This is a genomic window from Lacibacter sp. H375 (assembly GCF_037892425.1).
Classification (GTDB): Bacteria; Bacteroidota; Bacteroidia; order Chitinophagales; family Chitinophagaceae; genus Lacibacter.
Map to the genome: position 1 here is coordinate 2,710,564 of NZ_JBBKTT010000001.1, position 115,343 is coordinate 2,825,906.

Consider the following 115,343-nt stretch of genomic DNA (forward strand, 5'->3'; position numbering starts at 1 on the left):
GATTTTTAAAGTTGTTTTTGGAGTTTTTTAGAATTGAGTTGAAAAATTAAATCAAATTATGCAGTCAATAAAAAATAAATCTCTTTTTTTTAAATGATTACTGTAAGCGAACATTGAATGATGATGAAAATAATACTGAAACAATCGTTTTTGATTGGCATTTCGGAAGGCAAAATACTTGCTGAAAACCTTTGCCGGTAAGGAAATGAGCCTTACCTTTGCAATCCCAAAAAGTTCTTTAGAAGAATTTATTTGTTTGGGAGTTGTTCACAAAAGTGAATGACGCTATCACCAAAAAAACTTTTACAATGGCAAAAGAAATCACAGGATTTGTGAAGCTGCAGGTAAAAGGCGGACAGGCAAACCCTGCGCCTCCTGTAGGTCCGGCCCTCGGTTCAAAGGGTCTTAACATCATGGAGTTCTGCAAGCAGTTCAATGCAAGAACTCAAGACAAAATGGGTAAAGTAGTACCTGTTTTGATTACTGTTTACTCCGACAAGTCGTTCGACTTCGTTATTAAAACTGCACCAGCATCTGTTCAATTATTAGAAGCAGCAAAACTTCAAAAAGGTTCTAAAGAACCAAACCGTGCTAAAGTTGGTAAAGTAACATGGGCACAGGTTGAAGAAATTGCTAAAGACAAAATGCCCGACCTCAACTGCTTTACACTTGATAGTGCAATGAGCATGGTTGCAGGAACAGCTCGCAGTCTTGGGCTTACTGTTGATGGTAAAGCTCCTTGGGAAAATTAATTATTCACCTCAAATTTTTGAAACATGTCTTTGACTAAGAAAAGAAAAGTAGCAGAAGCCAAGGTGGATAACAACAAAATTTATTCCCTGAAAGAAGCTTCTACACTTGTAAAAGAAATTAACTGTACAAAATTCGATAGCTCTGTTGACGTTCACGTTCGCTTAGGTGTAGATCCTAAGAAAGCTGATCAGGCTATTCGTGGTACTGTAACCTTACCACACGGTACGGGTAAAACAAAAAGAGTTCTCGTTCTCTGTACTCCTGATAAAGAAGCCGATGCAAAAGCTGCGGGTGCTGATTTTGTTGGTTTAGATGAATTTATTGCTAAGATCGAAGGTGGCTGGACTGATGTTGACGTTATCGTTGCAACTCCTGCTGTAATGCCTAAGATCGGTAAGTTAGGTAAAGTGTTAGGTCCTCGTAACCTGATGCCAAACCCTAAAACAGGAACAGTAACAAATGATGTTGCTGCTGCTGTAAATGAAGTAAAAGGTGGTAAGATTGCATTCAAGGTTGATAAAGCAGGTATCGTTCACGCTTCTGTTGGACGTATAAGTTTTGCTCCTGAGAAAATTGCAGAAAATATCACTGAGTTCTTAAATGCAATTGTAAAAGCAAAGCCTTCTACTGCAAAAGGAACTTACCTGAAGAGCATTTACATGGCAAGCACCATGAGTCCCGGTGTTGCTGTTGACACTAAATCATTCATGAACTAATCCTTTCAGGGTTATAAAAACTAAAATCATGACAAAAGAACAAAAGAATGAAGTGATTGAAGTGCTGAAAGGCAAGTTCAGTCAATACAATAACTTCTACATTACAAATACAGAATCGTTAAGTGTAGAGCAGGTTGGTAAATTGCGCCGTGCATGTTTCGACAAGAATGTTGAAATGAAGGTTGCAAAAAACACCCTTATTAAAAAAGCATTGGAATCAATTGATGCAGAACGTTACACTGGTGTATTTGATGCACTGAATAATGTAACAGCTTTGTTGTTTTCTGAGAATCCGAAAGAACCAGCTTTGATCATCAGCTCATTCCGTAAAGCAAGCAATGGTGAAAAACCAGAATTGAAAGCGGCTTTCATTAATGGTGATGTTTACAGCGGCGACAATCAATTGAAAGCATTAACACAAATCAAGACAAAGAACGAGCTTATCGGCGAAGTTATTGGCTTGTTGCAGTCTCCTGCAAAACGTGTTATTGCTGCCTTGCTGCATAACGCTGAAACAAAAGGAGAAGCTACTGTTGAAGCAGCTCCTGCAGAGTAATTTGGTGTAAGTAAAAGATCAGTGATCTTTTATCAAACATAAAAGCCCAGGCCTGAGGGTATTAATTAAAGGCGAATTTTTTTAAACCGCCGTCGGAGCAAAGCAAAAGCAGTGAAGACGGTAAAAATTAAAACAAAATGGCAGACATTAAAGTATTAGCTGAATCATTAGTAAGCTTAACAGTTAAAGAAGTACAAGAATTAGCAGACGTTCTGAAAGCAGAATACGGCATTGAACCAGCTGCTGCTGCAGTTGTAGTTGCTGCAGGTGGTGGCGAGGGTGCTGCTGCTGTAGAAGAAAAAACTGCATTCAATGTAATCTTGAAGAGCGGTGGTGCTTCTAAACTGAACGTAGTTAAGATCGTTAAAGACTTAACTGGTCTCGGTTTGAAAGAAGCGAAAGACTTAGTTGACGGTGCTCCTAAGCCTGTTAAAGAAGGTGTATCTAAAGCAGAAGCTGATGAAATTGCAGCTAAACTGAAAGATGCAGGTGCTGATGTTGAGATTGCTTAATGCATTCTTTATAGAATTTTCGAACCCCGGTAATACACCGGGGTTTTTTCATAGGCAACGTTTTACAGGCGGTGATTGTCTAGAGGTTATTAGATTTAAATTGCATCAGTAAGTAAAAATCTGTTAGTTGAAAAATCGCTTATTTTTTATCGTTAGTAAATATCTCGCTGTTGTTATTCTATTGATAACAGGTGTAGCCAATACGCAGGCTCAGTGTACTACGCTTGGTCAAACTCCTGCAACGGCATTTCCTGTTTGTGGTACCAGTGTTTTTTCGCAAGCGAATGTGCCCAGTTGTGTCAACAAACAAATTATTGTACCTGGGTGCGGCACAGAAAACACCTATTACGATGTAAATCCATTTTGGTACAGGTTCACTTGTTTTACTTCCGGAACATTAGGTTTTTTGATTGACCCGATAAGTGCCAACGATGATTATGATTGGCAGATATGGGATATTACCGGAATTGATCCATCAACTGTTTATAACAACACATCAGCAGCAATTGCAGCTAACTGGTCGGGGTTAAAAGGACAAACAGGAACTAACGCAGGCGCAGCAAAGTTGTTTGAATGTGGATCATTCGGCAATAATAATCCTCCTAAATTCAGCAAACTGCCAAATCTAATTGCAGGTCATACATACATTCTCATGATCAGCAATTTTTCTAATTCACAACAGGGATATAAATTATCATTTGGCGGAGGTACAGCCGTCATTACCGATCCAAAAGCACCATTGATGCAGGAAGTAAGAACGAATTGTGGAGGTGATGAATTACGATTGAAGTTGAATAAGAAAATGAAGTGTGCAAGTATTGCTGCTAATGGCAGCGACGTTCTTGCATTTCCCGGAAATATTACGGCAACCAATATGCGGCCGATTGGTTGTAACAGCAGTTTCGAAACAGATTCTATTGTGATCACGTTATCACAGCCATTGCCTCCCGGCAATTATTCATTGCAATTGAAAAATGGAACTGATGGAAATACAATTCTTGATTTATGCGACCGGGCTATTCCAACTACAGATGCAGCAAATTTCACAGTGCTTCCGCTACAGCCAACTCCATTCGATAGCATTGTACCATTAACCTGTTCACCAAACAGTGTTCGTTTTGTATTTAAGAAATTGATACGTTGTAATTCAATTGAACCTTCAGGATCTGATTTCGCAATCAACGGAACATATCCAGTAGCAATTACGAATGCAAGAGGTAACTGTAATGCAAATGGTTTAACATCCGATATCATTGTTACATTTTCTCAACCTTTACAACAGGCAGGTACATTCACTATCAATTTAAAACAAGGTCTTGACGGTAATACAATTATTGATGAATGTAATCAGCAAACGCCTCCATCTCAATTAATATTTACAGTAAAAGATACTGTGAATGCAGACTTCACATACAATATGAGCTATGGTTGTACAGCAGATACAGTTAATTATATTCATCCTGGAGGTAATGGAATCAATAGTTGGTTATGGAACTTTGGAACGAACGGAACAGGTACAGATCAATCTGAAGAAGTTATCTACAATTCATTTGGAAATAAAACCACAACACTCATTGTGTCGAATGGCTTTTGTTCAGATACAACAACTAACACACTGCGTTTAAATAATTTTCTGAAAGCTGATTTTATTGTCAATCCATTTCTTTGCCCTGATAGTTTATTATATGTTGAACCAACGCCAACAACAGAACGACCTTTGACTTTCTTATGGGAATTTGGCGATGGCGCTACAAGCACCGATTCAATTCCAGCACCACATTTATATTCATCGGCCACTAACGAAACAAAATACACGGTTGCATATACAGTTACAAATGATCTCGGCTGTACTGATAAGATCGAGAAAACAGTTACACAATTAAGCACCTGTCGTATTGATGTGCCAACTGCATTTACACCCAATGGTGATGGTTTAAATGATTTCTTCGGTCCACTGAATGCTTTAGTTGCAGAAAACTTTCTTTTCAGAGTTTACAACCGTTGGGGTGGGCTGGTATATGAATCAAAAGACTGGACCAAACCCTGGGATGGAACAGTTAAGGGTGCACAACAACCGGCAGCTAACTATGTTTGGACTTTGAGCTATCGTGATCTTGTGACCGGCAGAGATATAAACAGAAAAGGAAGTTTTATCTTGATTCGTTAAGAGAACGATTATGCCAGGTATCCTTTTTTCTGCCAACTTTTCCCAATCCTGACAAAACGGGGACAAAAGCCGGCAATCAAATTTTGTTCCAACACACAATATCACTAACTTTGCCTCCCTAAATTTAGGCTGAATAGCAAGTTGGCGCCCAATTACAGTCATAAATAACTGAAAATCAATTTACTTGTCTTTGCATAAAGACGGTGAGCTATTCGTGTGCACAAACTTAAAAACCGGTAAGAACATATGTCTTCATCAAGAGTTGCAGCAAACAAGAGAATTAATTTCGGAAAAGTAAAACACCTTGCAGAGATTCCAGACCTGTTGGGTATCCAGATTCAATCTTTTAAAGAGTACTTCCAGCTAGAAACTACTCCTGACAAACGTAACATTGAAGGGTTATTCCGTGTATTCAAGGAAAACTTTCCTATCACTGATACACGTAACATTTTCGTTCTGGAGTTCCTCGATTATTTTATTGATCCACCCCGTTACTCCATCGATGAGTGTATGGAGCGTGGATTAACATATGCGGTTCCCCTCAAAGCCAAACTCCGTTTGAGCTGTAATGATGAGGAACACGTAGATTTCCAAACCATCGTTCAGGATGTATTCTTAGGAAACATTCCTTACATGACTCCCCGTGGTACATTCGTGATCAACGGTGCTGAGCGTGTGGTGGTATCTCAATTACACCGTTCACCTGGTGTATTCTTCGGTCAATCAATTCACCCTAACGGAACTAAGATTTACTCTGCAAGGGTAATTCCTTTCAAAGGTGCGTGGATGGAATTTGCAACAGACATCAACAATGTGATGTATGCTTACATCGATCGTAAGAAAAAATTCCCTGTAACAACTCTCTTACGTTCTATCGGCTTTGAAACAGATAAGGATATCCTTGAACTGTTTGGTATGGCTGACGAAGTAAAAGCAGATAAGAAAGCGTTGGAGAAATACGAAGGCAAGCGTTTAGCTGCACGTGTACTCCGTAGCTGGGTTGAAGATTTCGTAGATGAAGATACCGGTGAAGTTGTGAGCATTGAGCGTAACGAAGTGGTATTAGAGCGTGATTCAATTCTTGATGCTGAAGCAATCGAAATGATCAGCGAAATGGAAGTGAAGAGCGTATTCGTTCAGAAAGAAGAAGTGAGTGGTGACTTCGCTATCATCTACAATACATTAAATAAAGATACTTCTAACAGTGAGTTGGAGGCGGTACAGCACATCTATCGCCAATTGCGTGGTGCTGATGCTCCTGATAATGAAACTGCACGTGGTATTATTGATAAATTATTCTTCAGCGATAAGCGTTATGATCTCGGTGAAGTTGGTCGTTACAAGATTAACCGCAAACTTGGATTAAACTTCCCGATTGAGAAAAAGGTATTAACGAAAGATGACATCATTGCCATCATCAAATACCTGGTGAAGTTAACAAACGCAAAAGCTGAGATCGATGATATTGATCACCTCAGTAACCGTCGTGTGCGTACAGTGGGCGAGCAGTTATATGCTCAGTTCGGTGTAGGTCTTGCACGTATGGCCCGTACAATTCGTGAAAGAATGAACGTACGTGACAACGAGGTGTTTACTCCGGTTGATCTGATCAATGCAAGAACACTTTCTTCTGTGATCAACTCATTCTTTGGTACATCACAGTTGTCTCAGTTCCTCGATCAAACAAACCCTCTGAGTGAGATCACGCACAAGCGTCGTATCTCCGCACTCGGACCCGGTGGTTTGAGTCGTGAAAGAGCTGGTTTCGAGGTACGTGACGTACACTACTCCCACTACGGCCGTCTTTGTACAATTGAAACGCCAGAAGGTCCAAACATTGGTTTGATCTCTACACTTTGCGTACATGCTACTGTTAACGATATGGGCTTTATTGAAACGCCTTATCGTAAAGTAGAGAATGGTAAGGCTGATGTAAAAAACCTTACTTACCTCAGTGCCGAAGAAGAAGATACAGCGAAAATTGCGCAGGTAAATATCGCTATTGACGATAAAGGAAACATTACTGAAGATAAAGTTCGCTCACGTGAAAGTGGCGACTTCCCGATTCTTGAAAGAGCAGAGGTGGAATACATGGACGTTGCGCCAAACCAGATCGTTGGTTTGAGTGCGTCTTTGATTCCATTCCTTGAGCATGATGATGCCAACCGTGCATTGATGGGATCGAACATGCAACGTCAGGCGGTTCCGCTTGTACGTCCGCAGGCTCCGATCGTGGGTACTGGTCTGGAAGCAATGGCAGCTCGTGACAGTCGTATTCAGTTGAATGCTGAAGGAAAGGGTGTTGTTGAGTATGTTGATGCAAATGAAATTCATGTTCGTTACGATAGAAATGAAGAACAACGTTTGGTAAGCTTTGAAGAAGATCTGAAGATCTACAAACTCACCAAGTTCATCAAAACAAACCAAAGCACTTGTATTAACCTGAAGCCTGCTGTTAAGAAAGGTCAGGCAGTAAAAGAGGGCGACTTCCTTACTGAAGGTTATGCAGTGAAAGATGGTGAATTAGCATTAGGTCGTAACCTGAAAGTGGCATTCATGCCTTGGAAAGGTTACAACTTTGAGGATGCGATCGTAATCAATGAGAAAGTTGTGAAAGAAGATCTTTTCACTTCTGTACACGTTGAAGAATACGAACTTGAAGTACGTGATACTAAACTCGGTGAAGAAGAATTAACGCCAGATATTCCAAACGTAAGTGAGGAAGCAACAAAAGACCTGGATCAAAACGGTATTATCCGTATTGGTGCAGCAATTAAAGAAGGCGATATCCTCATTGGTAAAATCACTCCTAAAGGTGAAAGCGATCCAACTCCTGAAGAGAAGTTGTTACGTGCCATCTTTGGTGATAAAGCCGGTGATGCAAAAGATGCTTCATTGAAAGCTCCAAGTGGAACTGAAGGTGTTGTTATCGACAAGAAACTTTTCCAACGTGCTAAGAAAGATAAGAATGGTAAGATCCGTGAAAAAGCATTGTTAGAAAAAGTTGAGAAGATTCACGAAAAGAATACAGCTGATTTGTTAGATGTATTGCTCAGCAAATTATTATCACTGCTGCAAACAAAAACTTCAGCTGGTGTTAATAACAACTTCGGTGAATCATTGATTGGTAAAGGTGCTAAGTTCAACCAGAAGAACCTTGCAACAATTGACTATGCAAACGTTAACCCGTTAGGCTGGACAGGCGATGCAACAACTGATGAATGGATCAACCAATTGTTACACAACTATAACATTAAGTATAACGAAGAACTCGGCCGTTACAAGCGTGAGAAATTCAACATCTCTATTGGTGATGAATTACCGGCTGGTGTATTGAAACTCGCGAAGGTTTACTTAGCTGTGAAGCGTAAACTGAAAGTGGGTGATAAAATGGCGGGTCGTCACGGTAACAAGGGTATCGTTGCGAAAATCGTTCGCCAGGAAGATATGCCGTTCCTCGAAGATGGAACTCCTGTTGACATCGTATTGAACCCATTGGGTGTACCTAGTCGTATGAACCTTGGACAGATCTATGAAACTGTTCTTGGCTGGGCTGGTGAAAAACTCGGTGTTAAGTTCGCAACACCAATTTTCGATGGTGCTACAGTAGAAGAAATTGCAGGACATATTGCTGATGCAGGTTTACCATTGTTTGGTCATACATTCCTTTATGATGGTGAAACAGGTGAGCGCTTCCACCAGAAGGCTACAGTTGGTATCATTTACATGATCAAACTGCACCACATGGTTGATGATAAGATGCACGCCCGTTCGATCGGACCATACAGCTTAATTACGCAACAGCCGTTGGGTGGTAAAGCACAGTTCGGTGGTCAGCGTTTCGGTGAAATGGAGGTGTGGGCATTGGAAGCATACGGTGCTTCTAACATCCTGCAGGAATTACTTACACTCAAATCAGATGACATCATGGGTCGTGCAAAAACCTATGAAGCCATTGTAAAAGGTGATAACATTCCTCGCCCTGGTATTCCTGAATCATTCAATGTATTGGTTCATGAATTAAGAGGCTTGGGCTTAGACCTGAAGTTTGAAGAATAATTCTGTTACCGGTTGCCAGTAAAATGGTTACCGGTTTCCTGTTTAACCGGTGAACAATTGAAGTACAATAGCCGGGATGTAGCAAATCGTACTTCGTAAATCTAAAATCGAAAATTAAAATATGGCATTCAGAAAAGACAACCGTCAGAGGCCTACGTTTTCAAAGATCACCATTGGTCTGGCTTCTCCCGATACAATCCTGGAGCGTAGCTTTGGTGAAGTATTAAAGCCGGAAACAATTAACTATCGTACTTACAAACCTGAACGTGATGGTTTGTTTTGCGAAAGAATTTTCGGACCAGTAAAAGATTTCGAATGTGCCTGCGGTAAGTACAAGCGTATCCGTTACAAGGGTATTGTGTGCGACCGTTGTGGTGTTGAAGTAACAGAAAAGAAAGTGCGTCGTGAGCGTATGGGTCACATCAAATTGGTGGTGCCTGTTGTACACATCTGGTATTTCAAATCATTACCTAATAAAATTGGTTACCTGTTAGGTGTAAGCTCTAAGAAATTAGAGACAATTGTTTACTACGAGCGCTATGTGGTTATTCAACCCGGCGTAAAAGAAAATATGGCGATGGGTGATCTTCTTACTGAAGAAGAGTACCTCGATCTGTTAGATACATTGCCAAAAGATAACCAGTACCTGCCTGATGAAGATCCTCAGAAATTCATTGCAAAGATGGGTGCTGAAGCAGTGCATGATATGTTGCAGCGTATTGATCTCGATCAATTAAGCTACGACTTACGTAATGCTGCTGCAACTGAAACTTCACAACAACGTAAAGCAGATGCGTTAAAGCGTTTGAGCGTTGTAGAAGCTTTCCGTGATGCAAACCTCCGCATTACAAACCGTCCTGAATGGATGGTTATGCAATACATTCCTGTTATTCCTCCGGAACTGCGTCCGTTAGTTCCTTTGGATGGGGGTCGTTTTGCATCATCTGATCTGAATGATCTTTATCGTCGTGTAATTATCCGTAATAATCGTTTGAAAAGATTATTGGAGATCAAAGCTCCTGAAGTAATCCTTCGTAACGAAAAACGTATGCTACAGGAAGCGATCGATTCGTTATTCGATAACTCAAGAAAATCAAATGCAGTGAAAGCCGAAGGCGGTCGTGCATTGAAATCATTGAGTGATGTATTGAAAGGTAAACAAGGTCGTTTCCGTCAGAACTTGCTTGGTAAACGTGTTGACTATTCTGGTCGTTCGGTTATCGTGGTAGGTCCTGAAATGAAATTACATGAATGTGGTCTTCCAAAAGATATGGCTGCTGAATTGTTTAAACCATTCATCATCCGGAAACTGATTGAAAGAGGTATCGTTAAAACAGTGAAGTCTGCACGTAAACTCGTGGATAAGAAAGAAGCCATTGTTTGGGATATCCTTGAAAATATATTGAAAGGTCACCCAATCATGTTGAACCGTGCCCCCACGCTTCACCGTTTGTCGATCCAGGCCTTCCAACCTAAATTGATTGAAGGTAAAGCCATTCAACTTCACCCGCTCGTGTGTTCTGCGTTCAACGCCGATTTCGATGGTGATCAGATGGCGGTACACGTTCCGTTAAGCAATGCTGCTGTATTGGAAGCACAATTATTGATGCTTGCATCACACAACATTCTTAACCCGCAGAACGGTCAACCAATTACCCTTCCTTCTCAGGACATGGTACTCGGTCTGTACTACATTTCTAAAGGAAAGAAAACAACTGATACTGAAACTGTAAAAGGTCAGGGTAAAGCATTCTATTCTGCAGAAGAGGTGATCATTGCTTACAATGAGAAGCAAGTTGATCTTCATGCATGGATCAGAGTAAGAGCTAATGTACGTGATGCAGAAACAGGACAGTTAACTTACAAGTTGATTGAAACAACTGTAGGTCGTGTGATCTTTAACCAGTTTGTACCGAAAGAAGTTGGTTTCGTAAACGCTTTATTAACGAAGAAGAACCTTCGTGAAATCATTGGCGATATTATTGAAATCACCAACGTTCCAAAAACGGCTAAGTTCCTTGATGATATCAAGACACTTGGTTTCCGTACAGCCTTCCAGGGTGGTTTGTCGTTCAACATCAACGATCTGATCATTCCTGAAGTGAAAGAACAATTGGTTGAAAATGCACAAGGTGAAGTAAACGAAGTTTGGGATAGCTATAATATGGGTCTTATCACCAACAACGAACGTTACAACCAGATCATTGATATCTGGAGTCGTGTGGATACACGTGTAACTGAAACGTTGATCCGTGAAATGGCTTCTGATAAGCAAGGTTTCAACTCTGTGTACATGATGCTTGATTCAGGTGCCCGTGGTAGTAAGCAGCAGGTAAAACAGCTCGCCGGTATCAGGGGTCTGATGGCCAAGCCTCGTAAGAGTGGTTCTACAGGAAGCGAGATCATCGAGAATCCTGTATTGAGCAACTTTAAAGATGGCTTGAGTGTATTGGATTACTTTATCTCGACGCACGGTGCCCGTAAAGGTCTTGCCGATACTGCCTTGAAAACTGCGGATGCAGGTTACTTAACCCGTCGTTTGGTTGACGTTGCGCAGGATGTTGTTATTAAAGATGAAGATTGCGGAACATTACGTGGTATTGCAACAAGTGCATTAAAAGATAACGAAGATATTATTGAACCATTGAGCGATCGTATTGAAGGACGTACATCATTACATGATGTGTATGATCCGATTTCAGACGAACTCATTGTTGCAGCTGGCCAGGAAATTTCTCCTGCTATTGCAAAGAAGATCGAAGACAGAGGTATTGAAACTGTTGATATCCGTTCAGTACTTACCTGCGAAAGCAAACGTGGTGTGTGTGTGAAGTGTTATGGTAAAAACCTTGCTACAGGTGTGGTTGCACAAAAAGGTGATGCAGTAGGTATCATCGCTGCGCAATCAATTGGTGAGCCTGGTACACAGCTTACACTGCGTACCTTCCACGTGGGTGGTGTTGCGGGTTCTGCATCAGTAGAATCAACATTACCGGCTAAGTTTGACGGAACAATCCAGTTCGATGGTTTACGTACTGTAACAACTACTAATAACGAAGGTGAGAAAGTACAGTTGGTAATCGGTCGTACAGGTGAGGTGCGTATCATGGATGTGAAGAATGATCGCTTATTGATCACCAACAACGTTCCTTACGGTTCAACATTGGCGGTTAAAGATGGTCAGCAGGTGAAGAAAGGTGATGTGCTTTGTACATGGGATCCGTTCAACAACGTAGTAGTTGCTGAAATTGCCGGTACAATTAAGTTTGAAAACATTCTTGATGGTATCACATTCCGTGAAGAGGCTGATGAACAAACAGGTCACCGTGAGAAAGTGGTTATCGAAACAAAAGATAAAACCAAGATCCCTGCATTGCTGGTTGAAGGCAAAGAGATCAAATCTTACAACTTGCCTGTTGGTTCACACATCGTGATCGAAGAAGGTGAAGAAGTAATTGCCGGTCAGGTGTTGGTGAAAATCCCACGTGTACTTGGTAAGCTTCGTGATATCACCGGTGGTCTTCCACGTGTAACTGAATTGTTTGAAGCACGTAACCCCGGTAACCCTGCTATCGTTTCTGAAATTGATGGTGTGGTAACCTTCGGAAACATCAAGCGTGGTAACCGTGAGATCATTGTAACAAGTAAGGATGATGTTGTGAAGAAGTACCTCGTACCTCTTACACGTCAGATCCTTGCACAGGAAGGTGATTTCATTAAAGCGGGTGTGCCGTTGAGTGACGGACAAATTGCTCCTGCAGATATCCTCACCATCAAAGGTCCGTTTGCAGTACAAGAGTATGTTGTGAATGAGATCCAGGAAGTATACCGTTTACAAGGTGTAAGAATTAACGATAAGCATATCGAAACCATCGTTCGTCAAATGATGAAGAAAGTGGAGATCATTGATGCAGGTGATACGAAGTTCCTTGAAGAGGACCTGGTTGATCGCTTTGAATTCAATGAAGAAAACGATCGCATCTTCGATAAGAAAGTGGTTACAGAACCAGGCGACAGTCATAAGTTCCGCCCGGGTCAGATTGTTACACTCCGTGAGTTCCGTGAAGAGAACAGCGTACTCCGCCGTGCTGATAAGAAGCTGGTGGAAGTAAGAGATGCACATCCTGCAACAGCACAACCGGTATTGCTTGGTATTACCAAAGCATCATTGGGTGTACAAAGCTGGATATCTGCTGCATCGTTCCAGGAAACAACGAAAGTGTTGAGTACTGCTGCAATTGAAGGTAAAACTGATGATTTATTAGGCTTGAAAGAGAACGTAATCACAGGTCACCCGATCCCTGCAGGTACAGGCTTACGTGAATTCGAAAACATGATCGTAGGTAGCAAGGAAGAATATGAATTGCTCCTTACAACCAAAGAAGCTATGAGCTTCGACGAAGAAGAATAGGCATTAGCTGAATGATAAAATCAAAGTCTTTCCGCCTTGGCGGAGAGACTTTTTTATTGATGCATGCTTATCTTGAAGATGTTCATGTTAACGCTTTCTTAAAAAGCATTTCGTTTTTTTACACTCACCCGAAATCCTTTACTTTGCCCACCTAGATTATGAAAAGTATACAAAGCATATTATTGTGGATAGTGGCAGCTGCAGTAGCTGTACTTTATGTGTTGCATTTCAGCGGTAAAAAGCCAAAGGAAACAACGAGTGGTGTAGTTAAGAAAGATAGTGCTGATGCAAAGGAGCAACATATCAGGGTTGCCTATATCGATCTTGATACCATTCAGAAATATTATGAATTCTTCAAATTGAAGAATGATGATATTGAGCGTGAAAAAACACGTTACGATAACCAGATACAAAGTGAGTTGAACAAACTTGAACGTGACCGTATCGAGTTCCTCAAGAAGGGACAAGCCATAACGCAAGTAGAAGCAGAAAAGTTTCAACAGGAGTACCAGACTCGCTATCAGCAGATCGGCCAACGTCAGCAAACGTTGCAGGGACAGCATCTCGAGAACCAGGCAAAAGCTATCGACGATATTCAAAAACGCATCAACGAATACCTGAAAATTTATAACAAGGAAGGCAAGTATAACTTCATCTTTTCTACACAGGAGGGTAACCCAACTCTCTATTTTAAGGATACAGCTTTCAACATTACCAACGAAGTGCTGAAAGGTCTTAACGACACTTACAAGCAATCCAAGAAGCAATAGCGGTTTCAAATTAATCCTTATCTTCCGTTTCATTATTTTTTTGAAACGAAACCAATGCTATGACTTCAACTCAGCAGGAATTTAAACCGTCTTTAAGTTTACTGGATGCAACGATGGTAGTTGCAGGCTCAATGATCGGTTCAGGTATCTTTATTGTTAGTGCCGATATTACACGAAACGTTGGCAGTGCAGGTTGGTTACTGGTAGTGTGGCTTGTTACAGGTTTTATGACTTTAACGGCAGCACTTAGTTATGGCGAATTGAGTGCCATGTTTCCAAAGGCAGGTGGCCAGTATGTTTACCTGAAAGAAGCATTTAATAAACTTGCAGGCTTTCTTTACGGTTGGAGTTTCTTCACGGTTATTCAAACAGCAACCATTGCAGCAGTAGGCGTTGCGTTCTCAAAATTCACCGGTTATTTTATTCCTGCATTGGATATTAATGATGAGAACATCCTGTTCCAGATCGGAGTATTTAAATTATATCCTGCACAGATCGTTTCAATACTTGTTATCGCTTTACTTACTTATATCAACACAAGAGGTATCAATGGTGGCAAAGCAATACAAACTGTATTTACGATCACAAAACTCCTTTCACTTTTTGGTTTGATCGTTTTCGGATTAATGATGGCTGCAAAGGCAGACGTATGGAATGCCAACTGGAGTAACGCATGGGAGATGAATAAACTTTCTGAAGGAGGAATGATTGCGGGTGTGGCAGGCAGTGCAGTATTGGGCGCTATTGCGGCATCCATGGTTGGTTCAATTTTCAGTAGTGATGCATGGAACAATGTTACATTCATTGCAGGTGAAATAAAAAATCCAAAACGAAATATTGGTTTAAGTCTTTTCCTGGGCACATTGATCGTTACACTTATTTATGTGGCAGCGAATGTGATGTACATCAGTGTACTGCCGATGAATGAAATAGCTTTTGCAAAGCAAGACAGAGTAGCAGTTGCTGCTGCGAATGAAATTTTTGGTAATGTGGGCACTTATGTAATTGCAGCTATGATCATGGTCTCGACATTTGGTTGTATCAATGGGTTGGTATTAGCAGGAGCAAGGGTTTATTACACTATGGCGCAGGATGGTTTGTTTTTTAAACAAGCCGGCACACTAAATAAAAACGCTGTACCACAATGGGCTTTATGGGCACAATGTGTGTGGGCATCTTTACTTTGTTTAAGTGGACAGTATGGCGATCTGTTAGATATGATCTCATTTGTGGTAGTGCTCTTTTATGTGCTTACCATCATCGGTATATTTGTACTGCGTGCAAAGCGTCCCGATATTGAACGTCCTTACAAAGCGTTTGCTTATCCGGTATTGCCAATCATTTATATTATTCTCGGATTGACATTTTGTTTCTTCCTGATCACCATGAAGCCGTTATATGCAGGTATTGGATTTGGAATTGTTTTATTAGGTATACCTGTTTATTATATTGCAGTCGCAAATCAAAAGAAGTAGGTCGTTATGAGCGTTTCTAAATTTGATCAGTTGTTTCAGCAGTTCTCACAACTAAAAGCCGGCGTGATTGGTGATGTGATGCTTGACACCTATATGTGGGGACATGTTGAACGTATTTCACCTGAAGCTCCTGTACCCATTGTTGCATTAGATAAAACAGAATACCGTGTTGGTGGTGCATCAAACGTTGCATTGAATATTGCTTCGTTAGGTGCTTCAGTTTCTATCCTGAGTGTAATTGGTAATGATGATGATGGTAAACAGTTGCGTCAGTTGCTGGAACATCAACAGATCAAAACAGATTTTTTACTTGGAAGTGACAAGCGTGCAACAACAAGTAAAACAAGGATCATCAGTCGCAATCAACAAATGATGCGTCTTGATAAAGAAATTGCAACTGATCTTGGTTATGAAGATGAGAACAGGTTGATCCTTGCATTGCAAACATTCATTGCACAGGAAAAACCTGATGTGATCATTTTTGAAGATTACAATAAAGGTGTGTTGACTGAACTGGTAATACAAAAAGCAATTGCTCTTTGCAAGCATCATGGAATTCTCACAACGGTTGATCCAAAGCGAAAGAATTTCTTTTCTTATAAAACAGTAGATGTATTTAAACCGAATCTGAAAGAGGTAAAAGATGCATTGAATCTTTTAGTTGAGCAGGTGAATGAAGAAGCGCTCCGGCATATTCATGCAGAATTAAAAGCTCAGTTGCAACATCATATTTCATTCATCACTCTCTCTGAGAAAGGTGTGTTTTATCAGAATGATGAACAGGCGGGCGTCATTCCATCACACTTGCGCAGCATTGCGGATGTGAGTGGTGCAGGTGATACAGTAATTGCTGTTGCTTCATTGGTATATGCTGCTACAAAAGATGTTGAGCTGATGGCTGAAGTGGCAAACATTGCAGGTGGACTGGTGTGTGAAGAAGTAGGAACTGCAGCCATTAACCGTGAGCGTTTGATACAGGAGTGTAAATTATTACTGAATTAAGCATGGGTGATTTTTCAATTGCAATACATGGCGGTGCAGGTACGATCCTTAAAATAGATCTGACTCCCGAACTGGAAGAAGCCTACACAAAAGGTCTTGCTGATGCAGTGGCAACCGGCTACGAAGTATTGGCTAAAGGTGGAAGTGCTATAGATGCAGTAACAGCTGCAGTTATTTCTCTTGAAGATTGTATTCTTTTCAACGCAGGCAGAGGTTCTGTATTTACAAGAAAAGGCGGGCATGAAATGGATGCAGCCATCATGAATGGTATTTCATTGGAAGCAGGTGCAGTTGCCGGTGTGAGTAGTGTAAAGAATCCTGTGCTGCTTGCAAAAACGATCATGGAAAAAAGTGAACATGTGATGTTGAGTGGCGACGGTGCGTTGCAGTTTGCTAAACAACAAGAACTACAACTGGAGCAAGAAGATTATTTCTTTTCACAATTCCGCTACGATCAGTGGCAGTTGGTGAAGAATGAGAACAGTTCAGCCCTTGATCATAATATTCAACTCGAGAAAAAGTTCGGAACAGTTGGTGCAGTGGCTTGTGATGCAAATGGAAATGTAGCGGCTGCAACAAGTACCGGCGGCATGACGAATAAGAATTTCAATCGCATTGGCGATACTCCTGTGATAGGTGCAGGCACATACGCCAACAATCAAACATGTGCTATATCATGCACCGGTCATGGCGAATTATTTCTGCGTGCTGTTGCAGCTTATGATGTGAGTTGCCTGATGGAATACAAGGGGATGAACCTTCAGCAAGCAATGGAAATTGTTACACTTGATAAGTTAGTTAAGATCAATGGTGAAGGCGGTATGATTGGCGTGGATGCACGTGCAAACACTGCCATGGTCTTTAACAGCGAAGGCATGTACCGTGCCACGCAAAACAGCAGAGGCGAAAAGCAGATCGCTATTTACAAGTGATGTTACATTGATCTGTTACGTAATGCAACGGATTGCATTTAATTTTCAGATTGAAACAGGCCTCAATCTAAAACTTTCAGCTGCATAATCTGTAAGCAGTATAAAACTCTCTCTTATCTTTGAAGCTATGCAAACATATGTTGTAATTGTGGCCGGTGGTGCCGGTAAACGAATGGGTTCTGTACTCCCCAAACAATTTTTACTATTAAAGAATAAGCCTGTCTTGTATTATACCATCGATGCTTTTTTAAAAGCCTTGCCTGATTGTAAAGTGATCGTGGTCTTGCCGGAAGAGCATCTTGAATTAGGGAAGGAGATAATTGACGGTTTCTTTGATGCACAGCGTATACAGCTGACCGTTGGTGGCGAAACACGTTTTCATTCTGTACAAAACGGGTTAAAGCTGATCGAAGAAGAGTCCATCATTTTTGTGCATGATGGTGTGCGATGTTTGGTGAGTGAAGAATTGATTCAGCGTTGTTATTCAGCTGCATTGGAAACCGGCAGCGCTATTCCTGCAATTGAATGCCGTGACAGTGTGCGTATGATCACGGAGGAAGGAAATGATCCTATTGACAGAAGCAAACTACGGTTGGTACAAACACCCCAAACTTTTCATAGTAAGATATTACTTCCTGCTTTTGCTATTGATTATAAAGCATGGTTTACCGATGAAGCAAATGTTGTGGAAGCATTTGGTTTAAAGGTAACACTTGTGCAAGGCGAAGAAACAAATATTAAGATTACAAACCCGATGGATTTGGTAATTGCCGAGAAGATACTTGAGGGATAATAACTTATCATTGATTACGTATCATTCATCGCTCATTCCTTCAGCCACTTCAATAATTTCGGTAAGCGATTCATGCGTAATGCAGGGTATCGTTCCTCTGTAGCACCATAACTACTATAGAAAAAAGCAAGATTGCGAATATCACTTCCTTCAAAATCAAGTATTGCATCTGTACCGGCATGTGCAGCAATAAAGCGATCAATTAAGTAGTGCGAAGCGCCTAACGTTTTGCCATTTGGATGATTTCCGACCAGGATATAATACCAACGTTTATGCGAAAAAAGAAATACGGCTGATGCCAGAAGTTGGTTATTGTTGTTATAAATGCCAAGCGTTTCTGCAAGCTGCTTTTCTTTTGCAATAGAAAACAGGTTCTTAAAACGATCCATTTGTTCATCACTGATTGCTGAAACACGTTGAATGGTTTCTTTGGCTAATGTAATAATGTCTGCTACAGGAATATTTTGTTTTGCAACCAAACCGGTTTGCTCAGCTTTCCTGATGTTTCGTTTCAGGTTTGTGCGGTATAGTTCTGCTATTTCGTTGTACGGGTTATGTAAAGCAAGTATATAGTTTACCCGTTCTGTTAATGCGAATCCATCAACAGGGAACAGGTTGTTGTGGTTAAGATAAATATCGATATATCTAAAACGTTTTGGTATTTTTTTCAGGAATGCCTCTGTTACTGCTGCATTGATTTTGCTTCGGGAAAAAATACCAAGACTGGCGCAGAAGTAAGGTTGAAAAAGATAATGAATGCCATATTTTTTATTCCATGTAAGTGGCATGATGGCTTCGTAGTCATTCAGCACTAAGGCATCCCAATGATCGGCCATTGCATCAAGATACCAGGAGTAGGCGTAGATCAAGCCATTGTCTGCATGTTGAACACAATCATCCCATTTTTGCTTATCAATTTCAGCATGTGATATGTATTTGATCTGTTGCATCAGAAAGGCATGCGGCGGTCGATCTTTTTCAAACTGAAGTTCTGTATATCGATCGTAAATGAAATGTTTTTCAGGAAACGTTTTTCAGTGATCGTTGATAAGAAATAATCTTTGTAAGGTTTGCTGTAAAGCAACGGCGCATAAATGTTGATTGTGTTCTTGAATAGTGATAATTGCAAACCTGCATTGTATAATACTTTGCTTCCTTCTGCATTTGCTTTCCATGCATCGGCATAAGTGCCGATATCCATGTATACTTTCAATGGAACACGAAAGGGTAGTATGTTCAGGATATTGATCTGATCAGGAATATCAGTTGAGAAATTTAATGCCATCAGCCAATCATCTGTCTTGCCGATTTTATTCGCCAACATATCGGTACGAACTTTAAAACCGCCATCACGCATCATCATTTGCTGACTGGCAAAACCTTCGAACTCATTACGTCCAATAAAATAATTGCTGTAGGTATAATCTTCATACCCCTTAGGTGCCGATAAATTCAGATGATAAGGATCGGTTCCAAATCGTTTGCTGACCGTACGTTCGCCGAGATAAATAAATTTACCTGCAAACACCCTGATATCGGCACCAAGTTTTTCATTGTAGTTGAAGTAATAATTACCGGTAAATGCAAGTCGTACAAAATCCTTTGTCTGCTCAGCCATTAACTCGCCACGATAGGGGTAAAGAACTCGTGTATTCTGTATCACGAAACGAAGTTGATTCAAATACCTGCGGGCACTCGTTGTTGATATTTCCGTATAGCGATTGCCATTGGGGAAAGTATCGCTTCTGAAACGAAGATCATCTTCATCCAGTAAAAATGTTTTCCATTGTATAAAACGTTCTCTTGTGCTTCGTGGATTTTTTTCTGCAAACACAAGCTTGAGCGACGGTGCAATTTTCCTGAAGCCGGTAATGTATTTTTGATTCGCAGTATCAACAAAATCATTGGTGCTGAACTTCAACGCATTTACTGCAAGTGTGATCCGCTGAAAGGTTTTTGATGGGTACATGGTGTAGCTTGCACGTGCAATGCCATTCAGCTGTTTGCTTTTAGTGCCATACATGGGTGCAACAATAAACTGGAACTTTGTTGGTGGAAATGTATAATTGGTGAGTGCAGCTCCAATCATAAATCCATCATACATATTGATCCCTGCCATCGGTGCAACGATCAATGCATTTGTTGAGTTGGTATTGTTTGCCGCAAAGGGAGCAATGCGTAATTTCTTTTTTGCAGGCGGCTGCAAAGAACTTTGCTGGTGTAACAATGCAAAAGCTGAATCAAGATTTTTTCCGCTGCTTTTTTCCAATGAAGCTTTTAGATCAGAAGGATAGGGATGTTTATATTTCCATTGCTCAAAATACTGTTGCATTGCTTTTATAAATACATCACGACCTAATTCATTTTCCAGCAACTGCATGAATTGTGCACCTTTCTCATAGGCGATCAATGAATAATTTGCTTCGGTTAAACTGTCTGCAGTTGTGCTTAAGGGTTGGGCAAGATGCATGCGTTCAAACGTCTCTAAGAACATTGCATCGTCAGCATTCAACTGAACTATTTTTTTCTTTTTAGCAATTGGTTTGTATCGGCTCAGTTCTTTTTCAAACAACTTATCGTAGTAACTGTTAATGCCCTCATCAAACCAAGGGTATACCTGTTCATTGTTGGCAATCATTCCCTGAAACCAGTTATGCCCAACTTCATGCTCAATTACACTTTCCAGGTTTTTTTCTGTTGACATGGGAGTAATGGCAGTAATACAAGGATATTCCATGCCTCCTTCAAAGCCCATCTTTGCTTCTACTGCTGCAACTGTGTTGTAAGGATATTCGCCAATTGTATTACTTCTGAAACGAACAGCATCTTTTACCATGCGTGCGCTGTTCTTCCAAACCGATTTGCTTTCTGCTGAAAAAGCAGTAAACACATCAACAACCCTGTTATTGTTTAACTGAATGGTATCATAGCGAACAAGGTATTTTTTATCGGCAAACCAAGCAAAGTCGTGGATATTGTTTTGTGTATAAAAAAGTGTTTTTGTTTCCTCGTTGTTGATAGTAACTGGTAAAGGCTTTGTTGTTTTTTTTGTTACTGGTGCTGGTTTTTTCGTCTTACTATTTTGTTGCGGCTCATCAAACTTTGCTTTGTCCTTTAGCCATTGCAGTTCTTCCCTGTTTTGTAAGTTACCTGTACTGAGTACTACATAACTTTTCGGCAATGTGATCTTCACTTCATAATTACCAAACTCACTGTAAAATTCTCCTTGGTCTAAGTAAGGCACGGGATGCCAGCCATAACGGTCATACACAGCCGGTTTTGGATACCATTGAGTTACCTGGTAGCTTTTCCCAACGTGCCCGCCTCGGGAAAAATTCTTCGGCAGCTTTACGTGAAAAGGAGTTGTGAGCTCAATGGATGCACCGGGTGCTAACGGTTGTGGTAACAGCACTTTAATGATATCGATATGTTGCGGATGATCTTCTGTTTTTGCAAGCACTGAGTTTACACGAAAATCAAGACGGTTGATATAACCACGATCTTCACTATTGGAAAAGTAAAAATCTGTTCGACCGTTTTCAAGTAACTGATCACTGAAAGCAGTTCTGTCGGTACGATAAGCATTGGGCCATAAATGAAACCAAATGTACCGTAAGGTATCAGGAGAGTTGTTGATGTAATCAATTTTTGCAAAGCCATCTAAGCTATGCTCTGCATCGTTGATCGTAACATCAAGTTTAAAATTAACCTGCTGCTGCCAGTATGGTTGCTGGGCATGCAGAAAATTGGTGACGATTAGCAGCAGGAGGGAAAGGATATACTTCACTCAATGGGTTTTCTCAAAAATAACATCTTCTTTCCGTTACACCTATAGTTTGCTCCGCTGTTTTAAAAGTTCAAAGTAGGCATCAAGGTTTTTACCGCTCACTTCTTCCAGCACCTGTTTGAAATCTTCAGGATAAGGATGACGGAATTTCCATTTGTCGTAATAGGTTTGAATAGCTTTTGCAAACACCTCGCTGCCAAGACCCTGTTCAAGCAAATAAGCCCAGATAGCAGTTTTCAGATAAACGACCATGCCGTATTCATCTTTGGTCTTAAACTTTTCAGAAGCGGTTTCAATTGCTTCATTCATTGGCAATTCATTCAACGCATTGTAAACGACACCCAAAAATTCTGAAGGGCCACGCTGTTTCAATTCTGCAGGCAAAGAGTTGCCAAATACTGAATTGCTCCTGTATTTTTCTGCTTCGTAACGGAACTGGAAGTAGGTGTTCAACCCTTCATCCATCCATGCATGTGCCCGTTCATTGCTTCCAAGGATTCCATAAAACCAGTTGTGTCCCACTTCATGTGTTATCACTGCATCAAGTGTTTCTTTATCTGCAGTTGGACTTGTAATAAGTGTTACCATCGGGTACTCCATGCCTCCACTTGATACATTGCCCGGACCTTCAACCGCATTAACTGTCGGGTAGGGATATTCGCCTATCCATTTTGAATAGTTACGTACGGCATCTTCTACATGATCGACACTGTTACTCCATTGTGTATTTGCATTGTTGGTAAAGAAAGTAAACGCATCAACTATTTTACCTGAAGGAAGTGCAAGTGTATCGTATTGTACAATAAAATCGTTATCGGTAAACCATGCAAAGTCATGTACATTTTCGGCTTTATAATGAAGCGTTTTTGTTGGAGTGGAAGTATTAACAACATACCGTTCAAAAGCCTTCGTACGTGTTTTGTTGATCTTGCCTGCTGTTTTCAGTTTCTTTAATTCATCATCTGTTTGTAATGTGCCTGTTGCTGCCACAATATAGTTTGAGGGCACAGTGATGTTCACATTGAAAGAACCGAACTCACTATAATATTCACCCATATTTAAATAAGACATGGGATGCCATCCTTTCCGATCATACACTGCAGGTTTTGGATACCATTGGCAAACTGCAAACGCATCATCAATAAAACCACTTCTGGAAAAGTAAGTCGGGAATTTTACATAGAATGGAGTTGTGATGTTGATCTTACCACCGGGAAGTAATGGTTGTGGAAGAATCAGTTTGACGATGTCAATATTTTCTTGATCTGCTTCTACTTTGATCGATTGATCATTGATCTTGAAGTTGAGGCTGTCAATAAATCCTTTGTCAGCTTTTTTAAATTTACTTAACCCTGCTTTATCACCTTCTTTATATTGTGCATACAAAGCGGTGCTGTTATTCTTATAAGCATTTGGCCAAAGATGAAACCAGATGTACGTAAGTGTGTCAGGTGAATGGTTGATGTATTCCAACTGCTGAAACCCTGTAATTGATTTATCAGCAATATTCAATTTTACATCAATCTTGTAATGTACTTCCTGCTGCCAGTAATTCTGTTGCGCAGATGCTGTAAGTGTTATAAGTGTAAGAATTAAAATGGCAAGTCTTTTCATATGTTATATTTTAGAGCTTACTGGTTGTGTTTTTTACCTGCCTTTACCTAAAAAGATCAATCGTATTGTATGGATGATGATCTTTATATCAAGGGCAAGCGAAATATTTTCAATATAGATGAGGTCGTATTTACTTCGTTCGATCATTTGCTCCACATTCTCAGCATAACCAAACTTTACCATACCCCATGAAGTAATACCGGGTTTTACTTTCAAGAGGTAACGATAGTAAGGCGCACTTGCAACAATCTGATCAATATAAAATCTGCGTTCAGGTCGTGGACCAACCAAACTCATTTCTCCTTTGAGAATATTCCAGAACTGAGGTAATTCGTCGAGCCGCCACTTGCGCATTACTTTCCCCCATCCGGTAATTCGTTGATCTGTTTCTGAAGATAGTGCAGGGCCGTTTGCCTCAGCACCAACAACCATGGAACGGAATTTATGAATGTAAAAAGGCCGGCCTTTTAAACCGATCCTCTCCTGAGAATAAAATACAGGACCTTTTGAAGATAATTTTACTTTGATAGCAACAAATAATAATAGTGGGGATAATAGTATCAGTGAAAAAAGTGAAGCAAAAATATCCATTAACCGTTTAATGTTCTGTTGCCACTCACTCATCATGCCGGTGTGCAGATCAATGAGCATTGCACCAAATACATTACTGGTTCTAACAGATCCAGAAAGGATATCTACGGTGTTTGGTAAAAGTTTAATGCTTACATCGTGCTCACTTAAAATGCTAAGTGATTGCTCAAGCGACGGACGCTCTTTTTCTTCCGTAGCAATGATCACTTGCTCAATTTTATGTTTCCTGATTACATTAGACAGATCCGATAGTTTTCCTAATGCAGGTAAATATTTACTAAGTCCATTATAGCTGTTGTCATCAGGATAAAGAAATCCTGAAAAATTAAAACCCTGTGTTTCGCTGCTTTCTTTTATGTCTTTGTAAAGTTTAATGGCGCTTTGCTTTGCACCAATGATGAGTGTATTGATCTTTACATTGCCTGCAAGAAACTGACGTTTAATATTGGTGAGAATCATCCAACGTAACAACCAGGTAAAACTGAATTGTAGAGTAAAAAGCAAGAGTGATTCTTTGTAGTAAAAAGTATATGAACCAATATGGTCATCAAGCAGCAGCGCAAAGAAGAGGATAATACAACCAAGCAGGCAACAGAAAAAAGTGGTGGTGAGCTCCTGCAATCTTGATTTGCTGTATAGATTTTTATATGAACCAAAGAGGTGGTAGAGTATCAACCAGAATATAGGTATGAGAAAAATGCCGGCAAAAAAACTACTGTCAAAAGCCTGGTTAAATAAAGTAGATGCTTCTCCAAGTAAAATTCTACGCAACAAGTAAAACAATCCCCATGCAAAAGTTGAAGAAAGCCAGTCTGCAGCAACATACCAACCAATATGTATCCGTGGTGTTTGGTTCATGAATTATACAGCAGTGGTACGCTGAATTTTTTGAAGTATCTGGTGTGCAACATCCATTGCTCTTAATCCATCTACTTCACTTACGGGTATAGGGTTATCATGTAAGATGGCATCTCTGAAATGCTCCAGTTCCATTTTTATGGCATTCACTTCTTTAACAACCGGATTTGAAATGGCGATTGTTTTCTTTCCATTGTTTGTTTCTATATCGAACGTGAATGCTTCTTTGTCATCCGGATTTTTCATGCGGATAATCTCTGATTTTTTTTCAAGAAAATCAATACCGATATAAGCATCACGTTGAAATAGTCTGATCTTCCGCATCTTCTTCATGCTGATGCGACTGCTGGTGAGATTAGCTACACAGCCATTATCAAATTCAATACGAACGTTGGCAATATCGGGCGTGTCGGTCATTACGGCAACACCATTCGCATATACATTCTTTACATCACTTTTTACAAGGCTCATAATAATATCAATGTCGTGTATCATCAGGTCGAGTATCACACTCACTTCTGTTCCTCTTGGGTTAAATTGTGAAAGTCGATGCACTTCAATAAACATCGGGTTTAACTTCAGATCTTTAACGGCGAGGAAAGCCGGGTTAAAGCGCTCCACATGACCCACCTGTAATTTAATATTTGCCTCACGCACCAGTTTCACCAGTTCATTTGCTTCATCCATGGTATTACACATGGGTTTTTCTACAAAAACGTGCTTGCCTTTACGCACGGCCAGCTGGCAAAGTTCAAAATGGTAATTGGTGGGGGCCACAATATCAGCTGCATCACAAAGCGACATCAGTTCTTCAGGATCGGTATAACGTTGAAGCTGGTATTTCTCTGCCACGGCTTTTGCAGCCTTATCGTTTGGATCATAAAAACCAACAAGTTCAATGCCTTCTATTTCTTTCCAGTTGTTCAGATGAAATTTCCCGAGGTGACCGGTGCCAAATACAGCTATTTTGAGCATTTAATTCAATTAAGTAGAGGCAAATATAAACTATGGTTGTTATGGGGTTATCTAGTATTGATCTTTTCCTGAAAAAAGATGAAAAACTTTTTTCCCGAAATATTCAAAACCCCTATCTTTGCCGTCCCGAAAAATGAATGATAATTGATTCTTGATCAGGCATTCATGTATTGGGTAGTTGGATCGGTAGTTCAGTTGGTTAGAATGCCGCCCTGTCACGGCGGAGGTCGCGGGTTCGAGTCCCGTCCGGTCCGCTTTCAACTTCACAAAAAGTAAGAAAACCGCTTAGAATGTATGTTCTAAGCGGTTTTTATTTTATACCTGTTGAAAGGCTGCGATCTATTTACAACATGGTAATAATATTTTTGAAAGATAGATGAATGAATAAGAAATTAACCCGTAACCTCAGACCTTTTTTTTACTCCAACTTTCTCACTCATTTGACAAAACTTTCGTTTGTACCCTTACTTGCTCCATAACTCAAAAGCCTGTAGCCGTTGAGCAGGTATTAAAAGAAAAACGTATTGAGGAGCGATTGAACAGTGTAGTATTTACATTGTCAATGCTGTCGATTGGTTGTTTGTTACTTTTAACAGTCACGCCCAGTAACAAAACGGAACATACTTTAATAATGTGGATTCAAACTGCCTCATCCTCGACGGCTATGATGCAGTCGCTTTTTTTACAGAGGATATTCCGGAACAAGGAAATGCGGGTTGTAAATTCAATTTCATGGACACAGATTATTATTATGTTTCTCACGAGCATCTTGAACTTCTGGAAGCCTGACTCTTAAAAGCGCTTTAAACTTTGGAGAAAGCGGAGCTGTGTGTATATTGATTTGAGGCGAATGTTGTAGTTAGCTTGAACTGGTGAATAAAGCATCTTATACAACAACGTAACGTGTTAGTATTCTTTTCTCATTCAATACCAATAAAAAAAGGCCAACCCTATAAAGAGTCGGCCGCTCGAATTTCTTTATTTAAAAAAAAATCCGACAATGATGAATTCAAAGGTCCGCTAAAAAGAAAGAGAATCCTATAAGGGTTTACCATTATTTGTTGAAGTGCTTTTCTTGTCGATGAATGTCCCCGCCAACCGTACATAAAGAAATCAACAGGACGGCAACATTAAGTTGAACTATCTGTTAATTTCGGGCAATCAACCAAAACTTAAAGAACAGATGAAACGAGTGATCCTTATCATTCTCCTGAGCCCTGCTTTTATTGTCAATGCGCAAACAAGAACAAATAGTCAAAAACCGCTTCGCTTTTTACTGGGAGCTGCTTTGGAATTTGGAGGCGACAATATTGCCGAAGTTTATTTTACCGATGGTAGTACACAAACGATGAACAGCGGACAGGGAGGAACTTTGTTTGCCGGCGGACAGTTACGTTTGAACAAATCAGAAAAATTATTCCTGCGAGGCAGTGTTGGTATTAAATATCTTACCACCAAAGCTGATAACGCACATATACGTCTTACCCGTATTCCTTTACTACTATCGCTTAATTATCTGCCAGTGAAAAAACTTCGATTTGCGACGGGTATTGTTTCGCACCAGGCAATTAATCTGAAGTTTGATGGGCTTGGACAAAATGCGAAATTCACTTCATCGCCAGGTCTGCAAATTGAAGCAGGTTATGGCTTGTTTGCATTGTCTTATACGTTAATGACGTATAAAGATGCCAACAACGCTTCCTACAAAGCAAATGCAATAGGTGTAACTATTTCAGGCGTTTTTTAGGAGAAAATTGCTATTGAAACCAGCCGCAATCCCGGGCTTTTTCTTTAATCCTGCAAGGATTTATCTGTTGTATATTTGCCCCTCAATTATTTTTATGGACGAACAACAAGCAAATCCTAATCAGCTCAACATCGAGATCACAGAAGAAGTAGCGGAAGGTTCATATGCCAACCTCGCCATCATTACACACAGTCATGCAGAATTTGTGATCGACTTTGTGAACGTAATGCCCGGCACACCCAAAAGCAAAGTAAAATCAAGGATCATTTTTACTCCGCAACATGCCAAGCGTTTTATGAAAGCGCTTACTGAAAATATCCAACGCTTTGAAGCTGCCAATGGTGCAATCCGTGACCTGGAAGAAATGCAGATACCATTGAATTTTGGCGGGCCAACTGCGCAAGCATAAAATGAATGATGGGTTATCAGTGATGAGTGTTCAAATACCAGCTATGGTTTTCATTGCATCACCAGTTGCGTCGCAATCACTTCATCAACTTAGCTAATGGCATCATCAGCTTTCATGCGTATGTCTATCATTCATTCTCAGCATTATTTCGTGTAACATTATGGAGCAAGTGTTTTCTTATCCGCATTTATTTTCATTTACAAAAAATGTATTCCTGTCAATGGGTTGCAATGAAACTGATGCAACTATTGCAACTACGGTATTGCTGTCGGCTGATCTGCGTGGTATCGATTCGCATGGTGTGGCAAGGCTGAGCGGTTATGTGCGTTTGTGGGAAGCAAAGCGGATCAATGCAACACCTAACATTAAAGTAATTCATGAAACTCCTTCAACCGCTGTTGTTGATGGTGATAGCGGATTGGGTTTGGTGGTTGCACCTTTTGCAATGCAGGTAGCTATTGATAAAGCAACAAATGTTGGCAGCGGATGGGTGAGTGTGCAAAACAGTAATCATTTTGGTATTGCAGGCTATCATGCAATGATGGCGTTGCAACATGATATGATCGGTATGGCCATGACGAATGCTTCTGCATTGGTGGCGCCAACGTTTTCTACTGAACGTATGTTGGGTACCAATCCCATTGCAGTTGCTGTGCCAAGTGGTAACGAACCACCTTTTGTTGCAGACATGGCAACAACAACTGCAGCAAACGGCAAACTGGAAATTTTACAACGCAAAAATCTTGAAGCACCAGTTGGATGGATCCAGGATGCAGCAGGTGAAGCAACAACGGATGCACATGCACTAAAAAACAAAGGCGCATTGTTGCCTTTGGGAAGCGATAAAGAACATGGCAGTCATAAAGGTTATGCACTGGGAAGCATTGTTGATATTTTTTCAGCCGTTTTGAGTGGTGCAAATTATGGTCCGTGGGTGCCGCCGTTCCCGGCTTACGTGCCCATGCCGGAGAATCAACCGGGCAAAGGATTAGGGCATTTTCTTGGCGCCATGCGGATCGATGCATTCCGAAAAGCCGACGATTTTAAGAAAGACATGGACAACTGGATACAACGGTTCCGTTCTGCTAAAACTATTGAAGGATACGATCAGGTGCTCATTCCCGGTGATCCCGAACGTTTGTTTGAAGCACAGCGAATGAAAGATGGTATTCCTTTATTGGAAACAGTTGCAGAAGATTTGGTGAAAGTTGGACAGAAATTCAATCTCTCTCTTTAATTTCGCACTCCATTTAACGATTGCTTGCTCATAGAAAAATGATGCAAAGTCTGCACAAATGATCATGCTCATTTATTCCGGTAAGGAATGAGCGATTTCAACAAATGCAAGATGGCGGGGGGACAATGAAGCAATTCATTTGAACTTTTGTGCAGTGAAATGATGAATAGAAAAGAAAGCGTACAAGCGAGCGTGGCAACGAAGAATAATAGAATTACGTTAGCTGGCAACATAAAAAATTAGAACTAAAAACATAAATAAACCTACGGTAATGAAAGTGATGAAGTTTGGCGGTACCTCAGTTGGGAAACCTGAAAGAATGCACGATGTAGCAACCCTGATTACTCGTGATAATGAAGAAAAGATTGTGGTGTTAAGTGCTTTGAGCGGCACAACCAATTCGTTGGTTGAAATTGGTGCTGCGATGGCAAACGGCGACAGAGCAGCTGCCAAACAGGTAATTGATAAACTCGATGCACACTATCAAACTTTCATCAGCAACCTGCTTGCAACAGAAGAAGCGCAAACAAAATGCCGTGCTATTATTGCTGAGCATTTTGAATTCCTGAATATCATTCTGAAAATTTCGTTCAACGAAGCATTGAATAAAGATATTCTTGCGCAAGGTGAATTAATGAGCACAAAAATGTTCAGCTGTTATCTTGAAGAAAAAGGAATCAATCACATGCTGTTGCCCGCATTGGATTTCATGACCATTGATAGTTATGAGGAACCGCAGATCGGCAGCATTAAAGTAAAGCTGAGTCAGTTGTTGAATCAAAACAAAGACAAAAAAATATTTATTACACAAGGATACATCAGCCGCAATGCAAGAGGCGAAGTAGATAACTTAAAACGTGGCGGTAGTGATTACAGTGCTTCATTGATTGGCGCTGCTATCAATGCAAGTGTTTGTGAAATATGGACAGACATTGACGGAATGCACAACAACGATCCACGTATTGTAAAGAAAACGGTTGCTATTGAGCAGTTGAGTTTTGATGAAGCGGCTGAGTTAGCGTACTTCGGTGCAAAAATTCTGCACCCGGCATCCATCTGGCCAGCGCAGCATTACAAAATTCCTGTGAAGTTGCTCAACACCATGCAGCCCGATGCAAAAGGCACACTCATTACAGAAGAAGCCGGAAGTGTTGGTGTAAAAGCGGTTGCAGCAAAAGACGGTATTACGGCCATTAAGATCAAAAGCAGCCGAATGTTATTGGCGTATGGTTTCTTACGCAAAGTGTTTGAAGTGTTTGAAAAATACCGCACTTCAATTGATATGATCACTACTTCTGAAGTAGCTGTTTCATTGACAATTGATAACAGCACACATCTTGATGAAATTATCCGTGAACTGGAACCATTTGGTACAGTTGAGTTAGATAAAGACCAGGCAATTGTAAGTATTGTTGGAAATGAAATTGGAAAGACAGAGCATATCCTTTCGAAATTATTCGAAAGCATTGTTGATATTCCTGTAAGAATGGTGAGTTATGGTGGTAGTCCGCACAACGTTTCGTTGTTGGTACCTGCATCTTACAAAACACAAACACTGCAGGTGTTGAACAAAGGAATTTTTGGATTGGATTAACACAAATAGTTAATTCTTTATTTTTCATATTCACCCGTAATTGTATCTTGAGCAAGTATGCAATTACGGGCTTTTTTATTTTTGATCGCTATTGGATTCTCTTCAACATTGCCAGCACAAAACCTTGCAGGTGTATGGGAAGGGAATTTTTTATTGAATGGAAGTAAAAAGCAAAAGATGAGTGTGCGTGTAGAGTTGATGGAAACAGATGGTGAATATATCGGCATTGTTTATTCACGTGGGTTTGATAAGAATACTTCTTTTGGTTGCGATTATCTTGTTGGGGGCCGTTTGTACGATGGTAAGATAAGTCTGGTTCGTAAAGAAGTAATGCGTGGAGTAGCTATGTCGAAAACTGATTGCGCTTTTTTCGAAGAGCTTTATTTAACTGTTTCAAAAAATGACGCAGGACCCCAGGCGAACGGTCGATGGTATTGGAGGGGAGACGAGTTTGATTCTTTTTCTGCTGTTAAAACCGACTCGGTTATATCTGAGTTTACCAAAGATGAGATCGGTGATTATATACAGGATCTGTATAACCAGTTTGAACAGCGGAATATTCTACTGAAGCCGGAAAACAGACTTTACCAGAAATTTGGGGAGTTGGAAATTGATAGTTCTGATATCCTGCTCGAGTTTACTTCAATTGACAAAAGCGTACACGATTCTATCACTGTTTTATTTAATGGCGATGTGATTGCAAACGAGCATGACCTTTCAAAACGTCCATTGAGGATAAGACTAAAAGAATTGACCCCTGGAGTGAATGATATTATCGTCATTAGTCAATCGGTTGCGCAAAACAAGCTAAACATTCGCCTGAGTGTTAAACAACAGCAGCTGGTAAAGGAATACACCGTAGAACCCGGTTTTATACGGAATTCATTGTTGCTGCTTAAGCGGAAGGAGAACTGAACTAGCGCTCGTTTTTCTACTATATTTGCTGCCTCTAATCGTAGACAGCATGCCGAACAATTCCAAAGTTACTTTCGATAATACAGCTAATGCCTTTGAATATAAGAACGACCAGCAACTGAAAAAAGCACATTTCCTCTTTTCATCAATGGGTTATCAATGGCTGGTTGATATTGGGACAAGAATTACTCCCTGGGCAATTAAAGCCGGTTTGCCGGTAAAAGGTCTTATCCGCAGTACGTTATTCGAACAATTTGTTGGTGGCGAAACATTACAGGAAACGGCAAAAGTGGCCGACCGACTCGAAGAGTTTCATGTGCAGGTGATCCTCGATTATGGTGTGGAAGGTGGCGATTATGGCGAAGAAGAAAAAGACCATGCCTGCGATGAGTTTATTAAAGTAATTGACTACGCTGCAACACAGGCAAATATTCCGTTTATGAGTGTGAAAGTAACCGGCATTGCACGGTTTGCTTTGCTGGAGAAAATGGATGACCTGATGAGCAAGGATACCGGTACGTTGATCCGCCGTTATGAACATGCATTGGAACGACTTTCTGCTGATGAACGTGCTGAATGGCAACGTGTATGTAACCGAATGGAGCGCATTTGTTCTGCAGCGTCCAATAAAAAAGTTGGTGTATTGATTGATGCAGAAGAAACATGGATACAGGACCCTGTTGATGCATTAACCATGCTTATGATGGATCAGTACAATAAAACAACAGCAGTTGTTTACAATACTGCGCAACTTTACCGTCACGACCGTTACCAGTTTGTACATGATTGTTATGAAGCTGCGGAGAAACGCAACTTCATTTTGGGGATCAAGATCGTTCGTGGTGCTTATATGGAAAAGGAACGCAAACGTGCAGCCGATATGAATTATCCTTCACCTATTCAACCCGACAAAGAAGCCTGCGATGCAGATTACAATCGTGCTGTTGAATTTTGTATTCAGCACGTTGATCGTATTGCAGTTATTGTAGCTACACATAACGAATTCAGCAATCAACTGGCGGCTGAATTATTACACAGCAAAGGATTGCCACATAATCATCCGCATGTGCATTTCAGTCAGCTGTATGGTATGAGCGATCATATCACCTTTAACCTGGCGAAAGAAGGTTACTCGGTAAGCAAATACCTTCCCTTTGGCCCAATTGACGATGTGGTGCCTTACCTCATGCGTCGTGCGCAGGAAAACAGCTCTGTAAGCGGTCAAACCGGAAGAGAACTTCTGTTGATCAAAAAGGAACTGGCAAGAAGAGGAGTGAAGTAATTCCTCGAGCGAATTTGTCTGTACACAATCAATCCACAGCGTTCTTCTTGCGCCTTGTAACTTGTGCCTTTTAGTTACCTTGCACCCATGCAACAATACCTTTCTTTACTGCAGCATATATTGGATAACGGTGTTGAAAAAACCGACCGCACAGGCACGGGTACTAAGAGTGTGTTTGGATACCAGATGCGTTTCGATCTGAGTGAAGGATTCCCGCTGGTAACTACTAAGAAAGTACATATGCGCAGTATTATTCATGAACTGCTTTGGTTCCTGAAAGGAGAAACGAATATTGCTTATCTCAAAGAAAATAATGTAAGCATCTGGGATGAGTGGGCAGATGAAAATGGCGAGCTTGGTCCGGTGTACGGCAAACAGTGGCGTAGTTGGGAAGGAGCGAATGGAGTTGTGATCGACCAGGTAAAAGATCTGATCGCACAAATCAAAAAAAATCCCGACAGCCGTCGTCTCATCATCAGCGCATGGAATGTGGCTGAGTTGCCGAAGATGGCACTCATGCCTTGTCATACTATTTTTCAATTCTATGTTGCTGATGGAAAGTTAAGTTGTCAACTTTACCAACGAAGTGCTGATGTGTTCTTAGGTGTTCCGTTCAATATTGCATCGTATGCTTTGTTAACGATGATGATCGCACAGGTTTGCGATCTTGAACCCGGTGATTTTGTGCACACATTTGGCGATGTGCATATTTATAGTAATCATATGGAGCAAGTGAACCTACAATTAAGCCGCACGCCTTTTCCATTGCCAACCATGAAGTTAAATCCTGCAGTGAAAGATATTTTCGAGTTCAAGTTCGAAGATTTTACGTTGGAGAATTATCAAAGTCATCCGGCCATTAAAGCGCCGGTAGCTGTTTAATTTCAGATTGCAGATTTCCGGTTTTAGATTTGTTCGCAATCTGCAATCATCATTCTAAAATCTGAAATGTGATTATAAGCTTAATCGTTGCTGCATCTACTAACAACGCCATCGGTCGTAACAACGAATTGCTATGGCATTTACCAATCGATTTAAAGTTTTTCAAAAACACTACCTGGGCTTTGCCGGTGATCATGGGGCGAAAAACCTTTGACTCAGTTGGCGGGAAGCCATTGACAGGCAGAACCAATATTATCATTTCAAGACAGGAGGGATTAAGATCAGAGTATGAAAATGTTTGGTTTGCCACCTCATTAGATGAAGCATTGGAGCAAGCCAAAAAACTAGAGACAAAAGAAATTATGATCGCAGGTGGTGCACAGATTTACGAGCAAGCTCTTCCTATTGCCAATCGTATTTATTTAACGAGAGTTCATGTGCATTTAGAAGCCGATGCATTCTTTCCGGCTTTTTCAGTTGATGAATGGAATCTTACAAACAATAAAGATTTTGAAGCGAATGAAAAACATGCTTATTCATTCTCTATTCAGCAGTGGGACAGAAAGAGATGAGTGATGAGTAATGAATGATGAGTAAACCTCCCGATTACCAACTCCTAATAACTAATTCCACTTCTTATTAATGTATTCTTCTTTCCAGCTTGGCTTAAAATATCTCAACTATTATTTCACTGCTGCTAATGGCAAAGGGCATGGTATTCATTCTCCGTTTGTCTTTGACCTGGTTGTAAAAGTGTTGAATGATAAAACGAAGTATGCCGCTAACAAGGAAGTAGAGCTGCAAAGGAGTTTATTGTTGGGAAATGAAACCATCATTATAGTTGAAGATTTTGGTGCAGGGTCAACCAAAGGATTAACGAAGCAACGGGTTGTGCAACAAATTGCTGCTACTTCTCTCAAACCAAAGAAATATGCACAACTACTTTATCGGTTGGTGAATTATTTTCAACCGAAGCAAATTCTTGAACTAGGCACATCGCTCGGTATTACCACTGCCTATCTTGCCAAAGCAAAGCCAACTGCAACGGTTACAACCATGGAAGGTTCTGTAGCAATTGCTGCAATAGCAAAACAACAGTTTCATGAATTGCAATTAAACAATATCAATATTGTTATCGGCAACTTTGATGAGACTTTGCAACAGGTGATCGATAAAGCAGAACAGTCATTCAATTTTGTATTTATCGATGGGAACCATCGCAAAGAACCAACACTCCGATATTTTGAACAGTTACTTGCAAAAACCGATCATGATACAGTATTTGTGTTTGATGATATTCACTGGAGTAAAGAAATGGAAGAGGCCTGGGAAATTATCAAACAACATTCTTCTGTTACCTTAACCATTGATCTGTTTTTTATTGGGCTGGTATTTTTGAGGAAGGAACAGAAGGAGAGAGAGCATTTTATTATCAGGTTTTAAGATGCAGTACAAAAGGAACTATATTCAATTGCCTTTCGTGTTAATTACAATTGCTGTTTTATTTCAGGTATTCTTGGTGGGGCAAAGTGTAGTGTCACTTTTAAATCTTAACGAGAAGTATGGTAACAAATATCCAGTCGCCTGGACCCTTGTATTTACGATCCCAGTCAAATTTTATTTAGTTTTTACTTTGCTTGCATTTATAAGTCTAATAATTTATTATTTTATACGACGACGATATATTAACATTTTACTTTGTAAAATTTATATATGGTTAGTTTTTGCCGGGTTGGTGCTCCTTCCGATATATGATATTGTCTTGTCTTTTTTTGTGGAAAAGGAGTTTCAAGCCCACAGTTTTCAGATAGGTAATATTCTTTTTTACGATTATCCGTTCATATTTTCATTTCTGCTGTTAATAGTAGGGTTTATTTTTTTTGTACTCACTATTATTAAAAGCTCAACATTGCCAAAAATAAAAAAGTCAACAAATGAATCTACCGGCTTCCTTGATGACTTCGCTCAGTAAGATCAACAATTTTGATCGGGATGCTTTTGTGCAGGTGCATGAAAGTGGGGAGCAGGTTGTGTCGGTTCGTCTAAATCCGCTGAAGTCATCAATTGTTGATGGTGAATGGTCAATAACTAATGGGCAAAAGGCAATTAGCAATAAGCAAGAAGAAACTCATCATTCATCACCCATCACTCATCACCCCGTTCCATGGTCATCTTCTGGTTTCTACCTCAGTCAACGCCCTTCATTTACACTTGATCCGTTGTTACATGCCGGTGCATATTACGTACAGGAAGCAAGCAGTATGTTTTTAGAAGAGGCATTGAAACAATCAGTTGATCTTGATCAACCATTGCTGGTATTGGATCTTTGTGCAGCACCGGGAGGTAAATCAACCTTATTGCAATCTATCATCAGTAAAGAAAGTTTGTTGGTGAGTAATGAAGTCATTCAAACACGTGTAAATATTCTCAAGGAAAATATTATTAAGTGGGGAGCAGGAAATGTGGTGGTGACGAATAATGATCCCAATGTTTTTTCAAAACTGCATGGCTTGTTTGATATATTGGTGATCGATGCGCCATGTAGCGGCAGTGGTTTGTTTCGTCGTGATGCGGAAGCCATTAAAGAATGGAGTGAAGATAATGTACAGCTTTGCAGTCAGCGACAACAACGCATTTTAGCCGATGCATGGAATTGTTTAAAAGAAGATGGTGTGCTTATCTATTCTACCTGCTCTTATTCTTCAGAAGAAGATGAAGAGATATTGGATTGGATTGAAGCAAACTACCAGTTGGAAAGTATAAAATTGAAAGTGGAAGAGGAGTGGAACATTGATGAAGTGCAATCAACCGCAGGTGCTTATGGCTATCGTTTCTGGCCACACAAGGTGAAAGGCGAAGGTTTCTTTATTGCTGCATTCAAAAAGAAAGAATCGGCAGATCAACTTCGAATTAAAATGAAAACAACACAGCTTGCGTCGAAACAGGAAGCTGCTATTGCCGCAAATTGGTTGAAGAATACGGAAGGATTTGCTTTTATCAAGCAAGGACAAAATATTGCTGCCATACCAACGCAATGGAACGAAACCATTCAATACCTCATGCAGGAATTAAGAGTTCGCTATGCTGGCGTGGAGTTAGGCACAATAGCAAAGAATGATCTGTTGCCGGAACATTCATTAGCATTAAGCACAATCATCAGTGATTCTGTAAGAGTTGAGCTTTCAAAAGAACAGGCGCTTGATTATTTACGTAAAAATGAAATTACAGTAGAAAGTAAGCATAAAGGCTGGGCATTGGCAGTGTACAAAAATTTTCCTCTTGGCTGGATGAAATTACTCGGCAACCGAATCAACAACTATTATCCCAAAGAGTGGCGCATATTGATGAGATGAAACAACAGAACAACAAACGATAGATGGTTGCTACAACTCATCACTCATCATTTGAATTTTGTATTGAACAGCAGTTTAAATCCTGTCCAGATAAGAATCGCAGCTGTACTGTAGAATAAAATTTTAATGCCGCTGCTGTTTGGTTGATAGATCATGAGCAACGTGGCACACATCATCAGTAAACCAAGAATAAACACAAAAGCAAGACGATTGAAATTCTGTCGCAGTGCTTTGTTGGTAAAACTATCTTCCCTGAAATTAATTTCATGCTTCAATACACCTGTGCGAAGGTTGTTGACGATCTCTTTAATATCGGTTGGCAGGCGATCAACAATGTAGAGATAATCTTCTGCTGAGTTGATTACTTTATTTACAATTGTATCAAAACTGAATTTCTCTTTAATCTTTTCTTTTGCAAATGGTTCGATCATGTTAATGAGCGAAATATCTGCTTCCAATGCTTCTGCAAATTTTTGAATAGTACCTAGTGTTTTTAACAGCATGTATAAGTTGGTCGGAACTTTCAATCCATGACGTAAGATCACATTAAACGTATCTGCCAGTAAGCTGGAGATATCAACTTTTTCGTAGGGGATATAACTGTATTTCTGAATCAGTTCGCCCACTTCAAATTCCAGATCAGCATGATCTTTATAAAAATTTATATTCAGTAACGCAAGCAAAGCTTTGCTGATGCGGTGCGTATCCTGCCTTGCAAAACCAAGCATAAAGTTGATGAGAGCCTGTATCTGCCCGGGTTTTAAACTCGCCGTCATACCATGATCGAGCAATACAACCTGGTTATTTGCCCTTATCAGTAAATTACCTGCGTGAGGATCGGCATGAAAGAATCCGTGTTTAAGAATCATTTTTAAAATGATCTGTGTGCCATTCAATGCTATTTGCTTTGTATCGAAACCTTTTGCGAGTAATTCTTCTTTTGCATCGGGTTCAACACCGGTTACAAATTCCATGACCAGCATTTTCTGCGTACTGTACTGGCTATATACTCTGGGAATGTAGCAATATTCATCATATTTAAACATGTCAGCGAAACGCATCATGTTCGATGCCTCGTTGGCAAAATCAAGTTCTTTTTTCATGATGGTTCCAAAGTCTTCGACAAATTCAATCACATTAAAACTGGCTAATTCAGGATAAGTTTTCACCACCTGCTCAGCCAGTAATTTCATCAACACAAGATCAATGGAAATTTTTTGTTTGATATGCGGCCGTTGTACTTTAACTGCCACCATATCGCCATTACGGAGTTTACCCCTATATACTTGTGCAATGGATGCAGAAGCTATTGGATTGTGATCAAGGTGCTCAAATACTTCGTGAATAGGGTCGCCCAATTCTTCTTCCATAATACGCCATGCATGTGCAGTATCAAATGGCTTGGCAGAAGTTTGCAGTTTCTTTAATTCATTTCTTAATTGTTCACTTACAAGATCAGGACGGTCGGCAATGATCTGTCCAAACTTTACAAAAGTTGGACCCAGGTCTTCAATCATTAGTCGCAAACGTTCTGCACGTGTTGTAAGATTATTACCTTTCGGATCGAATATTCTTCGGAGAAAACGATTACTGTTGATCCAGTTGCGAATAGCATGCTTGCAAATAATCCATAGAATGCTGATCAGTCTTATGCTGTTCCTGAATAAGCGATTAACCCTGAATATCCACATACAAAAATTTTTAACCAGTGAAGAATGGGTATAGGATTATTAATACACAGTAAAATACAAAAGGAGTCGGTAACCGACTCCCTTTATTTGCATCCGATACCAATTTAAGAAACCAGTTGCTCCTTTATATGATTACCGGTTAGCCTCGTTGCCTGTAATATCTCAAGCACACGCTTTCTAGTATCGTCTCTGAGACCTGCAATTTCATGTTTGAAAACTTCTTTCAGTTCCTGCAGATCAGTGCCACTGTTTTTTAATTTATACAGGCGTTCTTTCAGATCATCATATTTATCACTGATCATGTTACGGGTCGAATTTCCACTTTGAGGTGCCATCAGCATACCAACAGCCGCTCCTGCTGCCACGCAGGCAAAAATTAACTTAATACTCATATTGCTGTGTTTTTAAATGGTGAATAATGAAACCATAATTCCAAGAACCTTGCCAAAAGACAGTTGCAGCGGGAGAAGGTATAAGGCACAAAGAACAAGGTACAAGGTGCAAGAATGAAAATCCAAAGTTCAAAATCCAAAACCCAAGATTCAAGACACAAGCAGTGAGACAACCACAAACACAGACTATTTGCGTCCAAAATCAGCTGGATTTTCACCCCATGCCTCCGTTTCCCATTTCAATATTTTATTGCGGTAGTTGTTTTCCTGCAACCAGTTTTCTGCCCGATGAATGAGATTAAAAATGTGTTCCGTTTTTGCTGATTGTTCTAAATTGGTTTTGCATTTTTTTGCTTTCACCCAGCCAATGGCATTGCGACTATCGCTGTAGATGGGCATACTGTGCAGCTCGTGTTTTTTGCAATAACCCAATGCATGTACAATGGCTAAGAATTCACCAATATTATTTGTGCCGTTTGCCAATGGCCCCATATGAAAGATGCGTGTATTTGTTTTGTAAAGAATGCCCTGGTATTCCATGTCTTTCTGCACACTGTTCCATGCAGCATCAACTACAATACTTTCGTGAATGGGAGTGCCAACAGCAGAAAGATCTTTTGAACTTTCTGTTTTTTCTTTCTTGTAGAGATGTTTGGCGAAGTGCTCTTTGTAGGCTTGCTCAGCTTCCTCCTTTGAAGTAAAAGATTTGTAAGCTGCACCGGTAAATCCTTCCACTTGCTGCTTACAGTCGTTCCAATTGGTATAAATGCCGGGTTCTTTCCCTTTCCACACCACGTAATATTTGGGTTTAATATTGCTCATGTGGATGCAATGTTAGCAAAAGAAACGTTAAGCTTTTCTTTGGTATGGTTCTTTCGTAGAATTATGCATCTTTGCAACGTAAACTATGTTCCCATGAAGAGAGCCTTTTTGTTTTTCAGTTTGTTTCTTTCTGTTCTTGTTGCTGCTGCACAAACCACTCCGTTGGTTGCGCAGTTAGATAACCAGGGCAAACCGTACCTCGTGCACAGCATAGGTCCTAAAGAAAATTTTTACAGCATTGGCCGCATTTACAATATCAGCCCACGTGTGTTTGCACCCTATAATGGATTGGAGTTAACATCTGCTTTAAGTATTGGTCAGCAGATCAAGATCCCTTTGAATGAAGTGAATTTCTGGCAAACAGGTACACGCAAAGAAAATGAAACCGTTGTTCCGGTTTACCATACCGCAAAAGCCGGCGAATCCTTAACAAAGCTCAGCCAGTTGTTTGGAACAGATAATGCTTCCATTAAATCATGGAACAATATTGAATCGGTGAGTGCTGGTAGTAAAGTGATCGTTGGTTTTTTGAAAGTTGATAAAACATTATCACCACTTGCAGCAAAAGGTATGAATGTGCGTAGCGAACCAAATGTGGTAAAGCAACAACCTAAGCCTGAGCCTAAGGTGGAAGAACCAAAGAAGCAGGAAGTGGTGGTGAAAAAAGAAGAGCCGAAACAAGAGTTGCCAAAACCTGAAGTGAAGAAAGAAGAACCGAAGATGGAAGTTACCACTGCAAGCTATGGTGGCAATGGGTTTTTTAAAGATGAGTTTAATCGTCAATCGAATAATGGCAAACGTACCGATCGCAACAATGGCCCCGGCTCCGTATTCAAAAGCACGAGTGGTTGGAGCGATGGAAAATATTATGTGTTGATGGATAATATTGAAAAAGGTACCATCATTATGGTGCGCAACCCTGCCAACGGAAAAGCTGTTTATGCAAAAGTGTTGGGCAGTGTTGAAGAAACAAGTCCTGGTAGTGGTTTGTTATTTCGATTAAGTAATTCAGCAGCTGCACAGCTTGGTATCAGCACGGAGAAGTTTAATGCAGAGTTGGTGTGGGGCAAGTAAAGGCAAGTACGAAGTTGGAAGTTGAAAGTACGAAGTAAGAAACCAATTGCTGATGATAGGAAAAGTACAAATGGGTATAAAAGTTCGCCATTCCAAACTGCTAATATTTATCAAAGAACGTCTAATGGATTAAACTAAGTGATGTAAGAGCTTAAAAGGAAATCAATGAATTAGAATGAAGACCAAATTCAACTACATTACTTATTTTTTGCTTTGTGGGATCTTGTCAGTTTTTCTGTTACTCCCTTATTATGTGATTAAACATCTTTCCTTGCTTATTGCAAATGAGAGCAATCTTACTGCCATGTATTTTGGATTGTCTGTAGCAGCTTTAGGAATTATTTATGGGATTATTGTTCTTCTTGACCTGCTCATCTATCATCGTTTTGGATTCTATTTAAAGAATGATGCATTATTTATTACAGATGTTTTTTATCTCCAAAAAAGGGAAATACCTCTTTATCTTATAAAAGGATATTACATTGATACCTATGTATATAGTTGGATGTTTAAAGCAATTGTAGTTGAAACTTATGATGGGCATAGATTTCGGGCATTGAATCTATTTTTATGGAATTTCAGAAGGGTTAAGAAAAAGCTACCAGACAGCGGAATAAAAAAATTACTAAACTGATGTTTTTTAATTTGACATAGTTAAGTTGTTGACGGGTAAAAACCTTAACTTCTGTATCCCCTCAAAAAATCTTCAACCAGCATTTTCTTTTTTCCTTCGAGTTGTAATTCTAGCACATGGATGTAACCGTTGTTGCATGCAAACTTTAAATAAGTTTTGCCATCGGTTTCAAAAACTCCGGCTTCTTGTGGCGGAGTGGGTGTTATCTCTTTCTTCGACCGGTAGATCTTCATCATCTTTCCATTGAACATGGTAAACGCACCGGGAAAAGGAGAGAGGCCACGGATAAGATTATGTACTTCTTCAACTGTTTTGCTGAAATCTATTTTGCAGGTATCGGTGAAAATCTTTGGAGCATGTTTGAGCGATGAGTGATGAGTGATGAGTGATGAATCAGGGGCTCTAGTTCCACTTTCGATTTCATTTTGCGGTTTCTCTTCCAATGTTCCTTCCACTAATCCTTCAACAGTTCGCACCAGCAACTGTGCGCCAATTTCTTTCATGCGGTCATGCACTTCACCTGCTGTTTCATCTTCACCAATGGGAAATGATTCCTGCAGCAGAATATTGCCTGTATCTATTTCGTGTTTCAGTTTAAACGTAGTAACACCTGTTTCATGTTCGCCATTGATCACTGCCCAGTTAATAGGAGCAGCACCACGATATTGGGGTAATAAACTTCCATGCACATTCACTGTTCCCATCTTCGGCATGTTCCAGACTGCTTCGGGTAACATACGAAAGGCAACTACAATTTGCAGATCGGCACGCAATGCAATTAATTCTTTCAGGAATGTGGGGTTCTTAAGTTTCTCCGGTTGCAATACAAATAAATCATGTTCCGTTGCATATTTCTTTACTGCACTTTCTGTCAACTTCATTCCACGACCAGCCGGTTTATCAGGTGCTGTAATAACACCCACCACATTGTAACCTGCTTTTACCAACGCATCGAGTGATGCAACTGCAAACTCAGGTGTACCCATAAAAATAATGCGTGGAGATTCTTTTGTAACCATGCCGCAAAAATAAAGAGAAAGCAGCTAGAAATTTTTTTACCTTGAAGACGCAAAGGCTCGATGCTGCACATAGAAGAAAGACAAAATAATTGTATTAATTGAAAACGAATGAAGTTTTCATTGTGTTCCTTCCTGCCTTTGTGGCGAAACTTGCAGCGAACGGCTATCAGTTAGCAGCTTCTTCTTCCTCCTCATCCATTTCAATAACCTTATCTGCCTGGTTCATTTTGGTGAGATTGTTACGTTGCAGAATTTCTTTTGCGAGGTTAAGATAGTTTACGGCGCCTTTGCTTTCACTATCGTATAAGATCACCGGTTTGCCAAAGCTTGGCGCTTCGCTTAAACGGGTATTGCGGTGAATGATCGAATCAAAAACAATTCCTTCAAAGTGGCGGCGTACTTCACTTACCACCTGGTTACATAAACGTAAACGACCATCATACATTGTCATTAAAATACCTTCGATCACTAATTGTGGATTTAAACGGCTTTGCACAATCTTGATGGTGTTGAGTAATTTACCCAAACCTTCTAATGCAAAGAATTCAGTTTGCACAGGAACAACAACCGCATCAGCAGCAGTTAATGCATTTACCGTAATTAAACCAAGTGAAGGAGAACAATCGATGATGATGAAATCGTATTCATCTTTCAATGGTTGCAGTAATTGTTTCATTACCGATTCACGGTTGGGCTGGTTGATCATTTCAATTTCAGCACCCACCAGGTCAATATGCGAAGGAATAAGATCGAGGTTTGGGATTTCACTTTTCAAAACCACATCCTTTGCGTTGGCACCGTTCACAAAACAATCGTACAAACTTTGCTGAACATTGTGCAGATCAAAACCCACACCGGTAGTACTGTTCGCCTGCGGATCGGCATCTACCAGTAATGTCTTGTATTCTAGTACGGCAAAACTTGCAGCAAGATTAATTGCTGTTGTGGTTTTTCCCACACCACCTTTCTGATTCGCTATTCCAATTATTCGACCCATATTATCAACTCTCAGTTTTCAATTTCAAATTTTGATGCTTTCACCAATAGCCGGCAGTTTCAAGTCAAGTCCGTTACGTTGAAAATGATCCTTGACCGCCTCTTGATCAATTACAATGTACGGAAACGTATTGTAATGCACGCCGAACACCGTGTGGCAACTCACCATATGAGCTGCTCTTGCTGCATCTTCATAACCCATCGTGAAATTATCGCCAATAGGCAGAATGCAAAATGCCAATGGTGAGCTTTGCGGTACCAGTTGCATATCGAGGGTAAGAGCCGTATCACCACTGTAATAAAAATTCTTTCCGCAGCTCACTACAAAACCCATAGGGTTGCCGCCATAAGTTCCGTCGGGCAGCGAAGAAGAATGTTGCGCTGTAACACATTTCACGGTTCCAAACTCGAATGCTTTTTTTCCGCCCGTATTCATGGGATGGATGTTTTCAACACCCTGCTTTTGCAACCATAAATAAATTTCCCAGTTACAGATCACTAATGCACCGGTGCGTTTTGCTATGGCAACGCAATCTGCTATATGGTCGGCATGGCCATGACTCACCAGGATATAATCGGCTTCAATGGTATTTACATCAACATTTGCTGCCAACTCGTTGGGCGAAATAAACGGATCGAAAAGTAATTTCTTTCCTTTTACGTCTATGCTAAAGCAGGAATGGCCATAATATGTAAACGTCATCTCGGTAAAACGGGTTTGATCAAACTGAAAAACAAAAACTTGTGTGGAAAAACACAGTTGATGCCATCCTGACAAAAATAAGGTTTCAGGCTAATATTCGGGAACAATACTTATCCCCCGATGTTATACTGAAACTTACCTAACTGTTTGAAATTTAACAGCTGGGTGTTTGATTTATTTCTCAATTTTGAAACTTATGCGACGTTTAGCCGGTTCTTGGATATTTCTGATCATTTTTTTACTGATTGACATTTATGTGTTCCAGGCACTGCGTGCAGTAGCCGATACGTGGGCCCCCCGCACACGCCTGATCGTGTTTGCAACCTATTGGGGCATCAGCATACTTTCATTTGCGTTGATGCTGAGTATTACGTTTACGAACTACGAATCCTGGCACAAACTCTTGCGTACCTATGCGTTTGCCGTGGTGATAGGTTTGTTTTTAGCCAAACTCCTGGCCAGTGCTTTCTTTTTGGTGGATGATGTGCGCCGAGTGGTTCAATGGGCAGGTAGTTTTATTTTCCCGAGCTGGAACCCGAAGACTGCTGGCACCGGAACAGGTATTACACGTTCCATGTTTTTAAGCTGGGCAGGTTTGGCAGTTGGTGGCGGATTATTCACCTCGCTTTTGTATGGATTTGGCAATAAGTACAAATACAACCTCCAAAAAATTGCGATGAGTTTTTCGCAACTGCCCAACGCATTCAAAGGGTTTAAGATCATACATGTGAGTGACATACATAGCGGAAGTTTTACAGATAAAGAAGCAGTGCGGAAAGGCATTGAAAAGATCAATGAACAAAAGGCGGATGTTGTATTGTTTACTGGTGATCTTGTGAATTATAGTGCTGAAGAGATGAAAGAATACATGGATGTTTTCTCTGAATTGAAAGCCACGCATGGGGTATATGCAACATTGGGTAATCATGATTATGGGTTTCCTACAGGTGCCACAAAAGAAGAAGTGAGAGCGAAGCAACTGGCCAATGCTAAAGGAGTAGTGGATGTGCACAAACGGTTAGGTTGGAAAACACTCAGCAATGATCATGTGGTGTTGGAAAAAGATGGTGAACAGATAGCGATACTTGGAGTTGATAATACGAGTGCTAAAGCCAATTTCCCTTCGTTTGGTAAATTGCCTGAAACACATGCTGCGGCAAAAGATATTCCGTTTAAAATACTCATGAGCCACGATCCTTCGCATTGGAATGCAGAAGTAACATCGGAGTTTAAAGATATTGCACTCACACTCGCAGGTCATACGCATGGCATGCAGTTTGGCGTGGAGATTCCAGGTTTCCGCTGGAGCCCCGTAAAATATGTGTATAAGCAATGGGCCGGTTTGTATGAGGAAGCACAGCAGAAATTATATGTAAACCGTGGCTTTGGTTTCATCGGTTACCCCGGCAGAGTGGGTATTTTGCCCGAGATCACTTTGATAGAGCTTAGCTGATTTTTTAGCTCCATTAAACTATATTGCAGCAGGTTGGTCTATGGTTTGCAACCAACCGCCCTATTCCTTTATGCTGAAACCGCTTATTCTGTTTCTGACGATCTGCTGTAGTTTCTTTTCTGTAAATGCGCAGGAAACAAAAACTGATTCTACTTCGATCAATGTCGACTCTCTGGAAAGGGAGATCGACGCATTTCTCGATCTGTATGATTCGCTGAAAGCTCCACGCAGTTATTTGCTTTTGTCACTTGGTGTTGGTAACACACAGTTCAGTGTGCGTAACGTGGCGTTGAATGCGCAACAGTCTGCAACCAATCTCAGTATTACACCCACAATTGGATATTACCATAAAACAGGGTTAGGCATTACTTACAACAATTACTTACTGGTCGAAAAAGGCAAAACAGAGTTACTGCAACATGCCATTACACTTTCTTACGATTACCTGAAAGGAGAAAATTCTTCTTACGGTATATCATACACGAGATTTTTTGGTAAGAAGGAATTTGTAAATGCATCATCACCCTATGATAATGATGTGTTGGCATATGCACAGTTTGGCAAAAACAAATTACAAGGTGGTGCGATGCTTGGGTTTTCGGGTGGCCGTTACCGTGAAACATTGCAGTACCTCGATTCCCAACAGATACGAATGCCTTTGACAAACCAGCTGGTAACACAATACTATTATGTGAGTGATACATCTGATGTGCTCATCAGGGATCTGTCTTTTATTCCTTATGTGCGTTATAACCAGGTGCTGGATGGTATTGGCAAGAAAGATTATTTCAATCTGCAATCAACATTGATGATCATTGGTTCACGAAGTAACGTAACCATTGATTCAAAAGGAAGTATTCGTCAACGACGCTTACTTGATCGTAGTCGTAACTATTCTGAAACGTATTCTCAGAAAAGTGCTTTCCAGTTTCAATCAGTAGGGTTGCAACTTGATGCCAGTTGGTATATTGGTAAATTTTTTCTGAACCCGCAGGTGTATTTTGATTACTACCTGTTAAGTGGTGAAAATAAATGGAGTGCATTGTACAGTGTGCAAACAGGGTTTATGTTTTAAAAAACTTTGGCACGGTTCTTCTTAACATATTTTTACAGCGTTTAAAAAATGATTGGCACTTAATTCGCCGTTATTAGAACAACTAAAATCAAATCGAATGAAAAAGTCTCTTGTTATCCTTCTTGTCGCAATCACTGCATCAGCAACTTCGTTTGCACAATTTCGTATCGGTCCAAAGCTGGGTGCTAATATTGGTAAGATCGAGGGTAAAGGTTTTGATGAACAATATAAGTTGGGTTATCATCTTGGTGTATTTGCAGAAATTCCATTAGGAAAGAAATTCGCAATTCAGCCCGAGGTATTATGGAACCAGATCAATTCCGATACTGCATCAGGATTCAAAGCGATTTATCAAAATCTTGATGAGAATGTAAAAAATCCTCAATTGAATTACCTGAGTGTTCCTTTGTTGCTCACGTACAAACCGGCGAAAGTATTATCGCTTCAGGCTGGCCCACAGTTTGGCATCTTGTTGAATAAGGATAAGACCTTTCTTGACAATGGAAAAGAAGCATTCAAGAACGGAGATTTTTCAATGTTGTTTGGCGCTCAACTCAACATTATGCGGGTAAGAGTATATGGCCGTTATGCAATTGGTTTGAATAATATCAATGATATTGGCGATCAGGAAAAATGGAAAACAACAGGCTTCCAGCTTGGTGTTGGTTTAGCACTTTAAAACTTACATTCACTATAAAGCGAGGCTCTCCGGTTTTCGGGGAGCTTTTTATTTGCAGCCATCCATCATCTTTTCCTCTTCTTAACAGGCTTGTTGAGATCAAACTTTTATATTTACGTTCTTAAAACTCTATCTATGCAACGCAAAGGATCACACCTGTTCTTTCTTTCATTCTTGTTATTTGTTTTTTCTGCAACTACTGCACAGCAGCTAACGGATAAAATACCGTTTGATGCAAAAGTAAAAACCGGTAAACTCGAAAACGGGCTAACGTATTTTATTCGCCCTAATCAGAAACCTGAAAAAAGAGTAGAGCTTCGTTTAGTTGTAAATGCAGGAGCTATTAATGAAGATGAAGATCAGTTAGGTCTTGCTCATATGACGGAGCACATGGCTTTTAACGGTACAAAGAATTTCAAGAAGAATGATATCGTTTCTTATCTCCAGGAAATTGGTGTAGGCTTTGGCAATGACCTCAATGCATATACCAGCTTTGATGAGACAGTGTACATTCTTCCCATCCCGATCGATAAACCCGGTAATCTTGAAAAGGGTTTCCAGATCATTGAAGACTGGGCACACAATGTATCGAACCTGAATGACGATATTGATGGCGAACGTGCAGTAATACTGGAAGAAAGTCGTTTAGGTAAAGGCGCCGAAGAAAGAATGTTCCGAAAAATATTACCTGCATTATTTGCAGGTTCATTGTATGCTGATCGTTTGCCGATTGGTAAAGACAGCATCATCAAAAACTTTAAGTATGATGCCATCCGTCGCTTTTACAGAGACTGGTATCGTCCTGATCTCATGGCGGTAATTGTAGTTGGTGATATTACTGTCGAGAAAGCTGAAGAACTCATCCGTAAACATTTTGCCGGTATCAAAAATCCAGCAAATCCACGTGAACGCAAGTATGCTGAAGTAAAACCATATGCTTCCAACGAAGTAATGATTCTTGCAGATAAAGAAGCTTCATCAAGTGAAGTTGCTATCAACTATCCTGTGTTTAAGTATGAAGCTATGAATACGGTTGCTGATTACCGTAACAGCATCATCCGCAGTTTATTCCTGCGTATGTTCAATCAACGATTACAGGAACTCACCCAAAAGGAAAATCCACCGTTCAATTTTGGCGGAGGTGGTTTTGGTTCGTATGCACGTGGGTATGATGCGTTCTCTGTATATGCAGGCGTTGGTACCGGCGATGTAAAGAAAGCTACACAGGCTTTACTTGAAGAAGTGGAGCGTGTAAAACGTTTTGGTTTCACTGCAACAGAATTGGAACGCAGCAAGAAAACAACGCTCAGCAATTACGAACGTACTTATAACAACCGTGATAAAACAGAAAGTGCGAATTATGTTGATGAGTATGTGAACTACTTTTTGAAGAAAGATCCAACGCCGGGTATTGAATACGAATTTGAGAAAGTCAAAGAATTGTTGCCCGGTATTACAATTGAAGAAGTAAATGCGTTGGTGAATAAATACATCAAAGGGGTTGACAACCGTTTCACCTACATCACACAGCCCGAACCAAAAGCAGGAGAGAAGTTGCCAACTGAAGAAGAGATATTAGCCTTTTTCCCTGCTGCAGAAAAAGCTGATGTAAAACCTTATGAAGATAAAGCCGTGGCTTCTTCATTGGTAGAAAACAAACCTAAAGCAGGAAAAGTAACGTCTACGAAAAAGGATGCGAAGCTTGGCACTACTGAATTAACGTTGAGCAATGGCATTAAAGTAACATTGAAGTCAACTGATTTTAAAGCTGACCAGATATTGATGTCATCTGTTCGTCCGGGTGGAAAAAATAATTATAATGCTGCTGATAAATACAATGCTGAGTATGCCGTAGCTGTAGTTCAGGCGATGGGTGTTGGTGCGTTTTCCCCTGTTGACCTGCGGAAAGTATTGGCTGGTAAAACCGTGCAGGTGAATCCTTACATCAATTCCTCAAGTGAAGGTGTTCGTGGAAGTTCAACTGTAAAAGATATTGAATCGTTGTTTCAACTTACGTGGTTAACATTTACAAGTCCACGTATGGATACATCGTTGTTCAAATCATATGTGCAACGAAACAAATCACAATATGCAATGATGAGCGCTAATCCGCAGTTTGCATTTATTGATACGTTTTATAGCGTGTTGTACAATAATGATCCACTCGCTCCAATTGCATTGCCAAAATCTGAAAACTTTTCGAAAATCGATTTGAAGCGTGCTGCTGAAATATACAAAGAACGATTCAGTGATGCAGGCAGTATGGAATTTGTCTTTGTCGGAAGTTTTAAAGAAGAAGAGATCATTCCGTTGATTGAACAATACATTGGCAGTTTGCCAGCAACAGCTAAGAAATTTGCTGCAGTAGATAACAAGGTACGTCCGGTAAAAGGCAAGAAGGATCTGATGGTGAAGAAAGGAAAAGATGAACGTAGTCTTATTCTTCAACTACATTCAGGTGAAGTGCCTTACAGCCAGGACCTGGAATTGAAAGCTGAAGCTGCAACTGAAGTGCTCAACATCCGCATCATTGAAGAATTGCGTGAAAAGATCGGTGGTATTTATGGTGGCGGCATTTTTGGTTCATTGGAAAGTGAGCCGTATGATAACTACACATTTGCTGTTCAGTTGCCTTGTGGTCCTGAGAAAGCAGATACATTACTCAAAGCAATCAACAAGGAAATCAAAGAGATTGCAACAAAAGGCCCGTCACAGAAAAACCTGGATAAAGTAAAACAGCAATGGCGTGAGCAGCACAAGATCGATCTCAAAGAAAATGAAGATTGGTTAACTGCTATTACCGAAAGCAAATTCCCCGGTAATAACATCGACTATTTTGTGAACTATGAAAAGTATGTTGATAAGCTAACAGTAAAGGATGTTCAACTGGCTGCCGCTAAATTGTTGAACGGGCCGAATGTATTCACTGCTATTCAGATGCCTGAAAATTATGTGCCCGGTGAAGAGAAGAAAACAGGTGAGCGTGATAACAATGTGATCCAGACCATTGAAATTGATAAGCCTGAGATCAAAATTGAATTGTTTGATAATGGCGAAATTGATGGTGATAGTGTCACGGTTTATTTCAACAGTTATCCTGTTCTCAGCAAAAAACAATTGACCGATAAAGTAACTACGCTTAATGTAAAGGCACTGAAAGGAAGAAAGAATAATTTGGTGATGTTTGCAGAGAACCTTGGCAAAACACCCCCTAATACGGCTTTAATGCGTATTACAGCAGGTGGCAAGGTTTACAATGTTACGGTGGAGAGCGATAAGAAGAAAAACGGAACGATTGTATTTAAGTGGAAGGACTAAATTTCGATGTTAAAATAACAAAAGGGACGATGCTAATCATCGTCCCTTTTTATTTACGATTTCGAAAAATTAAATCACCTCCACATTCCGTTCCACAAACGCTGTAAGCTCAGCGCCTTTCAATAAACCCTGTGCAAGCAATGCCAAATCAAATGCCTGCTTGGCAATGGATGTTTGCTGTGCTTCATCTGCATTCAATAATTTGTTGATGAGTTTGTGATTGGCATTAATAGATACATTGTAGCTATCGGGCATATTGCCATAGAAGCCCATCATACCATCGCCGCCAAGTTTGCTCATATCTTTCATACGGCGCATCCATTCCTCCATGGTAATGGTTACAGGCATTGCTTCTGCAGGTAAGCTTTCGAGTTCCACTTTCATGTGTGCATTGTTGATGGCTTTCTCAAACACTGCTTTCACTTTGTTGCGTTCTTCTTCTGTTAACTGATGTTGCGGAGCATCTTCTTTAACGATCAGCTTATCCGGTACATCAGCATCAACACGCTTCATGCTTGTTTTATCCAGCTTCATTTCGAGGTGCTGTATAAAGTGTGTATCAATTGGTGAATTCATCAACAATACATCGTAATTCTTTTTCTGTGCAGCCTGCACAAAACTGTGTTGGTGCTCTGCATCGATGGTGTAGAGATAAACAAGTTTACCGTCTTTGTCGGTCTGGAAATCTTTTACTTTGGCAGCGTATTCTTCTAACGTGTAATGTTCATTGTTTGTGTTAGTGAGTAACAAAAAGTCTTTTGCTTTTTCGTAAAACTTCTCATCAGAAATAGCACCATACTTCACAAACAAACCAATGTCGTTCCATTTTTCTTCATAACCCTTGCGGTCTTTCTTAAAGAGTTCACTTAATTTATCAGCTACTTTACGACTGATGTAGCTATTGATCTTTTTCACATTGCTATCAGCCTGCAGGAAAGAACGGCTTACGTTTAACGGAATATCAGGCGAATCAATAACACCATGTAACAGCAATAAAAATTCAGGAACAATATCTTTTACTTCATCCGTAATAAATACCTGCCGGCTGAAGAGCTTGATCTTGTTCTTCTGTACTTCAAAATCATTTTTCAGTTTAGGGAAATACAATACACCGGTAAGGTTAAACGGATAGTCAACATTTAAATGGATCCAGAACAAAGGTTCTTCGCTGAACGGATAAAGCTCACGATAGAAATCAAGATAATCTTCATCTTTCAGGTCACTTGGTGCTTTGGTCCAGATAGGATTGGTATTGTTGATGATGTTATCAACAGTCACCGATTTATATTTCGTTTTACCTTCTTCATCAACTCCATCTTCCACACTTTCTTCTTTTGTACCAAACTGCACAGGCACTGGTAAGAACTTCGCATACTTATCAAGGATGCTGCTGATTCGGTGTTCTTCTAAAAACTCTTCCGATTCACTATTGATGTAAAGAATAACATCGGTACCACGTTCTGTACGGGTGCCATCAGTAAGTTCAAATTCGGTACTGCCATCACACTCCCAACGGGCGGGTACGGCGCCATCTTGATACGAGAGTGTTTGTATCTCTACTTTTTCAGCCACCATAAAGGCAGAATAAAAACCCAATCCAAAGCGGCCGATAATTTCATTGGCATCTTTCGCTTCTTTAAATTTTTCCATGAACTCAGTAGCGCCTGAAAAAGCCACCTGGTTAATGTATTTTTTGATCTCTTCGGCAGTCATACCAATACCATTATCTGAAATAGTAATGGTTTTTGCAGCAGCATCTACTGACACCGTCACTTTCAAATCGCCTGTCTCTTTGCTGTAATGGCCAAGGCTTGCCAAACGCTTCATTTTCTGCGTTGCATCAACAGCGTTACTCACTAATTCACGCAGGAAGATCTCATGGTCGGAGTATAAAAACTTTTTAATAATGGGGAAAATATTCTCCGTGTTAATGGAAATGGTTCCTTTTTCCTGTATCATACTGGTTTGTTTTTAGCTATTGTTTCGAATGAAACTCCTTGCTCAATTGCTGTTCCAATTGCAGTTTATTTGCCACATTGACAGCAAATTACGCTTATGAAACCGGCAGGAAATCATTTCTGGCACTGACTTTGAACCATAAGGACTGAAATAATGATTTTTTTATGAAGAAGATGATTTTATTAATGCTGTTAATTGGCGGCTTAACAACTGTTCAAAAAGCAGCTGCACAGATCAATATTAATTTAGGATTACAGCCTGCATGGGGCCCAGCCGGGTACCAGCATGTTGATTATTATTACCTGCCGGATATTGAGACCTATTACTATGTGCCGAACAAACAATTCATTTATCTCAATAATGGTAAATGGATCTATTCTGCCGGATTACCATCCCGGTACCGCACATACAATCTTTACAATGGCTACAAAGTAGTGGTAAATGAGCCAAAGCCTTATTTGAAACATGCTACTTACAAAGTAAAATATGCCAAGTACAAAGGTGCAACCGGAAAGCAGAAGACCATTAAATATAGTAATGGTAATGCAGGTGGATCAAAAAAAGCAACGGTAGTAAAAGGTAATAGCGGTGGTAAAGCAAAAGGAAAAAATAAGAACTTATAGTTTTACAGGTGGTCAGAAGTGGTGGTTTAAAAGCCCTCCGGATTTGCGGAGGGCTTTTTTAATTAGCGTGTTGTAAGTTTGAGCTATTATGAATAATGAAGCAGGTAAATGGATCATTATTGCCGGGGTACTGATCGTATTGATTGGTGTGATGATTTATTTTTTTCATGATAAGTTGGGTTGGATAGGCCGTCTGCCGGGTGATATCCGTATTGAAAGGGAGAATTTTCGTTTCTATTTTCCATTTACAACAATGTTGTTACTGAGTATTGTTGTGAGCATGCTGATTCGCCTCATTAAACGTTTTTTCCTATGAACACGTCACTGGAAAATATTTTTCAGCAATGTGGTTTAAATGATGCACAAGCGCAAACGGTAACAGGTGGTGATATTAACCAGGCTTACAAAATACAGACTAAAAACGCTTCTTTTTTTCTGAAAGTAAATGAATCAACAGCGTATCCATTGATGTTTCAAAAGGAAGCAGATGGACTTGAAGCGCTTAAGAAATACAGCAATTGCATTATTCCTGATGTATTAAAAACAGGTGTTGCCGGTAATCAGCAATACCTGTTACTCCAATGGATCGAACGTGCCGCACCGGCAAAAAATTATTATTCATCATTGGGAAAATCGCTTGCTGAAATGCATTTACAACCGCACACACAATTCGGCTGGCCGGTTGATAATTACATTGGCAGCTTACCGCAGCATAATGCAGTTAAAGATGATTGGTGCAGTTTTTATGCAATGAATCGTATTGCTCCATTGGTTAAAGTGTTGAGTGAAGCCGGACTGTTTGGCAATAAACAGCAGCAACAGGCCGAACGTTTATATACGAAGCTTCAACAGTATTTTCCCAATGAAAAACCAGCTTTTCTACATGGCGATCTATGGGGAGGCAACCATTTTCCCAATGAAAAAGGCCTTCCGGTGTTAATTGACCCAGCTGTTTACTATGGTCATAGAGAAATGGACATTGGCATGACGGCTTTGTTTGGTGGTTTCGATCACAGTTTTTATGAGGCTTATCAATACCACTATCCGCTTGAAAGTGGCTGGCAGCAAAGGTTACAGCTTACACAGCTTTATCCTGTACTGGTACATGCTGTGTTGTTTGGTGGTCATTATACAGCACAGGCATCATCTGTTTTAGCGCTGTTTGGTGCTTAAAAAACAGTATTAAAAAAGTACGATTTCCCCAATGAAAAAGCATCTTATTCACATTGTGTACATCATGTGTGTATAATCCTTGTTGGGTAATAGAATTTATCCTAAATTCATTCTGTTAACAATTACTATTATCCATTTAAATTCTAAAACTTAAAACAAATGGCAACAAAAAAAGCAAAAAAAGCCGCTCCTAAGAAAGCCGCTAAAAAGGCTGCAAAGAAAGCTGCACCTAAGAAAGCTGCGAAAAAAGCTGCTCCTAAAAAAGCTGCAAAAAAAGCCGCTCCTAAAAAAGCTGCTAAGAAAGCTGCTCCAAAGAAAAAAGTAGCAAAGAAAAAATCGGCACGTAAACCTAATGCGGCGTTTATGAAAGCGCTCACTCCAAGTGCTGATCTTGGTGCTGTTATTGGAGCAAAGCCAGTACCACGTACAGAAGCAGTTAAAAAAATCTGGGTTTATATCAAAGCCAATAAATTACAGGACAGTAAAAACAAACGCATGATCAATGCTGATGCAAAACTGAAAGCTGTATTTGGCGGTAAAGCACAGGTATCAATGTTTGATATGGCAAAACATTTATCAAATCATTTGAAATAATATACTTGCCAACAAGTAAAAGAGGGCGTTGTAAAACGCCCTCTTTTTATTTCAGCTCATACAAAAGATCATTTCTTTAATGAAGTACCACATCCATGAAGTACTCTCGGCTTTTCATCTTTCTTTAGTTTGATGGTTAAATGCACCGTGTAGGCTGAACTATCTCCCGACATATCATTGATGCAAACTTTGTTCATGATCTGCAATTCAAGTTTCCCCATATCTGTTTCTGCTGTGTAAAGTTTTGTAGCAGTATCAATGCTAACAGCTTTCACCGGTGGAGTGGTTAGCTCAATGCCATCGGGAGTGGTATAGCGAATGAATTTCTGTTCATCCATTTCAATGCTCCAGAATGGCTCATTTCCTGTGGCAATAAAATCGATACCTGCTGCTGCTTTTTCTTTCCAACGTTCAGGAATAGGTGAAAGATTAGTTATGGTATCTGTCTTAATAACTGTATCAAGAGTGGTGGAATCATTATCAGCTTTTTGTACAACTTTGGTGTTGGTTGATTCGCAGGCAATCATGAATAAAAAGAACGTGAAGAAGGGAATTTTATACATAGTAAATTATTGGATGAGGCAGCAAGTTAGCAAAACTGAAATAATGATGTATTAAAAAAAGCTGCCGGTAAGGGCAGCTTTTTAATACGATGTGGACTATGTTGAATTTGATGACTACCAGAAATCTATTGAACGGATAAAACCTAATTCAAAGAAACTTCCTGTTGGTGTGCTTTTCAATTCAGAACTGGGCGCACCATTGTTATAGGATACATCGCCTGCAACAATATAAGCAGGGTAATAGTTGGCATAAAAATTAAACGTGTGGTCTTTCTTCCATTGAAATGCATAACCTTGTATCCAGGGCGATTTGCCAACATTGACCATTGAACCTGTTTCAGGATGGATGTAAGTTCCAATACCTCCGGGCACAAGCCTTTCCATGATCATACCAAGTGAAATATGGCTGCGTTTATAATCAGCATTTGGTTTGGTGGTAAAGCGTATGCCATACTCCAGCTTTTCAAAGTTCATTTCCAGCTTTCCCTTTCCGCTTTCTTCAGGATCATTGTCTGTTTTAGAAAATACCCTTTCACCAGCCATGTATTCACCATATGCTTTAACACCTTTTGTACCTGCATATAATCTTGCGCCGTAATTGAGTAATGATAATTGGTAACCATCGAATATTGGACTGAAGCCTGCTTTAGGCGAAAGAAATGCATAACCTCCGTAATTGTCATGCTCTGCTCCAATCTTCAGATTCACATCAAGATTTAAAGTATAAATCTGTTTGTTCTCTAACGATTTTGAAGATACAGTGTTACCGTTGATCATGGTTGATCGGTCGCTTGCAAATAATACCGGTGCATAACTCATGGAGTAGCCCCATTCAACCGACATGTTAAGTTTCAGTTTTCCTTTGTTCTCCGGTTTATTGTATACAAAGTCAGGATTTACTCTGCCCATCTTATCATTATAAATCCAGGTGCCAACAATGAATAATAAACTTACGCTTGCCGTTGCGGCAGTTGCCTCGGCCTGTCGTCGTTGTTCATTTGCATTCTGTTTCCAGTTATCATAATCACGCTGACGTTGATCTCTTGCTTCCTGTTCTGCTTTTAGCCTTGCTTCTTCCTGTCTCTTTGCCTCTTCTCTTGCATTGTATTCCTGCTCAGCTTTTGAAGTGCCAGAAGATTCACCCTTTGTTGTTGACGAGGTTGCGTTGTTACCACTTTCAGTTTCACCTTCATTGGTTGTGGTTGCTGATGTTTTTGATTGCGCTTCTTTTTCTTTTTTCTCCTGCTCAGCTTTTGCCTTTGCATCTTTTTGTTTCTTTTCTTCTGCAGCTTTTTTCTCTGCAGCTAATTTTTCTTCACGCTTTTTCTTTTCTTCTGCAGCTTTTCTTTCCGTAGCCAGCTTTTCATCTGCTTTCTTTTTTTCTTCCGCAGCTTTTTGCTGTGTTACGTTGGTAAGATTGCTGACCGTATAACTGATGCCTTGCAATAATGTAAATGACTTGCCATCGGCTAAGCGGCAGTTTTTAAAATTGTCAGCACCACTTGTGTAGATATGCGACCAATCTCCTTCGGGTGTAAAACGCCCATTTGGTTTCAGCCACACAACTTTATTTACACCGAGTGTAAAGTTTTTCGTACCAACACACGCAAGGTTGAGTGTTACATTCACCACCATGCTGTATTCTTCACTGGTGTTGTTCTGAACATAGAAATAATATTCCTCGCTGCCACCAAGTGAAGACCAGTAACGTTGAACACTTACTGTAAAGCGTGGATCGAATTGAGAAACGGAAACATCTTTTCGTTGTGCTGATAAAGAAAAGCTGCCAGATATAAATAATAACAGCAGTCCCAGCTTGCGGATACATGATTTGTAATACATAGAATTGGGTTTAGTGATTGAATGGGTAATAAAACCGGTATTACCCGGAGTTCGGGCAAAAGTAACGGGGTGGGGTATGCGCACAAATACTCCTTTAGGGTGAAATTTTAGCGTTCTTTTATAAATGTATCATCAAATCATACGTGTTTTCACTTAGTTGCTGAATGATTTTTATAAAAGGAATAAATATGGGCTGTCTTCTAAAACCAGAACTGGGTAGTGGCGCAAATGTTATTGTAATCTTTTGTTGAGTGATTCGTTTCAAGCAATAATTTCTTTCTCCTTTACTTTGCAATCATGATTGAATGGTGGATGTATCTGCTTGTTTGCATAGGTGCCTTGTTTGCAGGGTTTATTGATGCTGTTGTTGGCGGCGGTGGTCTTGTGCAAGTGCCTTTGCTGATGATTCTCTTTCCTGAATTATCGCATGTGCAGGTAATTGCCAGCAACCGCTTTGCTTCACTTGCGGGCACAAGTGTTGCTGCATTTCAATACATTAAAATGATTGGTGTTGATACCGGTGTGGTTATAGCAACAGGTATTACTGCCGCCATAGCATCTTTCAGCGGAACATTTGTGATGGAGTTGATCAAACCTGAAGTATTCAAACCACTTTTATTATGCATCATTGTTGTACTTGCTGTCTATACATTCATGAAGAAAGACCTTGGTCATATTCATGCAGTAAAATACAGCGGTAATAAATTCCTGGTTGTTTGTGCTGCTATAGGTACTGTCATTGGATTTTATAATGGTTTTATTGGCCCGGGTACCGGAAGTCTTTTGGTGTTTGCATTTGTTAGTGTTGCGGGTTTAAATTTTCTGCATGCATCGGCTTCCTCCAAAATTGTAAATGCAATAGCAGATGTTGCTTCGCTTATCGGATTCTTAATGAATGGGGCTGTTGTATTTAAAATTGCATTGCCCATGATGTTATTTAATATGCTTGGTGCATACATTGGCAGCAAGGCAGCAATATTAAAAGGCAATGTATTTATCCGTTATGTTTTTCTGCTGGTGATCAGCATTCTCATCATCCGCCTGGGTAGAGATGTAGTACTGTCATGGAATAATTAAAAAAGCCCCGTAAAAATATCGGGGCTTCTACAGGAAAGCTATCAGGAGTTCTTACAGGCCAGCTGTGCTTATAATGTTAATCAGCTTTTGCTTTTGATTTTGCAAGTCGTATTTCATTCAGTTTTTCAATTGAACTCGTATTAAAGGGATATTTCTCCAAAGCCAGGCGGTAATACTTCTGGGCATTGTCCATATCACCCGTAATAAAATAATATTCTCCAAATGAATCATACGGGTTGCAGCCGGTTGGGTATAGTTCGATGTACTTTTCAAAATGCTGTTTAGCCGCAGCATTATCTTTTTTCACCTGCAGATACATGTAGCCAAGTATGTTATGAATTGGCGCTACGTCAGGAAACTTTTTATGGTAATCCTGAGCAGCAGTAAACTGTTCTTCAGGCGTTGGTCTTGAAATGGTATAAAAGAAGCCAATAAAACTTCCATCAGGAAACATATTGTACAGGTCGGCCCATATTTTTTGATTGTCGGCTTGTTTGTTATCAGGGTTTACAAGCTTTACAAATAATTGTTCGCCCTCTGTTTTGTCTTTTGCAGTGGCGAAAGCACGTTCTGCAAATTTTTTCTTTGCTTCTCCATTGCTGAGGTTAGCCATTAAAGCCAATACAACTGTAAAATCGGGATCAAGTTCGAGAGCCCTTTCAAATTTCTGGTAAGCCTGTGCAAATTCAATGTTCATCATGTGTGCTGCACCTTTTCCGGCAATTTCCCTTGCTTCTTTTGATGAAGTGGTCCATGTCATGGTTTTTTTCTGTGCAATACTCTGGTTCAGGAACAAGAGAAGAAATAGAAGAGCTGTCCATTTTGGGAGTGCTTGTTTCATACTACAATGTTTTTGGTTTTGGAATGTGTTGACTTTGGGTATGAAGAAAAAAAGGAGTCTGCAAGAGCCGGAGATGTATATGGGTGGGAAAGTATGAGAAGGTACAAATATTTGAAAATGGTAAAACTGATTGTGGTCAGGAGTGTTTTTTTTACTTTGTATAAACTCTTTATCTATAATTTTTTGGAAATGCTTTTGCAAAAAATGCTAACAGAACATTTCTAAAAAAAGAAACCCTTTTTGTTTTTGAGGCAGAAAGGGTTTGTCATTAAGTTATTATCAGAATTTATTCCTTTGGGAAATCGGCAGCTTCACTTACGGCTGCCCATGTTTCGAAATCACGTTTCAATTCTTCTACTTTTATTCGTGCGCCTTTTAATGCTGCAGCGCCCAATAACAAACGTAATGGGGGATGTTCTGTTTCTGTTACATCGATCATTGCTTTTGCTGCACGTACAGGATCGCCAGGTTGATTACCACTGTATCCACGTATGTCTCCAGCGTTTTTACCTGCGGTTATAGCGTAATCATCAATTTTTACACTGGTGTCTTTTGCTGAACGTCCTGCCCAATCGGTACGGAAACCACTTGGTGCAATGATGGTTACTTTAATGCCCAATGGGGATACTTCTTTGTGCAACGATTCGCTTAATCCATCAACTGCATATTTACTTGCGTTGTAAAATCCAATACCAGGAAACGAACGTAAACCACCAATAGAAGAGATGTTGAGAATATGACCACTTTTTTGTTTGCGCATTTGCGGTAATACTTCCTGCGTCATTTTCGCCAGGCCAAAGAAATTGATGTCGAACATGCGACGAACTTCTGCTTCTTCACTTTCTTCAATTGCAGCAAAATAACCAATGCCTGCATTGTTCACCAATACATCAATCTGGTTGAATTTTTCTAATGTAGTTGCCACCGCAGCTTTGATCTGCTCAGGAACTGTAACATCCAGTTTTAATGCAATGGCAGTATCGGGATAAGCTGAAACAATATCCTGCACATCTTCCGTTTTACGTGCTGCCACTGCCACACGGAAACCCTGCGCCAATGCCTCTGTTGCCAATGCTCTTCCAAAACCGGTAGAGCAACCTGTTATAAGCCAAACTTTTTTCATATGTTTTTTATTATTGTTTTTTTTGCCATATAGAATTCGCCATATAATCATTAAGAAAGCCGACTCATATTGTCGTGGCTCATTTCATGTGTTCTTTTTTATTTGTTGTATTTGTCACATAGAATATCCATAAATACGGCATTGTTTTGAAATATATAGCCGGTGATAGTTATGGATATTTCATACTGTTTTTATAATTGAACTGCAAAGTTAGGCAGCATCAACCACCCTTTTACCAAAGGGCATCAACGAAATTTCAAGTAGTTTAAAATGCTGTCTTCCCCAGGGAATGCCAATGATTGTGATATACAGTAATGCACCCATGATGATATGCGTAAGTGCCACTTCAACACCACCAAAGATGATCCAGATAATATTTGCGAATACCGATAAGCAACCCGTTTGTGACGAGTCACTCACTACTTTTTTGCCAAAAGGCCATAACACAATGCCTGCGAGTTTAAAACACTGCAATCCGAACGGAATACCAACAATGGTAACGCATAATATAATGCCTCCGAATAAATAACCAAGTGCAGCAAAGAGACCGCCAAATATGAGCCAGATAAGATTGCCGAGAAAGTTCATGTGATGATGTGTTTATTGTTGCAACATTACAGATAATTTGCCGCACAGTTTATGGCAGAAACAACGCAGTTACGGGTAAACACTCATCAGTTAATAATACAGGCCTTCAAACAAGAGGTTTTCTCACCGTTTGGTTATATTTAATCAACCAAAAATTATCCATATGAGCTTCTTTGATCGTTTAAGTAACGGGTGGAGAATTACCCAAAACAGTTTTTCTATTTTAAAGAAAAACAAGCAACTCATTATTTTTCCTATTCTTTCTTCCCTTTCATTGATACTGGTGATAGGCGTATTTGTCCTCGGTATTTTTGCATCTGCAGGATGGGATGTTGAATTTATTCAAACAGAAAATCAAGTGCTGAATTATCTAATGCTCTTTGTTTTCTATTTCGTGAACTATTTTATTGTTGTGTTCTTTAATATGGCACTTATCCATTGCAGTAAACTTTATTTCAATGGCGAAGAAGCTACTGTAAGTGCAGGATTAAGATTCAGCATGAGCAGGATTGGTGCTATTGTTTCCTGGGCTTTGTTTGCAGCAACAGTGGGCACAATCCTGAAAGTAATCCAGGAGAACTCAGGTATCATTGGGAAGTTTATTACAGGTTTAATAGGTATTGTGTGGGGTGTTACCACCTTCTTTGTAGTGCCGGTTATTGCATACGAGAACCACGGACCTGTCTCAGCATTTAAACGTTCTGCACAACTGATGAAAGAAAAGTGGGGCGAAAGTCTGGCATCAACATTCAGTCTTGGTTTAATTCAAACATTAGTGTTATTGATACTTGCTGTGCCGGTTGTATTAATTGCGATGTATATCAACGTGTACGTTGCTGTGTTCTTAGGTATTGTGGCAGGTTTCCTCAGCTTTGCAGTATTCAGCGCTGCTGAAACGTTATTTATCAGTTCAGTTTATCACAATATCACCGGTAAACTCGATGATCATTTTGATCAGCAACTGGTAGATAGTTTGTTTGAAAAGAAATAAATTCTCCTTTTTTTTCCTTGCAGGTTCATGGATGTAAATGTTCCAATGAACCTGCAGGGATTTTTTATTTTGATGCTCATTCGTCTTTAAAAAATGTTTCTCCTTTAATAAGCCAGGAATAGCCGAAAGCAAGAAGCGCAATTGTTTCCAATACAAAAATCGGGTACAGGTGTGCCAACGCATCGTACCACTTTGGAACAATACCTATCAGCGCAATGCCCGAAATACTTACAACAATAACAATACCGCAGGTAATATAGATCTTATTACGGGTACGTTTATTTCCTTTTACATCGCCTGTTTGTTTTGTTTTTGTAAACAGGAACAACGTAAAATAGGCAAAGGTGAGAAATAACAATACCGATGCCCCATAGTGCATAGTATTGAAGAATGCATTTTCAACACGTGCCATGCGTGAGCAATCAACCGCTGCATAACTATTGTAATCTGTAGGAAACATGGCAACACATGCAGCAAACAAGCCACCAAGCTTAGCACTCCATTTATCTTTTTCATCGTAACCATTATAGGCAAAGAGAAACAGCGATACCGCACAGAGTACACCTACAAACAGGTTGCCCATATCTGTGTAATAAAAGTGGCTGATGCTGGGAGGAAACTTGCAACCTTTCTCAAACAAAAAATAACCAAGTAGCAGCACAAAAGGCAAAGCCATACCTAAAATGCCTACAGTTTTACGCAGGGTTAAAAACGAAATAACATAACCATTGTTTGGTGCTGATTTACTCATACAGTTAAGGTTTTGATGCGATAAGATAGTAATTTTTTGAAATATGAAAAAAGTAAGGCAAGTTTTAAAATAATCTCTTATAAAAAATAAATTTTCGTTGTATTACATCATTTAACACACACGTTTATGTGATTGCCGGGGTTCATTATATGTTGCATTTTTGTTGCTGCTTTATGTAAGCAATAAACCTTATTATCATGAAAAGAAACCTCATCGGTTTTTGTTTAGTTGTTTGCATTGGTCTGTTAGTTTCATCCTGTAAAAAAGAAGGATTCAACATTATTACAAAAGAGTTGAACGTTCGTGATTTTCACAAGCTTGAAATTGCCGGTGAATTTGATATACATGTTACACAAGGTGCCAATTATAGTGTGCGTATAACAGGTACAGAACGAGACCTTGCTGAGCTGGAAGTAAAAGTATTTGATCAGTTATTATTAATGGACTATCCTCATTTCGATTTACGGCGAAGGAAAGGAACTATAACCATCACCATGCCTGCTTTACAGGATATGGTGTTTGCAGGTGAAAGCAATATTACTGTGGAAGGATTTACCGAAACAATTCCTGTGCGTGTGGAAACAAGCGGAGAAAGTAAGCTGTATCTAAAAATGAATGCACCCATGTTTCAACTGCTTGCATCCAGTCTTTCAGAAATAACCGTGAATGGCATAGCAGGTGAACTAAAAGCAGAAACAGCAGGCGCCGCAAAGATCGATGCATACCAAACGCCGGTGATAAAAGGAACCGCTGTTGCCAGCAGCCAATCAACTATAAAACTACATACGCTGCAATGGCTGAGTGCAACCGCAGGGGGTAAGAGCCGCATTTATTATAAAGGCAATCCACTTCAGGAAAATCTTGTAATAGCTGGTGATGCACAAATCATCAAAGAATAAATTTTCCAAAAAGCAGAACAGTTTAACATGCGAGTGGCAGTTAACGCAATTGATTCATTAACTCTCCCTGTTCATGATATACACCAAATGCGGAAAGTTGCTGATATTATTTTTCTGCAACATGCGCCTGCGGTGGGTCTTCACTGTTTCAATACTGATGAAGAGTTGGCGTGCGACCTGCTTTGACGTGAGTCCTTCTGCAATAAGACGTGCAATTTCTTTTTCTCTATCAGTAAGATCAAGCTTCGGATAGCTACGTGCCGTTTGACGTTTGATGAATTTATGAAAGGCCATTTGTACTGCCACCAGTAATTGCGTATCGTTATAAGGTTTCACGAGGTACATGACGGGATCGGCTGCAAATGCCTGTTGCAATGTTCTGCTGTCGCTGTAAGCAGTTAAGAAAATGATCTCTGCATCAAATTCTTCTTTTAATTGTAAAGCAAGCTCAGTTCCTTTTATATCTCCTTTGATATTGATATCGCATAATACAACAGCAGGAAATGTATTGCCCCTGCGACAGATGAGCAACGCCTCTGCCGCTGATTTAGCAATCCCCATCACTTCATATCCCTCTTCCGTCAAGAGTTCTGCAATGCCATTTGCAATGATCAATTCATCTTCAACAATCAGTATACTGTTATTCGTCATCATTCTGTTTTCATTTGTATAGTGTACCTGGTACCTTGTTTATTAGTCACTTTCATCGAGGCGTCAAGCTGATTCACTAATATATCTACGAGTTTCAGGCCAAAACCGCTTTCTGCTTCATTATTATTTTTTAACCCAATGCCGTTATCGGCAATGCTGAGTTGTAATTCATCACCTGTTTGCTGCAGTTGTATATAAAGCTTTGGATGAGTTGTTTGTTTAAATGCATGTTTACAGGCATTGGTCACCAGTTCATTTACAATAAGTCCAATTGATACTGCACGATCAATATTCATTGATGGATTGGGAAGCTGCACGGTGGTTTCTACAGCAAATGCAGGCAAACCAAAACTACCCGCCAATGAAGATGTGAGTTGTTGTAAGTAATCCTGCATGTTAACAGCAGCAAGTTCGTTATCAACATATAGTTTCTGGTGGATCATGGCCATGGCATCAACTCTTGTTTTACTTTCCTGCAGTGCTGTTTTTGCATGTTCATCTTCCACCCGGTTCGATTGCAGACTCATTAAACTTGATACCACCTGCAGGTTGTTTTTTACACGATGATGCAGTTCACGAATAAGCGACTGAATGTAAATGTTCTTTTCCTGCGCATCGGCATACAAAGTTTCCAGTTCTTTTTTCTGCAGCATAATAGTGCGTTGTTCTCGATCGTAACTGCGGCGAAACAACCAGATCACTAAAGCTGTAAAAAATAATGTATATGAAAGCGATATTGCATAATCAGCAATACGCTGTGCATTGGTGTTGTAGGGGATGATCCATTCAGGATTATAGTATTCAATCACTAACAGACTAATGATCGATACAGCATACATAACATAAAAGAATAACTGCATGCCCGGCGGCGAAATTAACAGCAGGGCTGTAAGAATCATGACCATTAAATAGATGGTTGGACCCAGCGATGCACCATTATAAAAAAACAAAGGACCAAGTACAATAATTGTTGCAAGAGTAAACCCGATCAGCAAAGCCGGGTTAAACAGTTTCCTGAAACGTGAAAGGTAAAAGGTGAGCAGGGTAAGTGATGCCCCCGTTATGCCCAATATGATAGTGGTGGGGTGTAGGCCCAGGATAGAATTAAAGACTGTGCCTTGTATGGAAAAAACAGCAAGAACAAAGCTGGTAAGATTAAAGATCCTTTGTTCAAAAGAAAACGCTTTGTCGGTACCGGCAATTAAATAATATAGTTTTCGCAGCATAGCCATCACGGGGTCGCTAATTTCTGAATGCGGTTGGTAAATACGAGCAGTTGAAACCGCTTGAAAATAACGATTAATACTAAGCCGGCAAGCATTTGTTTGGAGTTTATTGTTGAGTTGGATTTTTGTTGCAAACCTATAGGTTCAACAAAGCTTCATTGGCGGTTGTCAATCTTTTTATTCCCAGTTATCCGGGAGGCAGCTGGTATTCTTTTTGCAGTTTTTTATTCATGTATTTAACAGGAATATAACCTCATGAACCCGTTGCCGCAACTGTGCCACACATGTTGCAAAAGCAGGAAGAGGTAAATTTGTAATTATTAATAATAATAAAAAAAATTGATGATCATGAAATGCCCGGTTTGTTCAACTGTTGATCTTGTAATGTCGGAAAGACAGAATATTGAAATTGATTATTGCCCCAATTGCAGAGGCATTTGGCTGGATAGAGGTGAGCTCGACAAGATAATCGACAAAGTAGTGGCAAGTGAAAAAAGCAGCAACACTGCCGTTCCGCCACCCGCTGCCAATTACAGTAATGACTATAAACAGCAGCAACATGCCTACAAGCACCATAAGAAACATTGGTTGAATGATTTGTTTGATTAAGATTTATTTGCAGGTTAATGTTCTTGTAAACACCAAAAAAAAGGCTGCCCTCACCGGCAGCCTTTTTGGTTGGTTGTAAAAAAGCACTCTTACAGCACCGTTAGTGCACCTGTATAAATACTGTTGGCAATGTTCTTTCCATCGGCCGAAATAAAGCCAATGAATGTATGCACCTGTTCACCGCTGAAACTGCTTACAGCAAATGCATCGGCACCTGCACTCCGCACAGCACCGGCAGTAGTGTAAATACATTGGTTGCGTGCAGGACAATACACCACCAGTATACTGGTATCCGTACTTTGTGCACGACCAACACCGGTATTGTCTGTCCATTGGAAACTAACGGTGCCGGCTACCGTACTTGTAGCCGAAGGATTGCCTGCGTTGGGCAAATCGCCACGGCTTACCAGCGCCAATGCATAGTCGATTGTGTAAGCAGGATAGGCACCCGCTATTGCATTTTTGAGCGTGTAACGCATGGCATTGTTAAAACCACTCATCTCTACAGCAAACTCACGGAAGCTGGTAGAGAGCAAACCCGTCATTGGTTGCAGAAATTTCATGGTGGTTGAAAACTTTGCCTGTTGTTCAAGCTGCGGTTGTGAAAAACTGGTACGGCGGCTTGTGCTTTGGCTGCGGAGGTAGCTGATACCTTTCCAGCTGCCGCCAATTACGGTACCTACTGTACCACTGATGGGACCTAAGATCCCTTTGTTCATGATAGCCATGATGGTTGTTTTTAAAGGTTTTGGAAAAATTGTTTTTGCAACTACCCTTTTCTGCAGCGCTAACAGTGCAGGGCAGCCGCAGATAATAAAACTCTGCAGGCTCCCTGTTTGGTATATGTGTGTTTCGTTTTGCATGCAATTGCAACAGCCTTCACAGGATTGCATACAGTTGCATGGTTTTGCATTCCGTTTGGGTGGCACATCCAGGCATTATCTTGTCCGTACCTGCTTCGTACCATTGCCGTACCTGCTTCGGATCACGGTTTGCAAAATGCGAACGTGGTACGAAGCAGGTACGAACAGGCTGCAGCCATGGTCTGAAGCAGTTATGCCTGTATTAACCCGTTTATAAATTTCTCAGGCATAAACAGCAGTTAACGTGTTGCAACGCTTGCAAAAACAAAACGTGCTGCTTATTTTACTTTTCACATACTAACCCAACAACTTGCATGGAAAAACACGAACCACAACCACAGCTGCCCATTACATTGGATGAACCTATGTACGATAAACAGGATATTCTGCAACTCTTTCATATCAGCAACCGCACACTTGTTACCTGGCGAAAGAACGGCATCATCCCTTTTCTGCAGATCGGCGGGAAAATTTATTATCCTAAAAATTTAGTGGAAGCACAATTGGAGAAGTACAGGAAGAGGTAGCCGGTAGTTGTTAGCCGGTAGTTGTTAGCCGGTAGTTGTTAGTGGGTAGGCGAGAGTGGTGAGTAATGAGTAATGAGTGATGAGTGGTGGTAGTCAGTCGTCTATCGTCCCTGGTCTATTTATTCATTTCTCCTGCAATCAACTCCGCTTGTTTCAAGACTGTATCTGTAGCGAGTTGTTGCATATCAGGGGGGTAACCAAATTGACGAAGTGTGCGCTTTACAATTACTTTCAATTTTGCTTTTACACTTTCTTTGATGGTCCAGTCGATGGATGCATTTTCTTTTACTCGTTCATACAATACAACAGCCAGTTCACGGAGTTTATCTTTTGTCATTAACTCTTTGGCGCTATCGTTATTGGCAACTGCCGTATAAAACGCATATTCATAATCAGTCATTCCTAATTCGGCAGCTTCTTTATCCATATTGGTAATGTCTTTACCCAGTTTAATGAGTTCGTCGATTACCTCTGCTGCTGTAAGAATTTTATTATGATATTTTTTTATGCTGTTCTCCAGCATCTCCATTAATGTTTTACTTTTTACAAGATTCTTTTTAATGCGTGATTTTAATTCATCGTTCAGCAACTTGCGTAATACTTCCAAGGCAATGTTCTTATGCTCCATGCCTTTCAGTTCAAGCAGAAACTCTTCTGATAAAATGGAAATATCCGGCTTCTTGATGCCAGCTGCATCAAACACATCAATCACTTTGTCTGATACCAAGGCCTGATCAATCACTTGTCGGATGGTGGTTTCAATTTCTTCATCGGTTCGTCCTGTGCCTGTGCTGTCGAACTTCGCCAGCCTTGCTTTCACTGCCTGGAAAAAAGAAACTTCATCTTTTACATCCATTGCAGCATCATGTGGTATTGCAATAGCAAATGCTTTTGACAAAGCAGTTACTTCGTTGATGTATCGTTTCTTGCCATCATCCAAACCAAGTATATGTTCTTCTGCTGCAAGTATCAACGATAGTTTGCGTGATGTATCAGCATCAAAATAATCTTCATACGCAAAACGCTTACTGTTTGGCGGAGAGGCATCAAACATTTGTGATACTACTTCCAGTTTTTCCTGCATCAGTTCTACAGCCTGTTCCTGTAGAATTGTAGGATCACCTTTGCCACCTGCATCAGAGTAAAAGGAGAGTGCTTTCTTTAAATCTGAAGCAATACCGAGATAGTCAACTATCAAACCACCGGGTTTGTCTTTATACACACGGTTCACCCTTGCAATAGCCTGCATCAGGTTATGTCCCTTCATTGGTTTATCAATGTACAGTGTATGCATACTCGGTGCATCAAAACCGGTAAGCCACATATCCCTTACGATCACGAGTTTTAATTCATCACCCGGATCTTTCATACGGTCGGCCAGTAAGCGACGCTGATCTTTTGAGGTATGATGTTTTGAAATAGCTGCACCGTCTGATGATGCAGATGTCATCACCACTTTCAACACACCTTTGTTTAAATCTTTGTGGTGCCATTCAGGTTTTAATGCAATGATGGCAGCATACAATTCAGCAGCAATACGTCGGCTCATGGTTACAATCATGGCCTTTCCTTCAAACACCTGTTGCCGTTGTTCAAAATGTGTAACAATATCTTTGGCAATATTGGCAATCCGTTTTTCACTTCCCACCAATGCTTCTAACTGTGTCCACTTGGCTTTTGCTTTTTGTGTAGTGGTTAATTCTTCCTGGTCTAATTCATCATCTACTTCTTTCACCAGTTCTTTTCCTTCTTCACTTAAACTTACTTTGGCTAAACGGCTTTCATAATAAATACGAACAGTTGCGCCATCTTCCACTGCCTGTGCAATATCATATACATCCACATAGTTACCGAATACTGCCGGTGTGTTTACATCTGTATTTTCAATTGGCGTGCCCGTAAAACCAAGATAGGTAGCGTTGGGTAATGCATCACGCAGGTATTTGGCGAAGCCATACACAATTCTCTTACCGGTTACATTTCCTGCTTTATCTTTTTCATCAACTGTTTTTGCTTTAAATCCATACTGGGTACGATGTGCTTCATCAGCCACCACAATAATGTTACTGCGTTCCGATAATGTTTCATACACATTCCCTTCATCGGGTTGAAATTTCTGAATGGTGGTAAACACTACACCACCACTTGCCACTTTCAGCAACTCTTTTAAGTGATTGCTGTTTTCGGCCTGCACAGGTTCCTGCCGCAAGAGTTGTTTGGATGCAGCAAACGTATCGAACAGCTGATCATCCAGATCGTTACGATCTGTAATCACCAACACCGTTGGGTTGTGCATGGCCAATACGATCTTACCGGTATAAAATACCATAGACAAAGATTTGCCGCTTCCCTGTGTATGCCATACAACTCCACCTTTACGATCGCCGACAGGTTGTTGCTTTACAGCAGGTAAACCATAGCTTTCAGGGGATTCCTGTAAAAGATGTTCGTTCTGAAACGCATTCCCCTCTCGGGAGGGGTTAGGGGTGGGTTCAATAAAACCAGATGCCCGTAACGTACTTTCTACAGCCCTGTTCACAGCATAGTATTGATGATAAGCCGCCAGTTTTTTTACTGTACTGATCGTTGTAATGCCAGTTGCTCCATCTTCCTTCTTCGATTTTTCAAACACAATAAAGTGACGGATAATATCAAGCAGGGTTTCTTTATTCAACATTCCTGCAATCAATGTCTCCAATTGACTTACTAAGTGTGATGCTTCTGCTTTACCATCGGCCGATTTCCATGCCATATAACGGCTAAGGCCAGCCGAAACAGAACCTGCTTTTGCTTCCAGCCCGTCGGAAATAATATTGAAACCATTGTAGATAAACAGCGAAGGAATCATAGCCTTGTAGGTATCGATCTGCTGCCAGGCCGATTTAATTGTTGCATTTTCATCGGCTGCATTTTTCAGTTCCATTACCACCAATGGAATACCGTTTACAAACACAATTACATCGGGCCGTTTGTTGTGGTTGTTTTCAATAATGGTAAACTGGTTGGCAACTACAAATTCGTTGTTGAGCGGATTGTTGAAATCGATGAGCCATACACGGTCGCCACGATCATCGCCATCAACACGTTTGTTTACGGGAATACCTTCGGTAAGATAACGGTGAAAGGTTTCGTTGTTGGTCAGTAACTCCGGCGATGCAATGCGTTGTATTTCACGGACGGCTTCTGTATGTGCTGTGGCAGGCAGGGATGGGTTAATCTTTTGTACCGCTTTTTGCAGTCTAACGGTTAAGAGCACCTGCTCAAAGCTTTCCCGTTCAGGAGTTTCACTATCCGGTGCAATAGCTGGGCCATAGATGTACGAATAACCTAATTGTTCAAGGCGTTGGATGGTTAGCAGCTCAATGTGGTTTTCGGAAATGTGGCTCATGTAGCTTAAAAATATAAAAAAGCCGCTAGGTTTTGCTAACGGCTTTGAAAATCAAGTGAATTTTTGATGAAGAGGATTACCAAAAATCAAGAATATGCTGGGGTTTTAAAATCTTGGCTCCAACAACAAAGTTGCCAAAATTGTCATCAAACCATATACGGTTATAATTTTCTTTTGACAACTTTTTCCATTCGAGTTGTTTTTGTTTTAGTGTATCGCCAACAGCGCTACCTAAATAAGCTAACTCGTCAGATTTTTCCTGGAAGTTTTTAATGAGCATATCATTTACAACTGCCCATAGATACCAGGTTTCGTTTGTTGTATTTTTCCCTTTTATGCCTTTATCACTGTCATATACAATTACTGTATCAGGATTAAAAAAGCTCAAACCAATATCGCAATTTGGCTTGTTACTATTGTCTTTTTGAAAATAAAAAAGAACCTGACCAAGTTTTGCTTTTTGCGATAATAAAAGTGTCTTTCTTATACTATCCGAATACTTATACCTTTTATCGTCTCTGATTCTGAAGTTATTTGCACCTTCAGGACCAATCCAACCAAATCTTGGTAAGGCGTCTGCTTCTGCATCTTTTATCATTTTGTCAGCAGTTGCATGAATTTTACCACTTACTTTAATTTCATATTCTTCACCGGGTCTTATTTCAATACCTGTATTCGACCAGCAATCGCAGGCAGGCAGCACAGAGTTTGCTATTACATTTTTCTTATCGATTAAAGTAATGAGCGTTTTGTCGTTTGAATAATCAATATTAAACTCAGTATGATCGGCTATTCTACTTAAAAAAAACAGTAAAGAAAACAGTACAACCCCGAGTACTAAGAGGAACCTTGCTGTGTTTCCCCAAGTTTTAAGAATGTGTTCCATAAAAAAGCGGTTTGGTATTTACACACTGTTATTTTTCTTCAGCATTTAAAGTCTGCAATTATTGTTGCGAACAGTTTATTGAAATATCGTTATGCCTAGTATCGGCTGAATGTTTACGTCGTTCTGCATTGGCTGCTTCTTCACTTAGTCTTTTTACTTCATGGCCGCATTCATGGCAAATTACCGAACACGTGCCTCTAACTGAACGTGGCGATGCTGCTTTTTTCTTGAGTGCCGCTTTCTTTTTAGGCTTTATTGTTTTTTTCTTAGCTGCCGCTTTCTTTGGAGATTTTTTAGTAGCAGTTTTTTTTGCTTTTTTCTTTGGCGCCTCTTTTTTCTTAGGAGCTGCTTTCTTTTTTGATGCCATGACTTAATTTTTATTTTATTTAAAGAATACTCTGTTAAACGGTACGGTGGTACTAATGCCAATCACCTTGCGTTCCCATGTTGTTTTATTTGTTCTTAAATTATCGGCCCAATCCCTTAACTGCATAAATACTTCAAAGTTTACTTTCGACTTGCCATCATTACTGTCAATAAAGCGAAAGAGGATGCCTGCCTTTCCGTTAAATAGTGGTCCTCTGAAACGTGAGAAAGTTCCGGTTGTGCTGAGGTTTACGCCCCAGAAATTAGATTTGCCAAATATTAAAGTCGATTGGATACCAAGGCTATTATTCCATTCTGTTTGAAAGGTTTTGCCGGTTATGTCTTTTACTTTTTGCGTTGAAACAACCTCTAAGCTTGAATCGCCTGATGCGATAGTGTTCCGTATAAAAATTTGCCGGGTTGTGAAATCTGTTTCCTTAATCTGCGAAAAGTTGTTGTCTTTGCTACCTGTCCAACTGGCACTCAGATAAATTGATCTTAATCCACGAGGATGAATTTTCTGTTGCCACCAACTGTTTCGTTCAAACAGAAAATTATAGCTTGCATTAAGCGACCATTTGTCGAACAAACGCTCTCCAACTTTTTTTTCGAAAAGACTGTTTTTATCGTATGTTATGTATTTGTCTTTTGTGTATGATACACTTCCACTAAACCAGCCGATCCGAAAAGCTGTCCACGCATTTGAGCTTAATTCAATTTCGTAGATTTCTTTATCCAGTTGGGTTTTTACTGCCTCAATCTTTTCCTCTATATTTCCTTCTAAACCTGCATCAGCCAATGCTTTCTTATACTTTGCTTTTTCTTCTATTGTTTTTATGAGTAATACTTTATCATCTTCCGAAAAGCTGCCAGCCATTTTTTTATCATAAAGAGCAGCAATTATACTGTCTGCATTTTTTAATTGCAATGCAATTGCCGTGTATTTAATGACAAAATTTGCATTGTACTCCTGCCTTATCTCATTTACACGGTAATTACGCTTTATCAGCATTTCATTTCTTCTGTCATAGTCGTACCAAAGTTTGTTAAATCCCGAATTGAGAAAACTTGCTTTTATATAATATGTGCTGTTGGCGGTAAGGTCTCCTCCACTGAAGATAGAGCCGGTATTACTTGATAAATTCAAATCGGCACCCACATTTGTAATGGTGTATGCTTTTTTATGCGACAGGTTCAAATTCATTTTTGTATCATTTGAACTTGTTTTCAACGACGCAGAGTTGCCATCGGGCAACCCTTCTTTTTCGAAACTTAAGAGGGTGAAGTATTTGTCGAAGAATGCTGAATAGTTTTTGTTTGATAGCAGCCTGCCTTTACCTGAAGCGGCATCACTCAGCCGGTCCACCTCATCCTGTGCACGTAACAGGTTTGAATGAATTTGCAAGGAGTTATTAAACTTGAAGATTTTTGCCTTGTAAACAGAATCTGATTTACGGAAAGAAGAATCGGTTTGGCTGAATAAACTTAACTGTAAAGTAAGGAGTAATAATGTTGTTGCTAAAATACGTTTGAATAACATAAGCAGAATTTTCAACCAAAATAGATACTCACCGCTTATGCGTTACCCCGTATTTTCCCCGTATTCACACCCGTGAAACCATCCTGCCCATCCCATCATCCTATAAATCCCGGTTCAGACAACCACCCTTACCTCCCCACTCATCAGCTTCGGTAACAACACATCACGAAGGGTGGTGAGGGTGCGGATTTGTTTGTTATTGCTTTTTATTTTTTGAATGGCCTCTTCACAAAACACTGAAACTTCTGTAAGTTTTTCCGTTGAAGGAACATTGATCTTTAAATCTCTGAGTTGTTCAAAAGTGATTTGAGGAAATGTTCCAGATCTTGATTCTGCCAACATTTGTAACCACTCGACTGTTTGCTTGTTTATTAAGTAGAAATAAACAAAGGCCTGACTTATTCTTTTTTTAGATCGCAATACCATAAGTTTTGTTGAAACAACATAGTCATCGGCATCAAAATCAATATAAGCCCACCTTCCATTTGCCGGTCTTATTTCACTGAACAAAATATCGTCTTTTTGAATTGACTTTTTAGCTTGCCCAGGTAAATTCTTTACAGTGGAGTACTCGTGTACTAAGACTTCACCTAAATAGATGTCAGATGTATTTAAAAAAATAATTTCGTTTGATTTTAATTTATGTGTGATGGAAACACTTTCAATTAAATCGCCTAAAAGTAATTGAGTGCTTGATTCCTCCTTCGCCTCTTCCACAAACCACTGCCTGAACAATGTTTCGGCCATGGCTTCCAGTGTGGCGTTCTGGCGTTGCAGCAAATCAATCTTATCATCTAAACTGCTGAGGATGCAGACGATGTTTCTTTGTTCATCTTCGTTTTCAGGTAAAAAAATAGGAATCGATGTTAATGAGGCTTTGTTTAGTTTTGGTTGAACTGCACCCGTCAAAAATGGATGCAAATCAAGACTCTCCAAATAATAACATAGTAGCCTGTTATGAAATTCTTTTTTCCCTTTTAGTATGTGTGCGTGATTATTCACCCAAAATTTCCCGTTCGCTAAAAAGGCAATTGGAGTTTGTCTTGACTTCAAATTTTCTCCATCTTCCGACACAAGTAAATGTTCACCTTCAAAAAGATAACCATCCACGCTGTCAATAATACCAGAAGCACCATAATATGGATAAATTCCTTTTCTCTTAGATCGTTCCATTGAGCTTAAAGGAATTCTTTGCGCATTTAATATGTCTGCAAAATCTGTTATAAAAAATTCTTTCAGATCACTCATTAGAATTCAATTTCCAATTTTATCTTTTTCAAATTCGCCATTATCAATTTATTCAACTGTTCTTCCTCTTTCAGTTGTGCTTCCAGTTCGGTTTGCAGTTTGCTGAACCGTTCGGTAAAATCAAACTCTTCATCATCATCGGGCAGGCCCACATAACGGCCGGGGGTTAATACATAATCGAGTTCTTTTACTTTTTCAATGGGGGCGGAGGCGCAGAAGCCGGGGATATCACTGTATGTAGCAGGCCCCTCGTTCCTCGGGGTGACAGAGCGCCAGGCATGATAGGTATCTGCAATTTGCTTGATGTCTTCAGTAGTAAATTCTAATGTGCGGCGGTTAATTAAGTGGCCGAGTTTGCGTGCATCAATGAAAAGAATTTCTTTCTTTCTTTTTCCGGTTGCCGGCGTACGTTTCATAAACCATAATCAGGCCGGTATCTGTGTATTTAAAAACAGTTTGGCAGGAAGGTTTACAATACATTCAATCAAGCCTGCTTCCACCAATGCTTTTCGTATATCGCCTTCGCCACTTGTTTTAGAAGTAAGGGAGCCTTTGGCCAATACCACACCTGCATGTCCGTTAGGTGCAAGGTGATAAATAAAATGTTGCAGCCATCCAAAGTTGGCATTGCCAGCAGGTGGCACACCGTATTGCCAGCGTGCATCGTTGCGCAACAGTTCGCCACTCCAGTCGCTTACATTAAAGGGCGGGTTGGCAATAATAAAATCGGCCTTTACATCTTTATGTGCATCGTTTAAAAAACTGCCTTCGCTGTTCCATTTTACCTGGCTGCTGTCTATACCACGTATGGCAAGGTTCATCTTGGCCAATCGCCAGGTGGTTTGGTTGCTCTCTTGTCCGTAAATAGAAATATCGTTGAGCTTGCCCTGGCGTTGCAACACAAACTTTTCACTCTGCACAAACATTCCACCACTGCCGCAACAGGGATCGAACACACGGCCTTTGTAAGGTTCCAGCATTTCCACCAACAGTTCCACCACACTGCGTGGGGTATAGAACTGCCCGCCTTTTTTTCCTTCGGCTAATGCAAACTCACCAAGGAAATATTCAAACACATGACCAAGCACATCGGCACTTCTGCTCTTTGCATCGCCCAATGCAATATTGCTTACAAGATCAATGAGTCCGCCGAGGCTCGCAGGATCTAAGTTTTGTCTTGCATAAACTTTTGGTAACACGCCTTTGAGCGATGGATTGTCACGTTCAATGGCATCCATTGCTTCATCTACATCTTTTCCAATTTCAGGAAGCTTTGCACGGCTTTGCAAATATTTCCAGCGTGCAGAAGGTGGAACAAAGAATACATTTTCTGCACGGTATTCATCACGGTCTTCGGGATCGGCACCTGCATAATCGCCTTTGCCTGCAGCGAGCTTCTCAAACATTTCTTCAAACGAATCGCTGATGTATTTTAAAAAGATAAGACCGAGTGCAATGTGTTTGTATTCGGCTGCATCAATATTCTTGCGGAGTTTATCGGCAGCTTTCCAGAGTTGTTTTTCGATGGGTTCCTGTTGATCGGTCTTTTTTGCTTTGGCCATAGTTTAAGAAAAGATTACTGCCGAAAGTAAGGAGGAAAGATGAATAATGAATAATGAATAATGAGTGCCCTGCATGAACCATTCATAATGAACCACTGGATGTCCGTCGTCTATCGTCTGTGGTCCCGTCTTAATGGAAAAGCCCCTTTTGGAAAAGGGGCAGCTAAAGTGAACTTCATGGGTGATGCAAAAAGATCAGCAACGGCCGGATGTGTTTACAATGTTGGGTAGTGAAAGCAAAGATGGATAAATGTAAGAAAGACGAAAAGGGTAGAAGATGAAAGCGGATACGGGAATTTTCCCGTTTGATGTTTCAACTTGTTTTATCTATTTTGAAGATTATTCACATTTAAACCATTTTTATGCCTAAAAAAATTGACTTGTTTACAACTCCTTCACCTGGGGAGCCCATTAGTACAGACGAAATTCAACATATGGTAGATCGTTACAAAGAGGAACGGTATAAGCATATTACAGAACATGTAACTGATGATTCAAGGGCTGTATGGATAAGTAAAGCAAAGATCTTTGAGTTTTTCAATAACAACCCAGACGCAAACGGCGTAAGAATGTATTTTGGTATTATAGGAGATACTAATAAAGGCTATGAGCAAGGTGTACATAATTTAGTGCTGGTACCAACTAAGAAATCCGGCACATCCAATAACGATTTACTTGGGAATGACAACTGGGTTGTTGTTCTTCAGAATATAATGACTACGGCAATGGATGGTGATCGTGAAGGTGCTATTTGCCCCCCACCTAAAGACCCTTGTGGCGGAAATATTATCAATTACTAAAAAAACGGTGCTGAGGCAGCATGCTGCTTCAGCACTCTAATTTCTTAGATGAAGTATCCTTTTTATTTGTATTCAATAGCCCTTACATTTCTGGTATGGTTATTAACAAGAAAGAAGATAGAAAATGAAAATCTTAATTTTTTCGGGTATTTAGTTGCTTTTAACTTAATATTTGAGAACGCCGCATTTTATTATTCTTACTTTTTTAAAACAAGTAACCATTGGATTTATAATATTTTTACTACGCTGCAAATAGCATTACTTGTTTTTTTATACTCCCGTATTCTTGTAAATGAACGCTCAAAATTTTTTACACTAATCAGTGCTTTTTTATTTCCTGCAGTTGTAGTGTTTAATTTTTTATTGTTTCAAAAATTTACAGAGTTTCATACATATACATATATTCTTGGTTGTTTCCTGATGTTTTTTGTTTCTATTCAATACTTAAAACAGTTGTTTCACGAAGAAAGATGGACACCGCTCAGGTATCAACCATTTTTCTGGATATCAATAGCCAACATTCTATATTATACTACCAGTATATTTTATATGGGGTCCATTAATTATATACTTTATAAAAACATTGATAATTATGGCGAGTTAATAAATTTATTTGTTTATTTTTTTGCGACTATTCAATATTGTTTGTACATAATTGCATTTGTATGCAACCTCAAGCCGAAAAGGAAATAATTATCATATTTACAGCAGGAATTATCCTTTTTCTATTAATGATAGGGTATGTTATAAACTTTTTGTTTCTATACCAAAGGAAAAAAAGAAAACATCAGGGAGATACGGCAGCATTGCATAAATCATTTGAAGAATCATTAATGAAAACCCGTTTCGAAATACAAGAGCAGGTTTTTCAGCAAATAGGGAAAGAACTGCACGATAATGTAGGGCAGTTGTTAAGCACTTCCCGTATGCTCATTGGTTTAACCGAACGGGAATTGCAAAACCCTCCTGATACCTTGTTAACGGCAAATGCCACACTTGGTCAGGCAATCAATGAAATCCGTTCATTGGCAAAATCGCTGGATAAGGAGTGGCTGGAGCGTTTCAGTTTTTCAGAAAATATTCAAACCTTGATCGAGCGTATCAACGCCGGTAAAACTATTGAGGTTGATTATTTGCAAACCGTTGAATTACCGCTGCGCAGTGATGAACAGATCATCCTGTTCCGTATTGTGCAGGAGGCAATACAAAATGCAGTGAAACATGCAGCACCCACACATATGCGTATTGCTGTTGAGCCGGAAGAGAACAACTATCGTATTACGGTTAGTGACGACGGCAGAGGTTTTGATGTAAATGCTGTTGCGAAAAGTATGGGGCTTGCCAATATGCAACACCGTGTGCAATTGCTGCAGGGAACCATTCAATTTAATTCTATTAAGGATGCAGGAACTACTGTTGCCATCCGTTTACCTGTAAACACAAATAACGCATGAAACTTACGATTGGATTAGTGGATGATCATCAATTATTTTTAAAATCACTCCGGCTGATGCTGGAAAGTTTTAAAGTGTATGATGTGGTTATTGAGGCGCTCAATGGAGAGGATTTAAAAACTAAAATGAAAACCAGTGGTACAATCCCTGATTTAATGCTGATTGATGTAAACATGCCGGTAATGGATGGTATTGCCACCAGCAAATGGCTGAGCGAGCAATATCCGGCTATGAAGCTGATTGCACTTTCTATGAACGATACTGATACAGCCATCATTGATATGATAAAAGCCGGTTGCTGTGCTTACCTGCTAAAAGATACGCACCCAAATGAACTAGAAAAAGCATTGCAGGAAGTAGCAGCAAAAGGTTATTACAATGCAGATGCAAGCAATATCAATTTCCGCAGACTTTTATTAAAGTCAAATGAGCCTCCAACCATTGTGTTAACCGAAAAAGAAAAACAGTTTTTAAGTTATGCCTGCAGCGAACTCACGTACAAACAGGTAGCGGCTGAAATGAATTTAAGCGAACGTACCATTGATGGTTACCGTGAAGCATTGTTTCAGAAGTTTCATGTGCAAAGCAGGGTTGGGCTTTGCCTGGAAGCTTTACGGAAAGGATTTGCAAAACTATAGTAGCAAAAAAATAATCAAAGGAATAGATTGCTTCATACTTTGCAATGACGAAACAGCGCACAAAAGATTCGTTAATCAGTACTTACCTGTCTTATACTTCTTTTGAATCCTACAAATCATGGTTCAGACAATCATCTGGGCAAAAGCCGAAGATAAATGCACAAAAAAAACGGATTCTTTTTACAGAATCCGCTTATTAAAATAGTTGAGGCTCAATGTTAACCAAGATCTTTTAACCACTTCACTAAATCATCTTTGGCCTTGCCGGTTTTTGTTTGAATTTTTCCCCACATCTCATCTTCTTTTCCATCTTCGTAAGTAAGATCATCATCAGTTAACTCAGCATATTGCTGTTTTAGTTTGCCTTTCCACTCATTCCATTTTCCTTTTAATTCTAACTTGTCCATACAATCATTTTTAGGTGTTATAAATTGCGTACCCGCTTATACTGTAGGAAAACTGTGCCAGAAAAGAAGTTGTTTTCTTATCGCACAATATATGCGCATGTGCTTTTGCATGATTCTTATTGAATAGTGTGGACGTGCAGAAGTTCTTCTTTCTTTTCTTATGTGCTGGTGCGTCTTGATGATAAATAAATCGTTCGGGGCAGGTGGGGAAAAAATGCCCCAGGCATTACACTGCCGTTGTCTGTACCATTTCTTAATGCGTGTGTGTATACAATATTATGTAGCTTACAGCAGTTTATGATTTAAGAAACACATCAGCATTAAGTTAAAAGAAGTTGCTTACAGCAACAGAACAATGCTTAATTACAATTAATCAGTTAAACAGTATAGGTGTTTCCACTTGTTTATTTCAAGTAATAACCGCTATGTGTTTTTTGCGTTCATAAAGCTAACTTGTTATTTCTTACAACCAACTTGCTTCGACTAATGAAAACCATCGATCCTACATATGCTGCAACACTTCCATTGCTGAAACGGCAATCTATTCAACGGAAATTGCCTTTCCTCATTTTTATTTTATTACTTGTTATGATGCTGGCCTTTGGCTGGCTATCGTATCTCGGTATCAGCAAAACAGCAACAAGCGCTGCAAAAGAACGTTTACTTATTCTTTCGCAACAACTTGCAGGCATGTATGCACAATCGGCCACACCTGTTATTAATGCAACAAGAACAGCGGCTGCAAGCCCTGCTGTAAAATCGTTTCTTCTTACCGGTGGCAGAGATTCTGCTGTTGCAGTGGATCTGTTGTTACGTAAATTAAAACCTGATACCACATGGATTAATGTTGAGTTGCTTGATGCACAGCGGCAACAGGTAGTGGCAGTAGATCCGGGCAACGTGCACGACTCGTTGAAATTATCTTCCATCATTCCCGGTTATCCCACTGCAGGCGATACCGGCCTTGTAAGCAGGTTATACATAAAAGGCGAAGCGTTTTATTATGCGTTGTGTGGGGCTGTTGTGCATGAAGGTAAAATCATAGGTTATCTTTTACGCTGGCGAAAAATGTATAACTCAAAAGCAAATATTGAACGAGTAACGCAATTACTGGGGAATGAAGTGGCTTTATATGTTGGTAATGCCGATGGTAGTTTGTGGAGTGATTTGCGTACTGTGGTAAAAGGATTGCCGGCAACAATTGAAACAGACAGTGCTCTTATTACTTATGCCAGAACGGGTGAAGATTTTATGGGAGCACAATCGCTGGTGCGCAATACAAAATGGAAAGTGATGGTTGCTATGCCTCAACGAAAAGTGTTGCAGCCGGCGAAAGAGTTTTTACGCATCGCCATCAGTAGTGCTGTGCTGTTGTTGCTAATTGGCATTGTACTAACGTGGTTGCTTAGCCGCACTATTACAAGGCCACTTGAAAAGCTGGCGGTTGCTGCACGCCGTATTGCCAAAGGCGATTTTTCACAAACAGTTGAATTAAAACGTGCAGACGAATTAGGTGTACTGTCGCATGCGTTCAACGTCATGTCAAAGGAAGTGAACGACACACAGAAAAACCTGGAAGCGAACGTGGCTAAACGTACAGAACAACTGGAAAAGGCGAACAAAGAACTGGAAGCTTTTTCTTATTCTGTATCACACGATTTACGTGCGCCATTGCGTGCTGTAAGTGGTTATGCATCGATGCTGAAAGAAGGGCATGCTGCTTCGCTTAACGAAGATGGTAAACGTATTGCTGATACCATTATAGCAAATGCCCGGATGATGGGCCAGCTGATCGATGATCTGATCGGTTTTTCACGCATCAACCGGAAAGAAACAGATATACAGGACGTAAATATGCAGGAGATGGTAGAACAGGTGATAGCTGAAGTGAAAACACAACATACTGAAAAGAATTATCATTTTGTAGTGCATGATTTGCCGGCGTGCAAAACGGATCCGCAATTGATAAAGCAGGTTTGGATAAACCTGGTTGATAATGCAATGAAATATTCTTCTCTTGAACAGGAACCTTTCATCGAAATAGGTGCAACTCAATTGAATGGGAAAACAGAATACTATATAAAAGATAATGGTGTGGGATTTGATATGCAATACAGCGATAAACTGTTCGGTGTTTTTCAGCGTCTTCACGGTAACGATGAGTTTGAAGGAACAGGAATTGGTCTTGCGTTGGTAAAACGGATCGTTGAACGACAAAATGGTTCCATACGTGCCGAGGGAAGTGTTGGCAACGGAGCAGTTTTTGCTTTCAGCCTTTCGTGATTATTAATTTTTAAAACGATGATTTATGTTACAGGAAGTGGAAATATTACTGGTAGAAGATAATATGGCTGATGCAGAGTTAACCATCAGGGCACTTAATAGGGCTAAGATCGCAAACAGTATTCTGCATTTGAAAGACGGAGCAGAAGCGCTTGATTATTTCTTCGGGAAAGGTATTTATTCCGGAAGGGATCTTACTAAATTACCTAAGGTTATATTGCTGGATATAAAAATGCCAAAGGTTGATGGTATTGAAGTGCTGCGTCAACTCAAGGCCAGTGAGCACACGAAGTTTATTCCTGTTGTTATTATGACCTCCTCAAACGAAGAGAGCGATATTTTTTCAAGCTACCAGCTTGGTGTAAACAGCTATGTGGTAAAGCCGGTTGGGTTTGAAGATTTTGCAAAAGCGGTTGGAGAACTGGGGTTGTATTGGATGTTGTTGAATAAGTCGGTCAACAAGTTGTAAATACAATTATGAAAAAGGTATTGCACATTGCACACATTGAGGATCTTGATTCTGATGCAGAATTGGTAGCGTATGTGTTGAAAAAAGGAGGCATTAATTGTGTAATAAGCAGGGCTATAAACCGGCAACAGTTTGAAGAATTGCTTGCCTATAGCAGACCCGATCTTATTCTTAGTGATCATTCACTTCCATCGTTTAATTCGCAGGAAGCATTACAGATCTCGCAAAGGTTTGATGCTACCATTCCGTTTATTCTTATCACTTCAACTGTTTCAGAAGATTATGCGGTGCAGATCATGAAACAGGGTGCCTCTGATTATATTTTAAAAGACAGGATGCAGCGGTTACCCAATGCCGTTACAGCAGCCATGGACAAGTATGAAGCAGAAACAGCATTGGCCAGGCAACGTATTATACAGGAAAAACTGCTGGTACGCACAGGCATCAGGGCACAGGAAAAAGTACGGAATGAAATTGGTATTGAACTGCACGATAATATTAACCAGATACTGGCAGCTTCAAAACTTTTCCTTGATAAGGCACTGAAGCAAACCACTGAGCAGGAAGACTTGCTTGTGCGTTGCAAGGATCATCTTGTTAATGCCATTGAAGAGATCAGGCGTTTATCGCACCAGATCGTTACACCTTCGCTTGAAAGCATCAGCTTGTGCCAGATTATACGTGATCTTGTTGAAGATGTGCATCAAAGTTCGTCGCTGCAAATAAGTTTTACAGCCAATGATTTTGATGAAGAGCATGTAGGAAGGGATCTAAAACTAACTATCTATAGAATTGTGCAGGAACAGTTGAATAATATTCTGAAGCATAGCGAAGCTGGCAATGCGTACATAAAAATTTATCCGGATGCAGAATCACTTATCCTGTTGATAGGTGATGATGGCAAAGGTGCTAACCTCGATGAAAAGGGGAGTGGTATTGGTCTCAATAATATTAAAAACAGGGTAGATTATTTTGATGGTGAACTGAATATTCAAACCTCTCCGGGCAAAGGGTTTACGTTGAAAGCAAAAATACCGGTTACTGAGCTGTCAGAATTGGCTGTGGAATAAAACTATTATTTCTTCTTTACATTTCTTAGTGTTCGGGATTGGCTCTACCCATATCAATCAGATACATTGTGATTAAAATATACCAATACCGCTTACCAGATACAGGAATAGTTGATACAGGGCCTCAGTAGAAAACCCTAAATATGCAAACGAATGCCATCAAAACTGAGCGTTCAATAGTTTTTGCTATATATTCGAACTTGACTTTATTACCCAATATCCTGAATCTCCTTTTGTATGAACAGCTCTTCATCCTTTGATGATGTTGTTAAGCACAACGTTTTAACCGGGTTCAACCGGTTTATTTATCTCGCACTTCTTGCCATAGGCATCAACATTGCAGATAGTGTGCAATCAGGCTACGGTGATTTTTATGATGTATACGTCCTTTGTATTGCTGCTTGTTTTCTGATTTTTTCGTTGGTGCTTCATTACAGAAAATATACCTTATGGGCAAAGCTGGTTTCTGCATTAACATTTAATGTGGCATTCATGCTCATTGGGCTGCACATGGGTGTTAAAAGTGCAACCTACCTGTATTATTTTCCTCTTATCCTGGCTTACATTTATATGTTTCGAACGGAACGTAAAAAACAGTATGTAATCATTTTTTCGGCTGTTACTATCTGTTTCCTGTTTGTATCATTGATCTTTTCAGATGATAATTTTCAATACCCGCCTGAACAGATCACTGAAGCGAAACGTACATTTTATCTTTCTTTTTTTATTTCCTTTTCATTAACCGTTTATTACTTTATTCTCATTTACAATTACCAGGAAAAACTGTATAGCCGCATTCTTTCACTTGAAGCCAGCAACAGGAAGCAGGAGTTGCGTTCTGTTATTGAAAAACAGGAAACAGCTAACCAGAATATTGTGTATGAGTTAAGAGACAGTGTAAACCAAATGCTGGCAGCATCAAAAATGTACCTGGGTGAAGGAATTGCAAAAAACGGCGACAAAGAATTGCTTTCTAAAAGTTACTCGCTTACAAACGATGCCATTAATGCGGTAACCATGTTGTGTATTAAACTGCATCCCGCTGTTATTGCAGATATTGGTTTGGTTGATGGTACCCGTGAATATATTGTTGAGTTAAAAAAAGTAAACAACATTCATGTTCGGTTTGAGTATTGTGACCTTGCTGTTGAAACAATCAGCCAGAACGATAAGTTATCTGTTTTCAGAATTTTGCAGGATTATTTAGACATTGTGCTAAACAATTCTTCCGCCACAAAAGTTGTGCTAAATGTAATGTATAAACCTCCGCAGGTAACGCTTATGCTCAGCCAAAATGATCTTAAGTTTAATTTTGTAAAAGCCGTCAAAAACTCCACACAAAGCAGTATCAATAACCGCATAACTTACTTCAATGGGGTTGTTCATCAAAAGATCAGCGACGATTTTGAAACTTCCTTTATTGAGCTTTGTGTTGGGTAACAGAAATAGCAGGTTGCTTACCTTCCTCACAGGGCATTAAAATACAGGTGGTTAACAAAAAATGGCATTGATGATATGCTTGTATTTTAGTAACAACTCTCAACTGGCCTCATATTTGAAATACTGTATGTATAAAACATACACTATGGCACAAGAAAAAGAAATAAAAAAGAAAAAAGCAGATGAAAAAGCTCCTCCTATAAAACCCGATCCTGAAACACTGCATAAAACAGATCCACAGGATAATATGAAAGGGCCCATCTCTTCAATTGTGAATGGTGTTAAAGATGTGGTGGAAGAAAATGACCAGGAATCAAAAGAAGAAGCTACAAAGAAGAGAGATGAACATATGTAAAAGAGAGTTAAGAATATGTTCCAGGTTTTTAAGTTACGCCATTCCTTCTGGTAGTTATATGTAAACAGAAGGAATGGTATAGCTGTGTCTGTTTTATAATCTCCTGATCCAGATATTGCGGTATTGTGTTTTACAGCTATGATCCTGTAAAGCAATTACATCTTCACCATGCGCAGAGGGGTAATTGTGTAAGCCAATATAATTAGTAAGTCCGGTGATCGTTACATTGTTCTGAACAAGGACACCATTGTGCAGCACGGTGATTCTTGCAGGAGCATCCAGGTCGCCATTTGCTTTGAAACGTGGCGCTGTATAAATGATATCGTAGGTATTCCATTCTGCAGGACTGCGCATTACATTCACCAACGGCGCATGATCTTTATAAATACTTCCTGCCTGTCCGTTACGATATGTCCGATTGTTATAGGAGTCTAGTATCTGCAATTCATAACGGTTTTGGAAAAACACACCACTGTTGCCCCGGTTTTGTCCACCAGCTTCTACTTCGTCGGGTGCACTCCATTCAATGTGTAACTGGCAATCACCAAAAGGAAGTTTGGTTTCAATGCCACCGGTGCCGGGTACTACTTCAAAGTAATCATTATTAATGATCTTCCATGCTGGTGCTTTTGTTTTATCCCGCTGGCTAACCCATTGATCAAGATTTTTGCCGTCAAACAAAACAATTGCATCTGATGATGCTTCCCCGGCTTTTTTCCCCGGCGTAATTACTTTTACCTCGGGTTCCCAAATCTCTGTCATCTCTGGTCTCATAGGCATAGGCGATGTGGGAGGTGGCGTACTTACATAAGGTTTTTGTTGTGCCACTGACACGGAAAAAGAAAAAAGAGAAACGGTCAACAGACCAATCATGCTAGTAGATTTCATTTGTAAGAATTATGCGATGTTGATGTATAAAAAAAGGCAGCTGATTGCTGCCCTTAAATTTATAGAAATATAGAGGAATGTGAAAAACTATTCTTTTCCCTCATTCTTAATAGCGTCTTCAATAGCATAAATATTATCGGTAATGAGTTTTGTGTTGAGTCGTTCTCCTTTTCCTACTTTCAACACAGGATCAGGGATCGAAGCAACTTTATTTCCCTGTTTATCGAAGTACTCTTTTGTATTGGTCGTGTAATCAAGTTTTTCTTTAGGGGTACCGTTCTCGTACCAGCTCATCGCTTTGCCACTTGGTTCATTGTTGAAAAAAGTTGCTTCAAACTTCTTCTGCCCGTTTTCATACCAGGCTATATATTTACCGTTAACCGTGCTCTCGTCTTTCATTGTTGCCTTCATTAACAATTCTCCATTGCTGTAGAATTGAGTGAGCTCAAATAGATTTCCCGTTTCCTGCATTTCTAAAAACGGTATGCCCTTGGCATCAATATACTTCACTGTCTTGTTGCCATCTGTCACTTTCGTTTCAATAGCCGATTTGCCATTTTCATGAAAATATTTGGGATCAACAGTGCTGCTCATTTCACCATTTTCAAAAAGTGCTTCGAATTTAAGCTTGCCGTTTTCGTACCAACCTGTGCATTTGCCGTGCATTTTTCCGTTTGCCCAGTTTGTTTCTTTTCTTTTTTTACCTGATTCATAATAATGATAGAATATGCCTGTTGCAAAACCACCTGTATACGTGCCAACATTGGCAGTTTTTCCGTTTGCATGATATTTTGTCCACTTACCTTCAAGTTTCCCGTAAGCATAAGTATACTCATACTGCAATTCGCCTGTATTGTAATAACCCAGTGTGCGGCCATTCAAAACATTTTCGCTGTAGTTCGACTCGCTTGATAGTTTGCCATCCTCGTAGTAGTATTGGTATTTTCCCCTGCGTACTAACGGAAAGGGAAGTGTTGCTTCTCCGCTCATCTGCAAACGGCCATTTTTATAATAGTCGTTAACCACCCAGTTATTGTCGTCTTTCTTAGAAATAAGACGGTAATACAATGCATCTGCTTCTGCAGCAGGAAACCAGTCTTTATCATAAAATACTTTTTTTGCCTGTATTTCTTTTCGTTTGATTTGACCGGCCAGTTTGTATGCTTTCTTTATATCGAGAGTGTAAGCGGTATGTGTATAGATCACCTGCTGGTTGTCATCCATAAAAAAGATCACCGGTGCTTTGGTGGTGTACATTGCCTGCATCAGTTGCTGCGATTTGTCGAATAATACTTCCACATTTTTCCAACGGTTTGCTTTGGAGAATACTTCGCTTGAGGTTAAACTTTTATCAACATTCACCGCCACTATTTTTACGTTTGATGTTGTGCCAAGCGTGCTGTAATTATTATCAAGATCGGTAATAAGTTGTACGCAGGGCGTGCACCATGCTTCCGAATAGGTGAGTACAATAACAGGGTTGTCGAAATCTGAAATAGAGGCTGTGCTTACACTGTTGCCTGTTTTATTTATCAATACAGCTTTGGGTAAACCTGTTGTTGATTGTGCCTGCAGTAATGTAATTGAAAAAGCGAGCAGGAGAGTAGGTACGAGTTTTCGGTACAACATGAGAAATTTGGTTTGATTGAGCTTGGCAATGATACAAAAAAATATGCCTCAACTATTACCTTACAGCCTGTCGGAATTAAGGTTAATAAATGTGAGTGCATTGCTCAAAAATAAGCGCATTCTTTGTGAGCAACAATACTCCAAAAGGAGTACTGTATAAGTGTAAATGTTTAGATTTTGTTGCAGGAACTATCCCAGCGCTACATCCAGGATCATCATCACTAAAAATCCGCCAATGAAAGCAAGTGTTGAACGATCGGTGTATTTATCACGTTGTGTTTCAGGAATCACTTCTTCAACTACAACAAAGATCATAGCACCTGCAGCAAAAGCCAAGGCGAATGGCAACACGGGCTGCATATAAATAACTGCAAGTGCTCCAATAACACCTGCTACCGGTTCAACAATAGCAGATAATTGTCCGTACCAAAAACTGCGCAGGCGTGTAACACCTTGGCGCCGTAAAGGCATCGATACTGCCAGGCCCTCAGGGAAATTTTGTAAACCAATACCAATGGCCAGCGCAATGGCACCGGTGATGGATGTGTCTTCCATGCCCAGTGCAGCAGCTCCAAACAACACACCTACAGCTAATCCTTCCGGTATGTTGTGAAGAGTAATGGCGAGAATAAGTAATGTTGTTTTATGTAGTTTGGTGCGTATGCCTTCTGTTTCTGACAAACCAAAATTGAGATGCAGATGGGGTGTTACTTTGTCGAGGAAAAAAATAAAAAGTGCCCCGAGTAAAAAACCCACAGCAGCAGGCATCCAGCTATAGCCGGGATAAAGTTTTTCAGAAATTTCAATGGCTGGATTAAGCAGACTCCAGAAGCTGGCGGCTACCATTACTCCTCCTGTAAAGCCAAGCATTGGATCTAATACACCACGATCCAGCGTTTTGAAAAAGAAAACGAGAGATGCACCTGCGGCAGTTACCAACCATGTGAAAGTGGTAGCAATAAGGGCCGCCCACACCGGGTGTATCTCTGAGAAAAAATTTACAAGCGATTCCATCATCAGATTGTTTTTACGAATATATTTTTAGCTAATTGTTCGCTGAGATTGATCAAGGGCTGATTGCGTAATTTGATCTCTACTGAGCCATCAAATGCATGGCGTTGTTTTATTTCGAGTTTAGTTCCTATGCCTATGTTTTTTTGACGAAGCAGCTCCAACAAACTGCTGCTTTGATCGCCAACGCCTGTAACAATCGCCGGTTGTGATTCCGGTAATTGCTGCAGGTTCATATTGTTGATACTAGCCATGCGGCCTTTACTATCGGGAATGGGATCACCGTGAGGGTCAGCTTTCGGGAAGCCCAGGAATGCATCAAGGCGTTCAATGAGTTCAGGACTGCTCACATGCTCCAGTTCTTCGGCAATATCATGCACCGCATCCCAGTTGAATTGTAATTTTTCTACAAGAAAGAACTCCCACAGCCTGTGTTTACGGATGATATTGAGCGCAAGTTTTTTTCCATCGGCTGTAAGGGTAACACCATAATAAGGTGCGTAGTGAAGAAGTTTCTTTTCACTCAGGCGTTTCAGCATATCGGTTACAGAAGCCGGTTTTGTTTGCAATTCTGCCGCCAGTTCATTAGTGGTTACATTGGCATCGGATTGTTGCAGGCGCCAGATGGCTTTAATGTAATTCTCCTCGGCTGTCGAAAAGTTCATTAGCTATGAAATTAAAATTTAGGCGAAACTAAATTATTTTCTTGAGACAGGTTAAAATAATTTCTGATGCAAGGTTTAGGAATTGGGAATTAGGATTTTGTAATTTGGGATTTTGGTTTTGGATTTTTCTTGTCCCTTGTGTCTTGTGCCTTGTTCCTTGTTGCAAAACCACTATTTTTAGATTTATAACTACTGATATGAAGTATTCTGTATTCGCCTGCTTGTTTTTCCTGTTTATACTCACGGCATGCAAAAACAAGAAGCCAAAGGAAATAAAGGACGAAGACCTTACTACAGCTGATTTTATTATGCTGGCGAAACAATTGAGCTATCCCATTTTGGTAAACGACAGTTTGCTGAATGCGAAAGAAAAAGATTCTGTTCTCATCAACCAGGAGACGTTCAAGACATTCTTGCCTGATACTGTTTATTCCAAGCTTTATCCTAAAACAAAAAATCTGAAGTTATACCTTGTTGGAAAATCTGTTGACGGTGAAAAAGGCAATTATGTGTTGATAAAATCAGTCATCGGGAAAGAGCGTGGAGCACAGTTACTTTACTTCAACAATAAATCGCAATACCTCGGTTCACTGAATATTGGTGCATTGATGCCGAAAGGGAAAGCTACCAGTTATTGTAAGATCGATAGCAAACATACCATCACCTTCATCCAGGAACGCAAAACACCTACGGGTGAATTGTGGACGAATGAAACCATCTACTTCATGGATGAAACCGGAAAGTTCATCATTGCCATGACCAACAGCACAGAAGATTTGAGCGATCTCATCATGGGAAATCCTATTGACAGTTTATCACGCAAACAGAAATATGCAGCTGATTATACAACTGATAAAAAGAATCTTGTTTCTATTCGTGATGGTGCTACTGATAAAACATTTGAATTCTTTATTCATTTCAGCAAACAGAATGGCGATTGTGTGGGCGAAGTAAAAGGTACAGGCGAATGGGTGAGTAAAACCAAAGGCGTGTTTCGTGATGGCAGCAGCGATTGTACTATTACATTTGATTTTACTACATCATCAGTACGTATCTCCGAACAAAACTGCGGGCTCTATCGTGATATCACTTGTTTCTTTGAAGGCAGTTATCCAAAGAAGAAAGAAGCGGTAAAGAAAAAGAAGAAGTGAGTAGTTAGTGGTGGGAGGTGAGTCGGTGGAGTGCTTATCCCCTCCATGGAGGGGTGGCAGTGACCAGCACATAAACAATAACTGACTGGGGTGGGTAAAATGAAACGCACAATCATTCCATACACACAACAAGCATTAGAGTATGCAAAACGCCTCCGGCAAAGCATGACATACTCAGAAGTGAAGTTGTGGATGGAATTAAGAAACGGCAGTATGATGGGTTATGATTTTGACAGGCAAAAGCCCATGCTGAATTATATTGTTGATTTTTATTGTAAAGACCTAATGCTGGTAATTGAAGTGGATGGGATAACTCATGAACATGAAAAAATATTGTTGAAGGATCCGGTTCGACAGGATGAAATAGAAATGTATGGAGTTTCATTTCTTCGGTTTAATGCGTTGGATGTTGTTCACGACTTGAAAAACGTAGTAAGAACGATTGAGAACTGGATATTTGAGTTTGAGGAAAAGAACGGGGTGATTGAAATAGTTAAACGCAAACGAAATAATTTGGAGCATCCCAAAAACAGAAAGCGTGATAACCCACCCCAACCCCTCCGGGAGGGGATAACCCGACAGTTGAATGAGCTGCAACAGTTGTTCTTTTGTTTCAGCAACAAGCAAGGATCATCAAAATAAAATAGACGGGTAATGAATAATGAGTTTTTTAAGTTCTGAGTTATTTTGTCCTTTGTTTATTGTCCATCGCCAATTGATCATTTAAATTCAGAATATGCATCGTCAGTTAATTAGTTCCGGTTCCCCCTGGGAAGATGTAGTAGGTTATTCAAGAGCAGTGCGTGTGGGTAGTGTAGTTGAAGTGGCGGGCACAACTGCTATGGACGGAGATAAGTTGGTGGGATTGGGTAGTGTTTACCTCCAAACAAAATACATTTTTCAAAAAATAGAGAAAGCCCTGGCTGAAGCTGGTGCTTCGCTCAACGATGTTGTTCGCACCCGAATGTTTATAACTGATATATCCAAATGGGAAGAAGCAGGCAAAGCACATGGCGAAGTATTTGCTGCCATAAAACCGGCTTCTACAATGGTGGAAGTGTCCGCTTTGATCGATGAGCGCCTGCTGATTGAAATAGAAGTAACCGCCGTAATACCAACCGTTTGATGTTAATAACCCCGTTCGTCAAAAAGGGCCGTTTTGGATTTTTCCCGTTATATTGCGCACCCAAAAGCAAACGAACAACTGTATTATGACGTTTAATCATTTCAAGGTTCCTTACGCCACAGAAAATGCTTACACAAAAAAAGTGGCTTACTTCTCAATGGAATTTGCGGTACATCAGCCTTTAAAAATTTATAGTGGTGGTTTGGGATTTCTCGCAGGTTCGCACATGCGCAGCGCATACGAACTGAAGCAGAATCTTGTTGGCATCGGTATTCTATGGAAGTATGGTTACTACGACCAGGCACGTAACCAGGACCAAACACTTCAGGTTCAATGGAACGAAAAGATCTATAATTTTTTAGAAGATACGGGTATCAAGTTTCAGATCAATATTCATGAACATCCAGTTTGGGTGAAAGCATGGTACCTGAATCCAGAAACATTCAAGAGTGCGCCGATGTTTTTGTTGAGCACTGATCTTCCTGAGAACGATTATGTGTCACAAACTATTTGTCACCGTTTGTATGATGCAAACGTTGCTACTAAAGTTGCCCAGTTTATTTTGTTGGGTGTTGGTGGCGCAAAGCTCATTGATGAATTAGGATTTAAACCTGATGTTTATCATTTAAATGAAGCACATGCTATTTCATCGGCATTTTATCTCTACAATAAATTCGGATCTGTTGAAGAAGTGAAAAAGCGTTTGGTGTTTACCACGCATACTCCTGAAGAAGCAGGTAACGAAAAACATGATATTTACCTCTGTGAGAAGATGAGCTATTTCTGCGGTATACCGTTGAATGAAGTGCGTAAGCTCACAGGTATTTATGACGATCAGTTCAATCATTCGCTGGCCGCATTGCGTTTTGCACGTCATTCAAATGGTGTAAGTGCTTTGCATGGTGAAGTGAGTCGCAAGATGTGGAGTCATTATGAAGGTATTGCCCCGATTACCCATGTAACCAATGCACAAAACTGGCGTTACTGGGCCGATAAGCAATTGTATTTCTCAATGGATGAAGGAAACGAGGAGCGCTTTGATGATCGAAAGACTTATCTGAAGCGTCGTGCATTTGATCTTGTTGCTGATCAAACAGGAAAATTATTTGACCCTAATGTGTTGACGATCGTATGGGCTCGTCGTTTTGCAGGTTACAAACGTGCAGAATTGATTACACGTGATCTTGATCGTTTCAATGCATTACTCAGCAATAAAAAATACCCGGTACAGATCATCTGGGCCGGTAAACCTTACCCGGTTGATTATCCTGCTATCAGCGATTTTAATAATCTTGTTCACCTGAGTAAGAATTATAAAAACGTTGCTGTGTGTACGGGTTATGAACTTGCATTGAGCAAGCGTTTGAAACAAGCGGCAGATGTTTGGTTAAACAACCCACGTGTGCCACGTGAAGCGAGTGGAACAAGTGGTATGACTGCTGCCATGAATGGCGCTGTTAACTTCAGCACATTTGATGGATGGATTTGCGAATTTGCTAACCATGGTAACAACAGTTTTATCGTACCGCCTGTTGATTATACTGCAATGCATGTACATGAGCAGGATCAATACGATCTTGATCAGATGTATGAAATTCTTGAACGCCAGATCTTGCCTTTGTACTACGACAATTTCCCTGTGTGGCGCCAGATCACTCAGAATGGTATGCGTGACGTACGTTTCCAGTTCGACAGTAACCGTATGGCACATGAATACTACGAACTGATGTACAACAAAAAGTGATTTATTTATCCTGATGATACGAAGCCCTTGCGATGAGCCGGGGTTTTTGTTTTTTGAAAATACATGTTCCAAGTTCTGAAGTTCTAAGTTGTCTGTTCACAATTGACAATTGCTTTGGTTCTTGTACCTTGGATTTTCCTTCTTGTGCCTTGTACCTTGAACCTTGTTCCTTGGTTCTTGTTTTCCTTAACTTCAACCCATGAACGAATACAGTAAAACATTCGAACTCCGTTGGGCTGATGTGGATGCCAATCAACATGTAATGCATTCGAAGTATTATGAATTAGGTGCACATACACGTATGAGTTTTTTTATTACACATGGTTGCACATTGGAGGTGATGAATGAATTAAATATCGGTCCTATACTTTTTCGTGAGGAATGTATTTTCAGAAGAGAGATCAATGCTGGTGATATTGTAACCGTAAACCTGTTGCTCACAAAATGCAAGCGTGATGGCTCGAGATGGAGTGCAAAACATGAAATGAAAAAAGCCGATGGAACATTGGCCGCAACTCTATATGCTGATCTTGCATGGCTTGATACAAGTATACGTAAACTCACTGCACCAGCCATTGCTGTAAGTATCGTTGAACAAATGCCGAAGTCTGATGATTTTGAATATACTGATTAGTTGACGTGTTTTAGTTTGTCACAAGTAGAACACATCATAAATCCTGGATCATAAATCAAACATCCTAATCTACATACTCACTCAACTCCAGCCAGCGGAATTCTTTTTCATCCAGCAAATTTGTTACCTCACCAATACGATTGCTGAGTTGTTGTAATTCATCAAACGGAAGATTGCCACTGTTGAGTTTGGCTGTGATGGTTTCTTTCTCAGCTGTAAGCTGTTCAATTTCTTTCTGCAATAATTCAAACTCACGTTTTTCTTTAAAGCTGAAACGTTTTTTTTCTACAGTCGTTGTTGGCATCTCAACAGAAGGATGTGCCGAAGCTACTGATGACAGTTCGCTCTTACTTTCTTTAACTCCCGACTCTTTACTATCGGCTTCCAACTTTTCTTTCTCTTTTTGCCACAAACGCAATTGTGCATAATTGCCGGGGAAATCGGTGATTACGCCATCGCCTTCAAACACAAATAAATGATCAACCAGTCGATCCATAAAATAACGATCATGGCTCACGATGAGTAAACAGCCTGGATACTCTGATAAGAAATTTTCAAGTACAGCCAATGTTGGAAGATCAAGATCATTCGTTGGTTCATCCAGCATCAGGAAATTCGGGTTACGGAAAAGAATGGAGAGCAAATGCAATCTTCTTTTTTCGCCACCGCTCAGTTTTGAAATGTACGTGTACTGTTTATCCGGATCAAACAAAAACAATTGCAGGAACTGTGCAGCACTCAAAGAGCCACCGTTTGCTAACGGAAAATTCTCCGCAATGTTTTTTACATATTCAATCACACGCAGGTCTTCTTTTATTTCTAAACCCGTTTGCGAATAGTTGCCAAACACGATCGTGTCGCCTACGTTTATCTTTCCACTGTCTGGTTGCTGAATGCCCTGTATGATATCAATGAAAGTTGATTTACCTGCACCGTTCTTTCCAACCACACCAACTCGTTCGCCTTTTTTGAATGTATAATCAAAGCCTTTTAAGATTTGTTTATCGCCAAAACTCTTGTACACTTTTTTCATCTCCACCACTTTGCCACCAAGCCTGTTCATCTTCATACTCAATTGTACCTGCTGATCTTCGATGCGTTGTTTGGCTTTTGCTTCTACTTCGTAGAAATTATCCTGTCGTGATTTGCTTTTTGTTGTACGTGCCTTTGGTTGCTTACGCATCCATTCCAATTCCTTCCGATAAGTATTCTTTGCTTTATCAATGCTTGCAAGATCACTTTCAATACGTGCCGTTTTCTTTTCTAAATAATTCTGGTAGTCGCCTTTGTATTCGACCAATGTACTTCCATCAAGTTCCCAAACTTCATTACAAACGGTATCGAGGAAATAACGATCATGCGTTACAAGTAAGAGTGTAATGTTTTCTTTGCTGAGATAATGTTCCAGCCATTCCACCATCTCCACATCAAGATGGTTGGTAGGTTCATCCATGATGAGTAGTACATGCTTGTGATCAAAGCCAATATCAATCAATGTTCTTGCAAGTGCCACACGTTTACGCTGACCACCTGATAATGTTCCTACTGATTGTTGCAGATGGTGAATGTTCAGCTTGCCAAGAATCTGTTTCACTTTTGCATCAAAATCCCAGGCACCCAGCTCATCCATTTTTACAATGGCTGCACCGAGTTTATCGGTATCGTTTTCTTCACTTATTAGTTCGTATTCTTTAATGGCATTGATCACCGGGTGATTGTGCTGAAAAATATTATCAAGTATCGTTTTGCTTTGGTCAAAATCGGGTTCCTGTTCAAACAAAGCAATATCCACGTCTTTGTTAATCCAGCATTTGCCGTCATCGGCCGTTTCTTTACCCGCCAGTATTTTCAATAAGGTGGATTTGCCCGAACCATTCCTGGCCACCAAGGCTATTTTATCGCCTTCTTCAATATGAAAAGTAATATTCGAAAACAGGGGAGTAATACCGTAACTCTTCGTTAAACCTTCAACAGAAACGTAATGCATGCTGCAAAGATAACTGTATGAAGGCACAAGCGGAAAGGCACAAGGGACAAGAAGGACAATCCAAAAAACAAAAGACAAGGCACAAGAAAGAATCCAAGGCTCAGGAAGAATAATTCACCAAAACAAAAATTGCTCCCCTTTCGGGAAGCAATTTTTTATAGAATGAAAAAGGGTACTGCTTATTTTTTAGGCATTACCACTGCATCCAATACATGCACAACGCCGTTACCGGCTGTAAGATCAGCAGCAGTTACGTTTGCGCCATCGATCATTACTTTGCCATCTTTAATTGAAACAGTTAACTCAGCACCGTTTACTGTTTTCAATTTCTGACCATCTTTCAGATCAGCAGCTTTTAAAGCTCCTGCTACAACATGGTAAGTTAAAATACCTGTAAGATCAGTTTTGTTTTCAGGCTTCAATAGATTGTCAAGAGCACCGGCAGGTAATGCGGCAAACGCTGCGTTTGTTGGTGCAAATACTGTGAAAGGACCGGCACCACTTAATGTTTCAACTAAACCTGCAGCTGTAACAGCAGCAACCAAAGTTGAATGATCAGGAGAACCAACAGCAATTGCAACAACAGTTGCAGGTGCAGCAGGGGCCATTGTATCAGCAGCAGCAGTTGTTTCTGCAGCTACAGTATCTTTTGTTGCGTCCGCTGATTCGCCACTACCACAGGCAGTCATTACTACTGCAATGGCAGCAGTTGTCATTAAAGAGAAAAATGTCTTCTTCATAAAAATTTTTTGTTTGGAAAGAGAACATTGTTTTCAAACAATAGTTCTGCCATTCATCACAATAATTTTTTGTGTGAAAAGAAAGGACTGTTTAACGAGGAGATCATTCAACAAACTTCAACGTCCCATAAAATAAATAAGAAGACACAGTAAAAGAGTTAGCAGGAAAACAAACAATCCATTGAACTTGCCCCAGTTTTCTTTTTTTCTTTTTTGTTCAACGGTAATATCGATGTGTTGTAAAAGCCGGGGTTGATCTTTTGCCAGTTTGCGGAGTTGATCAGCAACCAGCTTTGTTTCTTTATAAGGAAAGTGTTTTGTTGTGTTAAGCAAACTATGGACGATAGCCTGTTGTACTTCAATTTCTTTTTGTAACAGCAGCTCATCGATCGTTGAATTATTGATGAGGGCAAGGATACGATCGACCATTCCACCGTAGCTCATACGGTAAACATCCATTGCAGCAATCTGTTTGTTGAGTTCCAGGCTTTTAATAAGGATGTTGGGAGCCGTTACCATTTTTTCGCCGATCGCATGACCAGAAGCTTTTTTCAGCCAGCGTTCCTGCAGGTACATTTCTTTTTTACCGGGGTTCATCAGCACTTCATAAGCTTCTTTAATTTCATTGAAGCGGGCTAATGCATACGGATCATCGTTGTTCTTATCGGGATGATAGATCATCACCAGCTTACGGTAGGCCTGTTTAATTTCAGGTACCGTAGCCGTTAAAGGCACATCGAGTATGGCGTAATAATCTTTCAGAGCCGCAAAACTAAGCCGACAGGCGAAACGAAGTGCAGAATGAGAAAAATGTTATTTTTGAACTCTCGATGAAGAATTGCTATCTCCTCCTCTTATTGTTTGTTCCTTCCCTGCTTGTTGCCGGCGATTCTGCTACTATTCAAATTACAAAGCAAAAAAAGTTGCGGGGATATCGTCAATTGTTTTACAAAGTGGTATCGCTGCATCCTAAATTAAACTCGCCTTTCGAAAAAGAACTGTTGCAACATTACCTGTTGGGTAGTGGTGACACATTTGTTGTTTCTGATTCTGATTTTAAAAGGTTGCAACAAACAGTTCCGTTGTACATAAAGGACAGCGATTGTAAACCTGCGGAAGCTAATCAGCCCGGTTATTGCACAAAGTATGTGAACCTGCACGATGATAATTATTTCGGTTGGGGAGTTGGTAACCTCACTGTTATTTATCAAACAAATGATCAAACACTTGTTTCTTTGGTTGATTACTATGATTTTGATAAAAAGAGAAAAGGCCAACGCAGAGTGAAAAACGAATTTAGTACACGTATGTTCCGGTTCTTTGCACCTGCGTCTGCACGTTCATTTGTGATTACTTACAATGCTGATGCTTATTTCGTGAAGCCTTAGCTGATACGTGTACTCTTCGGAATCTCCAGTATAAGATTTTTGCCGTAACAGGAAGCAGGTGTTTGATATCCGGCTTTAAAATCTCCGTTCAATATTTTTTGTGTGATGAGTAAGCAGCCCCATGCTGTTACACTATAGCCATCGGCACATTGCAATACACTTATTTTTTCTTCACCTTTTGCATTCCACACTTTACCCCAAATGGTTGTTGATGCATTTGCACGTTGCTCATCTGTTGGTCCCGCAGGGCGCTGATTTATTTTTTGCTGAATACGATTACGAATAAATTGTTTGCGTAATAGCCAGTTGAACAGAAATTGAAATTTCAATAAACGGTAAACTGTCGGCTTCATTCCTGTGTACACTTCCACATTAGCAATACCTGTTGTATGATGAGCTGTGGAAATATCGCCCCATGGTAAGGTCATCACAAATAAATGTTTACCATTTACATCTAGCCACATGCCTTTATGACCTAAGGGTTTTCTTACCAGCTTTCCGTTTTCTCTTGCAGTGCCACCTTCGCCCAAACGACTTGCCATGGTTGTGGCCGTGCCATGACTTACCTGTCCGCCTTTTGGAATAAATGCTAATTGCAAATGTGTAGCATCAGGTAATTGTTCTTTCAAATGCAATGCGGTACAATCAGTAGGAATTACATCAAAGCCTGCACCCGGCATCAACATCACATTTGCCTGTTTTGCAGCAGCATCATATTTTTTGATAAGTTCAAAAACAGAAATATCGCCATTGATGTCGATATAATGTGTATGTGTTGCAATGCAGGCTTCCACCATTTGTTTGGCGGTATTGGCAAACGGACCTGCTGCATGAATCACTAGCTGTACATCTGATAATTGGTGCTGCAATTCATTCGCATCGTCTAACGAAAAAATGCGGTAAGTAAGTTGTAAACGTTGGGCTAATGAGCTGATGATTTTTTCATTCCTTCCTGCAAGAACAGGAGTGAGGTTATAATCCTTTGCATAACGGGCAATCAGTTCACCTGTGTATCCATTAGCTCCGTAAAGCAGCACCTTGTCTTTTTGCATTATGCGGATTTAGAATTCGATCAACGCAATAATTTCTTCGAGGTATTGCTGATCTGTTTCGTCGAATGTATCCAAATCGGCACTGTCAACATCAAGTACCGCCAACACTTTGTTGTTGCGGATAACCGGCACTACAATTTCTGATTTGCTTAAACTACTGCAGGCAATATGACCGGGGAATTTTTCTACGTCGGGAACGATCAGTGTTTTTGCTTCAAGCCATGAACTGCCGCAGACACCTTTTCCTTTGCGGATTCGGGTGCAGGCAACAGGTCCCTGGAATGGCCCGAGAACCAACTCTTCACTCTTCTCTGAAAATGCTTTGGCTGAGCTGGGCTTCACCAAATAGAATCCCACCCATAGCCAACCAAATTGTTCTTTCAAAGCAGCACACACATTAGCAAGATTAGCTGTAAGATCAGGCTCGCCTTCAAGCAAACCTTTGATCTGTGGAATGAGTTCAGCGTATTGCTCTTCTTTTGTTCCCTGGATGATGTGGAGATCTTCCGCCATAATAAATGTTTATGCAAAGGTAGGTGAATGAAGAATAGGCAGTAATCAATAAGCAATTGGTGAACCGTATAGTTAATGGACCCCCGGACGACTGTCGACGGACCACCACTACCAACTTGCCACAATCCACTAACTATTATTTTGTTACCACCACCTTTAATGTTTTCTCAATGTTTTCGATCTGCAATTTTACCAGATATGTACCTGCAAGTAAGTTACTGGTATTAAACCGAACTAATTGTTTGCCGGTTGATTGAATGCCATCCACCAGTTTCATAATTTCTCTTCCATCGCTATCAACCACAAAGAGTAAAACCGCAGTTCGTTTAGGCAAAGAATAGTTGATGATCGTATACGCTGTGGAAGGGTTAGGATTAGCGATCATTTCAATATCAGCAGCCGGGCTTGTTACTTGGGGCTGAGGTTTTTCAACTACAGGTTTAGGCTTTTCAACAGGAGGTGGCGGTGTAACTGCATTAGTTATCGGCAGAAGCGAAACTTCTCTTACATTACTTGCTGCACTTTCGTTATGGAAACGATCAAGACTTGTTACTACATAGTAGTAAACCGAGGGAGCAAGGTTGCTGTCAATAAAGCTCGTTGCTTCATTGTTGGCTGTAACATACTGTATTGCTTCTGCATCTTCTAAATTAACAGTTGCGTTGTTAAAACGGTAAACCACAAACTGTCTTACTTTGTCCAGTTCATTTGTTGTGGCTACAGGTTTGGTCCAGCTGAGTTGCACATGATTGTTGATGACTTGTGCCGTTACATTACTTACCGGTTGTGGAACAGTGTTATCACGCCAGGGCATGGTAGGTAACAATGCGGGTGTAATGTAAAGATGCTCTTGCAATGAATCTCTGAATTGTAAAGGGTTAATAACAAAATAACGGGTGCGGAAAAAGGTGCTGCCCAAAACATTATTGTATTTCCTGTTAAGCCTTATCTGGTTATTGATCTGCGAAGGATTGTTCCATCTTGCATCATTGTCTAATTCTGCTTTTATTTTATAAATTGCCTGCCCGCTGTAAATGTGCCGGCCATTTGCAATACTGTTCCACCATGGTACAAGTACAGCATAATCTGCAGTAGGAAAGCCAATGCTCCAGTAAATTTGTGGAGTAACATAGTCAACCCAACCTTCCTGTAACCATTTTTTTGTATCAGCATAAATGTCACTGTAACTCTGCAAGCCGCTTGTTACCGATCCTGTTGCATCATTGCTTTTATTGCGCCAGATGCCAAAAGGAGATACGCCAAATTTTACCCAGGGCTTTACTGTTTTAATACTATCGTAGCTGCGTTGAATTAAGAGATTGATGTTATCCCTTCGCCAATCACTTTGATTACTGAAACCTCTTGCGTAAGCAGCAAAGCTTGCATCATCATTAAACCGTGCAGTTGTTCCGCCTGCTCCGGGGTAGGGATAGAAATAATCATCGTAATGAATACCATCAACGTCATAACGTCGTAACACATCCATTACAATTGAAAGAACATAGTCACGCACGGCAGGGATACCGGGGTTTAGAATGCGTAAAGAGCCTTGTGCAATCAGCCATTCAGGATGTTTGTTGGCAACATGACTTGAGGCATAGCTGCCGATAAGGTTATAATTATTGACTGCACGGTAAGGATTGAACCATGCATGTATCTCAATGCCACGCTTGCGACATTCATCGATCATGAATTGTAACGGATCAAAACCGGCAGCAGGTGCAATGCCTTGCTTGCCTGTTACAGAAGCACTCCAAGGTTCTAATGCACTTTGGTAAACCGCATCGCATTCATTTCTTACCTGGAAATAAATGGCATTGATGCCGGTTTGCTGATGCATATTGAGCAAGCTGATCACAGAATCTTTTACTTCCTGCACCGTTCGTACAGATGTGCTGGGCCAATCAAGATTTAAAAAAGTAGATAACCATGCAGATCTTAATTCTCTTTTAGGCGGAGTTTGCGCATTGGTAATCGAAATAAAAATAAACAGGCTTAGGAAGCAAATGATCAGTCGATTCATAAGATGTTGACAGGTGTTCAAAACAGGAATTTTATAAAATAGTTGTTGCACGTCTGCTAATTATCAAAAAGGAAGCCAATGGCTTCCTTTTGCAAATATGGGGCATAAGAAATTCTGTTATGCTAAATATTTTTTGAAAAAATCGATGGTGCGTTGCCATGCAAGTTTAGCAGCGGCTTCATTGTAACGTGTAGGAGCTGTATCATTATGGAATGCATGATTCACATCAGGATACATGTACAATTCATAGGTTATCTTGTTATCTTTTAATGCCTGTTCGTAAGCGGGTGCTCCTGCATTTACACGCTCATCTAAAGAAGCATAATGCAATTGCACCGCTGCTTTAATTTTTGGTACATCGGCAACAGCAGCTTGTCTGCCATAAAATGCAACTGCAGCTTTTAACTCGGGAACATTCACCGCTAAAGTATTTGCCATACCACCTCCCCAACAAAAACCAACACATCCGAATTTTCCACTACTGTCTTTTCTTGTTTTGAGATAATTGAAAATATTGATGAAGTTGGTTTGTGTTTCCTGTTGATTGAGTTTAGTGAAGAGTGTTCTTGCTTCATCTTCATTAGCAGGAGTGCCACCCAGCGGAGCTAATGCATTTGGTGCAATGGCTAAGAAACCTGCTGTTGCAGCACGACGTGCAACATCTTCAATATGCGCATTCAATCCACGGTTTTCATGTATCACCACAACTGTTCCGTACTTCGCTTCTTTTTTGGGGCGTGCCACATACGCTTTCATTTCTCCGGTTACGCCTGGGTAAGTGATGTATTCGGTAAACAGATCGTCATCGGGTGTAACTGCTGCTTTAGCATAATTACCTTCCAAAAATGGAAGAATAGCAACTGCTGCAGCAGTGCTGCCGGTTAAAATTGCAAGGCGCTTCATGAAATCTTTGCGTGGAAGTGGCTTGTGCGTGTACTCGTCGTAGAGATTAATAATTTGCTGATCCATCTGCATGTTGATTTAGGAGGATAAGTTACAACCTTTCAACAGCATATGTTTTGCCGTTCATCGAAATGATAGAGGAAAAAAAATCAGAAATGAAATCCTAGTTTAACCGAAGCTTCAGGATTCAACAGCGGAAGTGTGTACTGTTTCATATCAACAGTAACATTTTTATCTCCCCCGGTTCTTATACTCAAACCGACCCAAGGCGAGACGTAAATATTTTTATGTAAGCGGATGTTATAGCCAACACTTCCGTTCAGTAAGAAATTTTCAAAGCCGGCTGTTTGTAAATGAGCATCTGTCTGGATGCTGCTTTTCCAGTATACCAATCCGGCACCTGCCCACCAGCCATTCCAGTTTTCTTTCAGAAAATAATCTGCTACCACGGCATAAGAGCTGATATGATGATTGCTAAATCCATTGCGTGTGATGAACTCCGGCATATTTACGCCGGCAGTTAATAGTCGCACACGTACATGAGCTTTCCCGATCCATGCTGCTCCAAAATATCCACCGGTAACATAGGGAAGTGCGTCGAGTTCAATACCCGCCTGCACGGCTTTTTGGCCTGTTTGTGCCTGAGATGAAACTGCGATCAATAGTAATACGCAAATGGTTGTAATGAATTGTTTCATTGAACAAAACTAGTTTGCCGCATAACAGTTGCTGATGAGGAACTGCAGCAGATGACCTGATTTTTATCATCCTTGAAAAGCATCAAAGTTGTCCGTGCGCTCACATTTGTCGCAAGTAGCCATGATGTTTGTCGCAGTGGCACAGGCAGAGTTTCTGTTGTGTGGGGTAGTTTTGTTTCTGTTACGAAGAGTATTTGTTATTTTAACGCTAAACAATCATCAATCAATATGAAACCAAAAACAATCAACATTCTCTATTGGGTATTTACAATTTTATTCGGTGCTCTAATGATCTTTTCATCTGTGGGCGGTATTGGCCCAAATGAGCAGACAATTGAAATCTTTCATAAGTTCCTGGGTTATCCCATTTATTTTATTCAGTTCATCAGCTGGGCAAAAATTATTGGCGTGATTGCGCTGCTTCTGCCAATTGACCGAACAATGAAAGAGTGGGCCTATGCAGGTTTGTTTTTTGATTTGGCAGCTGCTGTTTATTCCGGTATTGCCGCAAGTGGCAAGTTTGATCCGCAAATGCTGGGTATGTTAATGTGGATCGTACCGGGTATACTTTCTTATTATTTCTGGAAGAAGAAGATATCAGCGTGATCAGTTCAATAGATCATTTTTTATAAAAGCATGTTGAGAAAATCAACATGCTTTTTTGTATAAAATTTGACCAGTAAAGTACGCTTCATTGAATAATTAACACACTTCAGCAGAAAAAATCTGATCAACTGTAACGTTTAAAATAGCTTTATCGTCACACGCAAAACGTTTATATGAAACAGCTATTTATTCTTTGCCTATTATGTTCATTCGTGGCAATTGCAGGCAATGCACAACAAAAGAAAACCAAAGTATTGTTGCTGGGAAGTTTTCATTTTGATAACCCGGGACTGGATGTGGCGAAATTTGAAAACGCTAATATCCTGTCGGCCAAACGACAGGCAGAGGTTCTGGAAGTAGTTGAAAAAATCAAACAATTCCGACCGGATAAAATTTTTATTGAGATGCCTGTTGAACGTCAACCAAAACTCGACAGCAGTTTTAATAAATACAAGTCAGGTGAACTAAAACTAGCTGCATCGGAAACTCATCAAATTGCTTATCGTGTAGCCAAAGAGCTAAATCATACAGGCTTGTATGCTGTGGATTATACTGAAGCGGATTTTGCGTTCGATAGTTTGATGAAGTCTGCGACTGCGGCAAAGCAATTCGAGTTCCTGGAAATGATCAAGCAGACGATTGGCGCTATTGAAAAAGATTTTAATGAATCACTGAAAACAAAAACAGTTAAAGAGATTTTATTACACCATAACTCGCCTGAGTCTGTTAAGACGGCGGTAGGGATTTATTATGAATTTCTTATTGCGGGTGAAAAAGGTAATCATGTTGGTTCGTATGTAACAAGTGAGTGGTGGAGAAGGAACATGATTATTTATGAAAATGTTCTGAAACGTTTAGATGGTAAAGAAGAACGCATCTTAATCTTATTCGGTTCGGGACATACGGCTTTATTACATGAAATGATGAAGTATAATCCAAAACTGGAATTAGTACCGTTGGCAGATGTATTGAAATAAAATAAAAACGTCCCGCTCACATAGCGGGACGTTTTATTTTGTCTATTACCAATTGAATTACGCTTCTTCTTCTGCATAACTGCTCACCGGCTCGCAAGTACAGATGAGATTGCGATCACCATATGTATTATTAATGCGGCTTACGCTTGGCCAGAATTTATTCAGCGTTACATAATAAAGAGGAAAGGCGGCCTGTTGTCTTGTGTAAGCATGATTCCATTCATCAGCTGTGACCACATGTTGAGTATGTGGAGCATTCTTTAAAGGGTTATCTGCTTTGTCGGCTCTACCTTCTTCAATATCACGGATCTCCTGGCGAATGCTCAGCATTGCATCGCAGAAACGATCCAACTCTGCTTTGTCTTCACTTTCTGTTGGTTCGATCATGATCGTACCTGGTACAGGGAAACTCATTGTTGGTGCATGGAAACCATAATCCATCAAACGTTTTGCTACATCTTCTGCTTCAATGCCTGCTGTGTTTTTAAACGGACGCAGATCAACAATAAATTCATGTGCACAGGTGCCGTTCTCATCGGTATAAAGAATATCAAAATCTTTATCCAGTCTTGCCTTCATATAGTTGGCATTGAGGATGGCATATTCAGTTGCACGTTTCACGCCTTCTGCTCCAAGCAAGCGGATATAGGCATAACTGATGAGCAGGATCGAAGCAGAGCCATAAGGCGCTGCACTAACTGCACCAGTTGTATTTTGATTTACATGGCCAGGCAGATAAGGCCCAAGATGTGCTTTCACACAAATTGGTCCCATGCCGGGGCCGCCGCCGCCGTGCGGAATAGCAAATGTTTTATGCAGATTGAGATGACAAACATCAGCACCAATTAACCCCGGTGATGTTAAACCAACCTGTGCATTCATATTAGCTCCATCCATGTAAACCTGTCCACCGTGTTGATGAACGATCTCGCAAATTTCTTTTACAGTTTCTTCAAAAATGCCGTAGGTACTTGGGTAAGTGATCATCACACCTGCAAGGTTTGCACTGTGTTGTTCAGCTTTTGCTTTAAAGTCGGCAACATCAATATAACCGTTCTCTAATGCTTTCACCACTACCACTTTCATTCCTGCCATCACCGCACTAGCAGGATTTGTACCATGTGCAGAAATAGGGATGAGGATGATGTTGCGGTTTGCATGTCCGTTGGCTAAATGATAATCACGGATTGCTAACAAACCTGCATATTCACCTTGTGCACCACTGTTTGGTTGCAAACTACATGCATCAAAACCTGTGATCACATTTAAATATTGTGATAACTCATCGAGGATCTGTTGATAGCCTTTTGTTTGATCTGCTGCTGCAAACGGATGAATCTTGCTCCAGTGTGCCCAGCTCAACGGCATCATTTGCGTTGCTGCGTTCAGCTTCATGGTGCAACTTCCCAAAGAGATCATCGAAGTATTCAACGAAAGATCTTTGTTCTCCAGTTGTTTCATATAACGCATCATCTGGCTTTCACTGTTATGCGTATTGAAGTTTGGATGAGTTAAAAACGCACTTGTTCTTGTTAATGTAGATGGAATATGTTTGAGAACAACTTCCTCTTCAACAGAAAAATGAACAGGATCAACATCATTTACAAAACAATTGATCAGATCATACAAATCTTCCAATGTTGTTGTTTCATCAATTGAAATACCAATTGTTGAGGCATCAACATAACGAAGGTTGATCTCCTGCTTTTCAGCTTTTGCTTTTATTACAGAAAGGTCTTTTACTTTCACAGCAATTGTATCGAAAAAGAAATTGCTCACTAATTCAAAACCTCTTTCTGTTAATCCATCAGCAACTGTTTGTGCAAGTAATGCCACACGTGTTGCAATGTTGATCAATCCCTGCGGACCATGATACACAGCATACATTGCTGCCATGTTCGCTAACAAAGCCTGTGCTGTACAAATATTCGATGTTGCTTTTTCACGTTTAATGTGTTGCTCTCTTGTTTGCAACGCCATCCGCAATGCACGGTTGTTTTGTGCATCAATACTTACTCCAATGATACGCCCCGGGATAGAACGTTTAAATTCATCTTTGGTGGTGAAGAACGCCGCATGCGGTCCGCCATAACCAAGAGGCACACCAAAACGCTGAGCTGAACCAAAGGCAACATCTGCACCCAACTCACCAGGAGGGGTTAATAAAGTGAGAGCTAACAGATCAGTTGCCATGGCCACAAAACCACCAACAGCTTGTACCTGTTGAATAAACTGGCGGTAATCTTCAACCGAACCAATATTGTTTGGGTATTGAACTAAAGCTCCAAAATATGTTTTGTCGATCGATGCTTCTTTATAATCGCCAAACACCAATTCAATACCCAATGGAGTACCACGGGTAACAAGCAAATCTTTTGTTTGAGGGAACACTTCGTTGTCAACAAAAAATTTCGGTGCATTAATAACATCGGTGCGGTTTACATGATGAAACAACATGTTCATTGCTTCAGCTGCAGCAGTTGCTTCATCTAGTAAAGATGCATTTGCAATAGGAAGACCTGTCAGGTCGCTTACCATTGTCTGAAAATTTAATAAGCTTTCCAAACGACCTTGTGAAATTTCAGCCTGGTAAGGAGTGTATTGTGTGTACCAGCCCGGGTTTTCAAAAACGTTACGCAAGATCACCGAAGGAGTGATGGTATCGTAATAACCTTGACCAATGTAATTTTTAAACAATTTGTTGTTGAGTGAAATGTCTTTGAGGTGTTTCAGCAGATCAGCTTCGCTCATAGCATCCGGAATAGCCAGTTTATCGTGGTTACGGATGGAGGCGGGTACTGTTTTACTGATGAGTTCTTCCATGCTGCTTACACCAACCGTTTTCAGAAGACTTGCTTCTGCACCTGTGGTTCCAATGTGGCGACGGGAAAATTCGTTTTGTTGCGCTTCAAAAAGGTTCATGTGATGTCGTACGTTTATTCTGATCTGTAAATGGAAAAGTAACTGCCGGGCAGCTGTCTTTAATCTCATGTTTTCCAAAAAATTAAAGACGGGCAAAGTTACGGGCAGAATCGATTCAAATAAACAGCTGTTAGCAGGTGGGGAAAGTCTGTGAAATCGGTTGCGCAGCGGAAAGAATTCAGCTCACGTTTCTTAATAGATCGTTTGAAGCCTGTATACGTTAAACAAAAAGGAAGCAAAATTCTTTCTGCTTCCATTTTAAGTAAGATGAGACAATATTAGTTGTTCAGATCTTGTTGTTCTTAAACAATTCTTCTAACTGATCAAAGCAGATGGAAATACCTTGTTCAAAACCCATATCAACAATTGTTTGCAGGGCTGCTTCTGTAGGATAAAGCATTCTAAATTCTACTCTTGTGCCTCCGGGTATTTCGGTAAACGAGTTGTTACCTGTTGAAACAGGAAGTTCATTATTCACCACACCATTTTCATCACAAAAAGCATCTTCTATGTCAAAGTTTTTATGATGGTTGATGGTAATATAATTCATACGTGCCCAATGCCGCTGATCTTCAGGGCCAACCATTGCATATAGCCAAAAGCCGCCGGGCCTGAAGTCTTGCGATTTTGTTTCAGCACGCCAGGGCGAAGGTCCCCACCACTGATCAAGCAATTCGCTCTCAGTAAATGCACGCCATACATCTGTAAGCGGTGCGTTAAATTCTCTTGACACAACAATTGATTTTTCCTGAAAATCTTTTGCAACCTTTGTTTTATTCGTACTCATTTTTTGTTGTTTTTTAAGTTTGATAATACGTTGTCTAATTGGTTGAACTTCGTTTCCCACATTTGCCTGAATGGCTCAATAAAGTCGGCTACTTCTTTCATTTTTTTTGCGTTCAGTTGATAATAGATCTCCCTCCCGGTTTGTTCCTGTTTCACCAGTTGGCATTCAGTGAGAATGCGTAGGTGTTTCGATATTGCCTGACGGCTGGTATCAAAACGTTCCGCAAGTGCGTTGGGTGTCATCGATTGCGTTGCGATGAGAACGATTATGGCACGTCTGGTGGGGTCTGCAATGGCTTGAAATACGTCTCTTCTCATTATTTGTAACACGGCTTTATGAAACCGTTCGGTTGCAAATATACATGCAACCATTCGGTTTCGCAAATTTTCTACCTGTTTTTTTATTGGTGCACTAGTGGAGGTGGTTTCTTTCTTCGGCTGTTCAAATAGCTTGCCGTTTTCACCTAACGATTACATTTGCAGCATGGCGGACGATCTACTTCAAAATTGGGAAAAGAAAGCTGAGGAACACCAAAAGGAATATGGACGTTTTTTGAAGCGTGCCGATAAGAATAAAGTGTTGAAACAATTACCCGATCTGCATGAAGAGGCTTTTGAAAAAATTGATTGTCTGCAATGTGCCAACTGTTGTAAAAATTATTCACCCCGATTTAAGACACCGGATATCAAACGTATCAGTAAACATCTCCGCATGAAGGAGAGCGATTTTATTGAAACCTATCTCTATCTCGATAACGAAGGTGACTATGTGGTGAAATCAAAACCTTGTCCTTTTCTAGGTGCTGATAATTATTGTGGTATTTATGAGGTTCGTCCGTCTGATTGTGAACGTTTTCCTTATACCGATGAAGATGTGATCTTAAAACGACCACAGCTAACCCTAAAGAACAGCACGTTTTGTCCAATCACTTATTTTGTGTTGGAGAAACTGATGGAGCAGAAAAAATAAGTAAGCTGTTAATTTTTTTGGTGCTAGTTGTAATTCTTTTGTTTAAAGAAATTAATCTTTACTTTCATTCAACTTAACACTTACGTATGAAAATTATGAAACAAAGTATCCTGTTGCTTTTAGTGGCTGTATCGTTTACAGCCTGTACAAAAGGGTTTTATATTGATGGGAAAAAAGCACAAGCGGTAACGATTACTGATATGGGCGAAATGTATTCAACTTATAATTTATCGCAGGCAGAGAAAACAGAAGTTAGCCGCCAGTTAAATGATAAATCGCTTCTTGATGGTATTATACGATATACAAAAGAAGGTACATGGCCAGATGCTGTTAACACGTTGGACGACAGGTTGGCAAATCGTAAAACGATGGAGCGTTATAATTTTTACAAAGTGGCTTCTTTCGGAAACAAAACTATTGTGAGCGCACCGGCCGAAAAAAATCAACACATGCCGGCGGCTTATATTCCGCAAGGGCCGATGTATATTATTTTTTCAAGCTCTGTTGTAGCGAGTAAATAAGCAGCTAAAATATTTTTTCCAGTTTGGCTCAGCAATGAGCCTTTTTTATTTCTAAAATTTCAACAAAAAAAATATCCCCACCTGGAAAGGAGGGGATATGGCTAATCAGTTACCATTAACCATTAAACCTTATCATCACACAAATAGACTGAATATTTTTTTTAAGAGTTGCATGGTTGTGTCATAATTCAGTAAGGAGCAGCAAAAACCGTTGGAGTTTATTTTTTGAAGGCATAAAAAAACCTCTTCCGGTAAAGGAAGAGGCGCTAATCAGTTACCATTAACCATTAAACCTTATCATCAATGGCAAAATAGAATATTTTTTTGAATTATTGTTGAAACGTTAAATTATTTCCAGCTCGGTTTAAAATTTTTAGCATAGTCATCAAAGCTCACCTGGCCATACTTTCGCTCAGCAAAATACCTGGCCACCAGTTCCATTTCTTTTACCTCTAACATACCGGAAATAGGCTGAGGATCATCGTTTAACGAGGGAATGATCACAGTTGTGGGATAAGCTAACTCGCCATTCGTCAGCATTAAAGCAACCTCATTGGTTTTATAAGACGGGTTAAACTTATAGGTATTACCTTTCCATTTTACTTCCGACCTGGTTTCAGCATTTAATTTTACCGTATAAAAATTTGTGTTGAGGTATTTAATGAGGTCCTGGCTCGTGTACGTTTTGCGGTCCATCACCTTGCACCAGCCACACCAATCGGTATAAAGATCAATGAGGATAGGGCGGGGTTCGGTTTTCATTTTAAGTTCAGCTTCTTCCAGTGATATCCAATTCATTTTTTCTTTTGCATTCTTTTGCTGAAAAGAACTGATGCTGATGAACAGAAAGAAGAGGGCGGAGTAAAAACAAAACTTTTGCATAGTATTTTTGTTACTGTTACAAATTTAAACGCTTTCACGTGCATAAAATTGTTATTTCTGTTACCGGCGCCAGTGGATCGATCTATGCGAAACTCTTATTGCAGAAGCTTTTGGCAGCCAAAGATCAGTGGCAGGAAGTGGCAGTTGTTATGACAGAGAATGCAAAAGAAGTGTGGCGCACTGAATTGCAGGATAAGGAGTATGAAAATCTGCCTTTCAAAATTTATTCAACAACCGATTTTACTGCTCCATTTGCATCGGGCTCAGGGCAGTTCAACACAATGATCATTATTCCCTGTAGCATGGGTACGCTCGGCCGCATTGCAACAGGTGTATCAAATGATTTGATTACACGTGCTGCTGATGTGGTGTTGAAAGAAAGAAGAAAACTGATCTGCGTTGTAAGAGACACCCCTTACAATCTTATTCATATCCGCAATATGGAAACGGTTACGCTGGCCGGTGGAATTATTTGTCCGGCTACTCCAAGTTTTTACAGCGTGCCGAAAACAATTGAAGAAGTTGCAGCAACTGTTGTTGATCGTGTGCTTGATTTAGCAGGGATTGATGTGAAGACGTTTCGCTGGGGGAAGAGAGAAATGAAAGATGAGTGATCAGTGATCAGTGCAATAACTCATCACTGATCAATCACCTCCCCTTACTGTTTACTGTGTTGTCAGCTCTTCATACACCGCAGTTAATGATCGTTGAATACCATCGCCGATCCATTCTGTAACTCCGGGTATCGATTTGTTCTTCAGAAAATCTTCTTTACTTGTTCCGGCTTTTATTTCTGATTCAGCAAATGCAACAAGCTTTTCAAAATAATTTTGCATGGCTTTTATATCATCAACCTTGCCATACACTTCAAAACCCTGTGATGCGTGGCCGTAAACAAATGTTGTTTTCTTATTGAATTTCTTTGTGGTTTGTTCCAGCACCTTTATCCAGTTTCTAACCGAAGCACCTGCCGTACGATCAATAAACGGATAACGACGGTTGTTGATCAGATCACCCATATGCACAATATCTGCATGTTCAAAATGAATGAGTGCATCACCATCTGTATGAGCTGCACCAAAATAATGCAGTGTGATCTTTTCATTGCCAATCTTCTGACTCCATGTTTTTCCAAATGTCTGATCAGGATACAATTGTTTATCTTCTGTCTTTGCTTGTTTGGCTACTCGCTCCTGGTTGGTCTTTGAATTTTCATGAGCCAGCACATGTTCTACGATTCCTTTGAATGAAATGTTACCACTGCTGTGATCGCCATGGTGATGTGTGTTGATGAGTAATTTGAATGGCTTCTCAGAACGTTTCTTCAATTCATCGATCAGATGTTTACTCTGGTCAGGGAATTGGGTATCCACCACCACAATGCCTTCTTTGCTCAGGTAGAATAAAATTGTTCCGCCACGCTCGGTAAACACTCCAATATCATCCGTGAGCATTTTGATGTTCCATGCTTCCTGCTGAAACAGTTGTGCCAATAACGATTGTTGAAAAGCAAGAGCGCCAACAGTGAGTGATGATGCCCAGAGAAATGATTTGCGGTTCATACAGAATTGTTTATTACTGTAAAATAAACAATCTCCTGTTTTGTTTACAAGCAAGACGAATATTCTGCATTAATATGGATGAATGGCAAACTCAGTACTCGAGTTTGCGAAGGGTTGGCGCTTTAAACCAGGTGATGGTTACAACAATAAGTGTCATGCAACCTCCAAAGATCACGGAAGGAACAGTGCCCATGATGGAAGCAGCAGTGCCACTTTCAAATTGACCAAGCTCATTGCTGCTGTTGATGAAGATCGAACTTACACTGCTTACACGTCCTCGCATTTCATCGGGAACAAATAACTGCAGCACAGTACCTCGTATGATCACACTTACACCATCAAACAAGCCGCTCACGAAAAGTGCTGCAAAACTCAACCAGAAATTTTGTGACAAGGCGAATATCAAAATACAAATACCAAACCCACCAATTACATAAAATAGTTTTTGCCCCTGCTTGTTTTTCATCGGCTTCCATGTTAAGGCAGCAATGGCGATAAAATTGCCGAGATACGTTGCTGCTGTTAACCAGCCCAAACCCTCGGGACCAACATGTAAAATATCTTTTGCAAACACTGGCAGCAAGGCTGTAACACCCCCAAACAAAACGGCAAACATGTCTAAGGTCATAGAACCAAGCAATGCCTTTTGTGTAAGAATAAAATTGATCCCTTCTTTTACACTTTCCCATGTGCGTGCGTTACCCGGTTTAAACAACACAGGTTTTTGTTTTACATTCTGCATGCAGAAAACTGCAATGAGCACAAGTGATGATACAACCGTGAAAGCCACTGTTACATTGGTATAACCCATCAACAAACCTGCGACACCCGGACCAATAACTGCCGCAAGTAACCACGCCATACTGTTAATAGATGTTGCTCTTACTAGCTGTGTTGGTAAAACCATCTGTGAAAGAAATGCGTTGAATGCCGGACTGCTGAAAGCTCTCATCGCACCGGTTGCTGCTACCAATCCATAAATGCTCCATTGAACAACTGATGTGGAATTTGATTTGATAAAATAATCGGATGTAATGAAAAGCATGCCGATCATAATTGCAAAATACAAGAGCATGCAAATGCTGATGAGTCGTTGTTTATTACTACGGTCGATCTTTACACCTGCCGGCAATGCCAATAAAATAGCCGGGATCACTTCCGATAAACCAAGCACACCTAATGAAAGTTTACTGCCTGTTACTTCGTATAATTTCCAACCCAATAAAACCGGCGTCATACGTAAACCTGCCAGGAAAATCAAACGTGCGGTAACATACCATGCAAATTCTTTGTTAAGTAAAAAGGGTTGTTTGGCAGGTTGGTTCATGGCAGTGTAAGATAATGTTGCCCCTGTTCGTATTCTTTATCCAATGCATCAATGATCACTTGCAGGTGTGCTTTGTTGCCGAGAAAATCGGCATTGCTTGCGTCTACAAATAACGTTTTTACATTATGCTGTTTAATATACTGCGTGTAGGTTTCTTGTATGCTGAATAAATAATCATCAGCTATCTGTTGCTCGTAACTGCGGTTACGTTTGCGGATGTTCTGCTGTAAACGGGAAACAGGTGAGTGAAGATAAATGAGTATTTCTGGTTGAATGAGTTGTTGATGAATGATATCAAACAGGCTTTGATATAACCTGAATTCATCGGCCGGCAGATTCACTTTTGCAAACAACAAACACTTCGTAAACAAATAATCGGAAATAGTGATGGAGTTGAACATGTCCTGCGTGTGCAACAGATCTTTCAGCTGTTTGTAACGCTCAGCCATAAAAAACAGTTCTAGCGGAAAGGCAAACTGTTTTGGGTTTTCGTAAAACTTTGGGAGAAAAGGATTGTCTGCAAATTCTTCCAAAATTAAACGGGCATTGTAATGTTTGCTCAGCATATGTGCCAGTGTTGTTTTAC

Annotated in this window: 102 protein-coding genes, 1 tRNA gene and 1 pseudogene (1 of these 104 running past the window's edge); 57 read left to right on the forward strand and 47 right to left on the reverse strand. The window is 40.1% G+C overall.

The window, feature by feature from the left end:
* Positions 1-308 precede the first annotated feature (308 nt).
* The 12 genes from rplK to WG954_RS11875 all read left to right on the forward strand — a co-directional run bounded on the left by rplK (position 309) and on the right by WG954_RS11875 (position 18,146).
* Positions 309-752 carry a 50S ribosomal protein L11 gene (rplK, locus tag WG954_RS11820; protein WP_340436696.1) on the forward strand — a complete coding sequence of 148 codons (444 nt, stop codon included), beginning with the start codon at positions 309-311 and terminating at the stop codon, positions 750-752.
* Between the two features lie 24 nt (positions 753-776).
* The gene (gene rplA, locus WG954_RS11825; RefSeq protein ID WP_324229145.1) at positions 777-1,469 is read left to right on the forward strand and encodes a 50S ribosomal protein L1; all 693 of its coding nucleotides are present in this window, start codon (positions 777-779) and stop codon (positions 1,467-1,469) included.
* A gap of 28 nt (positions 1,470-1,497) precedes the next feature.
* A complete protein-coding gene (gene rplJ, locus WG954_RS11830) occupies positions 1,498-2,025 on the forward strand; it encodes a 50S ribosomal protein L10 (protein ID WP_324229146.1) in 528 nt (175 codons plus the stop codon).
* Between the two features lie 137 nt (positions 2,026-2,162).
* Positions 2,163-2,537: a 50S ribosomal protein L7/L12 gene (rplL, locus tag WG954_RS11835; RefSeq protein WP_324229147.1), complete on the forward strand. Its 375-nt coding sequence runs from the start codon at positions 2,163-2,165 to the stop codon at positions 2,535-2,537.
* 127 nt (positions 2,538-2,664) lie between these two features.
* Positions 2,665-4,704 carry a T9SS type B sorting domain-containing protein gene (locus WG954_RS11840; RefSeq protein ID WP_340436700.1) on the forward strand — a complete coding sequence of 680 codons (2,040 nt, stop codon included), beginning with the start codon at positions 2,665-2,667 and terminating at the stop codon, positions 4,702-4,704.
* A 246-nt stretch (positions 4,705-4,950) separates the two neighbouring features.
* Positions 4,951-8,763, forward strand: coding sequence for a DNA-directed RNA polymerase subunit beta (gene rpoB, locus WG954_RS11845; protein WP_340436702.1), 3,813 nt, complete (start codon positions 4,951-4,953; stop codon positions 8,761-8,763).
* Between the two features lie 121 nt (positions 8,764-8,884).
* Positions 8,885-13,174: a DNA-directed RNA polymerase subunit beta' gene (rpoC, locus tag WG954_RS11850; protein WP_340436703.1), complete on the forward strand. Its 4,290-nt coding sequence runs from the start codon at positions 8,885-8,887 to the stop codon at positions 13,172-13,174.
* A 158-nt stretch (positions 13,175-13,332) separates the two neighbouring features.
* The gene (locus WG954_RS11855) at positions 13,333-13,944 is read left to right on the forward strand and encodes an OmpH/Skp family outer membrane protein (RefSeq protein ID WP_340436705.1); all 612 of its coding nucleotides are present in this window, start codon (positions 13,333-13,335) and stop codon (positions 13,942-13,944) included.
* A 59-nt stretch (positions 13,945-14,003) separates the two neighbouring features.
* Positions 14,004-15,419 (forward strand): APC family permease, encoded by a 1,416-nt coding sequence (locus WG954_RS11860; protein WP_340436706.1) that lies wholly within the window; start codon positions 14,004-14,006, stop codon positions 15,417-15,419.
* 6 nt (positions 15,420-15,425) lie between these two features.
* Entirely contained in the window at positions 15,426-16,421 is a 996-nt protein-coding gene (locus WG954_RS11865) for a bifunctional heptose 7-phosphate kinase/heptose 1-phosphate adenyltransferase (RefSeq protein WP_340436707.1), read from the forward strand.
* A gap of 2 nt (positions 16,422-16,423) precedes the next feature.
* A complete protein-coding gene (locus tag WG954_RS11870; protein ID WP_340436708.1) occupies positions 16,424-17,353 on the forward strand; it encodes an isoaspartyl peptidase/L-asparaginase family protein in 930 nt (309 codons plus the stop codon).
* Positions 17,354-17,480: 127 nt separating this feature from the next.
* The gene (locus WG954_RS11875; RefSeq protein ID WP_340436709.1) at positions 17,481-18,146 is read left to right on the forward strand and encodes a 2-C-methyl-D-erythritol 4-phosphate cytidylyltransferase; all 666 of its coding nucleotides are present in this window, start codon (positions 17,481-17,483) and stop codon (positions 18,144-18,146) included.
* A gap of 32 nt (positions 18,147-18,178) precedes the next feature.
* On the opposite strand, the gene WG954_RS11880 is transcribed toward WG954_RS11875, so the two are convergent.
* Genes WG954_RS11880 through WG954_RS11900 form a run of 5 tightly spaced genes read right to left on the reverse strand, consistent with a single transcriptional unit; the run spans position 18,179 to position 25,971 of the window.
* Positions 18,179-19,096 (reverse strand): GNAT family N-acetyltransferase, encoded by a 918-nt coding sequence (locus WG954_RS11880; protein ID WP_340436711.1) that lies wholly within the window; start codon positions 19,094-19,096, stop codon positions 18,179-18,181.
* Positions 19,096-21,933: a M1 family metallopeptidase gene (locus WG954_RS11885; RefSeq protein ID WP_340436712.1), complete on the reverse strand. Its 2,838-nt coding sequence runs from the start codon at positions 21,931-21,933 to the stop codon at positions 19,096-19,098. The genes WG954_RS11880 and WG954_RS11885 overlap by 1 nt, the downstream gene beginning before the upstream one ends.
* Before the next feature lie 42 nt (positions 21,934-21,975).
* Positions 21,976-23,547 (reverse strand): M1 family metallopeptidase, encoded by a 1,572-nt coding sequence (locus tag WG954_RS11890; RefSeq protein ID WP_340436713.1) that lies wholly within the window; start codon positions 23,545-23,547, stop codon positions 21,976-21,978.
* Positions 23,548-23,580: 33 nt separating this feature from the next.
* Positions 23,581-24,996, reverse strand: a complete 1,416-nt coding sequence (locus WG954_RS11895; protein ID WP_340436715.1) for a sugar transferase — start codon at positions 24,994-24,996, stop codon at positions 23,581-23,583.
* A 3-nt stretch (positions 24,997-24,999) separates the two neighbouring features.
* A complete protein-coding gene (locus WG954_RS11900) occupies positions 25,000-25,971 on the reverse strand; it encodes a Gfo/Idh/MocA family protein (protein ID WP_340436717.1) in 972 nt (323 codons plus the stop codon).
* Positions 25,972-26,151: 180 nt separating this feature from the next.
* On the opposite strand from WG954_RS11900, the gene WG954_RS11905 reads away from it, so the two are divergent.
* The 11 genes from WG954_RS11905 to WG954_RS11955 all read left to right on the forward strand — a co-directional run bounded on the left by WG954_RS11905 (position 26,152) and on the right by WG954_RS11955 (position 37,390).
* A tRNA-Asp gene (locus tag WG954_RS11905) sits at positions 26,152-26,225 on the forward strand.
* 929 nt (positions 26,226-27,154) lie between these two features.
* Positions 27,155-27,718: a hypothetical protein gene (locus WG954_RS11910; protein WP_340436719.1), complete on the forward strand. Its 564-nt coding sequence runs from the start codon at positions 27,155-27,157 to the stop codon at positions 27,716-27,718.
* A 94-nt stretch (positions 27,719-27,812) separates the two neighbouring features.
* Positions 27,813-28,127 (forward strand): DUF3467 domain-containing protein, encoded by a 315-nt coding sequence (locus WG954_RS11915; protein WP_340436721.1) that lies wholly within the window; start codon positions 27,813-27,815, stop codon positions 28,125-28,127.
* 160 nt (positions 28,128-28,287) lie between these two features.
* Positions 28,288-29,364, forward strand: a complete 1,077-nt coding sequence (locus tag WG954_RS11920; protein ID WP_340436723.1) for an Ldh family oxidoreductase — start codon at positions 28,288-28,290, stop codon at positions 29,362-29,364.
* A gap of 271 nt (positions 29,365-29,635) precedes the next feature.
* Positions 29,636-30,958, forward strand: a complete 1,323-nt coding sequence (locus WG954_RS11925; RefSeq protein WP_340436725.1) for an aspartate kinase — start codon at positions 29,636-29,638, stop codon at positions 30,956-30,958.
* Between the two features lie 57 nt (positions 30,959-31,015).
* On the forward strand, positions 31,016-31,873 hold the full coding sequence (locus WG954_RS11930; RefSeq protein ID WP_340436728.1) for a hypothetical protein: 858 nt from the start codon (positions 31,016-31,018) through the stop codon (positions 31,871-31,873).
* Between the two features lie 49 nt (positions 31,874-31,922).
* Positions 31,923-33,155: a proline dehydrogenase family protein gene (locus WG954_RS11935; RefSeq protein WP_340436730.1), complete on the forward strand. Its 1,233-nt coding sequence runs from the start codon at positions 31,923-31,925 to the stop codon at positions 33,153-33,155.
* An 87-nt stretch (positions 33,156-33,242) separates the two neighbouring features.
* Positions 33,243-34,037, forward strand: a complete 795-nt coding sequence (locus WG954_RS11940) for a thymidylate synthase (protein ID WP_340436732.1) — start codon at positions 33,243-33,245, stop codon at positions 34,035-34,037.
* Between the two features lie 68 nt (positions 34,038-34,105).
* Complete coding sequence (locus tag WG954_RS11945; protein WP_340436734.1) at positions 34,106-34,609, forward strand: dihydrofolate reductase; 504 nt, start codon at positions 34,106-34,108, stop codon at positions 34,607-34,609.
* 70 nt (positions 34,610-34,679) lie between these two features.
* A complete protein-coding gene (locus WG954_RS11950) occupies positions 34,680-35,480 on the forward strand; it encodes an O-methyltransferase (protein ID WP_340436736.1) in 801 nt (266 codons plus the stop codon).
* 491 nt (positions 35,481-35,971) lie between these two features.
* The gene (locus WG954_RS11955; RefSeq protein WP_340436739.1) at positions 35,972-37,390 is read left to right on the forward strand and encodes a methyltransferase RsmF C-terminal domain-like protein; all 1,419 of its coding nucleotides are present in this window, start codon (positions 35,972-35,974) and stop codon (positions 37,388-37,390) included.
* A 47-nt stretch (positions 37,391-37,437) separates the two neighbouring features.
* Here the strand turns inward: WG954_RS11955 and WG954_RS11960 are convergent, their stop codons facing one another.
* The 3 genes from WG954_RS11960 to WG954_RS11970 form a co-directional block, all read right to left on the reverse strand.
* Entirely contained in the window at positions 37,438-39,081 is a 1,644-nt protein-coding gene (locus WG954_RS11960; protein ID WP_340436740.1) for an ABC1 kinase family protein, read from the reverse strand.
* Positions 39,082-39,185: 104 nt separating this feature from the next.
* Complete coding sequence (locus tag WG954_RS11965; protein WP_340436742.1) at positions 39,186-39,473, reverse strand: YtxH domain-containing protein; 288 nt, start codon at positions 39,471-39,473, stop codon at positions 39,186-39,188.
* 186 nt (positions 39,474-39,659) lie between these two features.
* Entirely contained in the window at positions 39,660-40,295 is a 636-nt protein-coding gene (locus WG954_RS11970; protein WP_340436744.1) for a ribonuclease H1 domain-containing protein, read from the reverse strand.
* Between the two features lie 93 nt (positions 40,296-40,388).
* Between WG954_RS11970 and WG954_RS11975 the strand changes: the two genes are divergently transcribed.
* Both WG954_RS11975 and WG954_RS11980 read left to right on the forward strand, forming a co-directional pair.
* Positions 40,389-41,369: a LysM peptidoglycan-binding domain-containing protein gene (locus WG954_RS11975; protein ID WP_340436745.1), complete on the forward strand. Its 981-nt coding sequence runs from the start codon at positions 40,389-40,391 to the stop codon at positions 41,367-41,369.
* Positions 41,370-41,544: 175 nt separating this feature from the next.
* The gene (locus WG954_RS11980) at positions 41,545-42,003 is read left to right on the forward strand and encodes a hypothetical protein (RefSeq protein ID WP_340436747.1); all 459 of its coding nucleotides are present in this window, start codon (positions 41,545-41,547) and stop codon (positions 42,001-42,003) included.
* Positions 42,004-42,047: 44 nt separating this feature from the next.
* Here the strand turns inward: WG954_RS11980 and fmt are convergent, their stop codons facing one another.
* The 3 genes from fmt to WG954_RS11995 all read right to left on the reverse strand — a co-directional run bounded on the left by fmt (position 42,048) and on the right by WG954_RS11995 (position 44,721).
* Positions 42,048-43,022 (reverse strand): methionyl-tRNA formyltransferase, encoded by a 975-nt coding sequence (gene fmt, locus WG954_RS11985; RefSeq protein ID WP_340436750.1) that lies wholly within the window; start codon positions 43,020-43,022, stop codon positions 42,048-42,050.
* Between the two features lie 166 nt (positions 43,023-43,188).
* Positions 43,189-44,019 (reverse strand): ParA family protein, encoded by an 831-nt coding sequence (locus WG954_RS11990; protein WP_340436752.1) that lies wholly within the window; start codon positions 44,017-44,019, stop codon positions 43,189-43,191.
* A 24-nt stretch (positions 44,020-44,043) separates the two neighbouring features.
* A complete protein-coding gene (locus tag WG954_RS11995; RefSeq protein ID WP_340436755.1) occupies positions 44,044-44,721 on the reverse strand; it encodes a metal-dependent hydrolase in 678 nt (225 codons plus the stop codon).
* Positions 44,722-44,917: 196 nt separating this feature from the next.
* On the opposite strand from WG954_RS11995, the gene WG954_RS12000 reads away from it, so the two are divergent.
* From WG954_RS12000 to WG954_RS12015, 4 genes are all read left to right on the forward strand, one after another.
* A complete protein-coding gene (locus tag WG954_RS12000) occupies positions 44,918-46,174 on the forward strand; it encodes a metallophosphoesterase (RefSeq protein ID WP_340436757.1) in 1,257 nt (418 codons plus the stop codon).
* A 70-nt stretch (positions 46,175-46,244) separates the two neighbouring features.
* On the forward strand, positions 46,245-47,249 hold the full coding sequence (locus WG954_RS12005) for a hypothetical protein (RefSeq protein WP_340436759.1): 1,005 nt from the start codon (positions 46,245-46,247) through the stop codon (positions 47,247-47,249).
* 97 nt (positions 47,250-47,346) lie between these two features.
* A complete protein-coding gene (locus WG954_RS12010) occupies positions 47,347-47,928 on the forward strand; it encodes a porin family protein (RefSeq protein WP_340436761.1) in 582 nt (193 codons plus the stop codon).
* 135 nt (positions 47,929-48,063) lie between these two features.
* Entirely contained in the window at positions 48,064-51,246 is a 3,183-nt protein-coding gene (locus WG954_RS12015; protein ID WP_340436763.1) for a M16 family metallopeptidase, read from the forward strand.
* A gap of 69 nt (positions 51,247-51,315) precedes the next feature.
* On the opposite strand, the gene htpG is transcribed toward WG954_RS12015, so the two are convergent.
* Positions 51,316-53,205, reverse strand: a complete 1,890-nt coding sequence (gene htpG / locus WG954_RS12020; protein ID WP_340436765.1) for a molecular chaperone HtpG — start codon at positions 53,203-53,205, stop codon at positions 51,316-51,318.
* A 164-nt stretch (positions 53,206-53,369) separates the two neighbouring features.
* Here htpG and WG954_RS12025 point away from each other — a divergent pair, with 164 nt between their 5' ends.
* The 4 genes from WG954_RS12025 to WG954_RS21640 all read left to right on the forward strand — a co-directional run bounded on the left by WG954_RS12025 (position 53,370) and on the right by WG954_RS21640 (position 55,595).
* Complete coding sequence (locus tag WG954_RS12025) at positions 53,370-53,828, forward strand: hypothetical protein (RefSeq protein WP_340436767.1); 459 nt, start codon at positions 53,370-53,372, stop codon at positions 53,826-53,828.
* 88 nt (positions 53,829-53,916) lie between these two features.
* Positions 53,917-54,144 (forward strand): DUF2905 domain-containing protein, encoded by a 228-nt coding sequence (locus WG954_RS12030; RefSeq protein ID WP_340436768.1) that lies wholly within the window; start codon positions 53,917-53,919, stop codon positions 54,142-54,144.
* Positions 54,141-55,001, forward strand: coding sequence for a fructosamine kinase family protein (locus WG954_RS12035; RefSeq protein WP_340436769.1), 861 nt, complete (start codon positions 54,141-54,143; stop codon positions 54,999-55,001). Before WG954_RS12030 ends, WG954_RS12035 begins: the two co-directional genes overlap by 4 nt.
* Positions 55,002-55,160: 159 nt before the next feature.
* The gene (locus tag WG954_RS21640) at positions 55,161-55,595 is read left to right on the forward strand and encodes an SWIB/MDM2 domain-containing protein (RefSeq protein ID WP_445298454.1); all 435 of its coding nucleotides are present in this window, start codon (positions 55,161-55,163) and stop codon (positions 55,593-55,595) included.
* 68 nt (positions 55,596-55,663) lie between these two features.
* Here WG954_RS21640 and WG954_RS12045 read toward each other — a convergent pair whose 3' ends face one another.
* Entirely contained in the window at positions 55,664-56,158 is a 495-nt protein-coding gene (locus tag WG954_RS12045; protein WP_340436770.1) for a COG3650 family protein, read from the reverse strand.
* 114 nt (positions 56,159-56,272) lie between these two features.
* On the reverse strand, positions 56,273-58,000 hold the full coding sequence (locus WG954_RS12050) for a hypothetical protein (protein WP_340436772.1): 1,728 nt from the start codon (positions 57,998-58,000) through the stop codon (positions 56,273-56,275).
* Positions 58,001-58,297: 297 nt separating this feature from the next.
* On the opposite strand from WG954_RS12050, the gene WG954_RS12055 reads away from it, so the two are divergent.
* Positions 58,298-59,077: a sulfite exporter TauE/SafE family protein gene (locus WG954_RS12055; protein ID WP_340436774.1), complete on the forward strand. Its 780-nt coding sequence runs from the start codon at positions 58,298-58,300 to the stop codon at positions 59,075-59,077.
* A gap of 76 nt (positions 59,078-59,153) precedes the next feature.
* Here WG954_RS12055 and WG954_RS12060 read toward each other — a convergent pair whose 3' ends face one another.
* The 3 genes from WG954_RS12060 to WG954_RS12070 form a co-directional block, all read right to left on the reverse strand.
* Positions 59,154-59,918, reverse strand: coding sequence for a tetratricopeptide repeat protein (locus WG954_RS12060; RefSeq protein ID WP_340436776.1), 765 nt, complete (start codon positions 59,916-59,918; stop codon positions 59,154-59,156).
* A 286-nt stretch (positions 59,919-60,204) separates the two neighbouring features.
* Entirely contained in the window at positions 60,205-61,041 is an 837-nt protein-coding gene (locus WG954_RS12065) for an oxidoreductase (RefSeq protein ID WP_340436778.1), read from the reverse strand.
* A 210-nt stretch (positions 61,042-61,251) separates the two neighbouring features.
* Positions 61,252-61,629 carry a YccF domain-containing protein gene (locus WG954_RS12070; protein ID WP_340436780.1) on the reverse strand — a complete coding sequence of 126 codons (378 nt, stop codon included), beginning with the start codon at positions 61,627-61,629 and terminating at the stop codon, positions 61,252-61,254.
* Between the two features lie 163 nt (positions 61,630-61,792).
* Between WG954_RS12070 and WG954_RS12075 the strand changes: the two genes are divergently transcribed.
* Positions 61,793-62,620 carry a DUF6159 family protein gene (locus tag WG954_RS12075; RefSeq protein WP_340436782.1) on the forward strand — a complete coding sequence of 276 codons (828 nt, stop codon included), beginning with the start codon at positions 61,793-61,795 and terminating at the stop codon, positions 62,618-62,620.
* Between the two features lie 76 nt (positions 62,621-62,696).
* Here the strand turns inward: WG954_RS12075 and WG954_RS12080 are convergent, their stop codons facing one another.
* Entirely contained in the window at positions 62,697-63,371 is a 675-nt protein-coding gene (locus tag WG954_RS12080; RefSeq protein WP_340436784.1) for a hypothetical protein, read from the reverse strand.
* A gap of 197 nt (positions 63,372-63,568) precedes the next feature.
* Between WG954_RS12080 and WG954_RS12085 the strand changes: the two genes are divergently transcribed.
* A complete protein-coding gene (locus WG954_RS12085; protein WP_340436785.1) occupies positions 63,569-64,270 on the forward strand; it encodes a GIN domain-containing protein in 702 nt (233 codons plus the stop codon).
* Positions 64,271-64,327: 57 nt separating this feature from the next.
* On the opposite strand, the gene WG954_RS12090 is transcribed toward WG954_RS12085, so the two are convergent.
* The gene (locus WG954_RS12090; RefSeq protein ID WP_340436787.1) at positions 64,328-64,924 is read right to left on the reverse strand and encodes a response regulator; all 597 of its coding nucleotides are present in this window, start codon (positions 64,922-64,924) and stop codon (positions 64,328-64,330) included.
* Positions 64,921-66,147 carry a sensor histidine kinase gene (locus tag WG954_RS12095; protein ID WP_340436789.1) on the reverse strand — a complete coding sequence of 409 codons (1,227 nt, stop codon included), beginning with the start codon at positions 66,145-66,147 and terminating at the stop codon, positions 64,921-64,923. The genes WG954_RS12090 and WG954_RS12095 overlap by 4 nt, the downstream gene beginning before the upstream one ends.
* A 348-nt stretch (positions 66,148-66,495) precedes the next feature.
* On the opposite strand from WG954_RS12095, the gene WG954_RS12100 reads away from it, so the two are divergent.
* Positions 66,496-66,756: a TFIIB-type zinc ribbon-containing protein gene (locus WG954_RS12100; protein ID WP_340436791.1), complete on the forward strand. Its 261-nt coding sequence runs from the start codon at positions 66,496-66,498 to the stop codon at positions 66,754-66,756.
* An 89-nt stretch (positions 66,757-66,845) separates the two neighbouring features.
* On the opposite strand, the gene WG954_RS12105 is transcribed toward WG954_RS12100, so the two are convergent.
* A complete protein-coding gene (locus tag WG954_RS12105; RefSeq protein ID WP_340436792.1) occupies positions 66,846-67,484 on the reverse strand; it encodes a DUF6266 family protein in 639 nt (212 codons plus the stop codon).
* Positions 67,485-67,933: 449 nt separating this feature from the next.
* Between WG954_RS12105 and WG954_RS12110 the strand changes: the two genes are divergently transcribed.
* Positions 67,934-68,146, forward strand: coding sequence for a helix-turn-helix domain-containing protein (locus WG954_RS12110; protein ID WP_340436794.1), 213 nt, complete (start codon positions 67,934-67,936; stop codon positions 68,144-68,146).
* A 115-nt stretch (positions 68,147-68,261) separates the two neighbouring features.
* Here the strand turns inward: WG954_RS12110 and WG954_RS12115 are convergent, their stop codons facing one another.
* From WG954_RS12115 to WG954_RS12140, 6 genes and pseudogenes are all read right to left on the reverse strand, one after another.
* Complete coding sequence (locus WG954_RS12115) at positions 68,262-71,534, reverse strand: type I restriction endonuclease subunit R (RefSeq protein ID WP_340436796.1); 3,273 nt, start codon at positions 71,532-71,534, stop codon at positions 68,262-68,264.
* Positions 71,535-71,610: 76 nt separating this feature from the next.
* Positions 71,611-72,420, reverse strand: coding sequence for a hypothetical protein (locus tag WG954_RS12120; RefSeq protein ID WP_340436798.1), 810 nt, complete (start codon positions 72,418-72,420; stop codon positions 71,611-71,613).
* A 58-nt stretch (positions 72,421-72,478) separates the two neighbouring features.
* Positions 72,479-72,787: a hypothetical protein gene (locus WG954_RS12125; protein WP_340436800.1), complete on the reverse strand. Its 309-nt coding sequence runs from the start codon at positions 72,785-72,787 to the stop codon at positions 72,479-72,481.
* 15 nt (positions 72,788-72,802) lie between these two features.
* Positions 72,803-74,326 carry a hypothetical protein gene (locus WG954_RS12130; RefSeq protein WP_340436802.1) on the reverse strand — a complete coding sequence of 508 codons (1,524 nt, stop codon included), beginning with the start codon at positions 74,324-74,326 and terminating at the stop codon, positions 72,803-72,805.
* Between the two features lie 114 nt (positions 74,327-74,440).
* Entirely contained in the window at positions 74,441-75,574 is a 1,134-nt protein-coding gene (locus WG954_RS12135; RefSeq protein WP_340436804.1) for a restriction endonuclease subunit S, read from the reverse strand.
* Positions 75,574-77,136: pseudogene (locus tag WG954_RS12140) on the reverse strand (type I restriction-modification system subunit M). Before WG954_RS12140 ends, WG954_RS12135 begins: the two are co-directional and overlap by 1 nt.
* A 362-nt stretch (positions 77,137-77,498) precedes the next feature.
* On the opposite strand from WG954_RS12140, the gene WG954_RS12145 reads away from it, so the two are divergent.
* The 3 genes from WG954_RS12145 to WG954_RS12155 all read left to right on the forward strand — a co-directional run bounded on the left by WG954_RS12145 (position 77,499) and on the right by WG954_RS12155 (position 80,028).
* Positions 77,499-77,936, forward strand: a complete 438-nt coding sequence (locus WG954_RS12145) for a hypothetical protein (protein WP_340436806.1) — start codon at positions 77,499-77,501, stop codon at positions 77,934-77,936.
* Positions 77,937-78,769: 833 nt separating this feature from the next.
* The gene (locus tag WG954_RS12150) at positions 78,770-79,390 is read left to right on the forward strand and encodes a sensor histidine kinase (RefSeq protein ID WP_340436808.1); all 621 of its coding nucleotides are present in this window, start codon (positions 78,770-78,772) and stop codon (positions 79,388-79,390) included.
* Positions 79,387-80,028, forward strand: a complete 642-nt coding sequence (locus tag WG954_RS12155) for a response regulator (RefSeq protein WP_340436810.1) — start codon at positions 79,387-79,389, stop codon at positions 80,026-80,028. Before WG954_RS12150 ends, WG954_RS12155 begins: the two co-directional genes overlap by 4 nt.
* Before the next feature lie 218 nt (positions 80,029-80,246).
* Here WG954_RS12155 and WG954_RS12160 read toward each other — a convergent pair whose 3' ends face one another.
* Positions 80,247-80,435: a CsbD family protein gene (locus WG954_RS12160; protein ID WP_340436811.1), complete on the reverse strand. Its 189-nt coding sequence runs from the start codon at positions 80,433-80,435 to the stop codon at positions 80,247-80,249.
* A gap of 486 nt (positions 80,436-80,921) precedes the next feature.
* Here WG954_RS12160 and WG954_RS12165 point away from each other — a divergent pair, with 486 nt between their 5' ends.
* The 5 genes from WG954_RS12165 (at position 80,922) to WG954_RS12185 (ending at position 86,052) form a co-directional block, all read left to right on the forward strand.
* Complete coding sequence (locus WG954_RS12165) at positions 80,922-82,718, forward strand: sensor histidine kinase (RefSeq protein ID WP_340436813.1); 1,797 nt, start codon at positions 80,922-80,924, stop codon at positions 82,716-82,718.
* Positions 82,719-82,743: 25 nt separating this feature from the next.
* Complete coding sequence (locus tag WG954_RS12170; RefSeq protein ID WP_340436815.1) at positions 82,744-83,187, forward strand: response regulator; 444 nt, start codon at positions 82,744-82,746, stop codon at positions 83,185-83,187.
* An 8-nt stretch (positions 83,188-83,195) separates the two neighbouring features.
* Positions 83,196-84,257: a hybrid sensor histidine kinase/response regulator gene (locus WG954_RS12175; RefSeq protein ID WP_340436818.1), complete on the forward strand. Its 1,062-nt coding sequence runs from the start codon at positions 83,196-83,198 to the stop codon at positions 84,255-84,257.
* A gap of 237 nt (positions 84,258-84,494) precedes the next feature.
* A complete protein-coding gene (locus tag WG954_RS12180; protein ID WP_340436820.1) occupies positions 84,495-85,697 on the forward strand; it encodes a sensor histidine kinase in 1,203 nt (400 codons plus the stop codon).
* Between the two features lie 145 nt (positions 85,698-85,842).
* On the forward strand, positions 85,843-86,052 hold the full coding sequence (locus tag WG954_RS12185) for a hypothetical protein (RefSeq protein WP_340436821.1): 210 nt from the start codon (positions 85,843-85,845) through the stop codon (positions 86,050-86,052).
* A gap of 93 nt (positions 86,053-86,145) precedes the next feature.
* Here the strand turns inward: WG954_RS12185 and WG954_RS12190 are convergent, their stop codons facing one another.
* The 4 genes from WG954_RS12190 to WG954_RS12205 form a co-directional block, all read right to left on the reverse strand.
* A complete protein-coding gene (locus tag WG954_RS12190; protein WP_340436822.1) occupies positions 86,146-86,940 on the reverse strand; it encodes a 3-keto-disaccharide hydrolase in 795 nt (264 codons plus the stop codon).
* 87 nt (positions 86,941-87,027) lie between these two features.
* Positions 87,028-88,569, reverse strand: a complete 1,542-nt coding sequence (locus WG954_RS12195; RefSeq protein WP_340436824.1) for a redoxin domain-containing protein — start codon at positions 88,567-88,569, stop codon at positions 87,028-87,030.
* 189 nt (positions 88,570-88,758) lie between these two features.
* Positions 88,759-89,586 (reverse strand): ZIP family metal transporter, encoded by an 828-nt coding sequence (locus WG954_RS12200; protein ID WP_340436825.1) that lies wholly within the window; start codon positions 89,584-89,586, stop codon positions 88,759-88,761.
* A complete protein-coding gene (locus WG954_RS12205) occupies positions 89,586-90,245 on the reverse strand; it encodes a metal-dependent transcriptional regulator (RefSeq protein ID WP_340436828.1) in 660 nt (219 codons plus the stop codon). The genes WG954_RS12200 and WG954_RS12205 overlap by 1 nt, the downstream gene beginning before the upstream one ends.
* A 197-nt stretch (positions 90,246-90,442) precedes the next feature.
* Here WG954_RS12205 and WG954_RS12210 point away from each other — a divergent pair, with 197 nt between their 5' ends.
* The 5 genes from WG954_RS12210 to WG954_RS12230 all read left to right on the forward strand — a co-directional run bounded on the left by WG954_RS12210 (position 90,443) and on the right by WG954_RS12230 (position 94,900).
* Positions 90,443-91,396, forward strand: a complete 954-nt coding sequence (locus WG954_RS12210; protein ID WP_340436830.1) for a hypothetical protein — start codon at positions 90,443-90,445, stop codon at positions 91,394-91,396.
* 99 nt (positions 91,397-91,495) lie between these two features.
* The gene (locus tag WG954_RS12215) at positions 91,496-92,038 is read left to right on the forward strand and encodes an endonuclease domain-containing protein (protein ID WP_340436832.1); all 543 of its coding nucleotides are present in this window, start codon (positions 91,496-91,498) and stop codon (positions 92,036-92,038) included.
* 94 nt (positions 92,039-92,132) lie between these two features.
* On the forward strand, positions 92,133-92,522 hold the full coding sequence (locus WG954_RS12220) for a RidA family protein (protein ID WP_340436833.1): 390 nt from the start codon (positions 92,133-92,135) through the stop codon (positions 92,520-92,522).
* Positions 92,523-92,607: 85 nt separating this feature from the next.
* The gene (glgP, locus tag WG954_RS12225) at positions 92,608-94,266 is read left to right on the forward strand and encodes an alpha-glucan family phosphorylase (RefSeq protein WP_340436835.1); all 1,659 of its coding nucleotides are present in this window, start codon (positions 92,608-92,610) and stop codon (positions 94,264-94,266) included.
* A gap of 199 nt (positions 94,267-94,465) precedes the next feature.
* The gene (locus tag WG954_RS12230; RefSeq protein ID WP_340436838.1) at positions 94,466-94,900 is read left to right on the forward strand and encodes an acyl-CoA thioesterase; all 435 of its coding nucleotides are present in this window, start codon (positions 94,466-94,468) and stop codon (positions 94,898-94,900) included.
* 64 nt (positions 94,901-94,964) lie between these two features.
* On the opposite strand, the gene WG954_RS12235 is transcribed toward WG954_RS12230, so the two are convergent.
* The 3 genes from WG954_RS12235 to WG954_RS12245 all read right to left on the reverse strand — a co-directional run bounded on the left by WG954_RS12235 (position 94,965) and on the right by WG954_RS12245 (position 98,389).
* A complete protein-coding gene (locus WG954_RS12235) occupies positions 94,965-96,887 on the reverse strand; it encodes an ABC-F family ATP-binding cassette domain-containing protein (RefSeq protein WP_340436840.1) in 1,923 nt (640 codons plus the stop codon).
* A gap of 179 nt (positions 96,888-97,066) precedes the next feature.
* Entirely contained in the window at positions 97,067-97,627 is a 561-nt protein-coding gene (locus WG954_RS12240; protein WP_340436842.1) for a fasciclin domain-containing protein, read from the reverse strand.
* Positions 97,628-97,744: 117 nt separating this feature from the next.
* Positions 97,745-98,389, reverse strand: coding sequence for a J domain-containing protein (locus WG954_RS12245; protein WP_340438915.1), 645 nt, complete (start codon positions 98,387-98,389; stop codon positions 97,745-97,747).
* A gap of 32 nt (positions 98,390-98,421) precedes the next feature.
* Here WG954_RS12245 and WG954_RS12250 point away from each other — a divergent pair, with 32 nt between their 5' ends.
* Positions 98,422-99,015, forward strand: a complete 594-nt coding sequence (locus WG954_RS12250; protein ID WP_340436844.1) for a hypothetical protein — start codon at positions 98,422-98,424, stop codon at positions 99,013-99,015.
* Here WG954_RS12250 and WG954_RS12255 read toward each other — a convergent pair.
* The 5 genes from WG954_RS12255 to WG954_RS12275 form a co-directional block, all read right to left on the reverse strand.
* Entirely contained in the window at positions 99,012-100,067 is a 1,056-nt protein-coding gene (locus WG954_RS12255) for a saccharopine dehydrogenase family protein (RefSeq protein ID WP_340436846.1), read from the reverse strand. The genes WG954_RS12250 and WG954_RS12255 overlap by 4 nt on opposite strands.
* Positions 100,068-100,076: 9 nt before the next feature.
* Entirely contained in the window at positions 100,077-100,580 is a 504-nt protein-coding gene (gene msrC / locus WG954_RS12260) for a free L-methionine (R)-S-oxide reductase MsrC (protein WP_340436848.1), read from the reverse strand.
* A gap of 136 nt (positions 100,581-100,716) precedes the next feature.
* Positions 100,717-102,603 carry a family 10 glycosylhydrolase gene (locus tag WG954_RS12265; protein WP_340436851.1) on the reverse strand — a complete coding sequence of 629 codons (1,887 nt, stop codon included), beginning with the start codon at positions 102,601-102,603 and terminating at the stop codon, positions 100,717-100,719.
* 117 nt (positions 102,604-102,720) lie between these two features.
* Positions 102,721-103,572: a dienelactone hydrolase family protein gene (locus WG954_RS12270; protein ID WP_340436852.1), complete on the reverse strand. Its 852-nt coding sequence runs from the start codon at positions 103,570-103,572 to the stop codon at positions 102,721-102,723.
* Between the two features lie 83 nt (positions 103,573-103,655).
* Positions 103,656-104,204, reverse strand: a complete 549-nt coding sequence (locus WG954_RS12275) for a hypothetical protein (RefSeq protein WP_340436854.1) — start codon at positions 104,202-104,204, stop codon at positions 103,656-103,658.
* A 228-nt stretch (positions 104,205-104,432) separates the two neighbouring features.
* On the opposite strand from WG954_RS12275, the gene WG954_RS12280 reads away from it, so the two are divergent.
* Both WG954_RS12280 and WG954_RS12285 read left to right on the forward strand, forming a co-directional pair.
* Positions 104,433-104,810 carry a DoxX family protein gene (locus WG954_RS12280; protein WP_340436856.1) on the forward strand — a complete coding sequence of 126 codons (378 nt, stop codon included), beginning with the start codon at positions 104,433-104,435 and terminating at the stop codon, positions 104,808-104,810.
* 173 nt (positions 104,811-104,983) lie between these two features.
* Positions 104,984-105,787 carry a DUF5694 domain-containing protein gene (locus WG954_RS12285; protein ID WP_340436858.1) on the forward strand — a complete coding sequence of 268 codons (804 nt, stop codon included), beginning with the start codon at positions 104,984-104,986 and terminating at the stop codon, positions 105,785-105,787.
* Positions 105,788-105,844: 57 nt separating this feature from the next.
* On the opposite strand, the gene gcvP is transcribed toward WG954_RS12285, so the two are convergent.
* The 3 genes from gcvP to WG954_RS12300 form a co-directional block, all read right to left on the reverse strand.
* Entirely contained in the window at positions 105,845-108,709 is a 2,865-nt protein-coding gene (gene gcvP / locus WG954_RS12290) for an aminomethyl-transferring glycine dehydrogenase (protein WP_340436860.1), read from the reverse strand.
* Between the two features lie 286 nt (positions 108,710-108,995).
* Positions 108,996-109,496, reverse strand: coding sequence for an SRPBCC family protein (locus tag WG954_RS12295; protein WP_340436862.1), 501 nt, complete (start codon positions 109,494-109,496; stop codon positions 108,996-108,998).
* Entirely contained in the window at positions 109,493-109,813 is a 321-nt protein-coding gene (locus tag WG954_RS12300) for an ArsR/SmtB family transcription factor (protein ID WP_340436864.1), read from the reverse strand. Before WG954_RS12300 ends, WG954_RS12295 begins: the two co-directional genes overlap by 4 nt.
* A gap of 166 nt (positions 109,814-109,979) precedes the next feature.
* On the opposite strand from WG954_RS12300, the gene WG954_RS12305 reads away from it, so the two are divergent.
* Together WG954_RS12305 and WG954_RS12310 are read left to right on the forward strand one after the other, a co-directional pair.
* Positions 109,980-110,465, forward strand: coding sequence for a YkgJ family cysteine cluster protein (locus tag WG954_RS12305; RefSeq protein WP_340436867.1), 486 nt, complete (start codon positions 109,980-109,982; stop codon positions 110,463-110,465).
* Positions 110,466-110,551: 86 nt separating this feature from the next.
* On the forward strand, positions 110,552-110,986 hold the full coding sequence (locus WG954_RS12310; RefSeq protein ID WP_340436869.1) for a hypothetical protein: 435 nt from the start codon (positions 110,552-110,554) through the stop codon (positions 110,984-110,986).
* Positions 110,987-111,334: 348 nt separating this feature from the next.
* Here the strand turns inward: WG954_RS12310 and WG954_RS12315 are convergent, their stop codons facing one another.
* On the reverse strand, positions 111,335-111,868 hold the full coding sequence (locus WG954_RS12315) for a thioredoxin family protein (RefSeq protein ID WP_340436871.1): 534 nt from the start codon (positions 111,866-111,868) through the stop codon (positions 111,335-111,337).
* A 38-nt stretch (positions 111,869-111,906) separates the two neighbouring features.
* Here WG954_RS12315 and WG954_RS12320 point away from each other — a divergent pair, with 38 nt between their 5' ends.
* A complete protein-coding gene (locus WG954_RS12320) occupies positions 111,907-112,482 on the forward strand; it encodes a UbiX family flavin prenyltransferase (RefSeq protein ID WP_340436873.1) in 576 nt (191 codons plus the stop codon).
* Between the two features lie 51 nt (positions 112,483-112,533).
* Here the strand turns inward: WG954_RS12320 and WG954_RS12325 are convergent, their stop codons facing one another.
* The 3 genes from WG954_RS12325 to WG954_RS12335 form a co-directional block, all read right to left on the reverse strand.
* Positions 112,534-113,430 (reverse strand): MBL fold metallo-hydrolase, encoded by an 897-nt coding sequence (locus WG954_RS12325; RefSeq protein WP_340436875.1) that lies wholly within the window; start codon positions 113,428-113,430, stop codon positions 112,534-112,536.
* Positions 113,431-113,521: 91 nt separating this feature from the next.
* The gene (locus tag WG954_RS12330) at positions 113,522-114,757 is read right to left on the reverse strand and encodes an MFS transporter (protein WP_340436877.1); all 1,236 of its coding nucleotides are present in this window, start codon (positions 114,755-114,757) and stop codon (positions 113,522-113,524) included.
* A protein-coding gene (locus WG954_RS12335) for a deoxynucleoside kinase (RefSeq protein WP_340436879.1) crosses the window boundary here: on the reverse strand, positions 114,754-115,343 show its 3' portion. The gene runs 43 nt beyond the window's last position; the window shows 590 of its 633 coding nt (coding positions 44-633); the start codon falls outside the window, past its right edge; the stop codon is at positions 114,754-114,756. The genes WG954_RS12330 and WG954_RS12335 overlap by 4 nt, the downstream gene beginning before the upstream one ends.

Excerpts from the sequence above, each read along its gene's own strand:
- msrC (WP_340436848.1), bottom strand. The coding sequence starts at position 100,580 with ATGGCGGAAGATCTCCACATCATCCAGGGAACAAAAGAAGAGCAATAC.
- WG954_RS12175 (WP_340436818.1), top strand. The coding sequence starts at position 83,196 with ATGAAAAAGGTATTGCACATTGCACACATTGAGGATCTTGATTCTGAT.
- WG954_RS12300 (WP_340436864.1), bottom strand. The coding sequence starts at position 109,813 with ATGAGAAGAGACGTATTTCAAGCCATTGCAGACCCCACCAGACGTGCC.
- WG954_RS11950 (WP_340436736.1), top strand. The coding sequence starts at position 34,680 with ATGTATTCTTCTTTCCAGCTTGGCTTAAAATATCTCAACTATTATTTC.
- WG954_RS12230 (WP_340436838.1), top strand. The coding sequence starts at position 94,466 with ATGAACGAATACAGTAAAACATTCGAACTCCGTTGGGCTGATGTGGAT.
- rplA (WP_324229145.1), top strand. The coding sequence starts at position 777 with ATGTCTTTGACTAAGAAAAGAAAAGTAGCAGAAGCCAAGGTGGATAAC.
- WG954_RS12045 (WP_340436770.1), bottom strand. The coding sequence starts at position 56,158 with ATGTATAAAATTCCCTTCTTCACGTTCTTTTTATTCATGATTGCCTGC.
- WG954_RS12125 (WP_340436800.1), bottom strand. The coding sequence starts at position 72,787 with ATGGCATCAAAAAAGAAAGCAGCTCCTAAGAAAAAAGAGGCGCCAAAG.
- WG954_RS12275 (WP_340436854.1), bottom strand. The coding sequence starts at position 104,204 with ATGAAACAATTCATTACAACCATTTGCGTATTACTATTGATCGCAGTT.
- rplL (WP_324229147.1), top strand. The coding sequence starts at position 2,163 with ATGGCAGACATTAAAGTATTAGCTGAATCATTAGTAAGCTTAACAGTT.
- WG954_RS12150 (WP_340436808.1), top strand. The coding sequence starts at position 78,770 with ATGAAAACCCGTTTCGAAATACAAGAGCAGGTTTTTCAGCAAATAGGG.
- WG954_RS12205 (WP_340436828.1), bottom strand. The coding sequence starts at position 90,245 with ATGAACTTTTCGACAGCCGAGGAGAATTACATTAAAGCCATCTGGCGC.
- WG954_RS11910 (WP_340436719.1), top strand. The coding sequence starts at position 27,155 with ATGAAACGAGTGATCCTTATCATTCTCCTGAGCCCTGCTTTTATTGTC.
- WG954_RS12005 (WP_340436759.1), top strand. The coding sequence starts at position 46,245 with ATGCTGAAACCGCTTATTCTGTTTCTGACGATCTGCTGTAGTTTCTTT.
- WG954_RS12000 (WP_340436757.1), top strand. The coding sequence starts at position 44,918 with ATGCGACGTTTAGCCGGTTCTTGGATATTTCTGATCATTTTTTTACTG.
- WG954_RS12160 (WP_340436811.1), bottom strand. The coding sequence starts at position 80,435 with ATGGACAAGTTAGAATTAAAAGGAAAATGGAATGAGTGGAAAGGCAAA.
- WG954_RS12310 (WP_340436869.1), top strand. The coding sequence starts at position 110,552 with ATGAAAATTATGAAACAAAGTATCCTGTTGCTTTTAGTGGCTGTATCG.
- WG954_RS11935 (WP_340436730.1), top strand. The coding sequence starts at position 31,923 with ATGCCGAACAATTCCAAAGTTACTTTCGATAATACAGCTAATGCCTTT.
- WG954_RS12035 (WP_340436769.1), top strand. The coding sequence starts at position 54,141 with ATGAACACGTCACTGGAAAATATTTTTCAGCAATGTGGTTTAAATGAT.
- WG954_RS12135 (WP_340436804.1), bottom strand. The coding sequence starts at position 75,574 with ATGAGTGATCTGAAAGAATTTTTTATAACAGATTTTGCAGACATATTA.
- WG954_RS11915 (WP_340436721.1), top strand. The coding sequence starts at position 27,813 with ATGGACGAACAACAAGCAAATCCTAATCAGCTCAACATCGAGATCACA.
- WG954_RS12110 (WP_340436794.1), top strand. The coding sequence starts at position 67,934 with ATGGAAAAACACGAACCACAACCACAGCTGCCCATTACATTGGATGAA.
- WG954_RS12330 (WP_340436877.1), bottom strand. The coding sequence starts at position 114,757 with ATGAACCAACCTGCCAAACAACCCTTTTTACTTAACAAAGAATTTGCA.
- WG954_RS12215 (WP_340436832.1), top strand. The coding sequence starts at position 91,496 with ATGAAACGCACAATCATTCCATACACACAACAAGCATTAGAGTATGCA.
- WG954_RS12015 (WP_340436763.1), top strand. The coding sequence starts at position 48,064 with ATGCAACGCAAAGGATCACACCTGTTCTTTCTTTCATTCTTGTTATTT.
- WG954_RS12070 (WP_340436780.1), bottom strand. The coding sequence starts at position 61,629 with ATGAACTTTCTCGGCAATCTTATCTGGCTCATATTTGGCGGTCTCTTT.
- WG954_RS12235 (WP_340436840.1), bottom strand. The coding sequence starts at position 96,887 with ATGCATTACGTTTCTGTTGAAGGTTTAACGAAGAGTTACGGTATTACT.
- WG954_RS12060 (WP_340436776.1), bottom strand. The coding sequence starts at position 59,918 with ATGAAACAAGCACTCCCAAAATGGACAGCTCTTCTATTTCTTCTCTTG.
- WG954_RS11875 (WP_340436709.1), top strand. The coding sequence starts at position 17,481 with ATGCAAACATATGTTGTAATTGTGGCCGGTGGTGCCGGTAAACGAATG.
- WG954_RS12305 (WP_340436867.1), top strand. The coding sequence starts at position 109,980 with ATGGCGGACGATCTACTTCAAAATTGGGAAAAGAAAGCTGAGGAACAC.
- WG954_RS12075 (WP_340436782.1), top strand. The coding sequence starts at position 61,793 with ATGAGCTTCTTTGATCGTTTAAGTAACGGGTGGAGAATTACCCAAAAC.
- WG954_RS11855 (WP_340436705.1), top strand. The coding sequence starts at position 13,333 with ATGAAAAGTATACAAAGCATATTATTGTGGATAGTGGCAGCTGCAGTA.
- WG954_RS12170 (WP_340436815.1), top strand. The coding sequence starts at position 82,744 with ATGTTACAGGAAGTGGAAATATTACTGGTAGAAGATAATATGGCTGAT.
- gcvP (WP_340436860.1), bottom strand. The coding sequence starts at position 108,709 with ATGAACCTTTTTGAAGCGCAACAAAACGAATTTTCCCGTCGCCACATT.
- WG954_RS11990 (WP_340436752.1), bottom strand. The coding sequence starts at position 44,019 with ATGGGTCGAATAATTGGAATAGCGAATCAGAAAGGTGGTGTGGGAAAA.
- rplK (WP_340436696.1), top strand. The coding sequence starts at position 309 with ATGGCAAAAGAAATCACAGGATTTGTGAAGCTGCAGGTAAAAGGCGGA.
- WG954_RS11920 (WP_340436723.1), top strand. The coding sequence starts at position 28,288 with ATGGAGCAAGTGTTTTCTTATCCGCATTTATTTTCATTTACAAAAAAT.
- WG954_RS12315 (WP_340436871.1), bottom strand. The coding sequence starts at position 111,868 with ATGCAAAAGTTTTGTTTTTACTCCGCCCTCTTCTTTCTGTTCATCAGC.
- WG954_RS12325 (WP_340436875.1), bottom strand. The coding sequence starts at position 113,430 with ATGAACCGCAAATCATTTCTCTGGGCATCATCACTCACTGTTGGCGCT.
- WG954_RS12195 (WP_340436824.1), bottom strand. The coding sequence starts at position 88,569 with ATGTTGTACCGAAAACTCGTACCTACTCTCCTGCTCGCTTTTTCAATT.
- WG954_RS11865 (WP_340436707.1), top strand. The coding sequence starts at position 15,426 with ATGAGCGTTTCTAAATTTGATCAGTTGTTTCAGCAGTTCTCACAACTA.
- WG954_RS11980 (WP_340436747.1), top strand. The coding sequence starts at position 41,545 with ATGAAGACCAAATTCAACTACATTACTTATTTTTTGCTTTGTGGGATC.
- WG954_RS11955 (WP_340436739.1), top strand. The coding sequence starts at position 35,972 with ATGAATCTACCGGCTTCCTTGATGACTTCGCTCAGTAAGATCAACAAT.
- WG954_RS11930 (WP_340436728.1), top strand. The coding sequence starts at position 31,016 with ATGCAATTACGGGCTTTTTTATTTTTGATCGCTATTGGATTCTCTTCA.
- WG954_RS12085 (WP_340436785.1), top strand. The coding sequence starts at position 63,569 with ATGAAAAGAAACCTCATCGGTTTTTGTTTAGTTGTTTGCATTGGTCTG.
- WG954_RS12120 (WP_340436798.1), bottom strand. The coding sequence starts at position 72,420 with ATGGAACACATTCTTAAAACTTGGGGAAACACAGCAAGGTTCCTCTTA.
- WG954_RS12220 (WP_340436833.1), top strand. The coding sequence starts at position 92,133 with ATGCATCGTCAGTTAATTAGTTCCGGTTCCCCCTGGGAAGATGTAGTA.
- WG954_RS11860 (WP_340436706.1), top strand. The coding sequence starts at position 14,004 with ATGACTTCAACTCAGCAGGAATTTAAACCGTCTTTAAGTTTACTGGAT.
- WG954_RS12210 (WP_340436830.1), top strand. The coding sequence starts at position 90,443 with ATGAAGTATTCTGTATTCGCCTGCTTGTTTTTCCTGTTTATACTCACG.
- rpoB (WP_340436702.1), top strand. The coding sequence starts at position 4,951 with ATGTCTTCATCAAGAGTTGCAGCAAACAAGAGAATTAATTTCGGAAAA.
- WG954_RS12105 (WP_340436792.1), bottom strand. The coding sequence starts at position 67,484 with ATGGCTATCATGAACAAAGGGATCTTAGGTCCCATCAGTGGTACAGTA.
- WG954_RS12100 (WP_340436791.1), top strand. The coding sequence starts at position 66,496 with ATGAAATGCCCGGTTTGTTCAACTGTTGATCTTGTAATGTCGGAAAGA.
- WG954_RS12270 (WP_340436852.1), bottom strand. The coding sequence starts at position 103,572 with ATGGATCAGCAAATTATTAATCTCTACGACGAGTACACGCACAAGCCA.
- WG954_RS12065 (WP_340436778.1), bottom strand. The coding sequence starts at position 61,041 with ATGAAAAAAGTTTGGCTTATAACAGGTTGCTCTACCGGTTTTGGAAGA.
- WG954_RS11925 (WP_340436725.1), top strand. The coding sequence starts at position 29,636 with ATGAAAGTGATGAAGTTTGGCGGTACCTCAGTTGGGAAACCTGAAAGA.
- WG954_RS12095 (WP_340436789.1), bottom strand. The coding sequence starts at position 66,147 with ATGCTGCGAAAACTATATTATTTAATTGCCGGTACCGACAAAGCGTTT.
- WG954_RS12130 (WP_340436802.1), bottom strand. The coding sequence starts at position 74,326 with ATGTTATTCAAACGTATTTTAGCAACAACATTATTACTCCTTACTTTA.
- WG954_RS12280 (WP_340436856.1), top strand. The coding sequence starts at position 104,433 with ATGAAACCAAAAACAATCAACATTCTCTATTGGGTATTTACAATTTTA.
- WG954_RS12285 (WP_340436858.1), top strand. The coding sequence starts at position 104,984 with ATGAAACAGCTATTTATTCTTTGCCTATTATGTTCATTCGTGGCAATT.
- WG954_RS11870 (WP_340436708.1), top strand. The coding sequence starts at position 16,424 with ATGGGTGATTTTTCAATTGCAATACATGGCGGTGCAGGTACGATCCTT.
- WG954_RS12295 (WP_340436862.1), bottom strand. The coding sequence starts at position 109,496 with ATGAGTACGAATAAAACAAAGGTTGCAAAAGATTTTCAGGAAAAATCA.
- htpG (WP_340436765.1), bottom strand. The coding sequence starts at position 53,205 with ATGATACAGGAAAAAGGAACCATTTCCATTAACACGGAGAATATTTTC.
- rpoC (WP_340436703.1), top strand. The coding sequence starts at position 8,885 with ATGGCATTCAGAAAAGACAACCGTCAGAGGCCTACGTTTTCAAAGATC.
- WG954_RS12255 (WP_340436846.1), bottom strand. The coding sequence starts at position 100,067 with ATGCAAAAAGACAAGGTGCTGCTTTACGGAGCTAATGGATACACAGGT.
- WG954_RS12055 (WP_340436774.1), top strand. The coding sequence starts at position 58,298 with ATGATTGAATGGTGGATGTATCTGCTTGTTTGCATAGGTGCCTTGTTT.
- WG954_RS11940 (WP_340436732.1), top strand. The coding sequence starts at position 33,243 with ATGCAACAATACCTTTCTTTACTGCAGCATATATTGGATAACGGTGTT.
- WG954_RS11895 (WP_340436715.1), bottom strand. The coding sequence starts at position 24,996 with ATGAACCAAACACCACGGATACATATTGGTTGGTATGTTGCTGCAGAC.
- WG954_RS11880 (WP_340436711.1), bottom strand. The coding sequence starts at position 19,096 with ATGCAACAGATCAAATACATATCACATGCTGAAATTGATAAGCAAAAA.
- WG954_RS12200 (WP_340436825.1), bottom strand. The coding sequence starts at position 89,586 with ATGATGGAATCGCTTGTAAATTTTTTCTCAGAGATACACCCGGTGTGG.
- WG954_RS12240 (WP_340436842.1), bottom strand. The coding sequence starts at position 97,627 with ATGAAGAAGACATTTTTCTCTTTAATGACAACTGCTGCCATTGCAGTA.
- glgP (WP_340436835.1), top strand. The coding sequence starts at position 92,608 with ATGACGTTTAATCATTTCAAGGTTCCTTACGCCACAGAAAATGCTTAC.
- rplJ (WP_324229146.1), top strand. The coding sequence starts at position 1,498 with ATGACAAAAGAACAAAAGAATGAAGTGATTGAAGTGCTGAAAGGCAAG.
- WG954_RS12050 (WP_340436772.1), bottom strand. The coding sequence starts at position 58,000 with ATGTATTACAAATCATGTATCCGCAAGCTGGGACTGCTGTTATTATTT.
- WG954_RS12165 (WP_340436813.1), top strand. The coding sequence starts at position 80,922 with ATGAAAACCATCGATCCTACATATGCTGCAACACTTCCATTGCTGAAA.
- WG954_RS12180 (WP_340436820.1), top strand. The coding sequence starts at position 84,495 with ATGAACAGCTCTTCATCCTTTGATGATGTTGTTAAGCACAACGTTTTA.
- WG954_RS11900 (WP_340436717.1), bottom strand. The coding sequence starts at position 25,971 with ATGCTCAAAATAGCTGTATTTGGCACCGGTCACCTCGGGAAATTTCAT.
- WG954_RS12010 (WP_340436761.1), top strand. The coding sequence starts at position 47,347 with ATGAAAAAGTCTCTTGTTATCCTTCTTGTCGCAATCACTGCATCAGCA.
- WG954_RS12265 (WP_340436851.1), bottom strand. The coding sequence starts at position 102,603 with ATGAATCGACTGATCATTTGCTTCCTAAGCCTGTTTATTTTTATTTCG.
- WG954_RS12155 (WP_340436810.1), top strand. The coding sequence starts at position 79,387 with ATGAAACTTACGATTGGATTAGTGGATGATCATCAATTATTTTTAAAA.
- WG954_RS12090 (WP_340436787.1), bottom strand. The coding sequence starts at position 64,924 with ATGATGACGAATAACAGTATACTGATTGTTGAAGATGAATTGATCATT.
- WG954_RS11975 (WP_340436745.1), top strand. The coding sequence starts at position 40,389 with ATGAAGAGAGCCTTTTTGTTTTTCAGTTTGTTTCTTTCTGTTCTTGTT.
- WG954_RS12115 (WP_340436796.1), bottom strand. The coding sequence starts at position 71,534 with ATGAGCCACATTTCCGAAAACCACATTGAGCTGCTAACCATCCAACGC.
- WG954_RS21640 (WP_445298454.1), top strand. The coding sequence starts at position 55,161 with ATGGCAACAAAAAAAGCAAAAAAAGCCGCTCCTAAGAAAGCCGCTAAA.
- WG954_RS12030 (WP_340436768.1), top strand. The coding sequence starts at position 53,917 with ATGAATAATGAAGCAGGTAAATGGATCATTATTGCCGGGGTACTGATC.
- WG954_RS11965 (WP_340436742.1), bottom strand. The coding sequence starts at position 39,473 with ATGAGTATTAAGTTAATTTTTGCCTGCGTGGCAGCAGGAGCGGCTGTT.
- WG954_RS12145 (WP_340436806.1), top strand. The coding sequence starts at position 77,499 with ATGCCTAAAAAAATTGACTTGTTTACAACTCCTTCACCTGGGGAGCCC.
- WG954_RS11960 (WP_340436740.1), bottom strand. The coding sequence starts at position 39,081 with ATGTGGATATTCAGGGTTAATCGCTTATTCAGGAACAGCATAAGACTG.
- fmt (WP_340436750.1), bottom strand. The coding sequence starts at position 43,022 with ATGGTTACAAAAGAATCTCCACGCATTATTTTTATGGGTACACCTGAG.
- WG954_RS12025 (WP_340436767.1), top strand. The coding sequence starts at position 53,370 with ATGAAGAAGATGATTTTATTAATGCTGTTAATTGGCGGCTTAACAACT.
- WG954_RS12185 (WP_340436821.1), top strand. The coding sequence starts at position 85,843 with ATGGCACAAGAAAAAGAAATAAAAAAGAAAAAAGCAGATGAAAAAGCT.
- WG954_RS12080 (WP_340436784.1), bottom strand. The coding sequence starts at position 63,371 with ATGAGTAAATCAGCACCAAACAATGGTTATGTTATTTCGTTTTTAACC.
- WG954_RS11970 (WP_340436744.1), bottom strand. The coding sequence starts at position 40,295 with ATGAGCAATATTAAACCCAAATATTACGTGGTGTGGAAAGGGAAAGAA.
- WG954_RS11890 (WP_340436713.1), bottom strand. The coding sequence starts at position 23,547 with ATGAAAAGACTTGCCATTTTAATTCTTACACTTATAACACTTACAGCA.
- WG954_RS11995 (WP_340436755.1), bottom strand. The coding sequence starts at position 44,721 with ATGACGTTTACATATTATGGCCATTCCTGCTTTAGCATAGACGTAAAA.
- WG954_RS12190 (WP_340436822.1), bottom strand. The coding sequence starts at position 86,940 with ATGAAATCTACTAGCATGATTGGTCTGTTGACCGTTTCTCTTTTTTCT.